The 90,427-nt window shown below is 52.1% G+C and carries 88 protein-coding genes and 1 pseudogene; 54 read left to right on the top strand and 35 right to left on the bottom strand.

Annotated elements, in window-relative coordinates:
- From D9738_RS20570 to D9738_RS20560, 3 genes and pseudogenes are all read left to right on the top strand, one after another.
- Window positions 1-305, top strand: a 305-nt coding sequence (locus D9738_RS20570) for a substrate-binding domain-containing protein (RefSeq protein WP_130261042.1), incomplete at its 5' end; no start/stop codon positions are given.
- A gap of 104 nt (window positions 306-409) precedes the next feature.
- A pseudogene (locus tag D9738_RS20565) lies at window positions 410-756 on the top strand (hypothetical protein).
- A gap of 2 nt (window positions 757-758) precedes the next feature.
- Window positions 759-1,358, top strand: coding sequence for a hypothetical protein (locus D9738_RS20560; RefSeq protein ID WP_130261041.1), 600 nt, complete (start codon window positions 759-761; stop codon window positions 1,356-1,358).
- A gap of 57 nt (window positions 1,359-1,415) precedes the next feature.
- Here D9738_RS20560 and glpD read toward each other — a convergent pair whose 3' ends face one another.
- Entirely contained in the window at window positions 1,416-2,921 is a 1,506-nt protein-coding gene (gene glpD / locus D9738_RS20555) for a glycerol-3-phosphate dehydrogenase (RefSeq protein ID WP_130209019.1), read from the bottom strand.
- Between the two features lie 189 nt (window positions 2,922-3,110).
- Between glpD and glpE the strand changes: the two genes are divergently transcribed.
- Genes glpE through D9738_RS20540 form a run of 3 tightly spaced genes read left to right on the top strand, consistent with a single transcriptional unit; the run spans window position 3,111 to window position 5,087 of the window.
- Complete coding sequence (gene glpE / locus D9738_RS20550; protein WP_130221378.1) at window positions 3,111-3,437, top strand: thiosulfate sulfurtransferase GlpE; 327 nt, start codon at window positions 3,111-3,113, stop codon at window positions 3,435-3,437.
- Between the two features lie 44 nt (window positions 3,438-3,481).
- Complete coding sequence (glpG, locus tag D9738_RS20545) at window positions 3,482-4,312, top strand: rhomboid family intramembrane serine protease GlpG (protein WP_130261040.1); 831 nt, start codon at window positions 3,482-3,484, stop codon at window positions 4,310-4,312.
- A gap of 16 nt (window positions 4,313-4,328) precedes the next feature.
- Window positions 4,329-5,087 (top strand): DeoR/GlpR family transcriptional regulator, encoded by a 759-nt coding sequence (locus D9738_RS20540; RefSeq protein ID WP_000815099.1) that lies wholly within the window; start codon window positions 4,329-4,331, stop codon window positions 5,085-5,087.
- On the opposite strand, the gene rtcR is transcribed toward D9738_RS20540, so the two are convergent.
- A complete protein-coding gene (rtcR, locus tag D9738_RS20535) occupies window positions 5,069-6,667 on the bottom strand; it encodes a DNA-binding transcriptional regulator RtcR (protein WP_130261039.1) in 1,599 nt (532 codons plus the stop codon). The two genes, D9738_RS20540 and rtcR, sit on opposite strands and share 19 nt — an antisense overlap.
- A gap of 186 nt (window positions 6,668-6,853) precedes the next feature.
- Here rtcR and rtcB point away from each other — a divergent pair, with 186 nt between their 5' ends.
- The gene (rtcB, locus tag D9738_RS20530; protein WP_001603950.1) at window positions 6,854-8,080 is read left to right on the top strand and encodes an RNA-splicing ligase RtcB; all 1,227 of its coding nucleotides are present in this window, start codon (window positions 6,854-6,856) and stop codon (window positions 8,078-8,080) included.
- A gap of 3 nt (window positions 8,081-8,083) precedes the next feature.
- Entirely contained in the window at window positions 8,084-9,100 is a 1,017-nt protein-coding gene (rtcA, locus tag D9738_RS20525; RefSeq protein WP_130261038.1) for an RNA 3'-terminal phosphate cyclase, read from the top strand.
- Window positions 9,101-9,142: 42 nt separating this feature from the next.
- Here the strand turns inward: rtcA and malT are convergent, their stop codons facing one another.
- The gene (gene malT / locus D9738_RS20520) at window positions 9,143-11,848 is read right to left on the bottom strand and encodes an HTH-type transcriptional regulator MalT (protein WP_130261037.1); all 2,706 of its coding nucleotides are present in this window, start codon (window positions 11,846-11,848) and stop codon (window positions 9,143-9,145) included.
- 623 nt (window positions 11,849-12,471) lie between these two features.
- Here malT and malP point away from each other — a divergent pair.
- The gene (gene malP, locus D9738_RS20515) at window positions 12,472-14,865 is read left to right on the top strand and encodes a maltodextrin phosphorylase (protein WP_130261036.1); all 2,394 of its coding nucleotides are present in this window, start codon (window positions 12,472-12,474) and stop codon (window positions 14,863-14,865) included.
- Between the two features lie 9 nt (window positions 14,866-14,874).
- On the top strand, window positions 14,875-16,959 hold the full coding sequence (malQ, locus tag D9738_RS20510) for a 4-alpha-glucanotransferase (RefSeq protein ID WP_130261035.1): 2,085 nt from the start codon (window positions 14,875-14,877) through the stop codon (window positions 16,957-16,959).
- Window positions 16,960-17,015: 56 nt separating this feature from the next.
- Here malQ and gntT read toward each other — a convergent pair whose 3' ends face one another.
- From gntT to gntX, 3 genes are all read right to left on the bottom strand, one after another.
- Window positions 17,016-18,332: a gluconate transporter gene (gntT, locus tag D9738_RS20505; protein ID WP_001131743.1), complete on the bottom strand. Its 1,317-nt coding sequence runs from the start codon at window positions 18,330-18,332 to the stop codon at window positions 17,016-17,018.
- 339 nt (window positions 18,333-18,671) lie between these two features.
- Window positions 18,672-19,247, bottom strand: a complete 576-nt coding sequence (gene nfuA, locus D9738_RS20500) for a Fe-S biogenesis protein NfuA (protein ID WP_000619389.1) — start codon at window positions 19,245-19,247, stop codon at window positions 18,672-18,674.
- 58 nt (window positions 19,248-19,305) lie between these two features.
- Window positions 19,306-19,989 carry a DNA utilization protein GntX gene (gntX, locus tag D9738_RS20495; protein ID WP_130261034.1) on the bottom strand — a complete coding sequence of 228 codons (684 nt, stop codon included), beginning with the start codon at window positions 19,987-19,989 and terminating at the stop codon, window positions 19,306-19,308.
- A gap of 37 nt (window positions 19,990-20,026) precedes the next feature.
- On the opposite strand from gntX, the gene bioH reads away from it, so the two are divergent.
- Entirely contained in the window at window positions 20,027-20,797 is a 771-nt protein-coding gene (gene bioH, locus D9738_RS20490; RefSeq protein ID WP_130261033.1) for a pimeloyl-ACP methyl ester esterase BioH, read from the top strand.
- 14 nt (window positions 20,798-20,811) lie between these two features.
- Here the strand turns inward: bioH and D9738_RS20485 are convergent, their stop codons facing one another.
- From D9738_RS20485 to greB, 8 genes are all read right to left on the bottom strand, one after another.
- Complete coding sequence (locus tag D9738_RS20485; protein ID WP_130261032.1) at window positions 20,812-21,180, bottom strand: type II toxin-antitoxin system PemK/MazF family toxin; 369 nt, start codon at window positions 21,178-21,180, stop codon at window positions 20,812-20,814.
- Window positions 21,174-21,443 (bottom strand): AbrB/MazE/SpoVT family DNA-binding domain-containing protein, encoded by a 270-nt coding sequence (locus tag D9738_RS20480; protein WP_130261031.1) that lies wholly within the window; start codon window positions 21,441-21,443, stop codon window positions 21,174-21,176. Before D9738_RS20480 ends, D9738_RS20485 begins: the two co-directional genes overlap by 7 nt.
- Window positions 21,444-21,515: 72 nt before the next feature.
- Entirely contained in the window at window positions 21,516-22,394 is an 879-nt protein-coding gene (gene rpnA / locus D9738_RS20475; protein ID WP_130261030.1) for a recombination-promoting nuclease RpnA, read from the bottom strand.
- 203 nt (window positions 22,395-22,597) lie between these two features.
- The gene (gene feoC / locus D9738_RS20470) at window positions 22,598-22,834 is read right to left on the bottom strand and encodes a [Fe-S]-dependent transcriptional repressor FeoC (RefSeq protein ID WP_000157586.1); all 237 of its coding nucleotides are present in this window, start codon (window positions 22,832-22,834) and stop codon (window positions 22,598-22,600) included.
- Between the two features lie 10 nt (window positions 22,835-22,844).
- Window positions 22,845-25,166, bottom strand: a complete 2,322-nt coding sequence (feoB, locus tag D9738_RS20465) for a Fe(2+) transporter permease subunit FeoB (protein ID WP_130261029.1) — start codon at window positions 25,164-25,166, stop codon at window positions 22,845-22,847.
- A gap of 16 nt (window positions 25,167-25,182) precedes the next feature.
- Window positions 25,183-25,410, bottom strand: a complete 228-nt coding sequence (gene feoA / locus D9738_RS20460) for a ferrous iron transporter A (protein WP_001200455.1) — start codon at window positions 25,408-25,410, stop codon at window positions 25,183-25,185.
- A gap of 456 nt (window positions 25,411-25,866) precedes the next feature.
- Entirely contained in the window at window positions 25,867-28,188 is a 2,322-nt protein-coding gene (locus tag D9738_RS20455; protein WP_130208993.1) for a Tex family protein, read from the bottom strand.
- 96 nt (window positions 28,189-28,284) lie between these two features.
- The gene (gene greB / locus D9738_RS20450) at window positions 28,285-28,761 is read right to left on the bottom strand and encodes a transcription elongation factor GreB (RefSeq protein ID WP_000856744.1); all 477 of its coding nucleotides are present in this window, start codon (window positions 28,759-28,761) and stop codon (window positions 28,285-28,287) included.
- A gap of 227 nt (window positions 28,762-28,988) precedes the next feature.
- On the opposite strand from greB, the gene ompR reads away from it, so the two are divergent.
- Together ompR and envZ are read left to right on the top strand one after the other, a co-directional pair.
- Window positions 28,989-29,708 (top strand): two-component system response regulator OmpR, encoded by a 720-nt coding sequence (gene ompR, locus D9738_RS20445; RefSeq protein WP_001157751.1) that lies wholly within the window; start codon window positions 28,989-28,991, stop codon window positions 29,706-29,708.
- On the top strand, window positions 29,705-31,057 hold the full coding sequence (envZ, locus tag D9738_RS20440; RefSeq protein WP_130261028.1) for a two-component system sensor histidine kinase EnvZ: 1,353 nt from the start codon (window positions 29,705-29,707) through the stop codon (window positions 31,055-31,057). The genes ompR and envZ overlap by 4 nt, the downstream gene beginning before the upstream one ends.
- A gap of 30 nt (window positions 31,058-31,087) precedes the next feature.
- Here the strand turns inward: envZ and nadS are convergent, their stop codons facing one another.
- The 3 genes from nadS to pckA all read right to left on the bottom strand — a co-directional run bounded on the left by nadS (window position 31,088) and on the right by pckA (window position 33,499).
- Complete coding sequence (nadS, locus tag D9738_RS20435; RefSeq protein ID WP_130208987.1) at window positions 31,088-31,384, bottom strand: NadS family protein; 297 nt, start codon at window positions 31,382-31,384, stop codon at window positions 31,088-31,090.
- A gap of 58 nt (window positions 31,385-31,442) precedes the next feature.
- On the bottom strand, window positions 31,443-31,760 hold the full coding sequence (locus D9738_RS20430; RefSeq protein WP_130208985.1) for a type II toxin-antitoxin system RelE/ParE family toxin: 318 nt from the start codon (window positions 31,758-31,760) through the stop codon (window positions 31,443-31,445).
- A 116-nt stretch (window positions 31,761-31,876) separates the two neighbouring features.
- Complete coding sequence (gene pckA, locus D9738_RS20425; protein WP_130208983.1) at window positions 31,877-33,499, bottom strand: phosphoenolpyruvate carboxykinase (ATP); 1,623 nt, start codon at window positions 33,497-33,499, stop codon at window positions 31,877-31,879.
- Between the two features lie 378 nt (window positions 33,500-33,877).
- On the opposite strand from pckA, the gene D9738_RS20420 reads away from it, so the two are divergent.
- Window positions 33,878-35,602 carry a DUF4153 domain-containing protein gene (locus D9738_RS20420; RefSeq protein WP_130261027.1) on the top strand — a complete coding sequence of 575 codons (1,725 nt, stop codon included), beginning with the start codon at window positions 33,878-33,880 and terminating at the stop codon, window positions 35,600-35,602.
- A gap of 129 nt (window positions 35,603-35,731) precedes the next feature.
- Here D9738_RS20420 and hslO read toward each other — a convergent pair whose 3' ends face one another.
- The 4 genes from hslO to igaA all read right to left on the bottom strand — a co-directional run bounded on the left by hslO (window position 35,732) and on the right by igaA (window position 39,915).
- A complete protein-coding gene (gene hslO, locus D9738_RS20415; protein ID WP_130208979.1) occupies window positions 35,732-36,610 on the bottom strand; it encodes an Hsp33 family molecular chaperone HslO in 879 nt (292 codons plus the stop codon).
- A 24-nt stretch (window positions 36,611-36,634) separates the two neighbouring features.
- Window positions 36,635-37,036 (bottom strand): ribosome-associated heat shock protein Hsp15, encoded by a 402-nt coding sequence (gene hslR, locus D9738_RS20410; protein WP_000660493.1) that lies wholly within the window; start codon window positions 37,034-37,036, stop codon window positions 36,635-36,637.
- Between the two features lie 10 nt (window positions 37,037-37,046).
- Window positions 37,047-37,715: a GMP/IMP nucleotidase gene (yrfG, locus tag D9738_RS20405; RefSeq protein WP_130208977.1), complete on the bottom strand. Its 669-nt coding sequence runs from the start codon at window positions 37,713-37,715 to the stop codon at window positions 37,047-37,049.
- 64 nt (window positions 37,716-37,779) lie between these two features.
- Window positions 37,780-39,915, bottom strand: a complete 2,136-nt coding sequence (gene igaA, locus D9738_RS20400) for an intracellular growth attenuator protein IgaA (RefSeq protein WP_130261026.1) — start codon at window positions 39,913-39,915, stop codon at window positions 37,780-37,782.
- Between the two features lie 321 nt (window positions 39,916-40,236).
- On the opposite strand from igaA, the gene nudE reads away from it, so the two are divergent.
- Window positions 40,237-40,797 (top strand): ADP compounds hydrolase NudE, encoded by a 561-nt coding sequence (gene nudE / locus D9738_RS20395; protein WP_126511443.1) that lies wholly within the window; start codon window positions 40,237-40,239, stop codon window positions 40,795-40,797.
- Window positions 40,798-40,957: 160 nt separating this feature from the next.
- Here nudE and mrcA read toward each other — a convergent pair whose 3' ends face one another.
- Window positions 40,958-43,510 carry a peptidoglycan glycosyltransferase/peptidoglycan DD-transpeptidase MrcA gene (gene mrcA, locus D9738_RS20390; protein ID WP_130261025.1) on the bottom strand — a complete coding sequence of 851 codons (2,553 nt, stop codon included), beginning with the start codon at window positions 43,508-43,510 and terminating at the stop codon, window positions 40,958-40,960.
- Between the two features lie 119 nt (window positions 43,511-43,629).
- On the opposite strand from mrcA, the gene hofM reads away from it, so the two are divergent.
- From hofM to D9738_RS20290, 20 genes are all read left to right on the top strand, one after another.
- Entirely contained in the window at window positions 43,630-44,409 is a 780-nt protein-coding gene (hofM, locus tag D9738_RS20385; RefSeq protein WP_130261024.1) for a DNA utilization protein HofM, read from the top strand.
- Window positions 44,409-44,948 (top strand): PilN domain-containing protein, encoded by a 540-nt coding sequence (locus D9738_RS20380; RefSeq protein ID WP_130261023.1) that lies wholly within the window; start codon window positions 44,409-44,411, stop codon window positions 44,946-44,948. Before hofM ends, D9738_RS20380 begins: the two co-directional genes overlap by 1 nt.
- On the top strand, window positions 44,932-45,372 hold the full coding sequence (locus tag D9738_RS20375) for a DNA utilization protein HofO (protein ID WP_130258692.1): 441 nt from the start codon (window positions 44,932-44,934) through the stop codon (window positions 45,370-45,372). The genes D9738_RS20380 and D9738_RS20375 overlap by 17 nt, the downstream gene beginning before the upstream one ends.
- On the top strand, window positions 45,362-45,766 hold the full coding sequence (locus tag D9738_RS20370) for a DUF2531 family protein (RefSeq protein WP_130221396.1): 405 nt from the start codon (window positions 45,362-45,364) through the stop codon (window positions 45,764-45,766). Before D9738_RS20375 ends, D9738_RS20370 begins: the two co-directional genes overlap by 11 nt.
- Window positions 45,678-46,916, top strand: coding sequence for a DNA uptake porin HofQ (gene hofQ / locus D9738_RS20365; RefSeq protein ID WP_130261022.1), 1,239 nt, complete (start codon window positions 45,678-45,680; stop codon window positions 46,914-46,916). Before D9738_RS20370 ends, hofQ begins: the two co-directional genes overlap by 89 nt.
- 400 nt (window positions 46,917-47,316) lie before the next feature.
- On the top strand, window positions 47,317-47,838 hold the full coding sequence (gene aroK, locus D9738_RS20360) for a shikimate kinase AroK (RefSeq protein ID WP_001507994.1): 522 nt from the start codon (window positions 47,317-47,319) through the stop codon (window positions 47,836-47,838).
- A 56-nt stretch (window positions 47,839-47,894) separates the two neighbouring features.
- A complete protein-coding gene (gene aroB, locus D9738_RS20355; protein WP_130208963.1) occupies window positions 47,895-48,983 on the top strand; it encodes a 3-dehydroquinate synthase in 1,089 nt (362 codons plus the stop codon).
- A gap of 91 nt (window positions 48,984-49,074) precedes the next feature.
- Complete coding sequence (gene damX / locus D9738_RS20350; RefSeq protein WP_130208961.1) at window positions 49,075-50,373, top strand: cell division protein DamX; 1,299 nt, start codon at window positions 49,075-49,077, stop codon at window positions 50,371-50,373.
- Window positions 50,374-50,479: 106 nt separating this feature from the next.
- On the top strand, window positions 50,480-51,316 hold the full coding sequence (gene dam / locus D9738_RS20345) for an adenine-specific DNA-methyltransferase (protein WP_130261021.1): 837 nt from the start codon (window positions 50,480-50,482) through the stop codon (window positions 51,314-51,316).
- 17 nt (window positions 51,317-51,333) lie between these two features.
- Window positions 51,334-52,011, top strand: a complete 678-nt coding sequence (rpe, locus tag D9738_RS20340; RefSeq protein ID WP_130261020.1) for a ribulose-phosphate 3-epimerase — start codon at window positions 51,334-51,336, stop codon at window positions 52,009-52,011.
- On the top strand, window positions 52,004-52,762 hold the full coding sequence (gph, locus tag D9738_RS20335; protein WP_130261019.1) for a phosphoglycolate phosphatase: 759 nt from the start codon (window positions 52,004-52,006) through the stop codon (window positions 52,760-52,762). The genes rpe and gph overlap by 8 nt, the downstream gene beginning before the upstream one ends.
- Window positions 52,755-53,759: a tryptophan--tRNA ligase gene (trpS, locus tag D9738_RS20330; protein ID WP_130208955.1), complete on the top strand. Its 1,005-nt coding sequence runs from the start codon at window positions 52,755-52,757 to the stop codon at window positions 53,757-53,759. The genes gph and trpS overlap by 8 nt, the downstream gene beginning before the upstream one ends.
- Window positions 53,760-54,050: 291 nt before the next feature.
- Window positions 54,051-54,956, top strand: a complete 906-nt coding sequence (gene yhfZ / locus D9738_RS20325; RefSeq protein ID WP_130208953.1) for a GntR family transcriptional regulator YhfZ — start codon at window positions 54,051-54,053, stop codon at window positions 54,954-54,956.
- A gap of 16 nt (window positions 54,957-54,972) precedes the next feature.
- Window positions 54,973-55,335: a PRD domain-containing protein gene (locus tag D9738_RS20320; RefSeq protein WP_130208951.1), complete on the top strand. Its 363-nt coding sequence runs from the start codon at window positions 54,973-54,975 to the stop codon at window positions 55,333-55,335.
- Between the two features lie 83 nt (window positions 55,336-55,418).
- On the top strand, window positions 55,419-56,582 hold the full coding sequence (locus D9738_RS20315) for a YhfX family PLP-dependent enzyme (protein WP_130261018.1): 1,164 nt from the start codon (window positions 55,419-55,421) through the stop codon (window positions 56,580-56,582).
- Complete coding sequence (locus tag D9738_RS20310) at window positions 56,582-57,808, top strand: phosphopentomutase (protein WP_130261017.1); 1,227 nt, start codon at window positions 56,582-56,584, stop codon at window positions 57,806-57,808. Before D9738_RS20315 ends, D9738_RS20310 begins: the two co-directional genes overlap by 1 nt.
- The gene (locus D9738_RS20305; RefSeq protein ID WP_130261016.1) at window positions 57,805-58,683 is read left to right on the top strand and encodes a phosphotriesterase-related protein; all 879 of its coding nucleotides are present in this window, start codon (window positions 57,805-57,807) and stop codon (window positions 58,681-58,683) included. Before D9738_RS20310 ends, D9738_RS20305 begins: the two co-directional genes overlap by 4 nt.
- A gap of 10 nt (window positions 58,684-58,693) precedes the next feature.
- Entirely contained in the window at window positions 58,694-59,047 is a 354-nt protein-coding gene (locus D9738_RS20300) for a DUF2620 domain-containing protein (protein ID WP_000719728.1), read from the top strand.
- Between the two features lie 11 nt (window positions 59,048-59,058).
- Complete coding sequence (locus D9738_RS20295) at window positions 59,059-60,363, top strand: YhfT family protein (RefSeq protein WP_130261015.1); 1,305 nt, start codon at window positions 59,059-59,061, stop codon at window positions 60,361-60,363.
- An 11-nt stretch (window positions 60,364-60,374) separates the two neighbouring features.
- Window positions 60,375-61,460, top strand: a complete 1,086-nt coding sequence (locus D9738_RS20290; protein WP_130261014.1) for an aminotransferase class I/II-fold pyridoxal phosphate-dependent enzyme — start codon at window positions 60,375-60,377, stop codon at window positions 61,458-61,460.
- 107 nt (window positions 61,461-61,567) lie between these two features.
- On the opposite strand, the gene D9738_RS20285 is transcribed toward D9738_RS20290, so the two are convergent.
- From D9738_RS20285 to tsgA, 6 genes are all read right to left on the bottom strand, one after another.
- The gene (locus D9738_RS20285; RefSeq protein ID WP_064527562.1) at window positions 61,568-61,735 is read right to left on the bottom strand and encodes a YhfL family protein; all 168 of its coding nucleotides are present in this window, start codon (window positions 61,733-61,735) and stop codon (window positions 61,568-61,570) included.
- A 401-nt stretch (window positions 61,736-62,136) separates the two neighbouring features.
- Window positions 62,137-63,510: a siroheme synthase CysG gene (gene cysG, locus D9738_RS20280; protein ID WP_130261013.1), complete on the bottom strand. Its 1,374-nt coding sequence runs from the start codon at window positions 63,508-63,510 to the stop codon at window positions 62,137-62,139.
- Window positions 63,511-63,528: 18 nt separating this feature from the next.
- Window positions 63,529-64,335 (bottom strand): nitrite transporter NirC, encoded by an 807-nt coding sequence (nirC, locus tag D9738_RS20275; RefSeq protein WP_130208937.1) that lies wholly within the window; start codon window positions 64,333-64,335, stop codon window positions 63,529-63,531.
- Between the two features lie 126 nt (window positions 64,336-64,461).
- Complete coding sequence (gene nirD / locus D9738_RS20270; protein ID WP_000084764.1) at window positions 64,462-64,788, bottom strand: nitrite reductase small subunit NirD; 327 nt, start codon at window positions 64,786-64,788, stop codon at window positions 64,462-64,464.
- Window positions 64,785-67,328 (bottom strand): NADPH-nitrite reductase large subunit, encoded by a 2,544-nt coding sequence (nirB, locus tag D9738_RS20265; protein WP_000049201.1) that lies wholly within the window; start codon window positions 67,326-67,328, stop codon window positions 64,785-64,787. Before nirB ends, nirD begins: the two co-directional genes overlap by 4 nt.
- 261 nt (window positions 67,329-67,589) lie before the next feature.
- Complete coding sequence (tsgA, locus tag D9738_RS20260) at window positions 67,590-68,771, bottom strand: MFS transporter TsgA (protein ID WP_130261012.1); 1,182 nt, start codon at window positions 68,769-68,771, stop codon at window positions 67,590-67,592.
- Window positions 68,772-69,035: 264 nt separating this feature from the next.
- On the opposite strand from tsgA, the gene ppiA reads away from it, so the two are divergent.
- From ppiA to argD, 5 genes are all read left to right on the top strand, one after another.
- Window positions 69,036-69,608 (top strand): peptidylprolyl isomerase A, encoded by a 573-nt coding sequence (gene ppiA / locus D9738_RS20255; RefSeq protein ID WP_130261011.1) that lies wholly within the window; start codon window positions 69,036-69,038, stop codon window positions 69,606-69,608.
- Between the two features lie 104 nt (window positions 69,609-69,712).
- Window positions 69,713-69,880 (top strand): YhfG family protein, encoded by a 168-nt coding sequence (locus tag D9738_RS20250; protein WP_130261010.1) that lies wholly within the window; start codon window positions 69,713-69,715, stop codon window positions 69,878-69,880.
- Complete coding sequence (locus tag D9738_RS20245) at window positions 69,870-70,472, top strand: putative adenosine monophosphate-protein transferase Fic (RefSeq protein WP_130208933.1); 603 nt, start codon at window positions 69,870-69,872, stop codon at window positions 70,470-70,472. Before D9738_RS20250 ends, D9738_RS20245 begins: the two co-directional genes overlap by 11 nt.
- A 31-nt stretch (window positions 70,473-70,503) precedes the next feature.
- The gene (gene pabA, locus D9738_RS20240) at window positions 70,504-71,067 is read left to right on the top strand and encodes an aminodeoxychorismate synthase component 2 (protein ID WP_130261009.1); all 564 of its coding nucleotides are present in this window, start codon (window positions 70,504-70,506) and stop codon (window positions 71,065-71,067) included.
- 85 nt (window positions 71,068-71,152) lie between these two features.
- On the top strand, window positions 71,153-72,373 hold the full coding sequence (gene argD / locus D9738_RS20235; RefSeq protein ID WP_130261008.1) for a bifunctional acetylornithine/succinyldiaminopimelate transaminase: 1,221 nt from the start codon (window positions 71,153-71,155) through the stop codon (window positions 72,371-72,373).
- Window positions 72,374-72,429: 56 nt separating this feature from the next.
- Here the strand turns inward: argD and D9738_RS20230 are convergent, their stop codons facing one another.
- Together D9738_RS20230 and crp are read right to left on the bottom strand one after the other, a co-directional pair.
- Complete coding sequence (locus D9738_RS20230; protein ID WP_130261044.1) at window positions 72,430-74,520, bottom strand: YccS/YhfK family putative transporter; 2,091 nt, start codon at window positions 74,518-74,520, stop codon at window positions 72,430-72,432.
- A 50-nt stretch (window positions 74,521-74,570) separates the two neighbouring features.
- On the bottom strand, window positions 74,571-75,203 hold the full coding sequence (crp, locus tag D9738_RS20225) for a cAMP-activated global transcriptional regulator CRP (RefSeq protein WP_000242755.1): 633 nt from the start codon (window positions 75,201-75,203) through the stop codon (window positions 74,571-74,573).
- A gap of 301 nt (window positions 75,204-75,504) precedes the next feature.
- Here crp and D9738_RS20220 point away from each other — a divergent pair, with 301 nt between their 5' ends.
- Window positions 75,505-75,909 carry an OsmC family protein gene (locus D9738_RS20220; RefSeq protein ID WP_001148908.1) on the top strand — a complete coding sequence of 135 codons (405 nt, stop codon included), beginning with the start codon at window positions 75,505-75,507 and terminating at the stop codon, window positions 75,907-75,909.
- Between the two features lie 54 nt (window positions 75,910-75,963).
- Here the strand turns inward: D9738_RS20220 and D9738_RS20215 are convergent, their stop codons facing one another.
- The 4 genes from D9738_RS20215 to D9738_RS20200 are packed head-to-tail and all read right to left on the bottom strand — an operon-like array spanning window position 75,964 to window position 80,034.
- Window positions 75,964-76,833, bottom strand: a complete 870-nt coding sequence (locus D9738_RS20215) for a phosphoribulokinase (protein ID WP_130261007.1) — start codon at window positions 76,831-76,833, stop codon at window positions 75,964-75,966.
- A 53-nt stretch (window positions 76,834-76,886) separates the two neighbouring features.
- Entirely contained in the window at window positions 76,887-77,105 is a 219-nt protein-coding gene (locus D9738_RS20210) for a YheU family protein (RefSeq protein ID WP_064527543.1), read from the bottom strand.
- The gene (locus D9738_RS20205; protein WP_130261006.1) at window positions 77,099-78,121 is read right to left on the bottom strand and encodes a hydrolase; all 1,023 of its coding nucleotides are present in this window, start codon (window positions 78,119-78,121) and stop codon (window positions 77,099-77,101) included. Before D9738_RS20205 ends, D9738_RS20210 begins: the two co-directional genes overlap by 7 nt.
- On the bottom strand, window positions 78,121-80,034 hold the full coding sequence (locus D9738_RS20200; RefSeq protein WP_130208923.1) for an ABC transporter ATP-binding protein: 1,914 nt from the start codon (window positions 80,032-80,034) through the stop codon (window positions 78,121-78,123). The genes D9738_RS20205 and D9738_RS20200 overlap by 1 nt, the downstream gene beginning before the upstream one ends.
- A 130-nt stretch (window positions 80,035-80,164) precedes the next feature.
- Here D9738_RS20200 and kefG point away from each other — a divergent pair, with 130 nt between their 5' ends.
- The 4 genes from kefG to slyD all read left to right on the top strand — a co-directional run bounded on the left by kefG (window position 80,165) and on the right by slyD (window position 83,416).
- On the top strand, window positions 80,165-80,716 hold the full coding sequence (kefG, locus tag D9738_RS20195; RefSeq protein WP_130261043.1) for a glutathione-regulated potassium-efflux system ancillary protein KefG: 552 nt from the start codon (window positions 80,165-80,167) through the stop codon (window positions 80,714-80,716).
- Window positions 80,716-82,521, top strand: coding sequence for a glutathione-regulated potassium-efflux system protein KefB (gene kefB, locus D9738_RS20190; RefSeq protein WP_000399122.1), 1,806 nt, complete (start codon window positions 80,716-80,718; stop codon window positions 82,519-82,521). Before kefG ends, kefB begins: the two co-directional genes overlap by 1 nt.
- 9 nt (window positions 82,522-82,530) lie before the next feature.
- Window positions 82,531-82,731, top strand: coding sequence for a YheV family putative zinc ribbon protein (locus tag D9738_RS20185; RefSeq protein WP_001007734.1), 201 nt, complete (start codon window positions 82,531-82,533; stop codon window positions 82,729-82,731).
- A 94-nt stretch (window positions 82,732-82,825) separates the two neighbouring features.
- Window positions 82,826-83,416, top strand: a complete 591-nt coding sequence (gene slyD, locus D9738_RS20180; protein ID WP_000861334.1) for a peptidylprolyl isomerase — start codon at window positions 82,826-82,828, stop codon at window positions 83,414-83,416.
- Between the two features lie 48 nt (window positions 83,417-83,464).
- On the opposite strand, the gene D9738_RS20175 is transcribed toward slyD, so the two are convergent.
- Complete coding sequence (locus tag D9738_RS20175) at window positions 83,465-83,683, bottom strand: protein SlyX (RefSeq protein WP_064527535.1); 219 nt, start codon at window positions 83,681-83,683, stop codon at window positions 83,465-83,467.
- 220 nt (window positions 83,684-83,903) lie between these two features.
- Here D9738_RS20175 and fkpA point away from each other — a divergent pair, with 220 nt between their 5' ends.
- The 9 genes from fkpA to D9738_RS20130 form a co-directional block, all read left to right on the top strand.
- The gene (gene fkpA / locus D9738_RS20170; RefSeq protein ID WP_130208921.1) at window positions 83,904-84,716 is read left to right on the top strand and encodes an FKBP-type peptidyl-prolyl cis-trans isomerase; all 813 of its coding nucleotides are present in this window, start codon (window positions 83,904-83,906) and stop codon (window positions 84,714-84,716) included.
- A gap of 166 nt (window positions 84,717-84,882) precedes the next feature.
- Window positions 84,883-85,605, top strand: a complete 723-nt coding sequence (locus D9738_RS20165) for a transcriptional regulator (protein WP_000091466.1) — start codon at window positions 84,883-84,885, stop codon at window positions 85,603-85,605.
- Window positions 85,605-85,991: a sulfurtransferase complex subunit TusD gene (gene tusD, locus D9738_RS20160; protein ID WP_001209689.1), complete on the top strand. Its 387-nt coding sequence runs from the start codon at window positions 85,605-85,607 to the stop codon at window positions 85,989-85,991. The genes D9738_RS20165 and tusD overlap by 1 nt, the downstream gene beginning before the upstream one ends.
- Window positions 85,991-86,350, top strand: coding sequence for a sulfurtransferase complex subunit TusC (gene tusC / locus D9738_RS20155; protein WP_130261005.1), 360 nt, complete (start codon window positions 85,991-85,993; stop codon window positions 86,348-86,350). The genes tusD and tusC overlap by 1 nt, the downstream gene beginning before the upstream one ends.
- A 7-nt stretch (window positions 86,351-86,357) precedes the next feature.
- Entirely contained in the window at window positions 86,358-86,645 is a 288-nt protein-coding gene (tusB, locus tag D9738_RS20150) for a sulfurtransferase complex subunit TusB (RefSeq protein ID WP_130261004.1), read from the top strand.
- A gap of 125 nt (window positions 86,646-86,770) precedes the next feature.
- Window positions 86,771-87,145: a 30S ribosomal protein S12 gene (gene rpsL / locus D9738_RS20145; protein WP_000246815.1), complete on the top strand. Its 375-nt coding sequence runs from the start codon at window positions 86,771-86,773 to the stop codon at window positions 87,143-87,145.
- A gap of 96 nt (window positions 87,146-87,241) precedes the next feature.
- Entirely contained in the window at window positions 87,242-87,712 is a 471-nt protein-coding gene (gene rpsG, locus D9738_RS20140) for a 30S ribosomal protein S7 (protein ID WP_001138043.1), read from the top strand.
- 96 nt (window positions 87,713-87,808) lie between these two features.
- On the top strand, window positions 87,809-89,923 hold the full coding sequence (gene fusA, locus D9738_RS20135) for an elongation factor G (RefSeq protein ID WP_130208915.1): 2,115 nt from the start codon (window positions 87,809-87,811) through the stop codon (window positions 89,921-89,923).
- Between the two features lie 70 nt (window positions 89,924-89,993).
- The coding region (locus D9738_RS20130; RefSeq protein ID WP_001477563.1) for a GTP-binding protein at window positions 89,994-90,427 on the top strand (434 nt) is incomplete at its 3' end.

Here is a 90,427-nt window from a genome sequence, read left to right as displayed (position 1 = left end):
GAATTACCGATCCACTACACACACCATCTTCCATTGGATACACCTTCCACTATTACGTCACACGTATGAATGACAATATGCTCAAAATGCGCAAACAGATCAAACTGCTGGCTATAAACGGTGTTGCGCCTACAGAGGAAAATATCCGTAACGGCACTTATCCGTACATAATTGATGCTTATATGGTGACGCGTGAAAACCCCACGCCGGAGACGCAGAAATTCGTCGACTGGTTTTTAAGCCCGCAGGGGCAGCAATTGGTAGAGGATGTGGGATATGTGCCGCTGTATAAAACGCAACCTTAAAGCAGGAGAAATAATATGGATACTACTATTATTCGCCTGAACGCAGCAAATGTTCGTTTTATCTATCAGCCGTTTACACACGACCAGCGGGCGAGGGGATAATTATGCAACCCAGCCCCGCCATGCAGGCATTAATTGAGCAGATATATTACACCTTTCGCCGTTATCCGGTGCCGAAGCAATGTGTGGTTTGTTGTGAATATTGCCTGAGTCAGCAGGAACAAATAGTAGCTTTGAGCAGGATGATGACGATAAAGCTATTACCGCCCAAATCAATACCTGGGCTGACAACAAGCAATCCATCCTGAAAGAACGCGCGCGGCAAGCGATTGAAAACCCGCTTAAACAGCCTGAACAGGGCACACGATATCAGGTCTGGGAAGATGACTGGATGGTTGATGAGTGTTTATGCGCGATGTATGACGCATCATCCGAATCATCAGGACAATAAAGATGAATAAAATCAGACTTTATATTCCCCCGCTAATTCTCGGCTTTATTATTGTACCGTTGTTGATATGGCCGACGGTAGTTGCGCTGGCTGCTTCTGTTATAACGCTGAGTTTTCTGGGGGAGATACTGTTCTCTATCCCGCTCATGATCAGGCGTATTTCATTTCTGGAATTACAACTTTGGTTATCGGTCGAATATGCGCTTTTCTTCTGTGTAATGTGCTGCGTCGGTTGGCAATTTGCTCGCAGAACGCCACCTAAATTAAAAAGAAAACTGCATTGTTGGCTGGTATTTGCACCAGTTTATTTCTGGCTGCTCCTGTGGAATATCATTTTTTACGTCGCACCAGCGAAAATTGCGTTGCTGGAAAATATGCGCAGTTTCTTTCTGACAGTTGTCTGGCCCCCACTGAATTTTTCGCCATTTTGGCCCCAACCGTGGACTGGCTTTATCGGTCCGACAAGCGCCCAGCTTGGTTTTGCGTTGGGATATTACTGCCAGTGGCGTAGCAAAAATAGAAGCCAGGGGCGGATGTGGAGCGAGTGGGGAACGTGCCTTAGTTTTGTTACGTTGGGTATGATGGCGTGGGCTTTGCGGTAATTCCCTGAATCAAAAAGTAGGTCAGATTGAAATCTGACCTGACCACTTTACGTTAAATCACGACGCCAGCGACAACTTCTGCTGCGTATACTCCACCAGCCACTGACTCACACGAGATTGTTGTTCCGCATTCAGCCACATGCCTTGTTTTGTGCGACGCCACAGGGCATCGTCGGCGCGACGGACCCATTCGTGATCCACCAAGTATTTCAGCTCCGCTTCGTAAAACTCATGACCGAAATCCTCCCCGAGGTCGCTTATCGCCCCCGCATTGCCGAGCAGCAGCTCGCTGTTGCTGCCGTAAGTGCGCGCGTAATGACGTGCCAGCGATTCCGTAATGAATGGATAGCGGCGGCGCAAGCGGGCGGCGTAGTCATCGCGGTCGCCTTCGATGGCACCACCCGGCAGCACGCTCTCTTTAGTCCACGCCGGGCCAATACCCTGATAATACGGCGTCAGTTTTTCCAGCGCATGTTCCGCCAGTTTGCGGTAGGTGGTCAGCTTACCGCCAAATACCGACAGCAGCGGTGCTTTGCCGTTTTCATCATGAATATCAAGGGTGTAATCACGGGTAATAGCCTGCGGCGAATCGGACTCGTCATCACACAGTGGGCGCACGCCGGAGTAGGTCCAGACGATATCGTCCCGGCTTAACTGCTTTTTAAAGTGCGTGTTATACACTTTCAGCAGGTAATTGATTTCACTCTCTTCAATCTTCACTGCTTTCGGATCACCTTTGTATTCCACATCGGTGGTGCCGATGATGGAAAACTCGTCCATCCACGGGATCACAAAGACAATACGTTTATCTTCGTTTTGCAGAATGTAGGCTTGTTTTTGGGTATGCACGCGCGGCACCACAATATGGCTGCCTTTGATCAGGCGAATGCCATAAGGTGAGGGCAAATGCATGCCGTCGTCGAAGAACTGTTTCACCCACGGGCCAGTGGCGTTAACCAGGCCGCGCGCCTGCCATGTATATTTTTTGCCAGTATCGATATCTTCCGCTTCCACAATCCACAGGCCGTTTTCGCGGCGAGCAGAAGTGGCACGAGTACGAGTAAGCACTTCACCGCCTTTACGCACCACCATCTGGGCGTTGGCGAGTACCAGACGGGCGTCGTCTACCCAACAGTCGGAATATTCGAATCCGCGCTTAATTTCCGGTTTTAACACTGAATTTGCGCCAAAACGCAAACCGGTTGATCCCGGCAGGCTGGTGCGTTTGCCCAGATGATCGTACATGAACAGACCAATACGAATCATCCACGCCGGGCGCAGATGCGGACGATGCGGCAGGCGAAAACGCATCGGGAAGGCGATATGCGGCGCCATTTTCAGTAGCACTTCACGTTCGGCCAGCGCCTCGCTGACCAGTCGGAATTCATAGTGCTCAAGGTAGCGCAGGCCACCGTGAATGAGTTTTGAACTGGCGGAGGAGGTCGCGCAAGCGAGATCCTGGGCTTCCAGCATCAGCACGGATAAACCGCGTCCAGCGGCGTCTGCCGCGATACCAGCACCATTGATGCCGCCACCTATCACAATCAGATCTTTGGTTTCCATGCTGCCCTCATTCACTTTCGTTAAAGCTCATAAATGTTCGTTATCGAACATATTAGCAAAGAATCGCGCTTTGGGTAACATTGAAAAAACATTTTAGAGTGATATGTATAACATTATGGCGTTTATCTGCCGCTTCGACGTAAACTGTGCGGTAAATTTGCCCACTTGTTTGTAAAGAAAGAGAGACGCATGGATCAGTTCGAATGTATTAACGTTGCCGATGCGCACCAGAAGTTGCAGGAAAAAGAGGCGGTGCTGGTCGATATTCGCGATCCACAGAGTTTCGCAATGGGGCATGCGGCGCAGGCTTTCCATTTGACTAACGACACACTGGGCGCGTTTATGCGTGATAACGACTTCGATACGCCGGTGATGGTGATGTGTTACCACGGTAATAGCAGCAAAGGCGCGGCGCAGTATCTGCTGCAACAGGGCTACGATGTGGTCTATAGCATTGATGGCGGTTTTGAAGCCTGGCAACGTCAGTTTCCCACAGAGGTGGCGTACGGCGCGTAAGGCTTTATACTGTCCCCTTTTGTGCGGAATAAGCGACAGCAACAATGTTGATGATTACCTCTTTTGCTAACCCCCGCGTGGCGCAGGCGTTTGTCGATTACATGGCGACGCAGGGTGTTATCCTCACGATTCAACAACATAATCAAAGCGATGTCTGGCTGGCGGATGAATCCCAGGCTGAACGTGTGCGGGCGGAGCTGGCGCGTTTTCTCGAAAACCCGGCTGATCCGCGTTATCTCGCTGCCAGCTGGCAGGCGGGCCATACCGGCAGTGGCCTGCATTATCGCCGTTATCCTTTCTTTGCTGCCTTGCGTGAACGTGCAGGTCCGGTAACCTGGGTGATGATGATCGCCTGCGTGCTGGTGTTTATCGCCATGCAAATCCTTGGCGATCAGGACGTGATGCTATGGTTGGCCTGGCCATTCGATCCAACACTGAAATTTGAGTTCTGGCGCTACTTCACCCATGCGTTAATGCATTTCTCACTAATGCATATCCTCTTTAACTTGCTCTGGTGGTGGTATCTCGGCGGTGCGGTGGAAAAACGCCTCGGTAGCGGTAAGCTAATTGTCATTACTCTCATTAGCGCCCTGTTAAGTGGCTATGTGCAGCAAAAATTCAGCGGGCCGTGGTTTGGCGGGCTTTCTGGCGTGGTGTATGCGCTGATGGGCTACGTCTGGCTACGTGGCGAACGCGATCCGCAAAGTGGCATTTACCTGCAACGTGGGTTAATTATCTTTGCGCTGATCTGGATTGTCGCCGGATGGTTTGATTTGTTTGGGATGTCGATGGCGAACGGAGCACACATCGCCGGGTTAGCCGTGGGTTTAGCGATGGCTTTTGTTGATTCGCTCAATGTGCGAAAACGAAAATAATTCCAGGGATTTATAAATGAAACAAACACAACGTCACAACGGTATTATCGAACTGGTTAAACAGCAGGGTTATGTCAGCACCGAAGAGCTGGTAGAACATTTCTCCGTCAGCCCGCAGACTATTCGCCGCGACCTCAACGAGCTGGCAGAGCAAAACCTGATCCTGCGCCATCATGGCGGTGCGGCGCTGCCTTCCAGTTCGGTTAACACGCCGTGGCACGATCGCAAGGCCACCCAGACCGAAGAAAAAGAGCGCATCGCCCGTAAAGTGGCGGAGCAAATCCCCAACGGCTCGACGCTGTTTATCGATATTGGCACCACGCCGGAAGCGGTGGCGCACGCGCTGCTTAATCACAGCAATTTGCGTATTGTCACCAACAATCTCAATGTTGCTAACACGTTGATGGTAAAAGAAGATTTCCGCATTATTCTCGCCGGTGGCGAATTACGCAGCCGCGATGGCGGGATCATTGGCGAAGCGACGCTCGATTTTATCTCCCAGTTCCGCCTTGATTTCGGCATTCTGGGGATAAGCGGCATCGATAGCGACGGCTCGCTGCTGGAGTTCGATTACCACGAAGTTCGCACCAAACGCGCCATTATTGAGAACTCGCGCCACGTTATGCTGGTTGTCGATCACTCGAAATTTGGCCGTAACGCGATGGTCAATATGGGCAGCATCAGCATGGTAGATGCCGTCTACACCGACGCCCCGCCGCCAGTAAGCGTGATGCAGGTGCTGACGGACCACCATATTCAACTGGAGCTGTGCTGATCCTGCACGGCTTCCCACGTCAGACCAAAACGCGCCAGGTATTTGCGTAGCCGATCCGCGTCATTGACGCTGGCTTTGCCCTGGCGCGAAACATCAAAAAGCTGACGTCCGGCAGCAGAAAGCGACTTTGCCTGGCGGCAGATAGCGATAACGTGTTCCAGTTGCAGCCGATCAAAGAGGTCGATATTTTCCGCTTCAGCGCCCAACAGCTGTACAAGCACGGAAGGGCGGCTCTCCTGCCAGTTATAGCGCAGACGGTTTATCTCATCTTCAACCACTTCCAGAGTGATGCGTCCGCTAGTGGCAAAGGTTGCCATCCGCGTGACGCTGGCAGAAAGCTCGCGAAAGTTACCGCGCCATGTTGCCTGGGGAGATGTCGCAAAGGCCAGCCAGGTGCGCCGCGCTTCGGTGTTAAAACGCACGCTGTCGCCGGTGAGTGAGGCGTGGCGCTCCACTTCATAATCCAGGTTCGGTTCAATATCTTCCTGGCGTTGGCGTAGGCCCGGCAGGGTGAAGGTCCACAGATTGATCCGCGCGTACAGATCTTCGCGAAATTTGCCTTCGGCAACCAGCTGGCGCAAATCGCGCACCGTTCCGGCGATAAGCTGAAAATCACTGCTCACCTGGCGATCGCTGCCAAACGGGTAAAAGGTTTTCTCTTCAATGGCTTTCAGCAGCATTGCCTGTTCGTCTGCGCCCAGTTCGCCAATCTCATCAAGAAACAACATCCCGCCATCGGCGCTGCGTAATAATCCTTCACGCGATTCCCGCGCCCCGGTAAACGCGCCTTTCACATGACCAAACAGCGCCGACATGGCGGTATCGCCGCGCAGGGTGGCGCAGTTCACCTCAACAAACGCGCCGCTAAACTGATGCCGCGCCTGTTTTAATTCGAAGATACGTCGTGCCAGAAACGACTTGCCCGCACCGGTTGGGCCGTTAAGCAGGATCGGTGCGCGGGATTTAATCGCCACTTTTTCAATCTGCTCAATCATGCGGTTGAAGTGGGGGTTACGCGTGGCAATGCCGGACTTAAGAAAATCAAGCGTTTGCTGGCGTTCCTCGGCAAAGCGGCTGGCAATGGCGTTATAACGGCTTAAATCGAGATCGATAATTGTCACTGCGCCTGGGCTATCGGGCTGCTCTTTTTTGCGCGGAGGTGAAGATTGTATCAGCCGGGCGGGCAAGTAACGCGCTTCCGCCAGCAGAAACCAGCAAATCTGTGCAACGTGGGTGCCGGTAGTGATATGAATTAAATAGTCTTCTTTATCAGGTTGGAATGCGTAACCACGGGCGAAGTCATGCAGGCAGGCGTAAACCTCTTCGAAATCCCACGGGTTATGCAGTTCAATCTCAACGCCCATTACTTCTGTTTCTGGCGAAATGCTGGTGATATCGCGTTTAAGCGTTTCAAATAGCGAGCGTGAGCGGGCGTCGTGCAACAATTCCAGCCGATCGATCACCAACGATTCTTGCTGGCATAAACAGAGTGTTGGACGCCATTTTGACCAGCGCTGACTGCCGCGCCCGGCATAATCCAGCACCGTTCCGACAAAGCCAAAAGCCACTGTTTTACGCATCTTAGATATCCTTATAAAAGACGATATTTCATTATCGGTAAATTGGCTTTGCGGGAAATCTCCGTTTACGGACGTAAAGATTTTATCTATTTAAAAACAGTGAATTAAAAAATTAAGTTGCTTATTTAATTTTCTGGCACGACGGTTGCAATTATCAGGACATACCAACGAAAAGAGAAAAGCAAAATGAATTACGAATTACTAACCACTGAAAATGCCCCGGTAAAAATGTGGACCAAAGGCGTGCCGGTAGAAGCCGATGCGCGTCAGCAACTTATTAATACGGCGAAGATGCCGTTTATTTTCAAACATATTGCGGTAATGCCTGATGTACACTTGGGTAAAGGTTCCACCATTGGTAGCGTGATCCCGACCAAAGGGGCGATTATTCCGGCGGCGGTGGGCGTGGATATTGGCTGTGGAATGAACGCACTGCGTACCGCGTTAACGGCGGCAGACCTGCCTGAAAACCTGGCGGAGCTGCGTCAGGCAATTGAAACTGCCGTGCCGCACGGGCGTACTACCGGGCGTTGTAAACGTGATAAAGGTGCCTGGGAAAATCCACCTGTTAACGTCGATGCGAAATGGGCTGAACTGGAAGCCGGTTATCAGTGGCTAACGCAAAAATATCCCCGTTTCCTTAACACTAACAACTATAAACATCTGGGAACGCTGGGAACGGGTAACCACTTTATTGAAATCTGCCTTGATGAGTCGGACCAGGTGTGGATTATGCTGCACTCCGGTTCACGCGGAATTGGTAACGCCATCGGGACTTACTTTATCGATCTGGCGCAAAAAGAGATGCAGGACCAGCTTGAAACGTTGCCGTCGCGTGATCTGGCGTACTTTATGGAAGGTACGGAATACTTTGATGATTACCTGAAAGCGGTGGCCTGGGCGCAACTTTTTGCCAGCCTTAACCGCGATGCGATGATGGAAAACGTGGTAACGGCGTTGCAGAGCATTACGCAGAAAACGGTAAGACAGCCACAAACGCTGGCGATGGAAGAGATCAACTGTCACCACAACTATGTGCAAAAAGAACAGCACTTTGGCGAAGAGATCTATGTGACGCGTAAAGGCGCGGTGTCTGCGCGTGCTGGTCAATATGGAATTATTCCCGGTTCGATGGGAGCGAAAAGCTTTATCGTCCGTGGGCTGGGAAATGAAGAGTCGTTCTGTTCGTGCAGCCACGGTGCCGGGCGGGTAATGAGCCGTACTAAAGCGAAAAAACTGTTCAGCGTGGAAGATCAAATTCGTGCCACCGCGCATGTGGAATGCCGTAAAGATGCCGAAGTGATCGACGAAATCCCGATGGCGTATAAAGATATTGATGCGGTGATGGCGGCACAAAGCGATCTGGTGGAAGTTATCTATACCCTGCGTCAGGTGGTGTGCGTAAAAGGATAAATGATGAAAAGGATGATTGCGCTGGATGGCGCACAGGGCGAAGGCGGCGGGCAGATCCTGCGCTCGGCGCTGAGCCTGTCGATGATAACCGGCAAGCCATTTACCATCACCGGCATTCGTGCCGGGCGGGCGAAACCGGGGCTGTTGCGCCAGCATCTGACCGCGGTAAAAGCGGCTGCGGAAATTTGTAGGGCAACGGTGGAAGGCGCGGAGCTGGGGTCGCAGCGTCTGGTCTTCCGGCCAGGTACCGTGCGCGGCGGCGATTACCGCTTTGCTATCGGTAGCGCCGGAAGCTGTACGCTGGTGCTGCAAACGGTGCTGCCTGCGCTGTGGTTTGCCGATGGGCCTTCTCGCGTAGAAGTGAGCGGCGGCACTGATAACCCGTCGGCCCCGCCTGCGGATTTTATGCGCCGGGTGCTGGAGCCGCTGCTGGCGAAAATAGGAATTCATCAGCAAACCACACTATTACGCCACGGTTTTTATCCTGCCGGAGGCGGCGTGGTGGCAACGGAAGTCGCGCCCGTGACATCGTTTAACACCTTGCTACTTGGCGAGCGCGGAAACATTACGCGGATGCGTGGTGAGGTGTTACTGGCTGGCGTGCCGAGGCATGTCGCTGAACGTGAAATCGCTACGCTGGCGGGGAGTTTTTCCCTGCATGAGCAGAATATTCATAACCTGCCGCGCGACCAGGGGCCGGGTAATACCGTCTCGCTTGAAGTCGAAAGTGAAAATATTACCGAACGCTTTTTCGTCGTCGGTGAAAAGCGCGTCAGCGCCGAAGTGGTCGCGGCACAACTGATAAAAGAGGTGAAGCGCTACCTGGCAAGCACGGCGGCGGTGGGGGAATATCTTGCTGACCAGCTAGTGTTGCCAATGGCGCTGGCGGGCGCGGGACAATTTACGGTCGCCCATCCCTCATGCCATCTGCTGACCAATATTGCGGTGGTGGAGCGTTTCTTGCCCGTGCGGTTCAGTCTGATAGAAACAGACGGCGTAACGCGAGTGAGCGTTGAATGATGCAGAGATGTCAGCCGGATCTGGCGCGTTATCCGGCTAAATTCACACTCCATACCCCATCATCTTCAGCAGTTTCTGCGCGTGTTGTACCGCAGCCTGGCGGTGGGCGACGCCGAGTTTTTGGTACAGATTGCGGATATGCGTCTTGATAGTGGTCGCCGCGACTTCCAGCTCGCCCGCAATTTGCTCGTTGCTGTAACCGGAGTAAATCAGCCCCAGCACCTGCCATTCGCGCTGGGTCAGCGGGCTGGTGCGGATTAGTTCTGGCACTTCCGGATGATTTAGCAGACGTTCAACGAAACTCTCATCGAAATGAGCGAATTTATGTCGATGATGTTGATTGATTTCCCGCAGAATACGCTGTGCGCGGTGCTGTTCCAGTTCCGGCAACGTATTGAGTTGAATCAGCTGACGTAACTGCTGCGCCATCGCTTCGCCTTCAATAACAAAATGACTGATAAATCCAGTGCGATTTGCCAGTTTTAATGCATCCAGCAACACACGCTGGGCGTCGCTTTTACGCCCGGCTTGCCAGTACAACTGATTGAGTAAAAGCAGGTTACGGTTGAGGTCGCTCATCAACCGCAGACTGCGGGCGTTTTCGTTCAGTTCTTCGAGGACTATTTCCGCCGGTTCAAACTCTCCCAGCAAGATTTGTGCGCGGGCTATGTTGCGCCATTGACCTTGCAGGAAGTGATTGTTCGCAAACTCTGGTTTCGCAGTATGGCTCAGCCAGTTGGCGGCAGCCGCTTTATCTCCGGTCATTTGCCAGTAAATCACCCGGACTTTGTTGGCGTTAGAGATCCAGTCGCTGTGATATTTGCCATTCCCCAGCAGGTTTTCCAGACGGTTTAGCTGGCTACGGGCGTTATCTAAATCGCCACGGGCCAGCGAGCATTGGATCAACATTGCCAGGCACTGAAGCTGTTGCTGCGGCTGATAAGACGACAAGACTTCAATCCCGCTTCGTGCCGAGGCTTCGGCTTCATCCAGCCGCGCCCAGGCCCATAGCAGCTGTGCACGGATGCGCACCAGAAACTCATGCATCGGCAACTGTTCCAGATGCTGCTCGTTTATCAACTGGAACGCTTTTTCCTGTGTTTCCCATGCAGTTTGCAGGAACCCTTGGGCAAACAGAATTTCACTTTGCTGGATTAAACTCCACAAGGCGTAGTGCCAAACATCGTGCTGACGTGCCATTTGTTCGGTTTGCTGCATTAACGCCAGTGAACGGGTCAATTCACCTTTGCAGTGCAACACTTCGCCAAGCACGGAGGTTGCCACAATGCGGCTGTAGAACCAGCCCGGAGGCAGTTCTTCCAGTGCCAGTTTTGCCAGCCGTTCAGCTTCATCCGGATTGCCGTCGTTAATCGCCACCTGGGCGCGCAAAGCGTTAAATTCTGCGTGCATGGTGCCTTCTCTGATGTCCTTGATCTCATGCTCGGCACGTGCAAGCAGGGTGTTCACTTCGCCATAGCGATGTTGGCTTTGCATCAGCCACGCCTGCAACAACACCAGCTGTGGGTTTTCCAGCAGGCTGTCCCACGGCAGGGCGTTGAGCGACTCTTCCAGCAGTGACAGTTCGCTATGGTTGAACAGACTCCAGGCGTGATTAAGCAGAATATCGCGCAGCATCAGCGCGTCGCCCGCGGCCAGCGCATGATGAATAGCTTCGCTGGGAAAACCTTGCGCCATCCAGCTTTCTGCAGCGGCACGATGAATTTCGGGCAGTTCCGCCGCCAGTTCCCACTGGCAGCGCTGGCGCAGGAAGTTGCCAAACAACGGGTGATAGCAGAACCACTCGCCGGTATCATCCATCCGTTGCAAAAACAGTCCCTGACGCTCAATTTCTTCGAGGCGCATTTGCCCGTTGTCTTCACCTGTCACGCGGGTGATTAGCGTATCGTTCATCGATCGCAAAATGGCACTTTTCAGCAGGAAATGACGTGTTGCCAGATCAACGTTATCTAACACTTCATCGACCAGATAATCAGAAAGATGGCTGGCATTAATGCCCGCCAGGCGACGTGCGGATTTGTGCGCAGAGTGGGTATTCTGTCGGACGGAGAGGGCGATTAATTGTAAAGCCGTTGCCCAACCAGAAACGTCATCGCAAATCCGGCTACTTTCAGCGGCTTCAATGGGCGAAGACAGACGGCAATCAAAAAACTGCTTGGCTTCCTGGTGGGTAAACGCCAGTTGCTGGCTGCCAATTTCCAGCAGTTGGTCACGTACACGCAAATTGGCAATACCCAGTTGCGGAAGATTGCGCGACAAAACTACCAGGGTCAGATTTTCCGGTTGATGACGAATAAAGAAGCGCATTGACTCGTGAATCACTGGGTTAGTGATCAGATGATAATCGTCAATAACCAAGTAGAGCGGCTGGTGCCACTCTGCCAGTTCGATAAACAGTTGGGCAAAAAGTGAGGATAGACTGGCATATTGCCGCTTTTGCGCCATCACTTCACTGGCGGGGCAATGCCCGTTGGTGGCCTGTTGAATTGCGGCAATCAGGTAGCTGGCGAAACGTTCTTGCTGGTTATCGCCGTCATCCAGCGAGTACCAGCCCAAATCGTTTTTGCCTGCCGCCCATTGGGATATGAGTGTGGTCTTTCCGTAGCCCGCAGGACTTGTGATCAGCACCAGCCTGAAGTTGTTCGCGCCGGAAAGTTTAGCCAGCAGGCGCTCACGAACCACGGTATGGTCGAGTCGAACCGGACGACTTAATTTTGACGGAATCAGCATAGTTAATCACTTCACTGTGGAAATTGAGGAAATATTATTTTTTTTGCGCTTCGTAATTAATGGTTATAAGGTCGGCTAGAAATCTGTGCAATGCAAGCGATGACGGTTTTTTATGTGTCTGAATTTGCACTCTGTCACAATTCAAAACCTTTATTAATGTTTCATCTTAAAACTACGCTGATCCAGCGTAGATACTGGATCTTATGGTGTTTTCTCATGGTTCAATAGTGTTATTAAAGCAATGATGCTTCCTTAATTCATGATGAAAGGTCTATCTAAAAAGATGATCTTAATAAATCTATTAAGAATGAGATGAATCACGATTGGTATTTCATTGCTGAAACTATTTCGCTGCTTTACTTAATTTATAGAGTGGCTTTCCGCTTTTTGATAATACGCGACGCCCTTTCTTACTGTTAATCGTCGGTTTTTTTGCGCTCTTTGGCACTGGGCTGATGCTTTTGCAGTTGATTGCACTACCTTTAAGTGTTCGCGATCACATTTTCTTGCTCATCCCCGTCACTCCTCCCCGCCTAATCCCCCGTAGGATGAGGAAGGTCAACATGGAGCCTGGCAAACTAACGATAACGTTGTGTTTAATGTCTAAGAAAACTGGAACTCCTATGTCACAACCCATTTTTAATGAAAAGCAATTTCAGGAAGCCCTGTCACGTCAATGGCAGCGTTATGGCTTAACTTCTGCAGCTGAGATGACCCCTCGTCAGTGGTGGCAGGCCGTGAGTGAAGCGCTGGCGGAAATGTTGCGTGCCCAGCCTTTTGCCAAACCGACGGCGAATCAGCGCCATGTTAACTACATCTCAATGGAGTTTTTGATTGGTCGTCTGACGGGCAACAACCTGTTAAATCTCGGTTGGTATCAGGCTGTTCAGGATTCGCTGAAATCCTATGACATCAACCTGACAGATTTGCTGGAAGAAGAGACTGACCCGGCGCTGGGCAACGGCGGTCTGGGCCGTCTGGCGGCATGTTTCCTCGATTCAATGGCGACCGTCGGACAATCCGCAACAGGCTATGGTCTGAACTATCAATATGGTCTGTTCCGTCAGTCATTTGTTGACGGTCAACAAATGGAAGCGCCAGATGACTGGCATCGCAGTAACTATCCGTGGTTCAGCCATAATGAAGCGCTTGACGTGCAGGTTGGGATTGGTGGCAAGGTCACGAAAGACGGTCGTTGGGAGCCCGCATTTACCATTACCGGCCAGGCGTGGGATTTACCTGTGCTGGGCTACCGAAATGGTGTGGCGCAGCCGCTGCGTTTATGGCAAGCGACACATGCGCATCCGTTTAACCTCACCAAATTCAACGACGGCGATTTCCTGCGTGCTGAACAACAGGGCATTGACGCTGAAAAACTGACTAAAGTGCTCTATCCAAACGACAACCATACTGCCGGAAAAAAACTGCGTCTGATGCAGCAATATTTCCAGTGTGCTTGTTCGGTTGCCGACATTCTGCGTCGTCACCATCTGGCGGGGCGTAAACTGCACGAGCTGGCAGATTACGAAGTCATTCAACTGAACGACACCCACCCGACTATCGCTATTCCGGAGCTGCTTCGTGTGCTAATCGATGAGCACCAGATGAGCTGGGATGACGCATGGGCAATCACCAGCAATACCTTTGCTTATACCAACCATACCCTGATGCCAGAAGCACTTGAGTGCTGGGATGAGAAGCTGGTAAAAGCCCTGCTGCCACGCCATATGCAGGTAATCAACGAAATCAACAACCGCTTTAAGAAGCTGGTGGAAAAAACCTGGCCGGGCGATAAAGCGGTATGGGCGAAGCTGGCGGTGGTGCATGACAAACAAGTTCGCATGGCCAATATGTGCGTGGTAAGCGGCTTTGCGGTAAACGGTGTGGCGGCGTTGCACTCGGATCTGGTGGTGAAAGATCTGTTCCCGGAATATCACCAGCTATGGCCGAACAAATTCCATAACGTCACCAACGGCATTACCCCGCGTCGCTGGATCAAACAGTGCAACCCGGCACTGGCGGCATTGTTGGATAAGTCACTGAAAAAAGAGTGGGCTAACGATCTCGATCAGTTGATCAATCTGGAAAAATTCGCTGATGACGAGAAATTCCGCCAGCAATATCGCGAGATCAAACAGGCGAATAAAGTTCGTCTGGCGGAGTTTGTGAAAGTCCGTACCGGTATTGAAATCAATCCTCAGGCGATTTTCGATATTCAGATCAAACGCCTGCACGAGTACAAACGCCAGCACCTGAATCTGCTGCATATTCTGGCGTTGTACAAAGAAATTCGTGAAAACCCGCAGGCTGACCGCGTACCGCGCGTCTTCCTCTTCGGCGCGAAAGCGGCACCGGGCTACTACCTGGCGAAGAATATTATCTTTGCGATCAACAAAGTGGCTGACGTGATCAACAACGATCCGCAGGTGGGCGACAAGCTGAAGGTTGTATTCCTGCCAGATTATTGTGTATCTGCTGCGGAAATGCTGATCCCGGCGGCGGATATCTCCGAGCAGATCTCCACCGCAGGTAAAGAAGCTTCTGGTACTGGCAATATGAAACTGGCGCTTAACGGTGCGCTCACTGTCGGCACGCTGGATGGTGCAAACGTGGAGATCGCCGAGAAAGTCGGTGAAGAGAATATCTTTATCTTTGGTCATACCGTGGAGCAGGTTAAGGCGCTGAAAGCTAAGGGCTATGATCCGGTGAAATGGCGGAAGAAAGATAAGGTGCTTGATGCGGTATTAAAAGAGCTGGAAAGCGGTAAATATAGCGATGGCGATAAACACGCGTTTGACCAGATGCTGCATAGCCTCGGTAAGCAGGGCGGCGATCCGTATCTGGTGATGGCGGACTTTGCGGCTTATGTCGAAGCGCAAAAACGCGTGGATGTGCTGTACCGCGACCAGGAGGCCTGGACTCGCGCGGCGATCCTCAATACCGCCCGCTGCGGTATGTTTAGCTCGGATCGCTCAATCCGTGATTATCAGGCTCGTATCTGGCAGGCAAAACGCTAAGGAAGCGCGATGGGAAGCAAACGTCTGGACAAAGCCGCGTTGGCGGCGGGGATCAGCCCCAATTACATCAATGCCCACGGAAAACCGCAGTCGATTAGCGCCGAAACCAAACGGCGTTTGCTTGATGCGATGCATCAAAGTGCCGCCACGAAAGTGGCGGTAACACCAGTGCCAAATGTCATGGTGTATACCTCCGGGAAAAAAATGCCAATGGCAGTAGAGGGCAGCGGCGAATTTAGCTGGTTGCTGACCACCGAAGAAGGTACGCAGTACAAAGGCCACGTGAGCGGTGGTAACGCGTTCAATCTACCGACGAAGTTGCCGGAAGGTTATCACACGCTGACGCTTACTCAGGATGAACAGCGTGCTCATTGTCGGGTGATTGTCGCCCCGAAACGCTGCTACGAACCGCAGGCATTGCTCAATAAGCAAAAGCTGTGGGGCGCTTGCGTTCAGCTTTATACGCTGCGATCGGAAAAAAACTGGGGTATTGGGGATTTTGGCGATCTCAAAGCTATGCTGGTGGATGTGGCGAAACGTGGTGGAGCGTTTATCGGCCTGAATCCGATTCATGCGCTCTATCCGGCAAACCCGGAAAGCGCCAGCCCATATAGCCCGTCTTCTCGCCGCTGGCTGAACGTGATTTATATCGACGTCAACGCTGTTGAAGATTTTCAGCTTAGCGAAGAGGCGCAAGCCTGGTGGCACATGCCGACCACGCAGCAGACGCTGCAACAGGCGCGGGATGCCGACTGGGTCGATTACTCCACGGTTACCGCCCTAAAAATGACAGCATTGCGGATGGCGTGGAAAGGTTTCGCGCAACGTGATGATGAGCAGATGACCGCGTTTCGCCAGTTTGTTGCAGAGCAAGGCGATAGCCTGTTTTGGCAGGCAGCCTTTGATGCGCTACATGCCCAGCAAGTGAAAGAAGACGAAATGCGCTGGGGCTGGCCAGCATGGCCTGAGATGTATCAGAACGTGGATTCGCCAGAAGTGCGTCAGTTCTGCGAAGAACATCGCGATGACATCGATTTTTATCTCTGGTTGCAGTGGCTGGCTTACCGCCAGTTTGCCGCCTGCTGGGAGATAAGCCAGGGCTATGAAATGCCGATTGGCTTGTATCGTGATCTGGCGGTTGGTGTAGCAGAAGGTGGGGCAGAAACTTGGTGCGACCGCGAATTGTATTGCCTGAAAGCGTCGGTTGGCGCGCCGCCGGATATCCTCGGCCCGCTGGGGCAGAACTGGGGCTTGCCGCCGATGGACCCGCATATCATCACCGCGCGCGCCTATGAACCGTTTATCGAGCTGCTGCGCGCGAACATGCAAAACTGCGGCGCATTACGAATTGACCATGTGATGTCGATGCTGCGTTTGTGGTGGATACCGTATGGCGAGACGGCGGATCAGGGGGCATATGTTCACTATCCGGTGGATGATCTGCTCTCGATTCTGGCACTCGAAAGTCAGCGTCATCGCTGCATGGTGATTGGGGAAGATCTCGGCACTGTACCAGTAGAGATTGTCGGTAAACTGCGCAGTAGCGGTGTTTACTCCTATAAAGTGCTCTATTTCGAAAGCGACCACGAGAAGACATTCCGCGCGCCGAAAGCGTACCCGGAGCAGTCGATGGCAGTTGCGGCGACACACGACCTGCCAACGCTTCGCGGTTACTGGGAGAGCGGTGATTTAACGCTGGGCAAAACGCTGGGGCTGTATCCGGATGAAGAGGTGCTACGCGGTTTGTATCAGGATCGTGAGCAGGCGAAGCAGGGGCTGCTGGATGCACTGCACAAATATGGCTGCCTGCCTAAACGCACCGGGCATAAGGCGTCGCTGATGGCGATGACGCCGACGCTTAATCGTGGTTTGCAACGCTACATTGCCGACAGCAACAGCGCCCTGTTAGGGCTACAGCCGGAAGACTGGCTGGATATGGCGGAACCGGTAAATATTCCTGGAACCAGTTACCAGTACAAAAACTGGCGACGCAAGCTTTCCGCAACGCTTGAGACGATGTTTGCCGATGATGGGGTGAACAAGTTGATTAAGGATCTGGACAAGCGGCGCAGGGCGGCAGCGAAGAAGAAGTAGAGTACGTTTGATGCCGGATGCGACGCTTGACGCGTCTTATCCGGCCATCAGTATTATCAAATCACCATATTCAGCAGCAGACAGCCAACCAGACCGCACACTGAGATAATGGTTTCCAGCATCGACCAGGATTTGATGGTCTCGCCGATAGTCAGGTTAAAGTACTCTTTGAACAGCCAGAAGCCCGGATCGTTCACGTGCGAGAAAATCACACTACCGGAACCAACCGCAATAACCATCAGCTCTGGGCTAACACCCGTCGTTGCAATCAGCGGCGCAGCGATACCACCCGCAGTGATTGCTGCAACGGTTGCGGAACCCAGCGCGATACGCAGTACGGCAGCAATCGACCAGGCCATCAGCAGCGGAGAAATGTTGGTTTCGTGCATCATGGAAGCAATGTATTTGTCCACGCCGCTGTCTACCAGCACCTGCTTGAACGCACCGCCACCGCCGATGATCAACAGCATCATCGCAATGATTTTGATGGAAGAAACCAGCGTGTCATTAATCTGATCCATTGAACGGCCACGGTTCAGACCAAAGGTGAACATCGCAATCAGCACGGCAATCAGCGTAGCCATTACCGGGTCACCGAGGAACTCCGCCACCGGCAGGAAAGCGTGACCTTTCGGCAGGATCATTTCGGCAATCGCACGCATCGCCATCAGCACAACTGGCACCAGAGAAGTCCAGACGCTGACGCCAAAGCTCGGCATCTCTTCTTCGCTGAAGGTTTTCGCGCTGTACAGACCTTCCGGGATTGGCTTATCGATACCTTTCAGCACGCGAGCGTAAACCGGACCCGCGAGAATCACGGTCGGGATTGCCAGAATGGTACCGTACAGCAGGGTTTTACCCATATCGGCGTTGAAAATGGTAGCAATCGCAGTCGGGCCCGGATGCGGCGGCAGGAAGCCGTGGGTGACAGACAGCGCAGCGGCCATCGGTACACCAACATACAGCAGCGGGATATTTGCCGCCGCGGCGATGGTGAACACCAGCGGCAGCATCAGTACGAAGCCCACTTCATAGAACAGGGCAAAACCAACGGTAAAACCGGTTAGTACCACGGCCCACTGGATATGTTTTTTACCAAATTTGGCAATCAGCGTGGTGGCGATACGTTGTGCACCGCCACAGTCTGCCAGCATTTTGCCCAGCATCGCGCCAAAACCCATGATCAGGGCAAGGCTGCCGAGCGTCCCGCCGACACCGGCTTTGATAGAGCCAATAACTTTATCCAGCGGCATCCCTTGCATTAATCCAACAGCAAGCGCCACCAGGACGAGGGCGATGAAGCCGTTCATTTTGAAGCGGATCATCAGGAGTAATAACAAGATTACACCGATAGCAACAATGACTAATGGCATGATTTACCTGGCCTTTAATTTGTTATGGGTAACGTCAAGTTTCTGACGACAAATCCTGGTTGTCCCAACTGGGAACAGAGATACAACGGCACCACGGCTGATGACTCCTAAAACGAATTAGTGTAGTCAAATGTTATGAGTGTGTTTGGTGCCCATAGGAATGATACGGGTAACATTGCGTGCTTGAGAATCACCAGAGCGGGGTAAATTTAAATTATGAGAGGTTGGTCATATTATCGCGGGGAAACGAAGGGATGGATTTGCCGAGCCAATGCCTGGCAGACGGCCCGAAAAGACGCTTTAGCGTCGCATCGGGCAATCTACAAAAGAGAGGGTAACTTAGTAGTAAGAGTGCTCGCCGCGCTGGTGTTCGGTGAGATCGCGTACACCTTTCAGCTCCGGGAATTCGTTCAGCAGCTGCTTCTCGATCCCTTCTTTCAGCGTCACATCGACCATAGAACAACCGTTACAGCCGCCACCGAATTGCAGAATGGCGTAGCCGTCTTCGGTGATTTCCATCAGCGAAACGCGACCACCGTGACCGGCAAGTTGTGGGTTGATCTGCGATTGCAGCATGTACTCCACACGCTCCATCAGCGGCGCATCGTCAGCCACTTTACGCATTTTGGCGTTTGGTGCTTTCAGCGTCAGCTGAGAACCCAACTGGTCGGTAACAAAATCAATCTCTGCATCTTCCAGGTAAGGTGCGCTTAACTCATCAACATACGCGGTCAGCAGGTCAAATTTCAGGGCGGTATCGGTGGCTTCCACAGCGTCCGGCGGACAATAAGAAACACCACATTCAGCGTTAGGCGTGCCAGGGTTAATCACAAATACGCGGATTTGTGTCCCTTCTTCCTGGTTTGCCAGCAGTTTGGCAAAGTGCGCTTGTGCAGCATCGGAAATACGGATCATAGTAATGGCCTAATAGTTGACTATTTTAGTTGGTTATAATACGCCCATCATCGAGGCTCTACAAGGTTCGACAAAGGCACCAGACCTGGACTGTCGCCGCACCATTGCGTAAAAGCAGCTGCGCAATCTCTGCGACGGTACTTCCGGTGGTAACGACATCATCCACAATCACCATATGGCGACCTTGCACGGGCAATTCAAGGCGAAAAGCATTCTTCAGATTGCGTCTGCGTAGTCGGGCGCTGAGGAAATGCTGGGTCGCAGTGGCTCGTGTACGCGTGACGGCTTCGCTATCCCATTGGCAATTCAACCAGCGTGATAACGGCTGACACAGCAAGTCGCTCTGATTAAACCCCCGATGCCAGTGACGGCGCTGCCATAACGGGACGCTGACGATGCGATCCGGCAGTTGTAATCCGGTAGTCCGACGGGCGTGTAAGACTTCTAATAGTAACAGACGTGACAGGGCGCTGGCGATTTCGCTGCGTAGAGAAAACTTAAGCTGGTGGATGAGCGGACTTAAGGGGGGCGCATAGTCGGCGACCGTGACCAGTCTTTGCCAGGGCGGCGGTTTTTGCAGGCAGCGACCGCAAGGAAGATGTGGGTGTGTGGCAGGTAATCCACATTGTGGGCATAGCGTTTTATCTGTACGGGCGGCACGAGAGCATACCGAACAAATCCCCCAGTGACCTAACGCCAGCGGCATTCGGCATAGCCAGCATAATCCCGGTACTGTTAGCATATGTTCATCCTTGTAAGTAAAAAGAGAACAATAGCCGATGAATAACATCTGGTGGCAGACCAAAGGTCAGGGGAATGTTCATCTTGTGCTGCTGCACGGATGGGGACTGAATGCCGAAGTGTGGCGTTGCATTGACGAGGAACTTAGCTCGCATTTTACGCTGCACCTTGTTGATCTGCCGGGCTTTGGGCGCAGCCAGGGGTTTGGCGCAGTGTCGCTTTCTGAGATGGCTAACGTCGTGTTGCAACAGGCACCGGACAAAGCCATTTGGCTGGGCTGGAGCCTTGGCGGACTGGTGGCAAGCCAGATTGCGTTAACCCATCCCGAGCGCGTTCAGGCGCTGGTCACCGTGGCATCGTCGCCGTGTTTTAGTGCTCGTGACGAGTGGCCGGGGATAAAACCGGACGTGCTGGCAGGTTTCCAACAGCAACTCAGTGAAGATTTCCAGCGCACGGTGGAACGGTTCCTGGCGTTACAAACCATGGGTACCGAAACGGCACGCCAGGATGCGCGGGCGCTGAAGAAAACCGTTCTGGCGTTGCCGATGCCGGAGGTCGATGTGCTTAATGGCGGGCTGGAAATCCTCAAAACGGTCGATTTGCGCTTGCCGCTGCAAAACGTACCCATGCCGTTTTTGCGCTTGTATGGCTATCTCGATGGTCTGGTGCCGCGCAAAGTGGTGCCGATGCTGGATCAACTCTGGCCGCACAGCGAGTCATACATCTTCGCCAAAGCGGCCCATGCGCCATTTATTTCGCATCCGGTCGAGTTTCGTCACGTGCTGGTGGCGTTGAAGCAAAGGGTGTAGGCGGTAAGTCAGGGCTACTGTTGCGGGTCGATTAAATTCACCAGTTTGCCGATAACTTCACTAATCAATGCTTCATCGGCAACGGTATGAAATTTAGCGCCACGGGCAATAAGATCGACAGCTTTTAGCTGGTGACAGAGCACAACGCCATGCAGGCTACCGGTTTGCGTATCATGGGGGAGGACGCTCACTGTCACCCCTGTGGAACGCGCTGCATTTGCGCCTGTTGAAATTGGACAGCACATAGCAACTTTTAAAACATTGTTGAGTTCTTTGTCCGTTACCACAATGCAATAATGTGGTCCGCGAAGTTCATGTCCGGCAACCGGATCAGGGTTAAAATACCATATCTCTCCACGATGTGGCGTCCTTGCCTTTACCATGCTTCATTACCTTTTTTTCCTTCAGCCCATCCTTCTGTGGACTGATTTAACTCCGTAATTTCGTTTTCATCGATCTGGCTCAACAACTGCGCGACGGTAAGACGCCCACGCGGTTTGTGCTCTGTGGGGCGCAAATTAACACTATCGCCTTTCTTCTCCACGGTAAGTTCCGTCCCTGGTGACCATCCAAGATCGGTAGCAAGATCTCGTGGGATAGTAACGATCATGGCTCCTCCTTGTTGCCGTAATTTCACTGTCTGCATATTAGTTCCTTAAGTGCTACTTTGTGTTACATACAAGATAGCACAAAGTAGCACTTAAGCAGGGGATAGTGTCTACTGACTCGCCGCAGCCAACTCTTCTTCTGACACTCCGGTAAAGCGCATGATGTCTGCAAGAGGGACTCCCGACTCAAGCATTATTTTGGCTATATGTAGGGCTTTGGATTGTTCTCCCTCCTGCCGCAATCTTTCCGCAATAGTCATCAAACTCTCCTTGTGTTTCGGTGAACGTTCGGCCACACCGTCGATAAAATTGTTAAAACGTACCGCATCGCCAGTTTGCAGTATGTAATTAAACAGCCCTTTGATTTGTCTGTCATTAGCGTATCCACTACTTAATAAGCAGGCCATTTGCTCTACCAGCCCCAACAGATCGCGCTGGCGTATATGTTTTTGAATTAACTCCAAAAGCGCCATACGTCGGTGCTGCATGATTTCATCATCAGGCATGACGGTGACATCAATCAGCGGAAATGCAGAGGCATAGAGCTGCCTTGCCAGTTTGGGATCGGCGAAACAATCCAGCCAACACAGCGAATAGGGATAGGGGCTTTCAATACCATGGTAAAACAACAACGGCACCACCATCGGCAACGTTTTGTATCCGGCATCAAGGTGGTTTTGCATTGCGGCAATGGCGTAACGCATCATGCGAAATGCGATCAGTTTGTTTGAGGTGCTTTGATGTTCAATCAGGCAATAGATGTATTCTGGTCCTTGCTCGGTTTTCACCGACCACAGCATGTCGGAGTAGCTTTCACGCAGATCGTCATCAATAAAACTGCTCGACTCCAGCTTGAGGGTTCTCATATCACAGAGCGCGTGAATGGGGGCCGGTAAATGGAACGCAAGAAAATCGCGTGCCGTGTCCGGTTGGCGTAAAAAGAGTTTGAACAGTGCATCGTGTGGGGTGGAACTCTGCTTTTTGCTCATGGCGTTCCTTCACCTGTTGTTTGAATGCCGCGACTCTACGCGCCACTCCACACCTGTGCATTAGCCAGTTTTCATCCCTGCGAGACGCTTTCAGAGGAACTTACGCTGTGCTGCAAGAATTGCATTTTTATGGAAAGCCGCACGCAAAAAAAGCCCGGTAGCAAACGCATACCGGGCTTTTCAAAACAGGCGATGGAGTATGGTTAACGCAGCGCCCACCACTCGCGCAGACAGGCTTTTCCTTCCGGGCAGCTTTTACAACTGCCGGAGAGGCAGCCGTCAGGTTCTTCCTGAATCCGCACTGCTTTGCCCATACTTTCCAGTTGTTGCAGCATGGCGTTAATCATTGGCTGTGGAGTGTTCAATGTTTGGCTTATCTGGGCCGCTTCCATACGGCCCCGTAACGCCAGCAAATCACGCACCTGAATGAGCGAAGCCATTGCTGTATCCTTAGTGGCAATCGCCAGTGGTGCTGGCTGCACAGCAACTGCTTACCGATTTGCGCGTTGCCAGCAGTTCGATATCCACCCGGCTACGCGCGCGGCGCAGCAAACCGATAACCACGATGTTAAACAGGATAACCGCCAGAATGCACACCAGGCTGTAGGTTGGATGCTGGCTGTAGCTGGCAACCTGATAGAACAATGTTGCCAGCGAGTAAGCGATATTCAGCCCCCACAGGATGGAGAAGCCCATCCAGCCACGGCTTGATTCACGGGCGATGGCTCCCATCACCGAGATGCACGGTACATACAGCAAGACGAAAATCAGGTAGCTGTAAGCGGCAGCTGCGCTACCGAATTTCTGATCCATCACGCCCATCGCCCCGGTACCCATTTCGCCGTCGCCTTTGCTTGCTTCAATGGGGTTCATCAGTACGCTAAGACTGAAGGTGTCTTTCAGGCTCTGCCAGGTTTCATCTACCGCGCTGAACAGCTCTTCACCGAGGTTAAATTCTGCTGGATTGAACTCTTCGTCCTGAATATTTTCTGCGGTGTAGAGAGTGTTGAGCGTACCCACCACCACTTCTTTCGCCATGGCACCTGTAAACAGGCCAACCGTTGCCTGCCAGTTATCTTCATGTACGCCAATCGGTTTGAAGACCGGGGTGATCACACGGCTAACGGAAGCCAGTGCCGAGTCGTTGATGTTATCGACGATTTTCCCGCTCAACGAGAAGCTGTTGAAGGCGCTCAGGAAAATGCTGACGATGATGATCACTTTACCTGCGCGCATCACGAAGCCTTTCAGACGCTGCCAGGTCTGGATAATCAGACTCTTAACGTGTGGTACGTGGTAGACCGGCAGCTCCATGACAAACGGCGTCGCTTCACCGCGCATGATGGTGTACTTGAGCATCAGGCCAGTCAGCACCGCCATCACGATACCCAGCATATACAGCGAGAAGACCGCCAGCGCGCCGTTCTGCCCGAAGAAGGCAGCCGCAAATACTGCGAAGATAGCCAGACGCGCGCCGCAGGACATAAACGGTGCCATCATAATGGTCATCAGGCGTTCACGCGGCGCATCAAGAGTTCGCGCACCCATCACAGACGGCACGTTACAACCGAAGCCGACGATCAGCGGCACAAAGGATTTCCCCGGCAAGCCCAACGCCTGCATCAGACGGTCCATCACAAACGCCGCACGCGCCATATAACCGGAGTCCTCGAGGAAGGAGAGGAACAGATACATCATGCCGATCTGCGGCACCAGTGGCAGCACGGTGTTAATACCGCCGCCCAGGCCCTGGGCGAGGAAGATAGTCAGCCAGTCCGGGAAGTGGAGCGTGTAGCCAATCCACTGAATACCATGCACAAATAGCGCCACGGAGCCGACGTCAAACAGCGGCTGTAACGCCCCGCCGATGTTGATAGCCAGCAGGAACATCAGGTACATCACAAAGAGGAAAATCGGCAGCCCGAGGAAACGGTTGAGCACGATTTTATCCACTGCCGTGGTGAAGCGACTGGGTTCTGCCGTCAGCGTGTTGCTTACCACATCGCAGATAGCAGCAATACACTGGTAACGCGCATCGGCAATATGCAGCGCCGGATCGTCCATCTCATTACGCAGACGGGCGAGGGCGGCATCCAGATGCTGCGACGCTTCACCGGCGTAGGCGCGGCTGTAGATATCGCCTTCCAGCATTTGCAGACCCAGCCAGCGACGCTGTTTGAGCGGAATGTCGGACGGCATCACTTTTGCCAGTGAATCTGCTTCGTTGAGCAGCGGCTGTGCGTAATGCACCAGTTCTACATTGTCGTTGGCTTTGTAGCGGTCAATCGCCAGTTTCAGAGCTTCGATACCGCGACCACGCGTGGAAACCAGCGGGATCACCGGGCAGCCAAGACGCGCCGACAGCGCATCAATTTCAATGCGAATATTTTGCTTCTCGGCAATGTCGAGCATGTTCAGCGCCACGATGCAGGGAATACCGAGTTCCAGCAGCTGCAGCGTCAGGTAAAGGTTACGCTCAAGGTTAGACGCATCCACCACGTTAATCAGCAGATCGGCGTCGCCACTCAAAATGTAGTGGCAGGCGATTTGCTCGTCCAACGACGTCTGCGATGAAATAGTAGTCAGAGAATAAGTACCGGGCAGGTCCACCAGCGTGACCTGATGATCGGTGGTGGAAAACTGACCCTCTTTACGTTCGACGGTAACGCCAGCCCAGTTTCCTACACGCTGACGTGCTCCGGTGAGCTGGTTAAATAAGGTTGTCTTGCCAGAATTTGGATTACCAATTAAGCCAATGGTTAATTTTTTCATTGTTGTTATCACCGTATTAACAGGAAACCGCTTCCACTTCTAATAAGGCCAGATCTTTTTTGCGTAATACCAGGCTTACACGACGGGTTTCGATATGAATGGGATCGCCGAGTGGAGCGACGCGCACCACATTAAAAGAGGAGCCAGGTAACATGCCAAGAGAAAGCAGCTTCTGACGATATGCCGGGCTGATTTCACGGGAAAAGCCAGTGATTTTCCACGCAGTATCTGGAGTGTATTGCATAGGTGCCTACTTGTTTCTCATTAACTGGATAACTACCTCATGGGGCGTTTGACAGCGACATGGGACCAGATGATTTGCCAACGAAGGAGAGATTAAATAATCAACAGTACAATGATAATGAGAATGGTTTCTATCAGCAATACTTAAAATGTGTGCGAATGTTGGTTTAGATAATAATCTGCGTGAATGTTGATGTGGCTCAAGGTTATATCGGAGCAAAAATATAATTCGGAGGACGAATTATTATGGCTGCTTAATGTTTTATTAAGGTTTCAATTGTTAATGTTGTGATAAATATTAACGAAATATAGTGTGAGTTTCGTTGCGGAATAAAAATGCCGGAGATATTCTCCGGCATTTTTATGTCAGGCAAGGCGTTCGTTGCCAGATGTGGCGTGAACGCCTTATCTGGCCTACGATTTCGTGCAAATTCGAACCGTAGGCCAGTCGGAGCGTTTAACGTTTTTTGCCCATTGCTGCCGCCAGCGCATCCATCATCGCGCTATTACCGGCAGGCTGCGCTTCACGCCCACGCGGTTTGGCTGCCGGGCGGTTGTTTTGCGGGCGATCGTTACCGCCGCCGCGACGAGCGTTGGTTTCGCCAGGCTGCTCGTCCAGACGCATGGTCAGGGCGATACGTTTACGCTGAAGATCCACTTCCAGCACTTTCACCTTCACAATGTCGCCTGCTTTCACCACGGTATGCGGATCTTCCACAAACTTGTTCGACAAAGAAGAGATGTGAACCAGGCCGTCCTGATGTACGCCGATATCAATAAAAGCACCAAAATTGGTGACGTTGGTGACAGCACCTTCGAGGATCATACCCGGTTGCAGGTCGTTCATCGTTTCGACGCCATCAGCAAACTGAGCGGTTTTAAATTCCGGACGCGGATCGCGACCCGGTTTTTCCAGCTCTTTGATGATGTCGGTTACTGTCGGCACACCGAATTTCTCATCGGTGAAATCAGACGCTTTCAGATTACGCAGTTCACTGCTGTTACCCATCAGATCTTTCAGCGCCTGCTGTGTTGCTGCCAGAATGCGTTCCACCACCGGATAGGCTTCCGGGTGAACGGTAGACGCGTCCAGCGGGTTATCGCCGTGGTTAATGCGCAAGAAGCCCGCGCACTGTTCGAAGGCTTTCGGCCCCAGACGGCTCACTTTTAACAGTTGCTGACGGTTCTGGAACTGACCATTTTCATCGCGCCAGGCCACGATGTTTTGCGCCATCATGCGCGTCAGGCCCGCCACGCGAGTTAACAGCGGAACAGAAGCAGTATTCAGATCAACGCCAACGGCGTTTACGCAGTCTTCTACTACTGCATCCAGCTTGCGGGCCAGCTGCGTCTGGCTGACGTCATGCTGATACTGACCAACGCCGATAGATTTCGGATCGATTTTCACCAGCTCCGCCAGCGGATCCTGCAAACGGCGGGCGATAGATACTGCGCCACGCAGAGAAACGTCGAGATCCGGGAACTCCTGCGCTGCCAGCTCGGAAGCCGAGTAAACCGACGCGCCAGCTTCGCTGACGATCACTTTCTGCGCGGTAACCTTCGGGAACTGCTTCTGGACATCAAGATAGAAACGCTCGGTTTCGCGGGAAGCCGTACCGTTACCGATCGCTACCAGTTCAACATTATGTTTTTCACACAGGGCGGCAACGGTCATCGCCGCCTTTGCGGCCTGTCCGGTGTGCGGATAAATGGTATCGGTTGCTACCAGTTTGCCCGTTGCGTCGACCACCGCTACTTTTACCCCGGTACGCAGACCCGGATCGAGGCCCATCGTCGCACGCAGTCCGGCAGGGGCCGCCATCAGCAGATCGTGCAGGTTACGGGCAAAGACATTAATCGCTTCATCTTCCGCACGTTCGCGCACGGTTCCCATCAGTTCTGTTTCCAGGTGCATCAGCACCTTGATGCGCCACGTCCAGCTCACCACGCCTTTGCGCCAGCTATCCGCCGGGGCATTGTTCAGGCGCAGGCCGAGATGATCCATGATGATTTGCTCGCAATAGCTCTCTTTTGGCGGCTCATCGAACTGCGGATCGGCATTCAGCGAAAGCTGGAGTATGCCTTCGTTACGACCACGGAACATCGCCAGCGCGCGGTGAGAAGGCACCGTTGACAGCGGTTCGTGATGATCGAAATAGTCGCGGAATTTCGCGCCTTCCTCTTCTTTACCGTTCACTACGGTCGACACCAGATGCGCGTTCTTCCACAGATAATCACGCACTTTCGCCAGCAGCGCGGCATCTTCGGCAAAGCGTTCCATCAGGATATAACGCGCGCCGTCCAACGCGGCTTTGGTATCTGCCACGCCTTTATCGGCATCAACATATTGTGCAGCGGCGACTTCTGGCGTGTGTGATGGATCGCTCCACAGTAGGTCAGCCAACGGCTCAAGCCCTGCTTCAATGGCGATTTGCCCGCGGGTACGACGTTTCGGTTTGTAGGGCAGGTAAAGGTCTTCGAGTTCGGTTTTGCTCAAGGTAGCGTTGATGGCATTCGCCAGCTCGTCGGTGAGTTTACCTTGCTCAGAAATGGACTTGAGAATAGCCTGACGTCTCTCTTCCAGCTCGCGCAGATAGCTCAGACGCGTTTCCAGATTACGCAGCTGCGTGTCATCCAGACCGCCGGTGATTTCCTTACGATAACGTGCGATAAACGGCACGGTATTCCCTTCGTCAAGCAGGCGAACGGCAGCGTCAACCTGTTCCGGGCGCGCCTGGATTTCACCCGCAATAATGCGGCAGAACGAATCATTCATCATGGTTTGAGTTCATCTTTTCGGATCAAAAATCAGGGGATAGTTATACGGACTGGCTGGCAAAAATGCCAGCCATCGGCAGGAGGTTAAGACTCTTCCTTACGGTTTCACGTACTCGATAGCATTAACATACCAGCTCGCTTCCCCGGCAGGGGTATTCACCACCGCCAGATCGCCCACCTCTTTTTTCAGCAATGCGCGGGCCATCGGGGAATCGATAGAGATGTAATCTTTACGGCCAAAGATTTCATCGTAGCCGACGATACGGAAACGGTGAGTCACGCCATCATCGTTTTCAATCTCTACCCACGCGCCAAAGAAAACTTTGCCTTCCTGCTGGGGCGAGTAATCGACGATTTTGAGATTTTCCATGCATTTAGTGAGATAGCGCACACGACGGTCGATTTCACGCAGGCGCTTTTTATTATACTGATAGTCAGCGTTTTCGCTGCGGTCGCCCAGACTTGCGGCCCAGGTCACCTTCTTTGTGACTTCCGGGCGCTCTTCACGCCAGAGATAATTTAGCTCTTGTTTGAGTTTTTCATACCCTTCCCGGGTAACCAGGGGCGTTTTCATCTCGTTGATTCCCTTTGTCTGTTTGATAATGCGCACATTGGGTATAACGTGATCATATCAACAGAATCAATAATGTTTCGCTGAATAAATTGTATACTTAAGCCGCTGTTTAATATGCTTTGTAACAATTTAGGCTGAAATTCATACCAGATTTAGCTGGTGACGAACGTGAGCTTTTTTAAGAATACACGCTTACAAATTGTTGCGAACCTTTGGGAGTACAAACAATGCAAGAGAACTACAAGATTCTGGTGGTCGATGACGACATGCGCTTGCGTGCGCTGCTGGAGCGTTATCTCACCGAACAAGGCTTCCAGGTTCGAAGCGTCGCTAATGCAGAACAGATGGATCGCCTGCTGACTCGTGAATCTTTCCATCTTATGGTACTGGATTTGATGTTACCTGGTGAAGATGGTTTGTCGATTTGCCGACGTCTTCGTAGCCAGAGTAACCCGATGCCGATCATTATGGTAACGGCGAAAGGGGAAGAAGTTGACCGTATCGTTGGCCTGGAAATTGGTGCTGACGATTACATTCCAAAACCATTTAACCCGCGTGAATTGCTGGCCCGCATCCGTGCGGTGCTGCGTCGTCAGGCGAATGAACTGCCGGGTGCGCCGTCACAGGAAGAAGCTGTGATTGCTTTCGGTAAGTTCAAACTTAACTTGGGTACGCGTGAAATGTTCCGCGAAGATGAACCGATGCCGCTGACCAGCGGTGAATTTGCGGTTCTGAAGGCGCTGGTCAGCCACCCGCGTGAGCCGCTCTCCCGCGATAAGCTGATGAACCTTGCCCGTGGCCGTGAATATTCCGCAATGGAACGTTCCATCGACGTGCAGATCTCTCGTCTGCGCCGCATGGTGGAAGAAGATCCGGCGCATCCGCGTTACATTCAGACCGTTTGGGGTCTGGGCTACGTTTTCGTGCCGGACGGTTCTAAAGCATGAGGCGATTGCGCTTCTCGCCACGAAGTTCATTTGCCCGCACGTTATTGCTCATCGTCACCTTGCTGTTCGTCAGCCTGGTGACGACTTATCTGGTGGTGCTGAACTTCGCGATTTTGCCGAGCCTCCAGCAGTTTAATAAAGTCCTCGCGTACGAAGTGCGTATGTTGATGACCGACAAACTGCAACTGGAGGACGGCACGCAGCTGGTTGTGCCTCCCGCTTTCCGTCGGGAGATCTACCGTGAGCTGGGGATCTCTCTCTATTCCAACGAAGCTGCCGAAGAGGCCGGGCTGCGTTGGGCGCAACACTATGAATTCTTAAGCCACCAGATGGCGCAGCAGCTGGGCGGTCCGACGGAAGTTCGCGTCGAGGTTAACAAAAGCTCGCCTGTCGTCTGGCTGAAAACCTGGCTGTCGCCCAATATCTGGGTACGTGTGCCGCTGACCGAAATTCATCAGGGCGATTTTTCTCCGCTGTTCCGCTATACGCTGGCGATTATGCTGTTGGCGATAGGTGGGGCATGGCTGTTTATTCGTATCCAGAATCGACCCCTTGTTGATCTCGAACACGCTGCTTTGCAGGTGGGTAAGGGGATTATTCCGCCGCCACTGCGTGAATATGGCGCTTCGGAGGTGCGTTCGGTTACCCGAGCCTTCAACCATATGGCGGCTGGTGTTAAGCAACTGGCGGATGACCGCACGCTGCTAATGGCAGGGGTAAGTCATGACCTGCGCACGCCACTCACGCGTATTCGCCTGGCGACCGAGATGATGAGCGAGCAGGATGGCTACCTGGCGGAATCGATCAACAAAGATATCGAAGAGTGCAACGCCATCATTGAGCAGTTTATCGACTACCTGCGCACCGGGCAGGAGATGCCAATGGAACTGGCGGATCTTAATGCGGTGCTTGGTGAGGTGATTGCCGCGGAAAGTGGCTATGAGCGTGAAATTGATACCGCGCTTTATCCTGACTGCATAGAAGTGAAAATGCATCCGCTGTCAATCAAACGTGCGGTGGCGAATATGGTGGTGAACGCTGCCCGTTACGGCAATGGCTGGATTAAAGTCAGCAGCGGAACGGAGCCAAATCGCGCCTGGTTCCAGGTGGAAGACGACGGTCCGGGTATCGAGCCTGAACAGCGTAAGCATCTGTTCCAGCCTTTTGTCCGCGGCGACAGTGCGCGCACCATTAGCGGCACGGGACTAGGCTTGGCGATTGTGCAGCGTATCGTGGATAACCATAACGGGATGCTGGAGCTTGGCACCAGCGAGCGGGGCGGGCTTTCCATTCGCGCCTGGCTGCCATTACCGGTAACGCGGGCGCAGGGCACGACAAAAGAAGGGTAAATAAACGGGAGGCGAAAGTACCTCCCGTTTTTAGATTGTTTTCAATTGATTGATAATGAAAGGATTTGCTTGCAAAAGCAGGAGCAATTTTCGAGGTGCTCCGGTAGGTTGACGGCGTTTGGTTTCCCAGCTTTTTACCAGGTCATAACTTACCCCTACGGCGACAGCAAAATCTTGCTGGCGTAAGCCAGTTGCTTCACGGATCGCTTTTACATCGATTTCGCTAAAAGTATGGACGTGCTCTGGTTCAGGCGTTTTTTCACCCTTTTCGATGCGTACCATTTCTTCTGCGCTGGCAAGAAGATCAGCAAATAATTCATCTTTCATCTGTTTTCAATGTCTCCGTTGGCATTTCGGCCATGGTGGAATTTGTGGAGCTTCAACATTAAAGCAGCTTCTCGGACAATAGTTTCAATGCCTTTCTTTGTTCTTCTGTTAAATCATCCTGTTCATTTTTAGGATAAATCAACGCCAGATAAATTCGGCCATTGCGTGTCACGTTGTAATAAATTATCCGAATGCCACCCCGTTTCCCCATTCCAGAACGGTTCCAGCGAATTTTTCTGAAACTGCCTGTGCCCGCGATAATGTCACCGGCAGATGGATCTTGAATGAGTAGTTCCTGAAAAGCCCGGAACTCATCATCAGGCAACAATAACTGGCGGCGTTTGCTAAATCCTTGTAGTTCAATAAACGTGAACATAATGCATCCTGCGGTCTATTGATAATTATAAGTGTACCATGTACATATTGGTAGCTAATTAGATATAAAAAAACCCCTTATCCGTTTGGATAAGGGGCCAGTGAGATATCTGCTGATTACAGCTTCGGACCAGCCGCTACCAGCGCGGCACCCGCTGGGGTGTCGGTGTATTTATCGAAGTTGTCGATAAACAGTTTCGCCAGAGTTTCAGCTTTTTCCTGCCACTGTTCCGGGGAAGCGTAGGTGTTACGCGGATCGAGGATCTTCGTGTCTACGCCCGGCAGTTCGGTCGGGATCGCCAGGTTAAACATCGGCAGAGTGAAGGTTTCTGCGTTATCCAGCGAACCGTTGAGGATGGCGTCGATAATGGCGCGGGTATCTTTAATGGAGATACGTTTGCCAGTGCCGTTCCAGCCAGTGTTAACCAGATATGCCTGCGCGCCCGCTGCCTGCATACGTTTTACCAGCACTTCTGCGTACTGAGTTGGGTGCAGCGACAGGAATGCCGCGCCGAAGCAGGCAGAGAAGGTTGGTGTCGGTTCGGTGATGCCACGCTCTGTACCAGCCAGTTTGGCGGTGAAGCCTGAGAGGAAGTGGTACTGAGTTTGATCGGCAGTCAGGCGAGAAACCGGCGGCAGTACGCCAAAAGCATCTGCGGTCAGGAAGATAACTTTAGTCGCGTGGCCCGCTTTGGAAACTGGCTTAACGATGTTATCGATGTGATAGATCGGATAAGAAACGCGGGTGTTCTCGGTTTTTGAACCATCATCAAAGTCGATGGTGCCATCTTCACGTACAGTGACGTTTTCCAGCAGTGCATCGCGACGGATAGCGCCATAGATTTCTGGCTCTGCTTCTTTCGACAGTTTAATGGTTTTCGCGTAGCAGCCGCCTTCGAAGTTAAACACACCGTCATCGTCCCAGCCGTGCTCGTCATCGCCAATCAGGCGACGTTTCGGGTCGGTGGAAAGGGTGGTTTTACCGGTGCCGGAAAGGCCGAAGAACACCGCAACATCGCCTTTCTCGCCAACGTTGGCGGAGCAGTGCATAGAAGCGATACCTTTCAGCGGCAGCAGGTAGTTCATCATTGAGAACATCCCTTTCTTCATTTCGCCGCCGTACCAGGTGCCACCAATCAGCTGCATGCGCTCGGTGAGGTTAAACGCCACGAAGTTTTCAGAGTTCAGACCCTGTTCTTTCCACTGCGGGTTGGTGCACTTCGCGCCGTTCATGACGATAAAGTCAGGTTTGAAACCTTCCAGCTCTTCATCACTCGGGCGAATAAACATGTTCTTGACGAAATGCGCTTGCCAGGCCACTTCGGTGATGAAACGTACGGAAAGGCGAGTATCCGGGTTAGCGCCACAGAAAGCATCAACCACGAACAGGCGTTTGCCGGAAAGCTGTTTGGTCACCAGGCCTTTCAGATGTTGCCAGGTTTCCGGAGAGAGAGGTTTGTTGTCGTTCTTACCTTTGCCTTTGTCTGCCCACCAGAATGTATCGCGAGTCGTATCGTCACGGACGATATACTTATCTTTTGGTGAACGCCCGGTGAAGATCCCGGTATCCACGGCAACGGCACCCAGATTAGTTAACACCCCGCGCTCATAACCTGTCAGGCTCGGATCGAGCTCTTCCTGATACAGCAGGTCGTAGCTTGGGTTGTAAACGATATCATGTACGTCACTGATACCATAAGCCTCGAGTTCTTGCGGGGTCAAACCATTGTTAACGCGCATTTCACTGCTCCTTAGCCAATATGTATTGCCTGAATAGTAAAGTCTTTTTGGGGGTGTTAACCGCGACAAGGCTCATAGATTTACGCATCTGGAGAAATTCATATTTGACAAAAAACTCCGTGATTCCTGTCACGAAACGGTTGCTATTATCGCAGAAATAGCATTCCAGGTGTGGAAAATGTTCCTAAAAGGTTAAATGTTAGTTTAATTGGCCATTATAATGTGAGTTAAATCTCATTCTTGATTGAAATTTATGTAAAATCAATCAGTAAAGTATCGATTCACCACCGCAAATTTTTTTGTAAATTTTTCTTAAAATAAATATTAGTACTGCCTGAATGCAATAATTAACCTTCCTTTTGATTCCGGATCACGAACATGGATAACGTTGAAATTTCACCTGCAACACGGTGGGGAATGGTCGCCACTGGATTAATCCAGGGGCTGGTTTGCTATTTTCTGATAACCTGGCTGGCTGTGGACAATAACAACTGGCTTGTTTACGGCATTCCTGCGACCGTGGCGCTTTCATCCGTTTTGTTATTCACCGTGGAATCCTTCAAACAGAAGCGTTTGTGGGGGTGGCTGGCGCTGGTATTTATTGCCACCCTGGCGATGAGCGGCTGGCTGAAGTGGCAAATTGATGGCATGAGTCCCTGGCGAGCGGACCAGGAACTCTGGGAATTTGGTTGTTATCTGCTGTTAATGGCGATGTTGTTATTGCCTTGGGTACAACTGAATTTGCACGACAGAAAAGAGCGAACGAACTATAGCTTTTTTTACCAGTCAGCGTGGCATAACGCTCTAATATTGATGGTGATTTTGATCACTAATGGTCTGACATGGCTGGTACTTTTACTGTGGAGTGAGTTATTTAAACTTGTTGGCATCACGTTTTTCAGTACCCTCTTTTTTTCAACCGACTGGTTTATGTATCTTACGCTGGGCCTGGTTACCGCGCTGGCAGTCATTCTTGCGCGGACTCAATCGCGGTTAATCGCCTCTATTCAAAAGCTCTTCACGTTAATCGCCACAGGTTTGCTACCACTGGTTTCACTGCTGACGCTGCTGTTTATTATCACTTTGCCCTTTGCTGGTTTGAATACGATTTCCAGCCACATCTCCGCCGCTGGGCTGCTTTTAACTCTGGCCTTTTTGCAGTTGCTCTTAATGGCCATTGTCCGCGATCCGCAAAAAGCAACGCTTCCCTGGACTGGCCCGTTGCGTTGCCTGATAAAAACGTCTCTGCTGGTGGCGCCGCTCTATGTGCTGATCGCCGCCTGGGCTATATGGATGCGGGTCGCTCAATACGGCTGGACTGCCGAACGCTTGCACGGCGCACTGGCAGTGGTGGTGTTACTGGTCTGGTCGCTGGGGTATTTCGTCAGTATTGCCTGGCGTAAAGGGCAAAATCCCCTTGTTCTTCAGGGCAAAGTGAACCTTACGGTTTCGTTATTGGTGCTGGTGATACTGGTGCTTCTTAATTCACCGGTGCTGGACAGTATGCGCATTAGCGTGAACAGCCATATGGCGCGTTATCAGAGTGGCAAGAACACGCCAGACCAGGTAAGTATCTATATGCTCGAACATAGCGGTCGCTATGGACGTGCAGCGCTTGAGTCGCTGAAAAGCGATGTCGAGTATATGAAAGACCCGAAACGCAGGCGGGGTCTGCTGATGGCGTTTGATGGAGTGCAACGTCTTCAGCAGCAGATATCGGAAAAAGCATTAGCTGATAATGTATTTATTGCCCCAGGTTCTGGCAAACCTGATACGACATTCTGGTCGGTAGTGATGAAAAATCGCTATAACGCAATGATATGTATCGAAAAAGATGCCTGCGTGCTGGTAGAGCAAGATCTGAATAGTGATGGTAGGGCTGAGCGGATCCTGTTTGCCTTTAATGATGAAAGAGTCATTGTCTATGGTATTGATCCTGCCGGGAAAGAATGGAAAGAGATTACGATGAGTTCACTTCCGCGTGTAATAACGAAAGAGAAATTACTCACAGCGGCGAAGGATGGAAAACTAGGGACAAAGCCTAAAGTGTGGCGCGATCTTACGGTGGATGGTGAAACGCTGGATTTGAATCTGAATGAGTGACAGCGCGGTTGGATGCGGCGCCTTATCTTACCTGCGATAAATTGCATTTAATCCGTAGGCCAGATAAGCGCAGCGCATCAGGCAATTTAGTCATGATGTCCGGCAGAGTCATCTCTGCCGGACATGGGATTAATGAACCTGCGGATCTGCCGGAGACGCATTGTTGCGGATCTCGGCAATATCCATTGCATTGAACAGATAGTGGTTACCACAGTAATCACAATGCATGTCAATTTCGCCTTCTTCCGCGAGGATGCTATCAACTTCTTCATCCGGCAGCGTTTTCAGCGCGCCTGCGCAACGTTCACGCGAGCAGGTGCATTTGAATTCAACATCCTGCGGATCGTAAACCGTCACCTCTTCTTCGTGGTATAAGCGCCACAAAACTTCGTTTGCCGGTAACGTCAGCAGCTCTTCAGTTTTGATGGTTTCGGTCAGCGTCGCCAGGTGGTCGAAGTCGTCTTGCTGGGCATTTTGCGCAGGCATTACCTGCAACAACATACCGCCCGCAGCCGGTTTGCCATCTACGTCGCCGGTGCGAATAAACAGGCGCGTCGGCAGCTGTTCAGAACGCATAAAGTAATCTTCCAGGCAAGCCGCCAGGGTATCACCTTCCAGACCAACCACGCCCTGATAGCGTTCGCCTTCGCTCGGGGTAATGGTGATCACCACGTAACCATTGCCGACCAGCGTTTTCAGGTCGGCATTTTCTGGAATTTCGCCCTGCACGCGCGCCACACCACGCATCTGCTGTTTGTTGTTACCGTTAATAACCGCCAGATTCATCGGACCGTCGCCTTGCAGCTGTACGGTGATATCACCATCAAACTTCAGCGTAGCGGTCAACAGGCTGGTCGCGACCAGCAGTTCTGCCAGCACGTTTTTCACCGGCTGCGGATAATCGTGATTCTCAAGGATCTGTTGCAGGGTTTCCGAAACGGTTACCAGTTCGCCGCGAACGGCAAAGTTTTCAAACAGATAGCGATGTAATTGGTCATGTTGCGGCATAATCATCTCTCTTGCAGGTGACAGTTATTCACTGTCGCCGTGTTTAAATCGTAACAGGTCACGGCGCTCTTTTTTGTCCGGGCGCCGGTCCGGGTGCGGCATGGTTAAGGCATTAAGTTTACGTGCCAGTGCCATTTTTTCGCGTTTCTCTACACTTTCCGCAGTCTCTTCATACAACAAGACCGCCTCGCTGGCGGGGCGACGCTGTTCAGTAATCGCCTTTACAATCACCGTTCGTTCGTCATTTCCCTGGCGCAGCGTGAGCGTGGCATTCAGCTCGACGACTTTACTCGGCTTGCTGCGTTGCCCGTTGTAATGCACCTTACCGCCTTCAATCATTTCGCGGGCCAGCGCGCGGGTTTTATAAAAACGGGCGGCCCATAGCCATTTATCCAGTCGAACCTCAACAGCCGGTTTTTCTTTCATGGCGTCTCCTTCACATTAGCGAGGGGATCAGGCGGCGGTAGTCATTCAGTGACGGATGGCGTTCATACTGTTTTTCGGCTATTCCAGAGTCAGGGTTGGTGACGCCGAGACAGTAACGAATACCAAATTGCGCGGCAGCATCGAGAATGGCTTCGCTGTCATCAATAAACAGCGTTCTTTCAGCTTTCAGACCCGTAGCTTCGGCCACCGCATGCCATAACCGCTGATCCTCTTTCGGATAACCAAATGTGTGGGTGGAAAGTAATAAATCAAGGTGTGCGTCCAGACCCGTATGCTCAAGTTTAACGGCCAGGTTATGTGGATGGGCGTTAGTGAGCAAAATTCGCTGCTTGCCGCTGGCTTTCAGCGCTTCGAGAAACGGAATAGTATCTTCACGCAACACAGCACGCGGCCCCATCTCGGTGGTCATCGCACAGATATCCAGACCCAGTTGCTCGCTCCAGTAATCAAGACAGTACCAGTTTAGCGTATGCTGCACGTCGTGATATTGCCGGCGCATATATTCCATTGCTTCCTGTGGCGTAACACCGTTTTTCGCGCCCCATGTTTCAGGCACCAGCTTTTGCCAAAAATAGTTATCGAAGGCGAGGTCGAGCAACGTGCCGTCCATATCCAGCAGAACGGTGTCTACGTCCTGCCAGGCAATGTTGATATGCATGGGGGAAATCTCCAGAGTGAAGCAATTTGCGCGACAGGGTAGCATAACCTGCCGCGCAAACGTGTTATTCGATGAGGCTTTCTGAAGACGTGAGCAGCGTCGGATTCAGGCAGCTTTCGTAATATTCCTTAATCTCCATCATGCGGGTGCGATGACGCTGGTAACGACGCCAGGCCTGCACGCCATTATAGATGGCACAGCCGAACATCGTCAGTAGCAGTAATGTGGTGCCGAGATAGCGCCACAGGCCAGAACGGTCCGGAATAGGGTGCAAGCTGATATGCTGCGTGCCGTTGGCATCGGTGAAAATATTGGTGACGATCCCCTCGGCGTTAAACGGTGTATGCATCAACATTTGCGCCAGCTTCTGGAAAGCGTTCCATTGTTCTTGCGCCGGGTAGTCATAAAGTGAGGCTGCTGGCCACGGTTGATCGACAAAATCGCTGCCTTCGTCGCTGACAATCAGGAAGCCGCCAGGCGCTGGGCTATTCAGTGATTGTGCCGCTCGCGCCGTTTCATGAGTGATAAACGGTGCGGTGGAAGTCGCCACCAGATTATCCAGCGATTCTGCGCTCACCGGGCGGAGTAATACATTCACACCATCAAGTTTTCCTGCGTTGGCGCGTTTCACCAGTGCGTCCCAGTCCTTACTGTTGCCAAGATTCACCAGGGCGTTTTTTAAGCGCACACAATCATCTTTGGCTGCACAGAGATCTGCTGTCTTCAGTACGATGTCGCCAAAGTCATCAAGCAAAACCATGCCGGATTTCTGAATCGCAGAACGTAATGAGGCACTGACGCGTGATTCATCTTCTGGTTTAGGGTGCAGTTGACGGTTTACTGCTTCGGTCAGTGCCGTAGCTTTGTTAACCAGTTCCGATTCCGGTAATGGCAATGAACGGGCGTCATTCCAGATGATTTGCGAGCAGTCAAACGGCAAAAACGGTGAATTGGTTTTCGCGCTCCAGGTGCCGGAAGTGCGGATATTACACATGCCTGTACCACTTAGACGTAAGGTATCGCCTACGCGTACGCCAGCGTCCGCAAGTTGTTTAACACTGGTGGCCTCAATAGTCTGCGCGCCTTTCATCCACGAGAGAGTGAATTTCAGCGGCATATCCAGTGGGATCCAGAACAGCAGCATAAACAAGACTATCAGCGAACCGGCTGCGATAACCGTGCTGCGTAGCCAGTGCTGCAACGGGAAGTTTTTTACTTCGTCATGCAGCGAAAGATAGCGCCCCTGGCGCACGACGTGACGGTCGAGGTAGATATCGATATCGGTTTGTTGTCCGAGATCCTGGGCAATGTAAGGTTGCCAGTGCGCGGGGTAGACCAGATCGATAATACCAAGCGAAATATTGTTAATCTGTTCCTGAGAGTTTTCACCAAACAGCCCCCAGCGACGCGGTGTCCCGCGCAGGCAGTGGATTTCCCTTAGGGAGGATTTGGCAGGTGGCGCATATAATCCCCACAGGCCCGCGCCCAGCAGCAGCAGCGCGCCGCCAACTAACCACGGGACAAATACATCCGGGGTCACCAGGCAGAAATAGAACATCAGGAATGAGGCGACAATCAGCAGCGCTTCCCGCAATCCTCGTGGGCGGCTAAGTGCATACTCTTCGTGCGTTTCCTGGCGAATGTTGAGCAACTCAATTTGTTCGCTCTCTTCACCGCGAATCGATGCCTGCGTTGATGGAATAGGTTGTAACGTGTAACCGCGAGTCTCCTGCATATACTCTTGCAGCGTATGGCCGTTGAGTGAAATGACTAATGGGAGTGAGTCGGTATAAATCAGTTCAACGGTGTTTTCGTCGTTGATGTACTGCTCCCAGAAAGGCGGCAGGTGGACTTCTACCGAGTCAAGGTAGTAGCGCCATTTATTGGGATCGTCGGTAGAGATGCCATAACGTGTGATAGCGTGCGTCAGCATCATCACATTATTGCTTTCGGCGTTCAGCGTCAGAGAGACAGGCGCCGTGCTGGCCCCCGTCGGGCCGGGAACCTGCAAAATCTGCGTCAGGCTTTCGAGATAATTTTCAACGGCGCTACGTTCTTCAGAAGTGAGTTTGCGCGTTTGCGCATCAGCGAAGGCGTTAGCCCAGGGCAATTGTCGCCGCCTGGTGCGGGTTTTTATCAGCCATCCCGCAAGTAGTGAGCAGGCCAGCAAAGCAGCTAAAAAAATCACAATGGTGCTCATGCTTTCCCCATCTTACTTAATTTGTCAGGCGTGATTATTCGCACCCTGGACACAATATAGGATTCTGCGGTTGGCTATCGGCAAGCGTGGAGTTGAACTTGAGCATCATTAAGCGCATCCCAGTAACCGCTGATCATAGCAAACCCTCTGAGGGCGGAATATCAGCAAATTCCTGGAGTTATTTCAACCTATTGACTTTTAATTTGATTTGAGAACGATTATTTATCAGGTTGCATAAATGTAAATAACATGCAATTCACATTGCCGAAACGGTGTCCGATATCGCACAATAAATACTGATTTCACTGCAAAGATTCCACAATGAGAAAATCATTACAAAAACCCACCATTCTGAATGTTGAAACTGTAGCCCGTTCTCGACTGTTTACCGTCGAAAGCGTGGATCTGGAGTTCAGCAATGGCGTGCGGCGTGTTTATGAACGAATGCGTCCAACCAACAGGGAAGCGGTGATGATTGTGCCTATTGTGGACGACCATCTGATCCTGATTCGTGAGTACGCGGTGGGAACTGAATCCTACGAGTTAGGGTTTTCGAAAGGGCTGATTGATCCCGGTGAAAGCGTCTACGAAGCAGCTAACCGCGAGCTAAAAGAAGAAGTGGGATTTGGTGCGAACGATCTGACTTTTTTGAAGAAACTCAGCATGGCGCCGTCTTACTTTTCCAGCAAAATGAATATTGTGGTGGCGCAAGATCTCTACCCGGAGTCGCTGGAAGGCGATGAGCCAGAGCCGCTACCGCAGGTTCGCTGGCCGCTGGCGCATATGATGGATTTGCTCGAAGATCCTGACTTCAATGAAGCGCGCAATGTCAGCGCGCTGTTCCTGGTACGTGAGTGGTTGAAGGGGCAGGGACGGTTGTAAATACGTAGATCTTGCCTGATGCGTCATGCATATCAGGCCTACGGGGTTCCTGCAATGTATTGAGTTTTCAAGATTTTGCATGCCGGCTAAGGCGTTCATGCCGCATCCGGCATGAACGCCTTAGCCGGCAAACTGAAAAGGCGCCGAAGCGCCTTTTTAATCAGAACAATTCCTGTGCCTCACCATTATCGATAATGGTCGTTCCCACCTCGCGCACCGCCTGCTGTGTAGGCTGTGTACCTTCAATGAAGTACTCTTCGCGGCTGTTGCCGCCGCTGGCCAGTTGCCCAGTGCTGCGATCGATATTCACCGTCACAATACCCGGCGGCGGCGTCAGCGGTTGTTCCGGTACGCCTTCCAGAACGGCTTTCATATAAGCGTCCCATGCAGGCTGCGCGCTTTTAGCACCACCTTCATAACCAGAGATCTGATCTTTAATTGCCCCGGAAGCCGTGGTATGACCGAGATTACGACGGTGGTCGTCAAAGCCAATCCATACTGAGGTTACTACGCCTGGTCCGTAACCCGAGAACCATGCATCCTTCGAGCTGTTGGTGGTCCCGGTTTTCCCGCCGATATCATGACGTTGCAAATCACGACCTGCGCGCCAGCCAGTACCTTGCCAGCCTGGTTCACCAAAGATATTGGTGTTCAGTGCGCTCTTAATCAGGAATGCCAGCGGAGTGCTGATAACGTGCGGTGCATACTCCTGCGCGCCGGTCTTCGCGACTAATGTCTGATTAGCTTGCTCCAGTTGCGGCATCGGCACCGAAACATTTTGCTGCTCGCGGGAGATAGCCACGTCTTCAACGTCGTTATTTTCCAGCACGTTCGATTTTTGCGTATCGCCATAAATCACCGGGATATCGCATTCCGGGCAAGCTACTTTCGGTTTCGCTTCGAAAATCACGCCGCCCTGGTCGTTTTCAATTTTGCTGATAAACCACGGATCCACCAGGAAGCCACCGTTCGCCATTACTGCATAGCCGCGCGCCACCTGCAGCGGCGTGAAGGACGCGGAACCCAGCGCCAGCGATTCGGTATGAACAATGTTTTGCGCCGGGAAGCCGAAGCGTTGCAGATACTCTGCAGCGTAGTCGACGCCCATAGCCCGCATTGCACGCACCATCACTACGTTCTTCGACTGACCCAGTCCCTGACGTAAACGGATTGGACCGGCATATTGCGGTGGTGAGTTTTTCGGCTCCCAGTCAGAACCAGCACCGGCGTCCCAGCGGGAAATCGGCACATCGTTCAGCATACTTGCCAGCGTCAGACCTTTATCCATTGCTGCGGTGTAGAGGAACGGTTTGATATTCGAACCCACCTGACGCAGCGCCTGAGTTGCGCGGTTAAACTTGCTCTGGTTGAAGTCAAAGCCACCAACCAGCGCCATGACGGCACCGTTTTGCGGATTGATCGACACAAGCGCCGAGTTCACCTCTGGCACCTGCGCCAGCCACCAGGCATCGCCAACCTGGCGAACCCAGATTTGCTGACCCGTTTGCACCACATCAGTCACTTTACGCGGCGTCGGTCCCTGTTGAGTGTCTGAACGGTAAGGACGCGCCCAGCGAACGCCTTCCATACGCAACGTTACGGACGTTCCGTCAGCCAGCATCGCTGTCGCTTCCTGCGGATTGGTGCTGGTAACTGCGGCAGGCAGCAGCGGACCGTAAGTCGGCAACGCTTTCAGAGTATTGGTTATCTTTTTGGTGTCCCACGCCGTCTCACCCACTTTCCACAGCACATTAGCCGGGCCGCGATAACCGTGACGCATGTCGTAGTCCAGCACGTTGTTACGCACCGCTTGCTGCGCGGCCTGCTGAACTTTGCGGGTAATGGTGGTGTAAATGCGATAACCGTCTTCATAAGCGCTTTCGCCGTAACGGCTATACATCTCCTGACGCACCATTTCGGTGAGATACGGCGCCGAGAAGGCAATTTCCGGCGCGTGATAATTGGCGTTAATCGGCTCACTACGCGTCTGAGCATATTGCTGCTGGGTGATATACCCTTCGCTCAACATACGCGACAGCACAACGTTACGCCGCGCGACGGCGCGATCCATTGAGTAGAGCGGGTTGAAAGTGGATGGGGCTTTTGGCAGCCCGGCAATCACCGCCATTTCGTTCAGCGTCAGTTGGTCGACCGTTTTACCGAAATAGACTTGTGCCGCAGCACCGACACCATAGGCGCGGTAACCGAGGTAAATCTTGTTCAGATAAAGCTCGAGGATCTCGTCTTTAGTCAGCAACTGTTCAATACGAATCGCGAGGAAGACTTCCTTAATCTTACGCATCAGCGTGCGTTCCGGACTGAGGAAGAAGTTTCTCGCCAGTTGCTGGGTAATGGTACTCGCCCCTTGTGACGCGTGACCAGAGAACAACGCCACACTTGCCGCACGGAAGATCCCCACCGGGTCAACGCCGTGATGCTCATAAAAGCGGCTGTCCTCCGTCGCGATAAAGGCTTTCACCATTTCCGGCGGGATTTGATCCAACGTAACCGGAATACGACGTTTTTCACCATATTGCGCAATTAGCTCGCCATCGGCGCTGTAAATCTGCATCGGAATTTGCAGGCGAACATCTTTTAATGTCGCCACATCCGGCAGTTGTGGCTCGATGTAGCGGTAGAGGCCATAAATCGAGCCTGCTCCCAGCAGAATGCAACAGACTGCAAGGATCAATAAATACTTTACGAACTTCACTGGAAATTTCCGATTTGGTTTCATTTGGGCAGTTTATAAACAAACGCGCGGTAGTATAAAGGCAAGCCAGACGCATTGATATACCCGTCAGAGTGACGGGTGATAAGGAGATCATCACAATGGCATTTAAGAACTGGCAAATTGGGTTGCATTTACAACAGCAAGAAGCGGTGGCGGTTGCTATCGTGCGTGGTGCAAAAGAATGTTTTTTGCAACGTTGGTGGCGTTTGCCGCTGGCGACAGACATTATCAAAGATGGACGCATTCTCGATACAGAGCGGCTGGCAAAAACGTTGTTACCGTGGAGTCGTGAACTGCCGCATCGACATCACATTATGCTGGCATTTCCTGCTGGTCGAACGTTACAGAGGGCATTTCCACGCCCGGCGATGTCTCTCGGTGAGCGAGAGCAAACGGCATGGCTGGCAGGCACAATGGCACGCGAGCTGGATATGGAACCGGACTCCCTGCGCTTCGATTATAGCGAAGATTCACTAAGCCCGGCCTATAACGTGACCGCCGCGCAAAGCAAAGAGTTGGCAACGTTACTTACCCTGGCAGAAAGATTGCGTGTTCACGTTAGCGCAATTACCCCAGATGCCTGCGCTTTACAACGGTTTCTGCCTTTTTTACCCCCTCACAAGCAATGTCTGGCCTGGTGTGATCACGAACAGTGGTTGTGGGCGACGCGTTATAGCTGGGGGCGCAAGCTGGTGGTGGGGATGACAAGCGCGAATGACCTTGCAGCGATGTTATCCGTGGATCCCGACAGTATCGCAATATGCGGCGAAGGCGGATTTGACCCCTGGGAGGCGGTTTCTGTTCGTCAGCCGCCGCTACCGCCACCAGGTGGAGACTTCGCCATTGCGCTGGGGCTGGCGCTTGGGGAGAGTCGCTAATGAACCCACCAATCAATTTTTTGCCCTGGCGACAGCAACGCCGTGCGGCCTTTTTTCGCTTCTGGTTGCAGATGTTTGTTGCCCCTCTGCTGCTGACCATAGGGATAACGCTAATGCAGCGTCTGGCATATAACGCCGAAGCACGCGTAGACGCCATTTTGCTCGAGGGAGAACAACAACTCGCCCGTAGCTTACAGGTCACTAAGCCACGTTTGCTGGAACGCCAACAGTTACGCGAACAGCATTTGCGACGTCAGCGTCAGCGACAATTTACCCGCGACTGGCAACCAGCGCTGGAAGCGCTGGCGACGCTTTTACCAGAAAAAGCCTGGCTGACCACGCTGAGCTGGCAGCAGGGAACGCTGGAAGTCAAAGGACTTACGTCGAACATCACCGCACTAAATGGGTTGGAGAAGTCACTCCGTGAGGATGCCTCTTTTCAGTTCAACCAGCGAGGGGCCACGCAGCAGGATGCACAAGGGCGCTGGCAATTTGCGTACCAGTTAACAAGGAAGGTTAGCGATGAACTCGCTCTTTGACTGGTGGTTTACCACATCTCCTCGTACCCGTCAGTTTGGCTGGGCAGTCTGGTTGCTGGTGTTATTCACAATCATCGTTCTTTCATTGGCCCATCAGGAAGAGAGCGACGCATTAATTCGACTGCGGGCAAGTAATCACCAGCAGTGGGCTGCACTGCATCGCCTGGTAGACACCACACCCATCCGCGAAGAAAAGACGTTGCCCTTTTCGCCGCTGGATTTTCAGTTGCCTGGCGCGCAACTGGTTTACTGGCATCCGTCCGCCCAGGGAGGGGAGTTGGCGTTGAAAACGCTCTGGGAAGCGGTGCCGTCGGCATTTACACGACTGGCAGAGCGCAACGTCAGCGTAAGTCGTTTTTCGTTAAGCGTGGAAGGTGATGAACTCTTGTTCACGCTCCAACTGGAGGGGGCGAATGATGGCTAAACGTTGGCTGCTGGCTGGTGTTGCATTATGGCTATTAACCGGCATGCGCGACCCGTTTAAACCACCGGAAGATCTATGCCGGATTAGCGAACTTACCCAGTGGCGCTATCAGGGGATGGTAGGAAGAGGCGAGCGCGTTATCGGCGTAATAAAAGATGGGCAAAAGAAATGGCGACGGGTGCAGCAAAACGATGTGCTGGAAAACGGCTGGACGATCTTACAGCTGACGCCAGACACACTAACGCTGGGAACCGGGACAAACTGCGAACCGCCACAGTGGTTGTGGCAACGGCAAGGAGATACAAATGAAGCAATGGATAGCCGCACTACTGTTGATGATGATGCCCATCGTGCAGGCGGCAAAGCCGCAAAAAGTCACGCTGATGGTGGATGACGTTCCGGTTGCTCAGGTTTTGCAGGCGCTGGCCGAACAGGAGAAGCTAAACCTGGTGGTGTCGCCAGACGTCAGCGGTACGGTATCGCTACATTTAACGGATGTTCCCTGGAAGCAGGCGCTACAAACCGTAGTGAAAAGCGCCGGGCTGATAACGCGTCAGGAAGGCAATATTCTTTCAGTGCATTCCGTTGCCTGGCAAAATGAAAATATCGCCCGCCAGGAGGCAGAGAAGGCACGGGCGCAGGCAAACCTGCCGCTGGAAAATCGCAGCATTACCCTGCAATACGCCGATGCCGGAGAGTTGGCGAAAGCGGGGGAGAAGCTACTTAGCGCCAAAGGCAGCATGACCGTTGATAAACGCACTAATCGCCTTTTGCTGCACGATAACCAGGCGGCGTTAACTGCACTGGAACAGTGGGTCATGCAAATGGATTTGCCGGTAGGCCAGGTTGAACTGTCGGCACACATTGTCACCATTAATGAAAAAAGTCTGCGCGAGTTAGGCGTGAAATGGACGTTGGCCGATGCGCAACAAGCTGGCGGCGTTGGGCAAGTGACTACGCTCGGTAGCGATCTCGCGGTGGCGACGGCGACGACGCATATCGGTTTTAACATTGGGCGGATCAACGGACGTTTGCTGGATCTGGAGCTTTCCGCACTAGAACAGAAACAGCAACTGGATATCATCGCCAGTCCACGTTTACTGGCTTCGCATCTCCAGCCTGCCAGCATTAAACAGGGAAGCGAAATTCCGTATCAGGTTTCCAGTGGTGAAAGTGGTGCAACATCGGTGGAGTTTAAAGAGGCGGTACTGGGAATGGAGGTCACGCCCACGGTGTTACAAAAAGGTCGTATCCGGCTGAAATTACACATCAGCCAGAACGTTCCGGGGCAGGTCCTTCAACAAGCCGATGGCGAAGTGCTGGCAATTGACAAGCAGGAGATCGAAACGCAAGTCGAGGTCAAAAGCGGAGAAACGTTGGCGCTGGGCGGCATTTTTACCCGTAAAAATAAATCGGGTCAGGATAGCGTACCGCTGTTGGGTGACATTCCCTGGTTCGGGCAATTATTTCGTCATGACGGAAAAGAAGATGAACGACGTGAGTTAGTGGTGTTTATCACGCCACGACTGGTTTCCAGTGAGTAAACCGTCGCAAAAGCGGTGATGTTTTTACGTTGAACGTGTTTCATCTATTTGACGCGCGCAGGTATTTAGCATACAAGGAGTACCGATTTGAGAGTTGGTGCTCTTAGCTGCCTGCGTTTTATGATGATGATTTATCATTCAGGCGGCATTTTGCTGTCTTTTTTACGCTAATCTTACCCGGTGATTTATCGCCAAAGCGGTGATAGCAAGGCAGCATGCCTGCAGCGACCAGATATGCAGAGGGATGGGCGATTTATTCAGTTGCCAAACCTGCTGGAGTATTGAGATAATTTTCAGTCTGACTCTCGCAATATCTTATGAGGTTTCAGTTCATGTCCTGCTGCGCTCTCTGAGCGAAGCGGGTTTATCATTAACGAATAGTCTTAGTAGTACCGAAAAAATGGCAGAGAAACGCAATATCTTTCTGGTTGGGCCTATGGGTGCCGGAAAAAGCACTATTGGGCGCCAGTTAGCTCAACAACTCAATATGGAATTTTACGATTCCGATCAAGAGATTGAGAAACGAACCGGAGCTGATGTGGGCTGGGTTTTCGATTTAGAAGGCGAAGAAGGCTTCCGCGATCGCGAAGAAAAGGTCATCAATGAATTGACCGAGAAGCAGGGTATTGTGCTGGCTACTGGCGGCGGCTCTGTGAAATCCCGCGAAACGCGTAACCGTCTTTCCGCTCGTGGCGTTGTCGTTTATCTTGAAACGACCATCGAAAAGCAACTTGCACGCACGCAGCGTGATAAAAAACGCCCGTTGCTGCACGTTGAAACACCGCCACGTGAAGTTCTGGAAGCGTTGGCCAATGAACGCAATCCGCTGTATGAAGAGATTGCCGACGTGACCATTCGTACTGATGACCAAAGCGCTAAAGTGGTCGCAAACCAGATTATTAACATGCTGGAAAGCAACTAATTCTGGCTTTAAATACACTCGTCTGCGGGTACAGTAATTAAGGTGGATGTCGCGTTATGGAGAGGATAGTCGTCACTCTCGGGGAACGTAGTTACCCAATTACCATCGCATCTGGTTTGTTTAACGAACCAGCTTCATTCTTACCGCTGAAATCGGGCGAGCAGGTGATGTTGGTCACCAACGAAACTCTGGCTCCTCTGTATCTCGATAAGGTCCGCGGCGTACTTGAACAGGCGGGTGTTAACGTCGATAGCGTTATCCTCCCTGACGGCGAGCAGTATAAAAGCCTGGCTGTACTCGACACCGTCTTTACAGCGTTGTTGCAAAAGCCGCATGGCCGCGATACTACACTGGTTGCACTTGGCGGCGGCGTGGTGGGCGATCTTACCGGTTTCGCGGCGGCGAGCTATCAGCGCGGCGTTCGCTTCATTCAAGTCCCAACGACGTTATTGTCGCAGGTTGACTCCTCCGTTGGCGGCAAAACCGCGGTAAACCATCCCCTCGGTAAAAACATGATTGGCGCGTTTTACCAACCTGCATCGGTGGTGGTAGATCTCGATTGTCTGAAAACGCTTCCTCAGCGTGAGTTGGCTTCGGGGCTAGCGGAAGTCATCAAATACGGCATTATTCTTGACGGCGAGTTTTTCCATTGGCTGGAAGAGAATCTCGACGCGCTGCTTCGTCTGGATGGCCCTGCAATGGCGTACTGTATTCGCCGCTGCTGTGAGCTGAAAGCAGAAGTTGTCGCCGCCGACGAGCGTGAAGCTGGCTTACGTGCTTTACTCAATCTTGGACATACCTTTGGTCATGCCATTGAAGCTGAAATGGGCTATGGTAATTGGCTACACGGTGAAGCGGTTGCTGCGGGTATGGTAATGGCGGCGCGCACATCGGAACGTCTCGGGCAGTTCAGTTCTGCCGAAACGCAGCGTATTATTACCCTGCTCACGCGGGCTGGGTTACCGGTCAATGGGCCGCGCGAAATGTCCGCGCAGGCATATTTACCGCATATGCTGCGTGACAAGAAAGTTCTTGCGGGAGAAATGCGCTTAATTCTTCCGCTGGCAATTGGTAAGAGCGAAGTTCGCGGCGGTGTTTCGCACGATATCGTTCTTAACGCCATTGCTGATTGTCAGTTAGCGTAACAACAAGAAAGGTCAGGCCGCTTATCCGGCGGTTTATTAGCTTCAGGTTAATTGCAACGTGGTAAGCATTAACCTTTTAGTGGGGTGTTAAATGGATGAATTCAAACCAGAAGACGAGCTGAAACCCGATCCCAGCGATCGTCGTACTGGTCGTTCTCGTCAATCTTCTGAGCGTTCTGAACGTACTGAACGTGGCGAACCGCAGATCAATTTTGATGATATTGAACTTGATGATACGGATGATCGCCGTCCGACCCGCGCGCAAAAAGAGCGCGATGAGGAACCGGAAATCGAACAAGAATATGACGAATCCGAAGATGAAACGGTGGATGAAGAGCGTGTAGAGCGGCGTCCGCGTAAGCGCAAAAAAGCAGCCAGCAAACCTGCTTCTCGTCAGTATATGATGATGGGCGTCGGTATTCTGGTTCTGTTGCTGTTGATCATCGGTATCGGTTCTGCGTTAAAAGCCCCCTCGACCTCTTCCAGCGATCAAACTGCGTCTGGCGAGAAGAGTATTGATCTTGCTGGCAATGCGACCGATCAGGCGAATGGCGTGCAGCCAGCACCGGGAACCACGTCTGCGGAAAATACTCAGCAGGATGTTTCTCTGCCGCCGATTTCTTCTACGCCGACCCAGGGGCAGACCCCGGCGGCAACGGATGGTCAACAGCGTGTTGAAGTACAGGGTGATCTGAACAATGCCCTGACCCAGCCACAAAATCAGCAACAGCTGAACAATGTGGCGGTAAATTCGACATTGCCGACCGAACCCGCAACGGTTGCGCCAGTACGCAATGGCAATGCATCGCGCGACACGGCAAAAACGCAAACCGCTGAACGTCCGACCACCACGCGTCCGCCGCGTCAGCAGGCAGTGATTGAACCGAAAAAACCGCAAGCAACTGTGAAAACCGAACCGAAGCCGGTAGCACAGCAACCGAAGCGTACCGAACCAGCAGCGCCAGTGGCGAGCTCGAAGGCACCGGCTGCGACTTCTACGCCAGCGGCAACGCCAGCGCCGAATGCGACTGCCAGCACGGAGCCGGCACAAACGGCATCTCCGGCGCAAACCACGACAACACCAGCTGCTGGGGCGAAGAGCGCGGGTAATGTTGGTTCGTTGAAATCGGCACCGTCAAGCCATTACACTCTGCAGTTGAGCAGTTCCTCTAACTACGACAACCTGAACGGTTGGGCGAAGAAAGAGAACCTGAAAAACTACGTTGTCTATGAAACGACGCGTAATGGTCAGCCGTGGTATGTCCTGGTTTCTGGCGTGTACGCTTCGAAAGAAGAAGCGAAAAAAGCGGTATCTACATTGCCAGCCGATGTCCAGGCCAAAAATCCTTGGGCGAAACCGCTGCGTCAGGTACAGGCCGATCTGAAGTAATCAAGGCTATTTCCCGCAATGGATAACCGTTGCGGGAACTGCCTGAAGCGCTGGATGCTGTCGGAGCTTTCTCCACAGCCGGAGAAGGTGTAATTAGTTAGTCAGCATGAAGAAAAATCGCGCTTTTTTGAAGTGGGCAGGGGGCAAATATCCCTTGCTTGATGATATTAAACGGCATTTGCCTAAGGGCGAATGTCTGGTTGAGCCTTTTGTTGGTGCCGGGTCGGTGTTTCTTAACACCGACTTTTCTCGTTATATCCTTGCTGATATCAACAGCGATCTGATTAGTCTCTACAACATTGTAAAGACGCGTACTGAAGAGTATGTGCAGGCTGCCCGCGAGCTGTTTGTTCCCGAAACAAATTGCGCCGAGGTCTACTATCAGTTCCGCGAAGAGTTCAACAAAAGCCAAGATCCCTTGCGTCGGGCAGTACTGTTTTTATATTTGAACCGCTACGGTTACAACGGTTTGTGCCGTTACAATCTGCGCGGTGAATTTAATGTGCCGTTTGGCCGTTATAAAAAGCCCTATTTCCCGGAAGCTGAGTTGTATCATTTTGCCGAAAAAGCGCAGAATGCCTTTTTCTATTGTGAGTCTTACGCCGACAGCATGGCGCGCGCAGATGATGCATCCGTCGTCTATTGCGATCCGCCTTATGCGCCGCTTTCTGCGACCGCTAACTTCACGGCGTATCACACAAACAGTTTTACGCTTGAACAACAAGCCCATCTGGCGGAGATCGCAGAAGGTCTGGTTGATCGCCATATTCCTGTGCTGATCTCCAATCACGATACGATGTTAACGCGTGAGTGGTATCAGCACGCAAAATTGCATGTCGTCAAAGTTCGACGCAGTATAAGCAGCAACGGCGGCACACGTAAAAAGGTGGACGAACTGCTGGCTTTGTACAAACCAGGAGTCGTTTCACCCGCGAAAAAATAATTCTCAAGGAGAAGCGGATGAAACAGTATTTGATTGCCCCCTCAATTCTGTCGGCTGATTTTGCCCGCCTGGGTGAAGATACCGCAAAGGCCCTGGCAGCTGGCGCTGATGTCGTGCATTTTGACGTCATGGATAACCACTATGTTCCCAACCTGACAATTGGGCCAATGGTGCTGAAATCCTTGCGTAACTACGGCATTTCCGCCCCTATCGACGTGCATCTGATGGTGAAACCCGTCGATCGCATTGTGCCGGATTTCGCTGCTGCTGGCGCCAGTATCATTACCTTTCATCCAGAAGCCTCCGAGCATGTTGACCGCACGCTGCAACTGATTAAAGAAAATGGCTGTAAAGCGGGGCTGGTATTTAACCCGGCGACACCATTGAGCTATCTGGATTATGTGATGGACAAGCTGGATGTGATCCTGCTGATGTCCGTCAACCCTGGTTTCGGCGGTCAGTCTTTCATTCCGCAAACACTGGATAAACTGCGCGAAGTGCGCCGCCGCATCGATGAGTCGGGCTTTGATATCCGTCTGGAAGTGGACGGTGGCGTGAAGGTGAACAACATTGGCGAAATCGCTGCGGCGGGAGCGGATATGTTCGTCGCCGGTTCGGCAATCTTCGACCAGCCAGACTACAAAAAAGTCATTGATGAAATGCGCAGTGAACTGGCAAAGGTAAGTCATGAATAAGTTTGAAGATATTCGCGGCGTCGCTTTTGATCTCGACGGTACGCTGGTGGACAGTGCTCCTGGTCTTGCTGCTGCGGTAGATATGGCGCTGTATGCGCTGGAGTTGCCCGTTGCAGGCGAAGAACGCGTTATTACCTGGATTGGCAACGGCGCAGATGTCCTGATGGAGCGGGCATTGGCCTGGGCGCGTCAGGAACGTGCGACCCTGCGTAAAACAATGGGTAAACCGCCCGTTGATGACGACATTCCGGCAGAAGAACAGGTACGTATTCTGCGTAAACTGTTCGATCGCTACTATGGCGAGGTTGCCGAAGAGGGGACGTTTTTGTTCCCGCACGTTGCCGATACTCTGGGCGCGTTGCAGGCTAAAGGCCTGCCGCTAGGCCTGGTTACCAACAAACCGACGCCGTTCGTCGCGCCGCTGCTCGAAGCCTTAGATATCGCCAAATACTTCAGCGTGGTGATTGGTGGTGATGACGTGCAAAACAAAAAACCGCATCCGGACCCGCTGTTACTGGTGGCTGCGCGGATGGGAATTGCCCCACAACAGATGCTGTTTGTTGGCGACTCACGCAATGATATTCAGGCGGCAAAAACGGCAGGTTGCCCATCAGTTGGCTTAACCTACGGATATAACTACGGCGAGGCTATCGATCTCAGCCAGCCTGATGTAATTTATCACTCTATAAATGACCTTCTGCCCGCATTAGGGCTTCCGCATAGCGAAAATCAGGAATCGAAAAATGACTAAGCCCATCGTTTTTAGTGGCGCACAGCCCTCAGGTGAATTGACCATTGGTAACTACATGGGTGCGCTGCGTCAGTGGGTAAACATGCAGGATGACTACCATTGCATTTACTGCATCGTTGACCAACATGCCATCACCGTGCGCCAGGATGCGCAAAAGCTGCGTAAAGCGACGCTGGATACGCTGGCCCTGTACCTGGCATGTGGCATCGATCCTGAGAAAAGCACCATTTTTGTTCAGTCCCATGTACCAGAACATGCGCAGCTAGGCTGGGCGTTGAACTGCTATACTTACTTCGGCGAACTGAGCCGCATGACCCAGTTCAAAGATAAATCTGCGCGTTATGCCGAGAACATCAACGCTGGTCTGTTTGACTATCCGGTGCTGATGGCGGCGGACATCCTGCTGTATCAAACCAATCTGGTGCCGGTCGGTGAAGATCAGAAACAGCATCTGGAACTGAGCCGCGATATCGCCCAGCGTTTCAACGCGCTGTATGGCGATATTTTTAAAGTACCGGAGCCGTTTATTCCGAAATCTGGCGCGCGCGTAATGTCGCTGCTGGAGCCGACCAAGAAGATGTCCAAGTCTGACGATAACCGCAATAACGTTATCGGCCTGCTGGAAGATCCGAAATCGGTAGTGAAGAAAATCAAACGTGCGGTCACTGACTCCGACGAGCCACCGGTAGTTCGCTACGATGTGCAGAACAAAGCGGGCGTTTCCAACCTGCTGGATATCCTTTCTGCAGTTACTGGCAAGAGCATCCCGGAACTGGAAAAACAGTTCGAAGGCAAGATGTATGGTCATCTGAAAGGCGAAGTAGCTGATGCCGTTTCCGGTATGCTGACTGAATTGCAGGAACGCTATCACCGTTTCCGCAATGACGAAGCCTTCCTGCAACAGGTGATGAAAGACGGCGCAGAAAAAGCCAGCGCGCACGCTTCCCGTACGCTGAAAGCGGTGTATGAAGCGATTGGTTTTGTGGCGAAGCCGTAATTCACTATTGCTGGCAAATTGCGCTTTGTTCATGCCGGATGCGGCGTGAACGCCTTATCCGGCCTACAAAGTAATGCACATATTGCAAGGAAATGTAGGCCTGATAAGCGTAGCGCCATCAGGCAATTTTGCTTTTATCATCACTCTGAAACTGGGGAAACCCGGTTTTTTTATCCTCTTTTCGCAACAACCCGAAAAAATGTGAAGTGCCTCGCCGTTTCCACATCTCTTAGTTGCCACTTATCTTCATTTTAATGAAGATATAAATATTCACTTTATTGAAAATATATTATGCGTCGAACGTTTATCAAAAAAGAAGGCGTCGTCATCACGACTCTGGCTCGTTATCTGTTAGGTGAAAAGTGCGGTAATCGATTGAAAACCATAGATGAACTGGCAACTGAATGCCATTCATCGGTTGGTCTGACACAGGCCGCGCTGAAAACGCTGGAATCAAGCGGCGCGATTAGAATTGAACGCCGTGGGCGCAATGGCAGTTATCTGGTCGAGATGAATAACAAAGCATTGCTGACTCATGTGGATATCAACAACGTGGTATGTGCGATGCCCTTGCCCTATACCCGTTTGTACGAAGGACTGGCAAGCGGGCTGAAAGCTCAGTTTGATAGCATTCCTTTTTATTATGCGCATATGCGCGGCGCGGATATTCGCGTGGAGTGTTTACTTAACGGCGTCTATGACATGGCGGTAGTTTCCCGCCTGGCGGCAGAAAGTTATCTCACGCAAAAAGGGTTATGCCTGGCGCTGGAACTTGGGCCGCATACCTATGTTGGCGAGCACCAGCTGATTTGCCGTAAAGGGGCGTCCGGCAACGTGAAACGCGTGGGGCTGGATAACCGCTCGGCGGATCAGAAAATCATGACCGATGTCTTTTTTGGCAATAGCGATGTGGAGCGCGTCGACCTCTCATATCACGAGAGTTTACAACGCATTGTAAAAGGCGATGTCGATGCGGTTATCTGGAACGTGGTGGCGGAAAGCGAACTGGCCATGCTGGGATTAGAAGCGACGCCGCTGACGAACGATCCACGATTTTTACAGGCCACTGAAGCCGTGGTGCTAACGCGAGCCGATGATTACCCGATGCAACAATTGCTACGTGCGGTTGTTGATAAACATGCCCTGCTTGCTCATCAACAGCGAGTCGTCAGTGGGGAACTTGAACCCAGTTATTAAGCGAAAGGCGTCTTAAATGGAAAACAGACTCAACCTGCTTTGCGAGGCAGGCGTCATTGATAAGGACATCTGCAAAGGCATGATGCAGGTCGTCAAAGTACTGGAAACAGAATGCCATCTTCCCATACGCAGCGAGCAGGGAACGATGGCGATGACGCATATGGCGAGTGCGCTGATGCGCAGTCGTCGGGGCGAACACATATTGCCGCTGGATGACGAATTACTGGCGGAACTGGCGCAATCCACATACTGGCCAGCGATTGTGCAATTGCATCAGGTGCTATTGAAGGAATTCGCGCTGGAAATTAACCCGTGTGAAGAAGGGTATTTGCTGGCCAATCTCTATGGATTATGGATGGCCGCCAACGAAGGTGTCTGAGTTATACGGCAAATCCGCGTCACATAACTTAAATATTCAAAAAAATGAATGTTTAATTCAAGGAATAGAAACGAGGCAACAAGATGTTTGTAGAAGCATTGAAACGCCAGAACCCAGCGCTGATTTCCGCCGCACTAAGCTTGTGGCAACAGGGCAAGATCGCCCCGGACAGTTGGGTTGTCGACGTGGATCAGTTACTGGAAAACGGTAAGAGGCTGATTGAGACGGCGCGGCTTTACGGCATTGAGCTGTATCTGATGACCAAGCAGTTTGGCCGTAATCCGTGGCTGGCGGAAAAACTTCTGGCACTGGGCTACAGCGGCATTGTGGCGGTGGATTACAAAGAGGCGCGGGTCATGCGCCGCGCCGGTCTGCCGGTGGCGCATCAGGGACATCTGGTGCAAATCCCTTGTCACCAGGTTTCTGACGCCGTTGCACAGGGAACTGACGTCATCACCGTGTTTACTCTCGATAAAGCGCGGGAAGTTTCTGCAGCAGCGGTGAAGACCGGACGTGTGCAGTCTGTGCTGCTCAAAGTTTATAGCGATGATGATTTTCTTTATCCGGGCCAGGAGAGCGGTTTTCCCCAAAACACGCTGCATGACATTGTCGCTGAAATCCAGAAACTACCAGGACTACATTTAGCGGGACTTACCCATTTCCCTTGCCTGCTTTGGGATGAGGCTGCCGGGAAAGTTTTGCCGACACCGAATCTTCACACGCTGGTACAAGCACGGGATCAACTGGCGAAATCTGGTATTGCGATTGAGCAACTGAACGCGCCTTCAGCGACCAGCTGCACTTCGCTGCCATTACTGGCGGAATACGGTGTGACTCATGCCGAACCCGGTCATGCACTGACGGGCACTATTCCGGCAAACCAGCAGGGCGATCAGCCTGAACGTATCGCCATGCTCTGGTTAAGTGAAATCTCCCATCATTTCCGTGGCGACAGCTACTGCTACGGCGGCGGTTACTACCGTCGTGGTCATGCTCACCGCGCTCTGGTTTTTACTAAAGAAAATCAAAAGATTACTGAAACTAACCTCAAAACTGTAGATGACAGCAGTATCGACTACACCCTGCCGTTAGCAGGTGAGTTTCCGGTGAGCAGCGCGGTGGTGCTCTGTTTTCGTACGCAGATTTTTGTTACCCGCAGTGATGTGGTGCTGGTATCGGGTATTCAGCGTGGCGAACCGGAGATCGTCGGTCGTTATGACAGTCTTGGAAACTCTCTGGGGGCGTAATGGCGCGATTCGTGGTGTTAGTGATTGATAGCTTTGGCGTAGGCGCAATGAAAGATGTCACGCTGGTGCGTCCGCAGGATGCGGGAGCGAATACCTGTGGTCACATTCTGAGCCAGCTGCCGCATTTGCAGCTGCCAACGCTGGAGAAAATGGGGCTAATCAACGCATTAGGTTATGCGCTTGGAGATATGCAGCCGTCAGATTCTGCAATCTGGGGCGTGGCAGAGCTGCAACATGAAGGTGGCGATACCTTTATGGGGCATCAGGAAATTTTAGGCACGCGCCCGTTACCGCCGCTACGGATGCCCTTTCGCGATGTGATTGACCGTGTTGAGCAAGCATTACTTAATGCTGGCTGGCAGGTGGAGCGCCGTGGCGATGATCTGCAATTTCTGTGGGTCAATCAGGCGGTTGCGATTGGCGATAATCTCGAGGCGGATTTAGGCCAAGTCTATAACATCACAGCCAATCTCTCTGTGATCTCTTTTGACGACGCAATCAAAATTGGTCGTATCGTGCGTGACCAAGTACAGGTCGGTCGGGTCATTACATTTGGCGGCTTGTTAACCGACAGTCAGCGTATTCTCGATGCCGCAGAAAGCAAAGAAGGGCGCTTTATTGGCATCAACGCGCCGCGTTCTGGCGCTTATGACAACGGTTTCCAGGTCGTGCATATGGGCTATGGCGTCGATGAAAAAGTGCAGGTGCCACAAAAACTGTATGAAGCAGGCGTGCCAACCGTGCTGGTGGGTAAGGTGGCAGATATCGTCAACAATCCTTATGGCGTGAGCTGGCAAAACCTGGTGGATAGCCAGCGGATTATGGATATCACCCTCGACGAATTTATCACCCATCAGACAGCGTTTATTTGCACCAACATTCAGGAAACCGACCTCGCTGGTCACGCAGAAGACGTCGCACGTTATGCCGAACGTTTGCAGGTCGTTGACCGTAATCTTGCTCTCCTGGTTGAGGCGATGCAGCCAGATGACTGCCTGATTGTCATGGCGGATCACGGCAACGACCCGACAATCGGTCACAGCCACCATACCCGCGAAGTCGTGCCTGTGCTGGTTTATCAGCAAGGGCTGGTCCATACGCAACTCGGTGTGCGCACCACGCTTTCTGATGTGGGGGCTACCGTGTGTGAATTTTTCCGTGCGCCACCGCCACAAAATGGTCGCTCTTTTCTTTCCTCCCTCCGGTTTGCAGGAGACACCCTATGAGTTTTGATCCGACGGGTTACACCCTGGCCCATGAGCATCTGCATATTGATCTCTCCGGCTTTAAAAACAACGTGGACTGCCGCCTTGATCAGTATGGGTTCATCTGCCAGGAGATGAACGACCTGATGGCCCAGGGCGTTCGTAATGTGATCGAGATGACCAACCGTTACATGGGGCGCAATGCGCAATTTATGCTTGATGTAATGCGCGAAACCGGGATCAACGTGGTGGCCTGTACCGGTTATTACCAGGATGCGTTTTTCCCGGAACATGTGGCGATCCGCAGCGTGCAGGAACTGGCGCAGGAGATGGTCGATGAAATTGAACAGGGTATCGATGGCACCGACCTGAAAGCCGGGATTATCGCGGAGATTGGCTCCAGCGAAGGAAAGATTACGCCGCTGGAAGAGAAGGTATTTATTGCCGCCGCGCTGGCACATAACCAGACCGGACGCCCGATCTCCACACATACCTCTTTTAGCACCATGGGGCTGGAACAACTGGCGCTACTGCACGCCCACGGAGTTGATCTTTCGCGCGTCACCGTTGGTCACTGCGATCTGAAAGACAACCTCGACAACATTTTGAAGATGATCGATCTCGGCGCGTATGTGCAGTTCGACACCATTGGTAAGAACAGTTACTACCCGGACGAAAAGCGTATTGCGATGCTTCATGCGCTACGCGACCGTGGGTTGCTGAACCGCGTCATGCTGTCGATGGATATTACACGGCGCTCTCATTTAAAAGCCAACGGTGGTTATGGCTATGACTATTTATTGACCACCTTTATTCCGCAATTGCGCCAGTCAGGATTCAGTCAGGCCGATGTGGATGTGATGTTACGTGAAAATCCCTCTCAATTTTTCCAATAAGGACAGACTCATGAAAAAGATTGGTGTTGCAGGCTTACAGCGTGAGCAGATTAAAAAAACCATTGAAGCGACGGCTCCAGGCTGTTTTGAAGTTTTCATTCATAACGATATGGAAGCAGCGATGAAGGTGAAATCCGGACAACTGGATTACTACATCGGCGCGTGTAATACCGGTGCGGGCGCGGCATTGTCGATTGCCATCGCGGTGATTGGCTATAACAAAAGTTGCACCATTGCCAAGCCGGGCATTAAAGCGAAAGACGAACATATCGCCAAAATGATCGCCGAAGGAAAAGTGGCGTTTGGGCTTTCCGTTGAGCACGTCGAACACGCGATTCCGATGTTGATTAACCATCTGAAATAAAAGGCACGACTATGGATCTGTATATTCAGATTATCGTGGTGGCGTGCCTGACGGGTATGACATCGCTTCTGGCGCATCGCTCGGCGGCTGTTTTTCATGACGGTATCCGCCCGATCCTGCCGCAACTGATTGAAGGCTATATGAACCGTCGCGAGGCGGGGAGTATCGCTTTTGGTCTGAGCATTGGTTTTGTGGCTTCGGTGGGGATCTCTTTTACCCTGAAAACCGGGCTACTCAACGCATGGTTACTCTTTCTTCCTACCGATATCCTCGGCGTACTGGCGATAAACAGCCTGATGGCGTTTGGTCTTGGCGCTATCTGGGGCGTGTTGATCCTTACTTGCCTGTTGCCGGTAAACCAGCTACTGACCGCGCTACCGGTGGATGTATTAGGTAGCCTGGGGGAATTAAGCTCACCGGTGGTTTCAGCGTTTGCACTGTTCCCGCTGGTAGCGATTTTCTACCAGTTTGGCTGGAAGCAAAGTCTGATCGCTGCCGTGGTTGTGCTGATGACCCGTGTGGTGGTAGTGCGCTATTTCCCGCATCTCAATCCGGAATCCATCGAAATCTTTATTGGCATGGTGATGCTGCTGGGGATCGCGATAACTCACGACCTGCGTCATCGTGATGAAAATGATCTTGATACAAGCGGACTTTCCGTCTTTGAAGAGCGTACGTCGCGGATTATCAAAAATTTACCCTATATCGCCATCGTGGGGGCATTGATTGCCGCCGTTGCCAGCATGAAGATTTTTGCTGGTAGCGAAGTGTCGATCTTCACACTGGAGAAAGCATATTCCGCAGGCGTAACGCCGGAACAATCGCAAACGCTGATCAATCAGGCGGCACTGGCGGAATTTATGCGTGGGCTGGGGTTTGTGCCGTTGATTGCCACCACCGCGTTAGCCACCGGCGTATATGCAGTTGCGGGCTTTACCTTTGTTTATGCGGTGGGCTATCTCTCGCCGAATCCGATGGTTGCAGCGGTATTAGGCGCAGTGGTTATTTCGGCAGAAGTCTTGCTGCTTCGTTCGATCGGCAAATGGCTGGGGCGCTACCCGTCGGTGCGTAATGCGTCGGATAACATCCGTAACGCCATGAATATGCTGATGGAAGTGGCGCTGCTGGTCGGTTCGATTTTCGCAGCAATTAAGATGGCGGGTTATACCGGATTCTCTATCGCGGTTGCCATTTACTTCCTCAACGAATCCCTGGGCCGTCCGGTACAGAAAATGGCGGCACCGGTCGTGGCAGTAATGATCACCGGCATCCTGCTGAATGTTCTTTACTGGCTTGGCCTGTTCGTTCCGGCTTAAGGAAGGCATCGATGAAGACGTTTCCTCTGCAAAGCCTGACGATTATTGAGGCGCAGCAAAAGCAGTTTGCGCTGGTGGATAGCATTTGCCGCCATTTCCCCGGCAGCGAGTTTCTTACTGGCGGTGATTTAGGGTTAACTCCAGGTCTGAATCAACCGCGTATTACCCAACGGGTGGAGCAGGTGCTGGCTGATGCATTTCACGCACAGGCCGCGGCGCTGGTGCAGGGCGCGGGGACTGGAGCAATTCGCGCCGGGCTGGCGGCTTTGCTCAAACCGGGGCAGCTTCTTCTGGTGCATGACGCGCCTGTTTATCCGACGACGCAGGTCATTGTTGAGCAGATGGGGCTGACGCTTATCACTGCTGATTTCAATGACCTGGCGGCACTTAAGCAGGTCGTCGAAGAGCAACAACCGGATGCGGCGCTAGTACAGCATACGCGCCAGCAGCCACAGGACAGCTACATGCTGGCAGATGTGCTGGCAACGTTGCGCTCGTCTGGCGTTCCAGCGTTAACCGATGACAACTATGCGGTGATGAAGGTAGCGCGAATCGGCTGCGAATGCGGGGCGAATGTTTCGACATTCTCCTGCTTCAAGCTGTTTGGGCCAGAGGGTGTTGGCGCGGTGGTAGGTGATGCCGATGTTATTAGTCGGATTCGCGCCACGCTTTACTCCGGCGGCAGCCAGATTCAGGGGGCTCAGGCGCTGGAAGTGTTGCGTGGGCTGGTGTTCGCGCCTGTAATGCATGCGGTGCAGGCGGGTGTTTCTGAACGGTTGCTGGCTTTACTTAACGGTGGTGCGGTGCCGGAAGTTAAAAACGCCGTCATTGCTAATGCGCAGTCGAAAGTATTAATTGTGGAGTTTCATCAGCCGATTGCCGCCAGGGTGCTGGAAGAGGCGCAAAAGCGCGGCGCGTTGCCTTACCCGGTGGGTGCGGAGTCGAAATATGAAATCTCGCCGCTCTTTTACCGCCTTTCCGGAACGTTTCGCCAGGCGAATCCACAATTAGAACATTGTGCGATTCGCATTAATCCGAATCGTAGTGGTGAAGAGACGGTGCTGCGGATTTTGCGTGAGAGTATTGCCAGCGTTTAATCGTTGTGAATGACGTTTTCGGAGTTAATACAAAAACAAATACGCCCTCAGGTAATCCCGAGGGCGTCAGGTAATTAAATCAGCGTTAGCTAATTTCAGTCAGAGACTTACTGTGCAGTAGGACCGCAGCCGCCAATGATTTTAGAAATAGAAATTGCCGGGTGCAGCAGGTAGTCGTAAGAGCAGTTCTTTTCACGGTTTTCAATATGACCAGTACATGCAGTTAATGTTGCCAGGACTGCACCAACCAGTGCCACTTTAATAAACTTGTTCATTTTCATTCCCTATGTAAAATATATCGAGTAATATTCATTGATTATGTGAATATAAGCAAACAGCTCGCTAAAGACGATACAGGAATATCTATTGTGCGTCAGTGAACGGACTATGAATATTATGCTTATATTTGTAAGCCGCTGTAACTGCAGGGCGTTATTAAAATAAATTATACTCGTCATACTTCAAGTTGCATGTGCTGCGTCTGCGTTCGCTCACCCCAGTCACTTACTCATGTAAGCTCCTGGGGATTCACTCGCTTGTCGCCTTCCTGCAACTCGAATTATTTAGAGTATAGTTAAAAGTTTGTTTTATGTATGCTGAAAATAAACATTAATATAAGTATGTTTGTAAATAAAAAAAGGCCAGAAATATCCGGCCTTAGTTAATTTTTTTTAAATTAATGGTTAGAGAACCAATTTAATTTATTGCGCAGGCCAACGACCCGACCAATAATAATTAATGATGGGCTGTTCATTTGTTGAGCCAGTTCACCTAGCTGCGCGAGCGTACCGTCAATCACGCGCTGCGTGACTGCCGTGCCGTTTTCAACAATCGCCACTGGTATTTCACCAGGCATTCCGTGTTCAATCAGTTTTTGCTGAATGGTCGCGGCCTGATTCAGCCCCATATAGAATACCAGCGTCTGTTTTTCTGCCGCCAGATTTTCCCAGTCCAGCTCGCCACCGGTTTTTAAGTGTCCGGTAATTAAGCGTACGCTCTGAGCATAATCGCGATGCGTAAGTGGAATACCCGAATAGGCAGAGCAACCAGAAGCTGCGGTAATACCCGGAACCACCGAGAACGGAATACCCGCGTTGCACAGTGTTTCCAGCTCTTCGCCACCACGGCCGAAAATAAACGGATCGCCGCCTTTCAGACGCACCACGCGTTTGCCTTTTTGCGCTTCCCTAAGAAGGATCTGGTTAATCTCTTCCTGCGGTACGCAGTGGTATCCCGCGCGTTTACCGACGAAGACACGATCCGCATCTCGACGTACCAGATTCATAATATCGTCAGAAACCAGACGGTCGTAGACCACCACATCAGCCTGCTGAATTTGTTGCAGACCTTTCAGAGTCAGCAGCCCGGCATCGCCCGGACCTGCGCCAACCAGCACCACTTCACCACGATGATCGAGCGGTTCGTTGATTAACTGTTCGGTGGTTTCAGTAATGGCTTTCTGATCGTTGTTTGCCAGCGACTGCGCCAGGCGGTCGTTAACGAACAATTTTTCCCAGAAACGGCGACGTTCACCCATCGTGGCGAACTGTTGTTTGACCCGACCGCGTAACTGCCCGGCATATTTCGCCACCTGGCCCAGATGCAGCGGCAGCAGTGATTCAAGTTTTTCGCGCAACAGTCGCGCCAGAACCGGAGAGGTCCCGCCAGAGGAGACCGCTACCATTAGCGGTGAGCGGTCAATAATCGACGGCATAATAAAGCTGGCGGCTTTCGGCGCATCGACCACGTTACAGAAGATACGACGAGATTCAGCAGCTTCGCTGACACGCTGGTTAAGCGCGTCATCATCCGTCGCTGCAATCGCCAGCCAGCAGGTGTCGAGAAGGCTTTCATCAAATGGCCCTTCGACGAGGGTTAACATGCCTGCATCTGCCCATGCGGTGAACTGTGGAATAAACGCTAATGCATTCACCGTTAAGCGAGCGCCTGCGTCTAACAGCAACCTTGCTTTGCGTTCCGCGACATCACCACCGCCGACAATCAGACAGTCGCGATCGCGTAATTGGCAAAATATAGGCAAATGATCCACGTAAAAACCCCTTAGTAATTAACCGGCAGCCGTTTCAGTTTGATTAAATTTGTCCGCAATCGGACGATTCGCTTTCGGCGTAGCATACCAATAACCCAATCCCATGAATACGGCGCCCGATAAAGTATTACCCAGCGTCACCCATAGCAGGTTATGACCAATACCCGCCAGCGTGTAGGCTTCGCTGTGGTTACCGAACCAGGAGAGCGCGAACAGCGTCATGTTAGCGATGGAGTGCTCATAGCCGGACGCGATAAATGCCAGCAGACACCACCAGATAGCGATAAATTTCGCCGCCCCTTCAGTGCGCAACGCCATCCAGATTGCCAGGCAAACCAGCCAGTTACACAATGCACCTTTGAAGAACAGTACCATTGCCGGTGCGGTGGTTTTAGCCAGCGCGACGGAGTGAACGATGCTGGTATCTACCGGCAGCAGGCTACCACCGCCCCAGCTATAGAGCATGGCAACAAAGACGGAACCGACCAGATTACCCAGCCAGGTTTGCGGCAGGATTGCCCACATTTGCCCGTGGCTGATGGTGCCCGCTTTCACCCCAAAGGTGAGGAACATTGTGTGTCCGGTGAACAGTTCAGAACCGGCGATAATCACCAGCGTTAAGGCGATACCAAAAGTCGCGCCCATCACCAGAGGACGTATGGACGGATCGAGCAAATTACCGAGTGTGAAAATCAGGATGATCCCAAGACCCACATACGCGCCCGCCATGGCGGAGCTGACCCAAAAGCCGAGCGGGTTATTTGCCGACAGGCGAGCAATGCGCGCAGCGTTAGCCGCACACTTATTAATAGTGTCTGTAAACATTTGATTATCCTTTAAAAAAATAAAAACAAAAAGTAAAACAAAAAGTTTAAAAAATGTCCTGCAATATACCGAAGGTCATTACAGGACAATGCAAAAAGGGGAGGCATTGCGCCTCCCGTTAAAACATTAACCGCGTAGCTGTACCACGCCGTCTTTCACTCGTGCTTCGTAATGCTTGACGGAAAACTGCTCGTCTTCCATGCACAAGCCGTCGCTTAAGCGAAAACGCTGTTTTTTCAGCGGGCTGGCGACCCACAGCTCGCCCTGGTGTTCCGCAATCAGCCCGCGTGACAGCACGCTGGATTCGAAGAACGGATCGATGTTGCTGATCGCAAACACCTGATCGCTGTGATACGGGCGGAAAATCGCGACCTGCTCGTCACCTAACAGCGCGCAGACGCCGGTTTCAGGCAGGATGTCATCGATTTTGCAGATGTCTTTCCACTGGCTCATGCGTTGTCCTCCACCAGAGTTACCGGGATACGTTCATACGGCGTTGCCGGACGGTGCTGTTCGCGCTCTGGCACCATCTGCACGTTCGGGTCACGCTTGTCGCTGTTGATGAAGTGTTTGAAGCGAGTCTGCGCAGACGGCGTGTTGACCGTTTCAGTCCACTCACACACTACCGCTTCACGCAGGCGCGCCATCTCTTCTTCCAGATGTGCGTTCAGCCCCAGTTTGTCGTCAATGATCACCGCTTTCAGGTAATCAATGCCGCCTTCGAGGTTTTCTAACCACGGTGCGGTACGCGTCAGTTTGTCGGCGGTACGGATGTAGAACATCATGAAGCGGTCGAGGTATTTGATCAGCGTTTCGCGATCGATATCCGCCGCCAGCAGATCCGCATGACGCGGTTTCATGCCGCCGTTACCGCAAACGTATAGATTCCAGCCTTTTTCAGTGGCGATAATACCCACGTCTTTACCCTGAGCTTCTGAACATTCACGGGTACAGCCGGAGACACCGAACTTCATTTTGTGCGGAGTACGGATGCCTTTGTAGCGGTTTTCCAGTTCCACGCCGAGGCCGACGCTGTCGCCAACGCCGTAGCGGCACCAGGTGCTACCCACGCAGGTTTTCGCCATACGCAGTGCTTTCGCATAGGCATGGCCGGTTTCGAAGCCTGCTTCAATCAGCTGACGCCAGATCTCCGGCAGATCGTCTTTTTGTGCGCCAAACATCGCCAGGCGCTGGGAGCCGGTGATTTTGGTGTAGAGATTAAATTCACGCGCGATACGACCCACTGCCATCAGCCCTTCCGGGGTGATTTCACCGCCCGGAGAACGCGGGATCACCGAGTAGGTGCCGTCTTTCTGGATGTTAGCGAGGAAGTTGTCGTTAGAATCCTGCAGCGGAGTATGTTCCGGCTTCAGAATGTATTCGTTCCAGCAGGAGGCCAGCAGCGAACCGACGGTCGGTTTACAAACTTCACAACCGTAGCCTTTGCCGTGTTTCGCCAGCAGTTCTTCGAAGGTTTTAATGCCTTCAACGCGGATCAAATGGAACAGTTCCTGACGCGAATAAGCAAAGTGTTCGCACAGGTTGTTGTTAACTTCGATGCCCTGTTTCGCCAGTTCCGCGTTCAGTACCTGAGTGACCAGCGGGATACAGCCACCGCAGCCAGTACCCGCTTTGGTTTCGGCTTTCAGCGCCGCAACGGTGTGGCAGCCTTTGTTGATGGCAGCAATCAGATCGCCTTTGGTGACGTCGAAGCAGGAGCAGATTTGCGCGCTGTCCGGCAGTTTATCAACACCGATAGACGGCTTACCGCTACCAGAGTGCGCTGGCAGGATCAGGGAATCCGGGTTTTCCGGCAGCTCGATAGCGTTCAGCACCAGTTGCAGCAGGTTACCGTAGTCGCTGGTATCGCCCACCAGTACCGCGCCGAGCAGGGTTTTGTTGTCTTCGCTGACAATCAGGCGTTTGTAGATCTCTTTGCTTTCGTCGAGGTAAACGTAGCTACGTGCGCCAGGCGTGCGACCGTGTGCATCACCAATACCGCCTACGTCTACGCCCAGCAGTTTCAACTTGGCGCTAAGGTCAGCACCTTCAAAGGCGTTTTCGTTGCCGAGAATGTGGTCAACGGCGACCTGCGCCATTTTGTAGCCAGGTGCGACCAGACCAAATACACGGTTGTTCCAGCTTGCGCATTCCCCGATGGCGTAGATATCCGGATCGGAAGTCTGGCAGGAATCATTAATGACGATACCCCCACGCGGAGCTACGTCCAGACCACACTGGGTTGCCAGCTTATCGCGCGGACGGATACCGGTAGAGAAGACGATAAAGTCAACTTCCAGCTCACTGCCGTCGGCAAAACGCATGGTTTTACGCGCTTCAACACCTTCCTGCACAATCTCAAGGGTGTTTTTGCTGGTGTGAACGCGTACACCCATGCTCTCGATTTTGCGACGCAGCTGCTCGCCGCCCATCTGATCAAGCTGTTCCGCCATCAGCATAGGGGCAAATTCAATAACGTGGGTTTCAATACCTAAGTTTTTCAGCGCGCCAGCGGCTTCCAGACCTAACAGGCCGCCACCAACAACGGCACCGCGCTTGCTGCGACGGGCGCAGGATTCAATGGCGTTGAGGTCTTCAATGGTGCGATAGACAAAGCAGTCCTGGGTATCAGAACCTTTGATTGGCGGGATCCACGGATAGGAACCGGTCGCCATGATCAGCTTGTCATAAAAAACGGTACGCCCGGCGCTGGAGTGGATCACCTTCTCCTGACGGTTGATGGTGATAGCGCGTTCGCCGACCAGAACTTTGATGCCGTGTTTCTCGTAGAAGCCTTCGCGCACCAGCGACAGCTCTTCGGCGGTGTGGTGAGAGAAGTAAGACGAGAGGTGTACGCGGTCATAAGCGATGCGCGGTTCTTCACAGAAAACGGTAATATCAAAGTTGGCCGCATCAGATTTATCAAGAAGATCTTCGATAAAGCGATGGCCGACCATACCGTTACCGATAATTGCGAGTCTGACTTTGCTCATTTTTGCCTCGATTTCTTTTTTATTACCGCCTACCTTAACGATTCAGCAACCCCGCTTATTGATGTAAATCAAATTCACCTTTATATACTCCTTAAGTGGTATATTGCTGATTTGTATAAATTTTCTTAAGTCACGGAATTGTCTGATATTTCATGTTTGTGTAAAAAACACACAAAATGAAAGGTTTTATAGAGATGAAGGCACGTTGCGGGGGAAGAGAAGAAAAGGCCGGACGACGATAGCGCCGCCCGGCATGAGCAATTAATGAGAGGTCTGGGTGTTGTGCTGACGGTGACGGCTGACAAAACCTAACAGGAAGCACATCACGAATACCACAGCGTACAGACCGTTTGCAGTGAGCAGTGCTGCCTGTGGACCGCTATGTTCAACAATCGGTCCGGTAACCACAAAGGTCAACATGGTGCCGATGGTCCCGCAGGTCAGGACAAAGTTAACCAGTTTTGGCGATGGTACTTTGGTCTGCTGTGAACCCAAGGTGATGATGGTGGTATAGATCGCGCTGGAGAAGAAGCCCAGGGCGAGAATTGACCACGCCATGTGTGCCGGTGTTCCGGTGTTAAAGACATACATTAGAATCGCAGCCAGACCAGCCAGTACGGTCAGAATGCGTTGCAGATCAAAGAAGCGAAGAATAAAGCTGAATGCCCACATGCCAACCATGTACGACATCCAGAAGTTGCTTACCAGCGTACCTGCATCGTTCAGGCTCATGCCCAGACCTTTGGCATACTCCGGCACCCAGGAGATAAAACCTAACTGGCCGAGGATGTAGCACAGTGCCGCAATGGAGAGAAACAGCACGCCGATCCCCCATTTTTCTTTCGCTACCGGAGCGTCAGTTTTTGGCGCATGTTTACCCAGTGCCGGGAACTCACAGCCGAAGGTCAGAATAAAGATAGCGACGTACACCAGCCCGATGCAGGCATAAACCCAGTACCACTCAATGCTGCGTGCCAGCAGATACGCGGCAATCATCGGGAAAATCATCCCGGCCATGCTGAAGAAGGAGTCGGTAAATAACAGGCGGGAACCGCGCTGACGCCCTTCATACATTTGCGTTATCAGGAACGTACCAATCGACATGGTGATGCCGCTAACCACCCCGAGAATGAACATCGCCGCCGAGAACAGCGCCAGGCTGTGGCTGAACATCAAACCGGCAACCGCCAGCACCATCAGGAGAAAGCCAAAACGTAACTGCGTTTTCAACGGGACGATTTCCATCAGCCAGGCGTTGAGGAAGATAGAGATTAAAATGCCGGCATTGAGGAAGGTGAAGGTATTACTCATACTGGAAACAGGCAGATTGAAATAATCGGCGATGTTTCCCATCACCATCCCGGTGACAATAACCAACGCACCGGTCAGTGCGTAGGAGAGAAAGCTAATCCATGTGAGCTTGATGCGATTGCTGTTAGTCATGATTGGCCTGCGTTAAAAGATAAAATGGCATAGTGGATATGCTGCGAGCGGGCGATTTTAGGTGATTTTGTGATCTGATTAAATATTTAATTGCAAACGGTTGCTAATTTGCAATATTTAAGGTGATTCTCATCACGAAATATACGTGATCATCAGGTTACATATATTTCAAGTGCGTAAAATTAGGTAAAGGAATGGCCTTGTCATTGAAGGCTATTTAGAATCTCTCCACTTGCTTTTTTTCTGCTCTGTTAAGGAAATCTCATGTTCAAATCGACCCTGGCAGCTGTTGTAGCTGTTTTCGCTCTTTCTACTCTCTCACCTGAAGCAATGGCAGCGAAAGGGGATCCGCACGTATTGTTAACAACCTCTGCTGGTAATATCGAACTGGAGCTGGATAGCCAGAAAGCGCCAGTATCAGTGCAAAATTTCGTCGATTATGTGAACAGCGGCTTTTATAACAACACCACTTTTCACCGGGTGATCCCGGGCTTTATGATTCAGGGTGGTGGATTTACCGAGCAGATGCAGCAGAAAAAACCGAATCCGCCGATCAAAAATGAGGCTGATAACGGTCTGCGTAACACCCGTGGCACCATCGCGATGGCGCGTACCGCCGACAAAGACAGCGCCACCAGCCAGTTCTTTATCAACGTTGCCGATAACGCCTTCCTCGACCACGGTCAGCGTGATTTCGGTTACGCGGTATTTGGCAAAGTGGTGAAAGGCATGGATGTTGCTGACAAGATTTCCCAGGTCCCAACCCATGATGTTGGCCCGTACCAGAATGTGCCGTCAAAACCGGTAGTTATCCTTTCCGCTAAAGTCCTGCCGTAATGATTTCTCGCGCGGGTAATCTTGCCCGCGCCTCTGCTCTCCCGGCGTAACCTGGATTTGCCGCTTATACTTGTGGCAAACGGACACGTTCAGGGAGGCATCAAGTGAAGAAACTCACCGATAAGCAAAAGTCCCGTCTCTGGGAGCTTCAGCGTAATCGTAATTTCCAGGCCAGCCGCCGCCTTGAAGGCGTCGAGATGCCATCAGTCACTCTTACTGCCGCAGAGGCTTTAGCACGCCTTGAAGAGCTGAGGAGGCACTATGAGCGATAAATTCGGCGAAGGGCGCGATCCGTATCTTTATCCTGGCCTTGATATCATGCGTAATCGGTTGAATATCCGCCAGCAGCAGCGGCTGGAACAGGCTGCTTACGAAATGACGGCGCTGCGTGCTGCGGCCATTGAGCTTGGTCCGCTGGTGCGCGGTTTACCGCATTTGCGCGCTATTCATCGCCAGCTTTATCAGGATATTTTCGACTGGGCGGGGCAACTACGCGAAGTCGATATTTATCAGGGCGATACGCCGTTCTGCCACTTTGCCTATATCGAAAAAGAGGGCAATGCCCTGATGCAGGATCTGGAGGAAGAAGGTTATCTGGTTGGCCTGGAAAAAGCGAAGTTCGTCGAGCGGCTGGCGCACTACTATTGTGAAATCAACGTACTGCATCCCTTCCGGGTGGGAAGTGGTCTGGCACAGCGGATCTTCTTCGAGCAACTGGCGATTCATGCCGGCTATCAACTGAACTGGCAGGGTATTGAAGAAGAGGCCTGGAATCAGGCAAATCAGAGTGGGGCAATGGGTGATCTTACCGCGCTGCAGATGATATTTAGCAAAGTGGTAAGCGAAGCCGGGGAATCTGAGTAAAATAGCGCGGTTCTTTCGTACCGGAGCCGCCATGATCCTGCTTATTGATAACTACGATTCTTTTACCTGGAACCTCTACCAGTACTTTTGTGAACTGAGGGCCGATGTGCTGGTTAAGCGCAACGATGCGTTGACGTTGGCAGATATCGACGCCCTTAAACCACAAAAAATTGTCATATCACCCGGCCCCTGTACGCCAGATGAAGCCGGGATCTCCCTTGACGTTATTCGTCACTATGCCGGGCGCTTGCCGATTCTTGGCGTCTGCCTCGGTCATCAGGCGATGGCGCAGGCTTTTGGTGGCAAAGTTGTGCGCGCCGCAAAGGTCATGCACGGCAAAACCTCGCCGATTACACATAACGGTGAGGGCGTATTCCTGGGGCTAGCGAATCCACTCACCGTGACGCGCTACCATTCGCTGGTGGTGGAACCTGACTCATTACCAGCGTGCTTTGACGTGACGGCCTGGAGCGAAACCGGGGAGATTATGGGGATTCGCCATCGCCAGTGGGATCTGGAAGGTGTGCAGTTCCATCCAGAAAGTATTCTTAGCGAACAAGGACATCAACTGCTGGCTAATTTCCTGCATCGCTGATTTCTGATTGCCATTGAGTGATTTTTTATGCATATTTTGTGATTATAATTTCACATTGATTTATGCGTAACAGGGTGATCATGAGATGGCAATTGAACAAACAGCAATTACACGCGCGACTTTCGATGAAGTGATTCTGCCGATTTATGCTCCGGCAGAGTTTATTCCGGTAAAAGGTCAGGGCAGCCGAGTCTGGGATCAGCAAGGCAAAGAGTATGTCGATTTCGCGGGTGGGATTGCGGTAACGGCGTTAGGTCATTGCCATCCGGCGCTGGTGGAAGCGTTAAAAACCCAGGGGGAAACCCTGTGGCATATCAGCAACGTTTTCACCAATGAACCGGCGCTGCGTCTTGGGCGTAAACTGATTGAGGCGACGTTTGCCGAACGCGTGGTGTTTATGAACTCCGGTACGGAAGCCAACGAAACCGCTTTTAAACTGGCGCGTCACTACGCCTGCGTGCGTCATAGTCCGTTCAAAACCAAAATCATCGCCTTCCATAACGCCTTTCATGGTCGCTCGTTGTTTACCGTTTCTGTGGGCGGGCAGCCAAAATATTCCGACGGCTTTGGGCCGAAACCGGCAGATATTATCCACGTGCCTTTTAATGATCTTCACGCAGTGAAAGCGGTGATGGATGACCATACCTGCGCGGTGGTGGTTGAGCCTATTCAGGGTGAGGGTGGCGTGACGGCGGCGACGCCAGCGTTTTTGCAGGGCTTGCGTGAGTTGTGCGATCAGCATCATGCATTGCTGGTGTTTGATGAAGTGCAGTGTGGAATGGGGCGGACTGGCGATTTGTTTGCCTATATGCACTACGGCGTGACGCCAGATATTTTGACCTCTGCGAAAGCCCTGGGCGGCGGCTTCCCGATTAGCGCCATGCTGACCACGGCGGAGATTGCTTCAGCGTTTCATCCTGGTTCTCACGGTTCCACCTACGGCGGTAATCCACTGGCCTGTGCAGTCGCGGGTGCGGCATTTGATATCATCAATACCCCTGAAGTGCTGGAAGGCATTCAGGCGAAACGCCAGCGTTTTGTTGACCATTTGCAGAAGATCGATCAGCAGTTTGATGTGTTTAGCGATATTCGCGGCATGGGGTTGTTGATTGGCGCGGAGCTGAAACCTCAGTACAAAGGTCAGGCGCGTGATTTTCTTTATGCGGGTGCCGAGGCTGGCGTAATGGTGCTGAACGCTGGGCCGGATGTGATGCGTTTTGCGCCATCGCTGGTGGTGGATGATGCGGATATCGATGAAGGGATGCAACGTTTCGCCCACGCGGTGGCGAAGGTGGTCGGGGCGTAAATAAGACGCGTCAGCGTCGTATCAGGCAAAGGGTGTCGCTTCTGGCAATGAATTGATTACGCCTTCGAATCCCGCAACTTGCGACTCAACCAAATCCCATGATGCGGTCGCTGACGCCACGCCATCGACGATATGGTGTGCATGGTGTTCAGATGGCCAATAACCCGTTGTAAATGCTGTTCCAGGGTACCAGCCGCGCCTTCGTGCGGCAGCATCTCTGGCGCGTCTATGATATTGGCGTCACCAGACCCGCCCGGCTCGTCATATTCCAGCCGCTGTTGACAGCGTTGAATAGCGATTTCACAAGACTGCAAATACTCTTGCGCCAGCTCCTGTGGTAATGTCCGGTGTTCTCGCGCCAGCGTGGTCATGGCATTAATATGTTCAACAATAAACTGACTATGTGTTACCCACAGTTTCATGTCAGCCAGATAATGGCTGTTAAATGCTGGTTCCTGCATCGCCTGATTCAATGAGTTATACAGAGTGTTATGTGCCTGATTCACCCGCATTCGCTGCCAGGCCAGTGGTGTTGGTTGCGGATCTTTACTCAGGATCAGACGAATCGCTTCCTGGTAGGTTTCTAAAGCATCATGGGCGTTCTTACGCAATAACCCGCTCTGCCACTGCGGCCACAGCCATACCGTGCCACCGAAGGCAATCAAACAACCAATAATGGTATCGATAAGACGCGGAATGATGTATTGCTCGCCGTTCAGCCACAACAGTTGCAGGGTATACACCGCAGTAATGGTAAAGCCGACCGTTGCCCAGCCGTAGTTTTTGCGCAATATCAGGTAGCTGGCGAGGGTGGTAAACAGCATCAGCGTCAGGGTGTAACCTTCGGGAATTTTAAAGTGCAGCGCCACGCCCGCAATGATTAACCCGACCACGGTTCCCACGGAGCGATTCACAATCCTCAGACGGGTCGCGCCGTAACCATTTTGTGTCACCAGCAACACCGTCATCAGGATCCAATACGACTTCGGCAGATGCAGCGCGGTGCCCATCAGGCTGGCGACGCTCAACATCACACTGAGTCGCCCGGCATTGCGCAGTGCCGGAGATTTCAATGAAAGATAACTTTTTAACGCCGGAAGTAATGGCATTCGCCGCTGTTTATCCGCCAGCAGATCGCGGGCATAGAGTGGTTTCTGGGTACGCAGCACACGAGCGATGCGGCTGAAGTGCCAGTAGCAGAATTGCCCCACGGGGTTATCCGGGTGTTGGCGGGCGATTTTCTCCAGTGCACCAATTTGCTTCTCCATCGTAAAACGCGTCGGCAGGCGATGGTAAAGAATGTCATCAGCCAGCACGCGCAGGCGAGCGGCGATGGTTTGCGCATTCCAGCGGATAACTTCCTCCGCATGGCTACGCTCGACCAACTTTTGCACCTCTTCAGGTTGATGCAAACTGACCGAAATATGTTCCTGTAAATCCAGAGCTTCCTGGAAAATGCGCAACATCCGCTTGTAGTCAGTATTATTTTGCGCGGAAAGCATGTGCATTTGCTGATAGCACTGGGTAATTAAATCGACCGCTTTTTGCTGGCGTACCAGTAGTGGCGGGAGCGCTTTTTCGGGATCGGTATGCTGAGTGAGCAGACTGTATTTGATTTCACAGTAATCAGCCAGTTCACGGTAGAGCAGACTAAGTGATTCGCGTAGGGGTTGTTCGCGCAAGATCCAGAACCAAAACCAGTTAAACAGCCCGTACCAGAGTGTGCCTAACGCATAAATGAGCAATGGCTCCCATACCGGCATATATCCCGCCAGACTGAGGGTGAAAATGGCAGCCAGCAGCGATGCAGGAAGCAATTTTGCGTGTAATGGCCCAAGCTCGGCAGTGACGCCAAGTACCAGCGTTAACCCAGTCAGCAGAAAGGGCAGGGAGATATCTTTTTCCAACAGCAGCTGTGTCAGTAAGCTACAGGTAGCAAACAGCGACGCGCCAATAATCAAGCGTTTGAAAAAACGTTTATGGGGGGTATCAAGCCCCGCAATGTTGCAACAGGCAGGGACGAGTGAAAACAGCAGGCCGAGTCTTAATTCGCCAAACAACAGACCAACGGCCACGGGCAAACATAGCACCAGTGTTTGTCGTAGTGCATAGTTGATATCAGGATGATAAATCAGTCTGCGCCACATCGGTTTAAACAAAATGGCGCGCTACCAGGTAACGCGCCACTCCGATGAGGTTAACGGGTGCCGTAAACGACGATGGTTTTCCCGTGTGCGGAGATCAGGTTCTGATCTTCCAGCATCTTCAGAATGCGCCCCACGGTTTCACGAGAACAGCCGACAATCTGACCGATTTCCTGACGGGTAATTTTAATTTGCATACCGTCCGGGTGAGTCATGGCATCGGGTTGTTTCGCCAGATTCAGCAGCGTCTGCGCGATGCGACCTGTAACGTCGAGGAAAGCGAGGTTGCCTACTTTCTCTGAAGTGACTTGCAGACGACGCGCCATCTGCGCGGAGAGACGCATCAGAATATCCGGGTTAACCTGAATTAATTGACGAAATTTTTTGTAGGAAATTTCAGCTACTTCACAGGCGGTTTTTGCACGTACCCATGCGCTACGTTCCTGGCCTTCTTCAAACAGGCCCAATTCGCCAATAAAATCACCCTGATTCAGATAGGAGAGGATCATTTCTTTACCCTCCTCGTCTTTGATCAGCACTGCCACAGAGCCTTTAACGATGTAGTACAGCGTTTCCGCTTTTTCACCCTGGTGAATAAGCGTGCTCTTGGATGGATACTTATGAATGTGGCAATGAGACAAGAACCATTCGAGAGTCGGGTCTGTTTGCGGTTTGCCAAGCACCATGCGCGGTTATCCTCTGTTATAAGCTTTCTCCAGAGCCAGAAAACGCCGCTGTCTCTGGGTTGCCGAAATGTGCTTCCCGCTACCTGGGAAGGGGCTATCAACTGAACTGCACGGTAATGTGACGTCCTTTACATACATGCAGTACATCAATGTATTACTGTAGCATCCTGACTGTTTTAGCATAGCTTTCGCTCTGTGTCTCCTGGTGTCTCGCTTCAGCATGACCCAGGTCGCCTTCCGTTGCGCGATTTGGTCAGTACGCGTACTCTGTCAGGAAAATTGACGCAATGGAGTTCCGATTATGCAAGCGCGTGTGAAGTGGGTTGAAGGGTTAACTTTTTTGGGTGAATCCGCCTCTGGTCACCAGATTTTAATGGATGGCAACTCTGGCGATAAAGCGCCCAGCCCGATGGAAATGGTGCTGATGGCGGCGGGTGGCTGTAGCGCCATTGATGTGGTTTCTATCCTGCAAAAAGGGCGTCAGGATGTGGTTGATTGTGAAGTAAAACTAACCTCTGAACGCCGCGAAGAGGCTCCGCGCCTGTTTACCCATATCAATTTGCATTTTATCGTCACCGGTCGCGACCTGAAGGACGCAGCGGTTGCGCGTGCGGTGGATCTCTCTGCTGAGAAATATTGTTCAGTGGCGCTGATGCTGGAAAAAGCCGTGAATATTACCCACTCGTATGAAGTGGTCGCCGCGTGATTTAACTACCCCGTTGTGACGCCGGATAGTATTTTATCCGGCCTATTAGCGGCGCTACTCGATTTTCTTCCCTTCCATCAGTCGTTGCACCAGCGGCAGCATAATTAACTCCATTGCCAGACCCATTTTGCCGCCCGGCACCACTAATGTATTGATGTGGGAAATGAATGAGCCCTGCAACATCGCCAGTAGCCAGGGGAAATCAATCCCTTCCAGATTACGAAAATGGATCACCACAAAGCTTTCATCCAGCGATGGAATGCCTTTTGCCGCGAACGGGTTTGAAGTGTCGACGGTGGGAACGCGCTGGAAGTTAAGATGGGTGCGGGAAAACTGCGGCGTGATGTAGTTGATATAGTCTTCCATTGAACGCACTACAGAGTCCATCACCGCTTCTCGTGAGTGCCCGCGCTCGCTGGTGTCGCGGATGAGTTTTTGAATCCACTCTAGGTTAACGATAGGCACTACGCCAACAAGTAAGTCTACATGCTGCGCAACGTTATGCTGTGGTGTGACCACGCCGCCGTGCAAACCTTCATAAAACAGCACATCGGTGGGTTCCGGTAGCGCCTGCCACGGGGTGAATGTGCCTGGCACCTGATTCCACGGCACGGCTTCGTCGTAGGTATGTAGATATTTGCGAGATTTCCCTTTGCCGCTCTGGCCGTATTCAATAAAGGTCTGTTCCAGCAGGCCGAAGTCGTTGGCTTCGGGACCGAAGTAGCTGATATGCCGCCCGGCGTCGCGCGCTTTGCGGATCGCCATGTCCATTTCCGGGCGGGTGTAGCGGTGAAAACTGTCGCCTTCCACCTCGGCGGCTTGCAGATTTAACTGGGCGAATATTTTACGAAACGCGAGGCTGGTGGTGGTAGTCCCCGCGCCGCTGGATCCTGTTACCGCAATGACCGGATGTTTGGCAGACATAGTAACTCCATGACTTGGCTATCATTATTATTTCGTCCGCCGACGGTTGCAGGTTATTCGCGAAACTGACTGCGCGGCATGATATTGACCGTCTCGTGCAGTTCCGACCAGACCAGTACCGCTTCTCCGCACTGTAGCTGGCGTTTGACGTCGGCGACTTTCTGTTCAAGCGTACGCTCTTGTTCACCATAATCGGTGCCTTCACGTAACACAAAGCTTTCAATTAAATTTTCCAGCGTTTCAGGGGAGATGTCTTGCCAGGGAATCAACATGATTTCGCCTCCAGATACGTTGTTAACCAGTCAGGAATGCGTGACTCCAGCCACATTTGCGGGTGAAGTAATGTACCGCCAATAAAACCAACATGACCCCCATGTTCGGTCAGTTGATACTCTACTTGCGGAGGAAGATTTTCCGGTTTCGGGATCACCTGGTGATCCATAAACGGATCGTCTTTGGCGTGAATAATCAGCGTCGGTTTGGCGATCCGGTTCAGCATCGGCATGGCGCTACACTGACGATAATAGTCGATAGCGTCGGCGTAGCCGTGAATTCTGGCGGTGATCAGATCGTCAAATTCACGGATGCGACGTACCGATTTTAACTGCGCGAGATTAATCGGTAGCGTACCGGGGTAGGCCGCCAGCTTGCGCGCCGCATTGGCTTTTAGCAGGTTCAGCAAATAACGCTGATAAACGCGGGAAAAGCCCTTTTCCATATGGTAACTACAGGCTTCCAGCACAAACGGCGCGGAGACAATCACTGCCGCATCAATCGGGAGATCATTGCCTTCTTTTGCCAGCAAACAGGCCAGCATATTACCGCCGAGCGAATAGCCGACGGCAGCCGTTGGCGCATGACCAAACTCACGTTGCAGCCAGCGTAAAAACCAACTGGCGTCTTCGGTTTCGCCCGAATGGTAAATGCGGCGCATGCGATTAGGTTCACCGCTGCATCCGCGAAAATGCATCACCACACCCAGCCAGCCGCGCTTTTTCGCCGCATCAACCAAGCCGTGGGCGTAAGGGCTATTGAGACTGCCTTCCAGACCATGAAACACCACCAGACGCGGTTTATGTTTCGCCTGTGCAGGGTCTTCACTCCACGCGAGATCGACAAAATCGCCGTCGGGCAACTCCAGCCGCTGCCAGTGCGGAGTGAATTTCACCTGACGACGAAACAGACGCGGCAGCATGGTTTGTAGATGGCAATTGCGGAAACCGCGCATAGGGATGAATTCAGCACTGCTGCTGAATTCATTGGCATCGGTCGTCGTTATCTGCGCCATCAGTTGCTTTGGCCTTCCTGCAGCATCTGCTCAAGCTGCTCCTGGGCCTCCAGCCATGCCATTTCGCATTCTTCCAGCCCGGATTTAGCGCTCGCTTGTTGTTGCAGGCAGGCGGTCAGCTCCGCTTTACGGCTCTGGTCGTACAGCTCGCTGTCGCCCAATTTTTCTTCCGCCTGCGCCAGTTGCGCGTTCAGCTTCTCCATCTCTTTTTCCAGACGGGCAATCTCTTTACGCAGTGGCTGGGTTTGCGCACGCAGCTCCGCTTCCCGACGCTTCTGATCTTTACGTGCCTGGGCGCTGTTCGCGTTCTCTTTTGGCGCGTCGTCGGTCTGGTTTTCCTGCTTTTGTACGTCGCTCAACCACTGTTGATAATCTTCCAGATCGCCGTCGAACGGTTCGACTTTACGATCGTGAACCAGATAGAGATCGTCAGTAGTGGAACGCAGTAAATGACGGTCGTGCGAAACGACAACCAGCGCGCCTTCAAACTCGATCAACGCTTCAGTCAGTGCCTGACGCATGTCGAGGTCAAGGTGGTTGGTCGGTTCGTCGAGCAGCAGCAGATTCGGACGTTGCCAGACGATTAATGCCAGCACCAGGCGGGCTTTTTCTCCACCGGAGAAGCGGCGCGTTTCTTCTGTCACTTTATCGCCCTGGAAACCAAAACCGCCGAGGTAATCACGCAGTTTTTGCTCCAGCTCCTGCGGCGCTAAACGTGCCAGATGTTGAATAGGTGATTCGTCGGCGCGCAGGTATTCCAGTTGATGCTGGGCGAAGTAACCGAGCTTGATCCCTTTCGCCAGGCCAATTTCACCGCTGACTGGCGCAAGTTCACCGGCTAACAGTTTGATTAATGTCGACTTACCCGCGCCGTTGCGACCTAACAGACCAATGCGCGAACCGGGGACCAGATTCAGTTTAATCGAGTCGAGAATAATGCGATCGCCATAGCCTGCGCTGACCTTTTCCATCTTCAGTAACGGATTTGGCAGGCTTTCCGGCGCGCGGAAGCTAAAGCGAAACGGGTTGTCGACGTGCGCGGGGGCAATCAGCTCCATGCGCTCGAGCATCTTAATGCGGCTCTGGGCCTGCTTCGCTTTGGTGGCTTTGGCACGGAAACGGTCGATATAACTTTGCAGATGCGCCACGCGTTCCTGCTGGCTTTCGTACATCGCCTGTTGCTGCGCCAGACGGGTGGCGCGCTGCACTTCAAACGAGCTGTAGTTACCGGTGTACTCGAACATGCTTTGTTGTTCGATATGAATAATTTTATCAACGATCGGATCGAGGAAATCGCGGTCGTGAGAGATCAGGATCAGCGTGCCCTGATAGCTCTTCAGCCATTTTTCCAGCCAGATAACGGCATCGAGATCGAGGTGGTTAGTTGGTTCGTCGAGCAGCAGTAAGTCTGAACGGCAAATCAGCGCCTGGGCAAGGTTAAGACGCATACGCCAGCCACCGGAGAAATCACTCACCGGGCGCTCCAGTTGTTCATTGCTGAAACCGAGGCCGTGCAGCAGGCTGGCGGCGCGGGAGCGAATACTCCATGCGTCGATAGCGTCCAGCTTGCCGTGAATGGTCGCGATGGCATGCCCGTCGTTACGTTCGTTGGCGTCGTGGAGTTGCGCTTCCAGTTGGCGATATTCACGGTCGCCATCAATGACATATTCCAGCGCCGCTTGCGGTAACGCCGGCGTTTCCTGATTCACCCACGCCAGTTGCCAGCTTCCCGGAAAGGTGTAGCTGCCGCCGTCGGCGCTGATTTCATTTTTCAGCAATGCCAGCAGGGTAGATTTACCACAGCCGTTTTTACCCACCAGGCCGACTTTCTGCCCGGGGTTGATGGTGGCGGTGGCATTATCCAGCAGGACGCGCACGCCGCGACGAATTTGTAACGAGGAGAAAACAATCATAAGGCGCCGTATGTTCAGACTATGTTAACTTATCATTATGATAATGTAATGTATGGGCGAGCTGCCGCACCGGGCGCAATGGTAGCCCAAAACAGCGACTATACACAAAAACCATACCGGGAGGGGGATGATGTCTCAGCCAGCGAAAGTTTTGCTGCTGTATGCCCATCCGGAATCTCAGGACTCGGTGGCAAACCGGGTCCTGCTTAAACCGGCCACGCAGCTCAGCAATGTTACCGTGCACGACCTTTACGCGCACTATCCCGATTTTTTTATTGATATCCCCCGTGAGCAGGCATTACTGCGCGGGCACGAGGTGATTGTCTTTCAGCATCCTCTTTATACCTATAGCTGCCCGGCGCTACTGAAAGAGTGGCTGGACCGGGTATTAAGTCGTGGTTTTGCCAGCGGGCCGGGGGGAAACCAACTGGCGGGAAAGTACTGGCGTAGCGTGATTACCACCGGCGAGCCGGAAAGTGCTTACCGTTATGACGCATTGAATCGCTACCCGATGAGCGATGTTCTGCGCCCCTTTGAACTGGCGGCGGGCATGTGCCGGATGCATTGGTTAAGCCCCATCATTATTTACTGGGCGAGACGGCAAAGCGCACAGGAGCTGGCGAGCCACGCCAGAGCCTACGGTGACTGGCTGGCAAATCCACTGTCTCCAGGAGGCCGCTGATGGAAGGTTCCGATTTTTTACTCGCAGGAGTGCTGTTTCTCTTCGCGGCGGTGGCTGCGGTGCCGTTGGCATCGCGGCTGGGTATTGGCGCTGTGTTGGGATATTTGCTGGCAGGGATTGCAATTGGCCCGTGGGGACTGGGGTTTATTAGCGACGTCGATGAGATCCTCCATTTTTCAGAGCTCGGCGTGGTATTCCTGATGTTTATCATCGGCCTGGAGTTGAATCCCTCCAAGCTTTGGCAACTGCGGCGTTCGATTTTTGGCGTAGGCGCGGCACAGGTGCTGTTAAGCGCGGCGTTGCTGGCGGGATTATTGATGCTGACGGATTTCGCCTGGCAGGCGGCAGTGGTCGGTGGCATTGGCCTTGCGATGTCTTCAACTGCAATGGCGTTGCAATTGATGCGTGAGAAAGGGATGAATCGCAGCGAATCCGGCCAGTTAGGTTTCTCGGTGTTACTGTTTCAGGATCTGGCGGTGATCCCGGCACTGGCGTTAGTGCCGTTGTTGGCGGGGTCAGCAGATGAACATTTCGACTGGATGAAAATCGGCATGAAGGTGCTGGCGTTTGTCGGCATGCTGATTGGCGGGCGCTATTTACTGCGTCCGGTATTCCGCTTTATTGCAGCTTCTGGCGTGCGGGAAGTGTTCACCGCCGCGACGCTGCTGCTGGTGTTGGGTTCCGCATTGTTTATGGATGCGCTGGGACTGTCGATGGCGCTCGGTACATTTATTGCAGGCGTGCTGCTGGCGGAAAGTGAATATCGCCATGAACTGGAAACGGCAATCGATCCGTTTAAGGGGTTGCTGCTCGGGCTATTTTTTATCTCGGTCGGGATGTCGCTCAACCTTGGGGTGCTTTATACCCATCTGTTGTGGGTAGTGATAAGCGTGGTTGTGCTGGTGGCGGTGAAAATTCTCGTGCTGTATCTACTGGCGCGACTGTATGGCGTGCGTAGCTCAGAGCGAATGCAGTTTGCTGGTGTATTGAGTCAGGGTGGTGAGTTTGCCTTTGTACTCTTTTCTACCGCTTCTTCACAACGCTTATTCCAGGGCGACCAGATGGCGCTGTTGCTGGTGACGGTGACGCTTTCCATGATGACCACGCCGCTGCTGATGAAGCTGGTGGATAAATGGCTATCCCGCCAGTTTAACGGACCGGAAGAAGAAGACGAAAAACCGTGGGTCAACGATGATAAACCGCAGGTCATTGTCGTGGGCTTTGGGCGTTTTGGTCAGGTGATTGGTCGTTTGCTGATGGCAAATAAAATGCGCATTACTGTGCTGGAGCGGGATATCAGCGCTGTTAACCTGATGCGTAAATATGGCTACAAAGTTTATTACGGCGACGCCACGCAGGTAGATCTTTTACGTTCTGCGGGTGCAGAGGCCGCAGAGTCTATTGTCATTACCTGTAACGAGCCGGAAGACACCATGAAGCTGGTGGAGATTTGCCAGCAACACTTCCCGCATTTGCATATTCTTGCGCGAGCGCGCGGACGTGTGGAAGCGCATGAGTTATTACAGGCAGGGGTGACGCAGTTTTCCCGTGAGACATTCTCCAGTGCGTTAGAGCTGGGGCGCAAAACGCTGGTTACGCTTGGGATGCACCCGCATCAGGCACAGCGGGCGCAGCTGCATTTTCGTCGCCTGGATATGCGTATGCTGCGGGAGCTTATCCCGATGCATGCCGATACCGTACAAATTTCTCGCGCCAGGGAAGCCCGACGCGAACTGGAAGAGATTTTCCAGCGTGAGATGCAACAAGAACGACGCCAGCTGGACGGCTGGGATGAATTTGAGTAGAGGGTAAAGATGGCAATCCGAAAACGTTTTATCGCGGGCGCAAAATGCCCGGCCTGTCAGGCGCAAGATTCCATGGCGATGTGGCGCGAAAATAATATTGATATTGTTGAATGTGTTAAGTGTGGACACCAGATGCGTGAAGTCGATAAAGAAGCCCGCGATCACGTTCGCAAAGATGAACAAGTGATCGGGATTTTTCATCCGGACTAGCGATATGCGCCGAGTTTTTTTAAGCTAGTGAGTACACGGCTGCAGAATTCCGCTACAATCTGCGCCACTATTCTTCCCATGCTCAGGAGATATCATGAAAGTAGCAAAAGACCTGGTGGTCAGCCTGGCCTATCAGGTACGTACAGAAGACGGTGTGTTGGTTGATGAGTCTCCGGTGAGTGCGCCGCTGGACTATCTGCATGGTCACGGTTCCCTGATCTCTGGCCTGGAAACAGCGCTGGAAGGTCATGAAGTTGGCGACAAATTTGATGTCGCTGTTGGCGCGAACGACGCTTACGGTCAGTACGACGAAAACCTGGTGCAGCGCGTTCCTAAAGACGTATTTATGGGCGTTGATGAACTGCAGGTAGGTATGCGTTTCCTGGCTGAAACCGACCAGGGTCCAGTACCGGTTGAAATTACTGCGGTTGAAGACGATCACGTTGTGGTTGACGGTAACCACATGCTGGCTGGTCAGAATCTGAAATTCAACGTTGAAGTTGTGGCGATTCGCGAAGCGACTGAAGAAGAACTGGCTCATGGTCACGTTCACGGTGCGCACGATCATCACCACGATCACGACCACGACGGTTGCTGCGGCGGTCATGGCCACGATCACGGTCATGAACACGGTGGCGAAGGCTGCTGTGGCGGTAAAGGTAACGGCGGTTGCGGTTGCCACTAATACCGAAAAAGTGACAAAAAAGCGGGGAATCCCCGCTTTTTTTACGCCTCAATAATGCGGCGGTGGCGTTTCTTCAGCCTGCGACGCGATGTTCGACGGCTGGCTGGCTTTTAACTTCTCGGTCAGCAGACGCAGATGATCGCGCAGTTTCGCCATCTCCATTTCATGAGCGGTCACCGTGACGTTCAGTTCTTCAATGGTGATTTCCTGAAAAGCCAGCCGGCTCTCCAGTTCTGCCAGGCGTGCTTCCAAAGTTAAATCCTGCATGATTCACCTCTTTTGTCGAATGGTCGCCGCGGATTCTACTTAACTTTGCTGCCCGAGACAGCACTCATTTCGCAGTCATCGAAACTAATTTAAACAAAAAGAGTCTGAAAATAGATGATAATAGGGCGTATCTGTATGTAGATTTGTTCGACAACGTTTTATAGTACCTTTCTGATAATAGTTAACCCAGGGGTGAGATGCCCCGATCCTGGAGATATGGATGAAATCACTGTTTAAAGTAACGCTGCTGGCGACCACAATGGCCGTTGCCCTGCATGCACCAATCACTTTTGCTGCCGAAGCGGCGAAACCAACTGCAACTGCTGACAGCAAAGCAGCGTTCAAAAATGACGATCAGAAATCAGCTTACGCGCTGGGTGCTTCGCTCGGTCGTTACATGGACAATTCTCTGAAAGAACAAGAAAAGCTGGGCATCAAACTGGATAAAGATCAGCTAATCGCGGGTGTTCAGGATGCATTTGCTGATAAAAGCAAACTCTCCGATCAAGAGATCGAACAGACTCTGCAAGCGTTTGAAGCACGCGTGAAGTCCTCCGCTCAGGCGAAGATGGAAAAAGATGCTGCTGATAACGAAGCGAAAGGTAAAGAGTACCGCGAGAAATTTGCCAAAGAGAAAGGTGTAAAAACCTCTTCAACTGGCCTGGTTTATCAGGTAGTAGAAGCCGGTAAAGGCGAAGCACCGAAAGACAGCGATACTGTAGTGGTGAACTACAAAGGTACGCTGATCGACGGTAAAGAGTTCGATAACTCATACACCCGTGGTGAACCGCTCTCGTTCCGTCTGGACGGCGTGATCCCTGGCTGGACTGAAGGTCTGAAGAACATCAAGAAAGGCGGTAAGATCAAACTGGTTATTCCACCAGAGCTGGCTTACGGCAAAGCGGGCGTTCCGGGGATCCCACCGAACTCTACTCTGGTATTTGACGTAGAACTGCTGGACGTGAAACCAGCACCGAAGGCTGATACGAAGCCAGAAGCAGATGCTAAAGCAGCAGATTCTGCTAAAAAATAAGCATTAAAAACCGCCGCCTGACCAGGCGGCGGTTTTTTTATTGCAGGCCGGATATAATTAGTGCTGGAAAGCGGAACCTCCGCTGTATTAATTTAATTACCCGCATCATTAATGAGCCTGCCCTGAAAAGTTAACGACAGGCTCCTGAAAAGGAGTGTTTTTTTTCATGTCCAGGTCGCTTTTAACCAACGAAACCAGTGAGTTGGATTTACTGGATCAACGTCCTTTCGACCAGACCGATTTTGATATTCTGAAATCCTACGAAGCGGTGGTGGACGGGTTAGCGATGCTCATTGGTTCCCACTGTGAAATCGTTTTGCACTCTTTGCAGGATTTAAAATGTTCAGCCATTCGTATTGCCAACGGCGAACATACAGGCCGGAAGATTGGCTCGCCAATTACCGATCTGGCACTGCGTATGCTGCACGACATGACGGGAGCGGATAGCAGCGTTTCTAAATGCTACTTTACTCGCGCCAAAAGCGGCGTATTAATGAAGTCCCTGACCATCGCGATTCGTAACCGCGAACAGCGTGTAATTGGTCTGCTGTGCATCAATATGAATCTTGATGTTCCCTTCTCGCAGATTATGAGCACTTTTGTGCCGCCAGAAACCCCGGACGTCGGTTCAAGTGTCAACTTTGCGTCTTCGGTTGAAGATCTGGTTACCCAAACACTGGAGTTCACCATTGAAGAAGTGAACGCCGATCGTAATGTTTCTAATAACGCCAAAAATCGTCAAATCGTGTTGAATCTTTACGAGAAAGGCATTTTCGATATCAAAGATGCGATCAACCAGGTTGCTGATCGTCTCAACATCTCCAAACATACTGTTTATCTCTATATCCGTCAGTTCAAGAGCGGTGATTTCCAGGGGCAAGATAAGTAATGCGTTTTGCCATCGTGGTGACCGGGCCAGCATACGGAACGCAACAGGCGAGTAGTGCTTTTCAGTTTGCACAGGCGCTGATAGCAGAAGGCCATGAGTTGAGTAGCGTCTTTTTCTACCGGGAAGGGGTCTATAACGCTAACCAATTGACCTCACCGGCAAGCGACGAATTTGACCTTGTGCGCGGCTGGCAACAGTTGAATGCGCAACATGGCGTGGCACTGAATATCTGCGTAGCGGCAGCGTTGCGCCGCGGTATCGTCGATGAAACTGAAGCAGGAAGACTGGGGCTGGCCTCGTCAAACCTTCAGCCGGGATTTACCTTAAGCGGACTTGGCGCTCTGGCAGAAGCCTCGCTAACCTGTGACAGGGTGGTACAGTTCTGATGAAACGAATAGCGTTTGTCTTTTCTACTGCGCCTCATGGCACCGCGGCTGGTCGTGAGGGATTAGATGCTTTACTGGCAACTTCCGCTTTAACTGACGATCTCGCCGTCTTCTTTATCGCCGATGGCGTTTTTCAGCTTCTGCCAGGACAAAAGCCCGATGCGGTGCTGGCGCGTGATTACATTGCCACTTTTAAATTGTTGGATCTGTACGACATTGAACAGTGCTGGGTTTGTGCGGCTTCTCTGCGCGAGCGCGGGTTAGATCCGCAGACACCATTTGTTGTCGAAGCCACGCCGCTTGAAGCAGAAGCCTTACGCAGCGAACTCGGCAACTACGATGTTATTTTGAGATTTTGAGGCGTACATGCTGCACACATTACATCGCTCACCCTGGCTGACAGATTTTCCTGCGCTGCTGCGTCTGCTCAGTGAGGGCGACGAACTGCTGTTATTGCAGGATGGCGTAACTGCCGCAGTTGACGGCAACCGCTACCTTGAAAGTCTGCGTAATGCCCCCATTAAGGTTTATGCCCTGAACGAAGACCTCATTGCCCGCGGGTTGAGTGCTCAAATTTCGAACGATATCATCCCAATTGACTATACTGATTTCGTCAGACTTACGGTTAAGCACACCAGCCAGATGGCCTGGTGACGGCGGGATCGTTGTATATTTCTTGACACCTTTTCGACACCGCCCTAAAATTCGGCGTCCTCATATTGTGTGAGGACGTTTTATTACGTGTTTACGAAGCAAAAGCTAAAACCAGGAGCTATTTAATGGCAACAGTTAACCAGCTGGTACGCAAACCACGTGCTCGCAAAGTTGCGAAAAGCAACGTGCCTGCGCTGGAAGCATGCCCGCAAAAACGTGGCGTATGTACCCGTGTATATACTACCACCCCTAAAAAACCGAACTCCGCACTGCGTAAAGTATGCCGTGTTCGTCTGACTAACGGTTTCGAAGTGACTTCCTACATCGGTGGTGAAGGTCACAACCTGCAGGAGCACTCCGTGATCCTGATCCGTGGCGGTCGTGTTAAAGACCTCCCGGGTGTTCGTTACCACACCGTACGTGGTGCGCTTGACTGCTCCGGCGTTAAAGACCGTAAGCAGGCTCGTTCCAAGTATGGCGTGAAGCGTCCTAAGGCTTAATGGTTCTCCGTTAAGTAAGGCCAAACGTTTTAACTTAAATGTCAAACTAAACTCGTAGAGTTTTGGACAATCCTGAATTAACAACGGAGTATTTCCATGCCACGTCGTCGCGTCATTGGTCAGCGTAAAATTCTGCCGGATCCGAAGTTCGGATCAGAACTGCTGGCTAAATTTGTAAATATCCTGATGGTAGATGGTAAAAAATCTACTGCTGAATCTATCGTATACAGCGCGCTGGAGACCCTGGCTCAGCGCTCTGGTAAATCTGAACTGGAAGCATTCGAAGTAGCTCTCGAAAACGTGCGCCCGACTGTAGAAGTTAAGTCTCGCCGCGTTGGTGGTTCTACTTATCAGGTACCAGTTGAAGTCCGTCCGGTTCGTCGTAATGCTCTGGCAATGCGTTGGATCGTTGAAGCTGCTCGTAAACGCGGTGATAAATCCATGGCTCTGCGCCTGGCGAACGAACTTTCCGATGCTGCAGAAAACAAAGGTACTGCAGTTAAGAAACGTGAAGACGTTCACCGTATGGCCGAAGCCAACAAGGCGTTCGCACACTACCGTTGGTAATCCCTTCGGAGTTTTAGTCACCAGGCGGGCGCTTCCAGTAAGCAGCCCGCTTTGGGCTACTTAAATTGAACGCCTAAAAGATAAACGAGGAAACAAATGGCTCGTACAACACCCATCGCACGTTACCGTAACATCGGTATCAGTGCGCACATCGACGCCGGTAAAACCACTACTACCGAACGTATTCTGTTCTACACCGGTGTAAACCATAAAATCGGTGAAGTTCATGACGGCGCTGCAACCATGGACTGGATGGAGCAGGAGCAGGAACGTGGTATTACCATCACTTCCGCTGCAACTACTGCATTCTGGTCTGGTATGGCTAAGCAGTATGAGCCGCATCGCATCAACATCATCGACACCCCGGGGCACGTTGACTTCACAATCGAAGTAGAACGTTCCATGCGTGTTCTCGATGGTGCGGTAATGGTTTACTGCGCAGTTGGTGGTGTTCAGCCGCAGTCTGAAACCGTATGGCGTCAGGCAAACAAATATAAAGTTCCGCGCATTGCGTTCGTTAACAAAATGGACCGCATGGGTGCGAACTTCCTGAAAGTTGTTAACCAGATCAAAACCCGTCTGGGCGCGAACCCGGTTCCGCTGCAGCTGGCGATTGGTGCTGAAGAACATTTCACCGGTGTTGTTGACCTGGTGAAAATGAAAGCTATCAACTGGAACGACGCTGACCAGGGCGTAACCTTCGAATACGAAGATATCCCGGCAGACATGGTTGAACTGGCTAACGAATGGCACCAGTACCTGATCGAATCCGCAGCTGAAGCTTCTGAAGAGCTGATGGAAAAATACCTGGGTGGTGAAGAACTGACTGAAGCAGAAATCAAAGGTGCTCTGCGTCAGCGCGTTCTGAACAACGAAATCATCCTGGTAACCTGTGGTTCTGCGTTCAAGAACAAAGGTGTTCAGGCGATGCTGGATGCGGTAATTGATTACCTGCCATCCCCGGTTGACGTACCTGCGATCAACGGTATCCTGGACGACGGTAAAGACACTCCGGCTGAACGTCACGCAAGTGATGACGAGCCGTTCTCTGCACTGGCGTTCAAAATCGCTACCGACCCGTTTGTTGGTAACCTGACCTTCTTCCGTGTTTACTCCGGTGTGGTTAACTCTGGTGATACCGTACTGAACTCCGTGAAAGCTGCACGTGAGCGTTTCGGTCGTATCGTTCAGATGCACGCTAACAAACGTGAAGAGATCAAAGAAGTTCGCGCGGGCGACATCGCTGCTGCAATCGGTCTGAAAGACGTAACCACTGGTGACACCCTGTGTGACCCGGATGCGCCGATCATTCTGGAACGTATGGAATTCCCTGAGCCGGTAATCTCCATCGCAGTTGAACCGAAAACCAAAGCTGACCAGGAAAAAATGGGTCTGGCTCTGGGCCGTCTGGCTAAAGAAGACCCGTCTTTCCGTGTATGGACTGACGAAGAATCTAACCAGACCATCATCGCGGGTATGGGCGAACTGCACCTCGACATCATCGTTGACCGTATGAAGCGTGAATTCAACGTTGAAGCGAACGTAGGTAAACCGCAGGTTGCTTACCGTGAAACTATCCGCCAGAAAGTTACCGATGTTGAAGGTAAACACGCGAAACAGTCTGGTGGTCGTGGTCAGTATGGTCATGTTGTTATCGACATGTACCCGCTGGAGCCGGGTTCAAACCCGAAAGGCTACGAGTTCATCAACGACATTAAAGGTGGTGTAATCCCTGGCGAATACATCCCGGCCGTTGATAAAGGTATCCAGGAACAGCTGAAAGCAGGTCCGCTGGCAGGCTACCCGGTAGTAGACATGGGTGTTCGTCTGCACTTCGGTTCTTACCATGACGTTGACTCCTCTGAACTGGCGTTTAAACTGGCTGCTTCTATCGCCTTTAAAGAAGGCTTTAAGAAAGCGAAACCAGTTCTGCTTGAGCCGATCATGAAGGTTGAAGTAGAAACTCCAGAAGAGAACACCGGTGACGTTATCGGTGACTTGAGCCGTCGTCGTGGTATGCTCAAAGGTCAGGAATCTGAAGTTACTGGCGTTAAGATCCACGCTGAAGTACCGCTGTCTGAAATGTTCGGATACGCAACTCAGCTGCGTTCTCTGACCAAAGGTCGTGCATCATACACCATGGAATTCCTGAAGTATGATGAAGCGCCGAGTAACGTTGCTCAGGCCGTAATTGAAGCCCGTGGTAAATAAGCCTAAGGGTTAATACCAAAGTCCCGTGCTCTCTCCTGAAGGGGAGAGCACTATAGTAAGGAATATAGCCGTGTCTAAAGAAAAATTTGAACGTACAAAACCGCACGTTAACGTTGGTACTATCGGCCACGTTGACCACGGTAAAACTACTCTGACCGCTGCAATCACCACCGTACTGGCTAAAACCTACGGCGGTGCTGCTCGTGCATTCGACCAGATCGATAACGCGCCGGAAGAAAAAGCTCGTGGTATCACCATCAACACTTCTCACGTTGAATATGACACCCCGACCCGTCACTACGCACACGTAGACTGCCCGGGGCACGCCGACTATGTTAAAAACATGATCACTGGTGCTGCTCAGATGGACGGCGCGATCCTGGTAGTTGCTGCGACTGACGGCCCGATGCCGCAGACTCGTGAGCACATCCTGCTGGGTCGTCAGGTAGGCGTTCCGTACATCATCGTGTTCCTGAACAAATGTGACATGGTTGATGACGAAGA

Origin of the sequence: Escherichia sp. E10V5, assembly GCF_004212315.1 — a bacterium.
GTDB lineage: Bacteria > Pseudomonadota > Gammaproteobacteria > Enterobacterales > Enterobacteriaceae > Escherichia.
This window is presented reverse-complemented; position numbering and strand designations above follow the sequence as displayed.

Coding starts and splice junctions, on each gene's coding strand:
- tsgA (WP_130261012.1), bottom strand. CDS start 68,771: ATGACTAACAGCAATCGCATCAAGCTCACATGGATTAGCTTTCTCTCC.
- D9738_RS20420 (WP_130261027.1), top strand. CDS start 33,878: ATGGATAACGTTGAAATTTCACCTGCAACACGGTGGGGAATGGTCGCC.
- slyD (WP_000861334.1), top strand. CDS start 82,826: ATGAAAGTAGCAAAAGACCTGGTGGTCAGCCTGGCCTATCAGGTACGT.
- D9738_RS20375 (WP_130258692.1), top strand. CDS start 44,932: ATGAACTCGCTCTTTGACTGGTGGTTTACCACATCTCCTCGTACCCGT.
- rpsL (WP_000246815.1), top strand. CDS start 86,771: ATGGCAACAGTTAACCAGCTGGTACGCAAACCACGTGCTCGCAAAGTT.
- D9738_RS20560 (WP_130261041.1), top strand. CDS start 759: ATGAATAAAATCAGACTTTATATTCCCCCGCTAATTCTCGGCTTTATT.
- D9738_RS20485 (WP_130261032.1), bottom strand. CDS start 21,180: ATGGTAAAGGCAAGGACGCCACATCGTGGAGAGATATGGTATTTTAAC.
- ppiA (WP_130261011.1), top strand. CDS start 69,036: ATGTTCAAATCGACCCTGGCAGCTGTTGTAGCTGTTTTCGCTCTTTCT.
- yhfZ (WP_130208953.1), top strand. CDS start 54,051: ATGCGTCGAACGTTTATCAAAAAAGAAGGCGTCGTCATCACGACTCTG.
- D9738_RS20245 (WP_130208933.1), top strand. CDS start 69,870: ATGAGCGATAAATTCGGCGAAGGGCGCGATCCGTATCTTTATCCTGGC.
- D9738_RS20220 (WP_001148908.1), top strand. CDS start 75,505: ATGCAAGCGCGTGTGAAGTGGGTTGAAGGGTTAACTTTTTTGGGTGAA.
- nirB (WP_000049201.1), bottom strand. CDS start 67,328: ATGAGCAAAGTCAGACTCGCAATTATCGGTAACGGTATGGTCGGCCAT.
- nudE (WP_126511443.1), top strand. CDS start 40,237: ATGAGAAAATCATTACAAAAACCCACCATTCTGAATGTTGAAACTGTA.
- D9738_RS20315 (WP_130261018.1), top strand. CDS start 55,419: ATGTTTGTAGAAGCATTGAAACGCCAGAACCCAGCGCTGATTTCCGCC.
- hslR (WP_000660493.1), bottom strand. CDS start 37,036: ATGAAAGAAAAACCGGCTGTTGAGGTTCGACTGGATAAATGGCTATGG.
- D9738_RS20285 (WP_064527562.1), bottom strand. CDS start 61,735: ATGAACAAGTTTATTAAAGTGGCACTGGTTGGTGCAGTCCTGGCAACA.
- tusB (WP_130261004.1), top strand. CDS start 86,358: ATGCTGCACACATTACATCGCTCACCCTGGCTGACAGATTTTCCTGCG.
- nadS (WP_130208987.1), bottom strand. CDS start 31,384: ATGAAAGATGAATTATTTGCTGATCTTCTTGCCAGCGCAGAAGAAATG.
- D9738_RS20205 (WP_130261006.1), bottom strand. CDS start 78,121: ATGGCGCAGATAACGACGACCGATGCCAATGAATTCAGCAGCAGTGCT.
- D9738_RS20200 (WP_130208923.1), bottom strand. CDS start 80,034: ATGATTGTTTTCTCCTCGTTACAAATTCGTCGCGGCGTGCGCGTCCTG.
- gph (WP_130261019.1), top strand. CDS start 52,004: ATGAATAAGTTTGAAGATATTCGCGGCGTCGCTTTTGATCTCGACGGT.
- D9738_RS20185 (WP_001007734.1), top strand. CDS start 82,531: ATGGCAATCCGAAAACGTTTTATCGCGGGCGCAAAATGCCCGGCCTGT.
- bioH (WP_130261033.1), top strand. CDS start 20,027: ATGAATAACATCTGGTGGCAGACCAAAGGTCAGGGGAATGTTCATCTT.
- igaA (WP_130261026.1), bottom strand. CDS start 39,915: ATGAGCACCATTGTGATTTTTTTAGCTGCTTTGCTGGCCTGCTCACTA.
- kefG (WP_130261043.1), top strand. CDS start 80,165: ATGTCTCAGCCAGCGAAAGTTTTGCTGCTGTATGCCCATCCGGAATCT.
- nfuA (WP_000619389.1), bottom strand. CDS start 19,247: ATGATCCGTATTTCCGATGCTGCACAAGCGCACTTTGCCAAACTGCTG.
- glpG (WP_130261040.1), top strand. CDS start 3,482: ATGTTGATGATTACCTCTTTTGCTAACCCCCGCGTGGCGCAGGCGTTT.
- rpsG (WP_001138043.1), top strand. CDS start 87,242: ATGCCACGTCGTCGCGTCATTGGTCAGCGTAAAATTCTGCCGGATCCG.
- feoC (WP_000157586.1), bottom strand. CDS start 22,834: ATGGCTTCGCTCATTCAGGTGCGTGATTTGCTGGCGTTACGGGGCCGT.
- hslO (WP_130208979.1), bottom strand. CDS start 36,610: ATGCCGCAACATGACCAATTACATCGCTATCTGTTTGAAAACTTTGCC.
- gntT (WP_001131743.1), bottom strand. CDS start 18,332: ATGCCATTAGTCATTGTTGCTATCGGTGTAATCTTGTTATTACTCCTG.
- pckA (WP_130208983.1), bottom strand. CDS start 33,499: ATGCGCGTTAACAATGGTTTGACCCCGCAAGAACTCGAGGCTTATGGT.
- D9738_RS20215 (WP_130261007.1), bottom strand. CDS start 76,833: ATGTCTGCCAAACATCCGGTCATTGCGGTAACAGGATCCAGCGGCGCG.
- aroK (WP_001507994.1), top strand. CDS start 47,317: ATGGCAGAGAAACGCAATATCTTTCTGGTTGGGCCTATGGGTGCCGGA.
- D9738_RS20165 (WP_000091466.1), top strand. CDS start 84,883: ATGTCCAGGTCGCTTTTAACCAACGAAACCAGTGAGTTGGATTTACTG.
- tusC (WP_130261005.1), top strand. CDS start 85,991: ATGAAACGAATAGCGTTTGTCTTTTCTACTGCGCCTCATGGCACCGCG.
- malP (WP_130261036.1), top strand. CDS start 12,472: ATGTCACAACCCATTTTTAATGAAAAGCAATTTCAGGAAGCCCTGTCA.
- D9738_RS20290 (WP_130261014.1), top strand. CDS start 60,375: ATGAAGACGTTTCCTCTGCAAAGCCTGACGATTATTGAGGCGCAGCAA.
- tusD (WP_001209689.1), top strand. CDS start 85,605: ATGCGTTTTGCCATCGTGGTGACCGGGCCAGCATACGGAACGCAACAG.
- D9738_RS20380 (WP_130261023.1), top strand. CDS start 44,409: ATGAACCCACCAATCAATTTTTTGCCCTGGCGACAGCAACGCCGTGCG.
- fusA (WP_130208915.1), top strand. CDS start 87,809: ATGGCTCGTACAACACCCATCGCACGTTACCGTAACATCGGTATCAGT.
- rpe (WP_130261020.1), top strand. CDS start 51,334: ATGAAACAGTATTTGATTGCCCCCTCAATTCTGTCGGCTGATTTTGCC.
- malT (WP_130261037.1), bottom strand. CDS start 11,848: ATGCTGATTCCGTCAAAATTAAGTCGTCCGGTTCGACTCGACCATACC.
- trpS (WP_130208955.1), top strand. CDS start 52,755: ATGACTAAGCCCATCGTTTTTAGTGGCGCACAGCCCTCAGGTGAATTG.
- D9738_RS20295 (WP_130261015.1), top strand. CDS start 59,059: ATGGATCTGTATATTCAGATTATCGTGGTGGCGTGCCTGACGGGTATG.
- D9738_RS20230 (WP_130261044.1), bottom strand. CDS start 74,520: ATGTGGCGCAGACTGATTTATCATCCTGATATCAACTATGCACTACGA.
- kefB (WP_000399122.1), top strand. CDS start 80,716: ATGGAAGGTTCCGATTTTTTACTCGCAGGAGTGCTGTTTCTCTTCGCG.
- nirD (WP_000084764.1), bottom strand. CDS start 64,788: ATGAGCCAGTGGAAAGACATCTGCAAAATCGATGACATCCTGCCTGAA.
- D9738_RS20430 (WP_130208985.1), bottom strand. CDS start 31,760: ATGTTCACGTTTATTGAACTACAAGGATTTAGCAAACGCCGCCAGTTA.
- pabA (WP_130261009.1), top strand. CDS start 70,504: ATGATCCTGCTTATTGATAACTACGATTCTTTTACCTGGAACCTCTAC.
- D9738_RS20540 (WP_000815099.1), top strand. CDS start 4,329: ATGAAACAAACACAACGTCACAACGGTATTATCGAACTGGTTAAACAG.
- envZ (WP_130261028.1), top strand. CDS start 29,705: ATGAGGCGATTGCGCTTCTCGCCACGAAGTTCATTTGCCCGCACGTTA.
- D9738_RS20310 (WP_130261017.1), top strand. CDS start 56,582: ATGGCGCGATTCGTGGTGTTAGTGATTGATAGCTTTGGCGTAGGCGCA.
- D9738_RS20305 (WP_130261016.1), top strand. CDS start 57,805: ATGAGTTTTGATCCGACGGGTTACACCCTGGCCCATGAGCATCTGCAT.
- hofM (WP_130261024.1), top strand. CDS start 43,630: ATGGCATTTAAGAACTGGCAAATTGGGTTGCATTTACAACAGCAAGAA.
- crp (WP_000242755.1), bottom strand. CDS start 75,203: ATGGTGCTTGGCAAACCGCAAACAGACCCGACTCTCGAATGGTTCTTG.
- glpD (WP_130209019.1), bottom strand. CDS start 2,921: ATGGAAACCAAAGATCTGATTGTGATAGGTGGCGGCATCAATGGTGCT.
- D9738_RS20210 (WP_064527543.1), bottom strand. CDS start 77,105: ATGTTGATTCCCTGGCAAGACATCTCCCCTGAAACGCTGGAAAATTTA.
- rtcB (WP_001603950.1), top strand. CDS start 6,854: ATGAATTACGAATTACTAACCACTGAAAATGCCCCGGTAAAAATGTGG.
- D9738_RS20175 (WP_064527535.1), bottom strand. CDS start 83,683: ATGCAGGATTTAACTTTGGAAGCACGCCTGGCAGAACTGGAGAGCCGG.
- yrfG (WP_130208977.1), bottom strand. CDS start 37,715: ATGCATATCAACATTGCCTGGCAGGACGTAGACACCGTTCTGCTGGAT.
- rpnA (WP_130261030.1), bottom strand. CDS start 22,394: ATGAGCAAAAAGCAGAGTTCCACCCCACACGATGCACTGTTCAAACTC.
- nirC (WP_130208937.1), bottom strand. CDS start 64,335: ATGTTTACAGACACTATTAATAAGTGTGCGGCTAACGCTGCGCGCATT.
- ompR (WP_001157751.1), top strand. CDS start 28,989: ATGCAAGAGAACTACAAGATTCTGGTGGTCGATGACGACATGCGCTTG.
- aroB (WP_130208963.1), top strand. CDS start 47,895: ATGGAGAGGATAGTCGTCACTCTCGGGGAACGTAGTTACCCAATTACC.
- feoB (WP_130261029.1), bottom strand. CDS start 25,166: ATGAAAAAATTAACCATTGGCTTAATTGGTAATCCAAATTCTGGCAAG.
- malQ (WP_130261035.1), top strand. CDS start 14,875: ATGGGAAGCAAACGTCTGGACAAAGCCGCGTTGGCGGCGGGGATCAGC.
- hofQ (WP_130261022.1), top strand. CDS start 45,678: ATGAAGCAATGGATAGCCGCACTACTGTTGATGATGATGCCCATCGTG.
- greB (WP_000856744.1), bottom strand. CDS start 28,761: ATGAAAACGCCCCTGGTTACCCGGGAAGGGTATGAAAAACTCAAACAA.
- D9738_RS20455 (WP_130208993.1), bottom strand. CDS start 28,188: ATGATGAATGATTCGTTCTGCCGCATTATTGCGGGTGAAATCCAGGCG.
- rtcA (WP_130261038.1), top strand. CDS start 8,084: ATGAAAAGGATGATTGCGCTGGATGGCGCACAGGGCGAAGGCGGCGGG.
- glpE (WP_130221378.1), top strand. CDS start 3,111: ATGGATCAGTTCGAATGTATTAACGTTGCCGATGCGCACCAGAAGTTG.
- D9738_RS20370 (WP_130221396.1), top strand. CDS start 45,362: ATGATGGCTAAACGTTGGCTGCTGGCTGGTGTTGCATTATGGCTATTA.
- dam (WP_130261021.1), top strand. CDS start 50,480: ATGAAGAAAAATCGCGCTTTTTTGAAGTGGGCAGGGGGCAAATATCCC.
- rtcR (WP_130261039.1), bottom strand. CDS start 6,667: ATGCGTAAAACAGTGGCTTTTGGCTTTGTCGGAACGGTGCTGGATTAT.
- feoA (WP_001200455.1), bottom strand. CDS start 25,410: ATGCAATACACTCCAGATACTGCGTGGAAAATCACTGGCTTTTCCCGT.
- D9738_RS20480 (WP_130261031.1), bottom strand. CDS start 21,443: ATGCAGACAGTGAAATTACGGCAACAAGGAGGAGCCATGATCGTTACT.
- damX (WP_130208961.1), top strand. CDS start 49,075: ATGGATGAATTCAAACCAGAAGACGAGCTGAAACCCGATCCCAGCGAT.
- D9738_RS20300 (WP_000719728.1), top strand. CDS start 58,694: ATGAAAAAGATTGGTGTTGCAGGCTTACAGCGTGAGCAGATTAAAAAA.
- D9738_RS20320 (WP_130208951.1), top strand. CDS start 54,973: ATGGAAAACAGACTCAACCTGCTTTGCGAGGCAGGCGTCATTGATAAG.
- gntX (WP_130261034.1), bottom strand. CDS start 19,989: ATGCTAACAGTACCGGGATTATGCTGGCTATGCCGAATGCCGCTGGCG.
- fkpA (WP_130208921.1), top strand. CDS start 83,904: ATGAAATCACTGTTTAAAGTAACGCTGCTGGCGACCACAATGGCCGTT.
- argD (WP_130261008.1), top strand. CDS start 71,153: ATGGCAATTGAACAAACAGCAATTACACGCGCGACTTTCGATGAAGTG.